At 66.7% G+C, this 109308-nt stretch carries 119 protein-coding genes and 1 pseudogene (1 of these 120 only partly in view); 49 read left to right on the top strand and 71 right to left on the bottom strand.

Translation table 11 applies throughout. The features are described from left to right. The first annotated feature begins 63 nt into the window (after positions 1 to 63). A complete protein-coding gene (locus tag ACR2MZ_RS05295) occupies positions 64 to 453 on the top strand; it encodes a DNA alkylation repair protein (RefSeq protein WP_434004025.1) in 390 nt (129 codons plus the stop codon). Here the strand turns inward: ACR2MZ_RS05295 and ACR2MZ_RS05300 are convergent. The 12 genes from ACR2MZ_RS05300 to ACR2MZ_RS05355 all read right to left on the bottom strand — a co-directional run bounded on the left by ACR2MZ_RS05300 (position 450) and on the right by ACR2MZ_RS05355 (position 12313). After that, entirely contained in the window at positions 450 to 1532 is a 1083-nt protein-coding gene (locus ACR2MZ_RS05300; RefSeq protein WP_434004026.1) for a glycosyltransferase family 4 protein, read from the bottom strand. The two genes, ACR2MZ_RS05295 and ACR2MZ_RS05300, sit on opposite strands and share 4 nt — an antisense overlap. Positions 1533 to 1626: 94 nt before the next feature. Beyond that, complete coding sequence (locus ACR2MZ_RS05305) at positions 1627 to 1971, bottom strand: MerR family transcriptional regulator (protein ID WP_434004027.1); 345 nt, start codon at positions 1969 to 1971, stop codon at positions 1627 to 1629. Next, entirely contained in the window at positions 1968 to 2375 is a 408-nt protein-coding gene (locus tag ACR2MZ_RS05310) for a response regulator (RefSeq protein ID WP_434004028.1), read from the bottom strand. The genes ACR2MZ_RS05305 and ACR2MZ_RS05310 overlap by 4 nt, the downstream gene beginning before the upstream one ends. 7 nt (positions 2376 to 2382) lie before the next feature. Beyond that, the gene (gene nadD / locus ACR2MZ_RS05315) at positions 2383 to 3384 is read right to left on the bottom strand and encodes a nicotinate (nicotinamide) nucleotide adenylyltransferase (protein WP_434004029.1); all 1002 of its coding nucleotides are present in this window, start codon (positions 3382 to 3384) and stop codon (positions 2383 to 2385) included. Further along, positions 3381 to 4688 carry a GTPase ObgE gene (obgE, locus tag ACR2MZ_RS05320; RefSeq protein WP_434004030.1) on the bottom strand — a complete coding sequence of 436 codons (1308 nt, stop codon included), beginning with the start codon at positions 4686 to 4688 and terminating at the stop codon, positions 3381 to 3383. The genes nadD and obgE overlap by 4 nt, the downstream gene beginning before the upstream one ends. Positions 4689 to 4721: 33 nt before the next feature. Next, positions 4722 to 4979, bottom strand: coding sequence for a 50S ribosomal protein L27 (rpmA, locus tag ACR2MZ_RS05325; protein ID WP_434004031.1), 258 nt, complete (start codon positions 4977 to 4979; stop codon positions 4722 to 4724). Next, entirely contained in the window at positions 4980 to 5447 is a 468-nt protein-coding gene (gene rplU, locus ACR2MZ_RS05330) for a 50S ribosomal protein L21 (RefSeq protein WP_434004032.1), read from the bottom strand. It lies immediately after the preceding gene. Positions 5448 to 5498: 51 nt separating this feature from the next. Further along, positions 5499 to 6293 (bottom strand): hypothetical protein, encoded by a 795-nt coding sequence (locus ACR2MZ_RS05335; protein WP_434004033.1) that lies wholly within the window; start codon positions 6291 to 6293, stop codon positions 5499 to 5501. Continuing rightward, the gene (locus tag ACR2MZ_RS05340) at positions 6290 to 7474 is read right to left on the bottom strand and encodes a hypothetical protein (RefSeq protein WP_434004034.1); all 1185 of its coding nucleotides are present in this window, start codon (positions 7472 to 7474) and stop codon (positions 6290 to 6292) included. The genes ACR2MZ_RS05335 and ACR2MZ_RS05340 overlap by 4 nt, the downstream gene beginning before the upstream one ends. After that, positions 7471 to 8001, bottom strand: a complete 531-nt coding sequence (locus tag ACR2MZ_RS05345; protein ID WP_434004035.1) for a hypothetical protein — start codon at positions 7999 to 8001, stop codon at positions 7471 to 7473. The genes ACR2MZ_RS05340 and ACR2MZ_RS05345 overlap by 4 nt, the downstream gene beginning before the upstream one ends. After that, on the bottom strand, positions 7998 to 9641 hold the full coding sequence (locus ACR2MZ_RS05350) for a hypothetical protein (protein ID WP_434004036.1): 1644 nt from the start codon (positions 9639 to 9641) through the stop codon (positions 7998 to 8000). The genes ACR2MZ_RS05345 and ACR2MZ_RS05350 overlap by 4 nt, the downstream gene beginning before the upstream one ends. Positions 9642 to 9733: 92 nt before the next feature. Further along, the gene (locus tag ACR2MZ_RS05355) at positions 9734 to 12313 is read right to left on the bottom strand and encodes a valine--tRNA ligase (protein ID WP_434004037.1); all 2580 of its coding nucleotides are present in this window, start codon (positions 12311 to 12313) and stop codon (positions 9734 to 9736) included. Positions 12314 to 12481: 168 nt separating this feature from the next. On the opposite strand from ACR2MZ_RS05355, the gene ACR2MZ_RS05360 reads away from it, so the two are divergent. From ACR2MZ_RS05360 to ACR2MZ_RS05375, 4 genes are all read left to right on the top strand, one after another. Next, a complete protein-coding gene (locus ACR2MZ_RS05360) occupies positions 12482 to 12676 on the top strand; it encodes a hypothetical protein (RefSeq protein WP_434004038.1) in 195 nt (64 codons plus the stop codon). A 253-nt stretch (positions 12677 to 12929) separates the two neighbouring features. After that, positions 12930 to 13580 carry a DUF998 domain-containing protein gene (locus ACR2MZ_RS05365; protein WP_434004039.1) on the top strand — a complete coding sequence of 217 codons (651 nt, stop codon included), beginning with the start codon at positions 12930 to 12932 and terminating at the stop codon, positions 13578 to 13580. After that, positions 13577 to 14023, top strand: a complete 447-nt coding sequence (locus ACR2MZ_RS05370) for a YdeI/OmpD-associated family protein (protein WP_434004040.1) — start codon at positions 13577 to 13579, stop codon at positions 14021 to 14023. The genes ACR2MZ_RS05365 and ACR2MZ_RS05370 overlap by 4 nt, the downstream gene beginning before the upstream one ends. 4 nt (positions 14024 to 14027) lie before the next feature. After that, positions 14028 to 14708, top strand: coding sequence for a TetR/AcrR family transcriptional regulator (locus tag ACR2MZ_RS05375; RefSeq protein ID WP_434004041.1), 681 nt, complete (start codon positions 14028 to 14030; stop codon positions 14706 to 14708). A 122-nt stretch (positions 14709 to 14830) separates the two neighbouring features. On the opposite strand, the gene ACR2MZ_RS05380 is transcribed toward ACR2MZ_RS05375, so the two are convergent. Further along, entirely contained in the window at positions 14831 to 15283 is a 453-nt protein-coding gene (locus ACR2MZ_RS05380) for a VOC family protein (RefSeq protein WP_434004042.1), read from the bottom strand. Between the two features lie 233 nt (positions 15284 to 15516). Between ACR2MZ_RS05380 and ACR2MZ_RS05385 the strand changes: the two genes are divergently transcribed. After that, positions 15517 to 16266 carry an endonuclease domain-containing protein gene (locus ACR2MZ_RS05385; protein ID WP_434004043.1) on the top strand — a complete coding sequence of 250 codons (750 nt, stop codon included), beginning with the start codon at positions 15517 to 15519 and terminating at the stop codon, positions 16264 to 16266. A 165-nt stretch (positions 16267 to 16431) separates the two neighbouring features. On the opposite strand, the gene clpX is transcribed toward ACR2MZ_RS05385, so the two are convergent. The 7 genes and pseudogenes from clpX to ACR2MZ_RS05420 all read right to left on the bottom strand — a co-directional run bounded on the left by clpX (position 16432) and on the right by ACR2MZ_RS05420 (position 23783). Then, the gene (gene clpX / locus ACR2MZ_RS05390) at positions 16432 to 17703 is read right to left on the bottom strand and encodes an ATP-dependent Clp protease ATP-binding subunit ClpX (RefSeq protein ID WP_434004044.1); all 1272 of its coding nucleotides are present in this window, start codon (positions 17701 to 17703) and stop codon (positions 16432 to 16434) included. Positions 17704 to 17727: 24 nt separating this feature from the next. Continuing rightward, positions 17728 to 17910: pseudogene (locus tag ACR2MZ_RS05395) on the bottom strand (ClpX C4-type zinc finger protein); the annotation flags it as partial. 2 nt (positions 17911 to 17912) lie between these two features. Then, complete coding sequence (gene clpP, locus ACR2MZ_RS05400) at positions 17913 to 18599, bottom strand: ATP-dependent Clp endopeptidase proteolytic subunit ClpP (protein WP_434004045.1); 687 nt, start codon at positions 18597 to 18599, stop codon at positions 17913 to 17915. Between the two features lie 31 nt (positions 18600 to 18630). Beyond that, positions 18631 to 20013: a trigger factor gene (gene tig / locus ACR2MZ_RS05405; protein WP_434004046.1), complete on the bottom strand. Its 1383-nt coding sequence runs from the start codon at positions 20011 to 20013 to the stop codon at positions 18631 to 18633. Positions 20014 to 20094: 81 nt separating this feature from the next. Continuing rightward, positions 20095 to 22317, bottom strand: a complete 2223-nt coding sequence (locus ACR2MZ_RS05410) for a transglycosylase domain-containing protein (RefSeq protein ID WP_434004047.1) — start codon at positions 22315 to 22317, stop codon at positions 20095 to 20097. Between the two features lie 180 nt (positions 22318 to 22497). Then, positions 22498 to 23241 carry a BON domain-containing protein gene (locus ACR2MZ_RS05415; RefSeq protein ID WP_434004048.1) on the bottom strand — a complete coding sequence of 248 codons (744 nt, stop codon included), beginning with the start codon at positions 23239 to 23241 and terminating at the stop codon, positions 22498 to 22500. 5 nt (positions 23242 to 23246) lie between these two features. Beyond that, positions 23247 to 23783: a hypothetical protein gene (locus ACR2MZ_RS05420; protein ID WP_434004049.1), complete on the bottom strand. Its 537-nt coding sequence runs from the start codon at positions 23781 to 23783 to the stop codon at positions 23247 to 23249. A gap of 54 nt (positions 23784 to 23837) precedes the next feature. On the opposite strand from ACR2MZ_RS05420, the gene ACR2MZ_RS05425 reads away from it, so the two are divergent. Genes ACR2MZ_RS05425 through ACR2MZ_RS05465 form a run of 9 tightly spaced genes read left to right on the top strand, consistent with a single transcriptional unit; the run spans position 23838 to position 30579 of the window. Beyond that, positions 23838 to 24479: a helix-turn-helix transcriptional regulator gene (locus tag ACR2MZ_RS05425; protein ID WP_434004050.1), complete on the top strand. Its 642-nt coding sequence runs from the start codon at positions 23838 to 23840 to the stop codon at positions 24477 to 24479. Then, complete coding sequence (sufC, locus tag ACR2MZ_RS05430; protein ID WP_338178719.1) at positions 24472 to 25263, top strand: Fe-S cluster assembly ATPase SufC; 792 nt, start codon at positions 24472 to 24474, stop codon at positions 25261 to 25263. The genes ACR2MZ_RS05425 and sufC overlap by 8 nt, the downstream gene beginning before the upstream one ends. A 3-nt stretch (positions 25264 to 25266) precedes the next feature. After that, positions 25267 to 26676, top strand: a complete 1410-nt coding sequence (gene sufB, locus ACR2MZ_RS05435; RefSeq protein ID WP_434004051.1) for a Fe-S cluster assembly protein SufB — start codon at positions 25267 to 25269, stop codon at positions 26674 to 26676. Beyond that, on the top strand, positions 26673 to 27947 hold the full coding sequence (gene sufD, locus ACR2MZ_RS05440; RefSeq protein WP_434004052.1) for a Fe-S cluster assembly protein SufD: 1275 nt from the start codon (positions 26673 to 26675) through the stop codon (positions 27945 to 27947). Before sufB ends, sufD begins: the two co-directional genes overlap by 4 nt. A gap of 10 nt (positions 27948 to 27957) precedes the next feature. Continuing rightward, positions 27958 to 28278, top strand: coding sequence for a non-heme iron oxygenase ferredoxin subunit (locus ACR2MZ_RS05445; protein ID WP_434004053.1), 321 nt, complete (start codon positions 27958 to 27960; stop codon positions 28276 to 28278). Then, positions 28259 to 29512, top strand: coding sequence for an aminotransferase class V-fold PLP-dependent enzyme (locus ACR2MZ_RS05450; RefSeq protein WP_434004054.1), 1254 nt, complete (start codon positions 28259 to 28261; stop codon positions 29510 to 29512). The genes ACR2MZ_RS05445 and ACR2MZ_RS05450 overlap by 20 nt, the downstream gene beginning before the upstream one ends. Next, a complete protein-coding gene (gene sufU / locus ACR2MZ_RS05455) occupies positions 29512 to 29919 on the top strand; it encodes a Fe-S cluster assembly sulfur transfer protein SufU (protein WP_434004055.1) in 408 nt (135 codons plus the stop codon). Before ACR2MZ_RS05450 ends, sufU begins: the two co-directional genes overlap by 1 nt. Next, positions 29909 to 30253, top strand: coding sequence for a rhodanese-like domain-containing protein (locus ACR2MZ_RS05460; protein WP_434004056.1), 345 nt, complete (start codon positions 29909 to 29911; stop codon positions 30251 to 30253). The genes sufU and ACR2MZ_RS05460 overlap by 11 nt, the downstream gene beginning before the upstream one ends. Further along, on the top strand, positions 30253 to 30579 hold the full coding sequence (locus ACR2MZ_RS05465; RefSeq protein ID WP_434004057.1) for a metal-sulfur cluster assembly factor: 327 nt from the start codon (positions 30253 to 30255) through the stop codon (positions 30577 to 30579). The genes ACR2MZ_RS05460 and ACR2MZ_RS05465 overlap by 1 nt, the downstream gene beginning before the upstream one ends. Positions 30580 to 30614: 35 nt before the next feature. Here the strand turns inward: ACR2MZ_RS05465 and ACR2MZ_RS05470 are convergent, their stop codons facing one another. Further along, positions 30615 to 30884 (bottom strand): hypothetical protein, encoded by a 270-nt coding sequence (locus ACR2MZ_RS05470; protein WP_434004058.1) that lies wholly within the window; start codon positions 30882 to 30884, stop codon positions 30615 to 30617. Beyond that, on the bottom strand, positions 30881 to 31093 hold the full coding sequence (locus ACR2MZ_RS05475) for a hypothetical protein (protein WP_434004059.1): 213 nt from the start codon (positions 31091 to 31093) through the stop codon (positions 30881 to 30883). The genes ACR2MZ_RS05470 and ACR2MZ_RS05475 overlap by 4 nt, the downstream gene beginning before the upstream one ends. 127 nt (positions 31094 to 31220) lie before the next feature. Here ACR2MZ_RS05475 and ACR2MZ_RS05480 point away from each other — a divergent pair, with 127 nt between their 5' ends. The 6 genes from ACR2MZ_RS05480 (at position 31221) to ACR2MZ_RS05505 (ending at position 38602) form a co-directional block, all read left to right on the top strand. Beyond that, positions 31221 to 32339, top strand: a complete 1119-nt coding sequence (locus ACR2MZ_RS05480) for a citrate/2-methylcitrate synthase (RefSeq protein ID WP_434004060.1) — start codon at positions 31221 to 31223, stop codon at positions 32337 to 32339. Next, the gene (lpdA, locus tag ACR2MZ_RS05485; protein ID WP_434004061.1) at positions 32339 to 33712 is read left to right on the top strand and encodes a dihydrolipoyl dehydrogenase; all 1374 of its coding nucleotides are present in this window, start codon (positions 32339 to 32341) and stop codon (positions 33710 to 33712) included. The genes ACR2MZ_RS05480 and lpdA overlap by 1 nt, the downstream gene beginning before the upstream one ends. A 13-nt stretch (positions 33713 to 33725) precedes the next feature. Beyond that, on the top strand, positions 33726 to 35792 hold the full coding sequence (locus ACR2MZ_RS05490) for an alpha-ketoacid dehydrogenase subunit alpha/beta (RefSeq protein ID WP_434004062.1): 2067 nt from the start codon (positions 33726 to 33728) through the stop codon (positions 35790 to 35792). A 13-nt stretch (positions 35793 to 35805) separates the two neighbouring features. Further along, positions 35806 to 37194 carry a dihydrolipoamide acetyltransferase family protein gene (locus ACR2MZ_RS05495; protein WP_434004063.1) on the top strand — a complete coding sequence of 463 codons (1389 nt, stop codon included), beginning with the start codon at positions 35806 to 35808 and terminating at the stop codon, positions 37192 to 37194. Between the two features lie 16 nt (positions 37195 to 37210). Further along, on the top strand, positions 37211 to 37870 hold the full coding sequence (locus ACR2MZ_RS05500; RefSeq protein WP_434004064.1) for a DUF5612 domain-containing protein: 660 nt from the start codon (positions 37211 to 37213) through the stop codon (positions 37868 to 37870). 330 nt (positions 37871 to 38200) lie between these two features. Continuing rightward, a complete protein-coding gene (locus ACR2MZ_RS05505; protein WP_434004065.1) occupies positions 38201 to 38602 on the top strand; it encodes a GlcG/HbpS family heme-binding protein in 402 nt (133 codons plus the stop codon). A gap of 16 nt (positions 38603 to 38618) precedes the next feature. Here the strand turns inward: ACR2MZ_RS05505 and ACR2MZ_RS05510 are convergent, their stop codons facing one another. Together ACR2MZ_RS05510 and ACR2MZ_RS05515 are read right to left on the bottom strand one after the other, a co-directional pair. Then, entirely contained in the window at positions 38619 to 39575 is a 957-nt protein-coding gene (locus ACR2MZ_RS05510; protein ID WP_434004066.1) for a DMT family transporter, read from the bottom strand. 199 nt (positions 39576 to 39774) lie between these two features. Then, positions 39775 to 40227: a carboxymuconolactone decarboxylase family protein gene (locus ACR2MZ_RS05515; protein WP_434004067.1), complete on the bottom strand. Its 453-nt coding sequence runs from the start codon at positions 40225 to 40227 to the stop codon at positions 39775 to 39777. Between the two features lie 46 nt (positions 40228 to 40273). Here ACR2MZ_RS05515 and pdxR point away from each other — a divergent pair, with 46 nt between their 5' ends. Continuing rightward, a complete protein-coding gene (pdxR, locus tag ACR2MZ_RS05520; RefSeq protein WP_434004068.1) occupies positions 40274 to 41683 on the top strand; it encodes a MocR-like pyridoxine biosynthesis transcription factor PdxR in 1410 nt (469 codons plus the stop codon). On the opposite strand, the gene thpR is transcribed toward pdxR, so the two are convergent. Next, on the bottom strand, positions 41635 to 42279 hold the full coding sequence (gene thpR, locus ACR2MZ_RS05525) for an RNA 2',3'-cyclic phosphodiesterase (RefSeq protein ID WP_434004153.1): 645 nt from the start codon (positions 42277 to 42279) through the stop codon (positions 41635 to 41637). The two genes, pdxR and thpR, sit on opposite strands and share 49 nt — an antisense overlap. Further along, positions 42276 to 42410: a hypothetical protein gene (locus ACR2MZ_RS05530; RefSeq protein ID WP_434004069.1), complete on the bottom strand. Its 135-nt coding sequence runs from the start codon at positions 42408 to 42410 to the stop codon at positions 42276 to 42278. Before ACR2MZ_RS05530 ends, thpR begins: the two co-directional genes overlap by 4 nt. 119 nt (positions 42411 to 42529) lie before the next feature. Here ACR2MZ_RS05530 and ACR2MZ_RS05535 point away from each other — a divergent pair, with 119 nt between their 5' ends. Continuing rightward, entirely contained in the window at positions 42530 to 42754 is a 225-nt protein-coding gene (locus ACR2MZ_RS05535) for a hypothetical protein (RefSeq protein WP_434004070.1), read from the top strand. Between the two features lie 25 nt (positions 42755 to 42779). On the opposite strand, the gene ACR2MZ_RS05540 is transcribed toward ACR2MZ_RS05535, so the two are convergent. Genes ACR2MZ_RS05540 through ACR2MZ_RS05555 form a run of 4 tightly spaced genes read right to left on the bottom strand, consistent with a single transcriptional unit; the run spans position 42780 to position 46876 of the window. After that, a complete protein-coding gene (locus tag ACR2MZ_RS05540; protein ID WP_434004071.1) occupies positions 42780 to 43922 on the bottom strand; it encodes an NAD(P)/FAD-dependent oxidoreductase in 1143 nt (380 codons plus the stop codon). Further along, positions 43909 to 44787, bottom strand: a complete 879-nt coding sequence (locus ACR2MZ_RS05545; protein WP_434004072.1) for an arginase family protein — start codon at positions 44785 to 44787, stop codon at positions 43909 to 43911. Before ACR2MZ_RS05545 ends, ACR2MZ_RS05540 begins: the two co-directional genes overlap by 14 nt. A 5-nt stretch (positions 44788 to 44792) precedes the next feature. Then, positions 44793 to 46160, bottom strand: coding sequence for an MFS transporter (locus ACR2MZ_RS05550; RefSeq protein WP_434004073.1), 1368 nt, complete (start codon positions 46158 to 46160; stop codon positions 44793 to 44795). Beyond that, positions 46160 to 46876 carry a CvpA family protein gene (locus ACR2MZ_RS05555; RefSeq protein ID WP_434004074.1) on the bottom strand — a complete coding sequence of 239 codons (717 nt, stop codon included), beginning with the start codon at positions 46874 to 46876 and terminating at the stop codon, positions 46160 to 46162. Before ACR2MZ_RS05555 ends, ACR2MZ_RS05550 begins: the two co-directional genes overlap by 1 nt. A 94-nt stretch (positions 46877 to 46970) precedes the next feature. Between ACR2MZ_RS05555 and ACR2MZ_RS05560 the strand changes: the two genes are divergently transcribed. The 4 genes from ACR2MZ_RS05560 to ACR2MZ_RS05575 all read left to right on the top strand — a co-directional run bounded on the left by ACR2MZ_RS05560 (position 46971) and on the right by ACR2MZ_RS05575 (position 49197). Further along, the gene (locus tag ACR2MZ_RS05560; protein WP_434004075.1) at positions 46971 to 47786 is read left to right on the top strand and encodes a ParA family protein; all 816 of its coding nucleotides are present in this window, start codon (positions 46971 to 46973) and stop codon (positions 47784 to 47786) included. Continuing rightward, positions 47783 to 48070: a hypothetical protein gene (locus ACR2MZ_RS05565; RefSeq protein ID WP_338178792.1), complete on the top strand. Its 288-nt coding sequence runs from the start codon at positions 47783 to 47785 to the stop codon at positions 48068 to 48070. The genes ACR2MZ_RS05560 and ACR2MZ_RS05565 overlap by 4 nt, the downstream gene beginning before the upstream one ends. 36 nt (positions 48071 to 48106) lie before the next feature. After that, positions 48107 to 48469 (top strand): YybH family protein, encoded by a 363-nt coding sequence (locus tag ACR2MZ_RS05570; RefSeq protein ID WP_434004076.1) that lies wholly within the window; start codon positions 48107 to 48109, stop codon positions 48467 to 48469. Positions 48470 to 48615: 146 nt separating this feature from the next. After that, positions 48616 to 49197: an MBL fold metallo-hydrolase gene (locus tag ACR2MZ_RS05575; RefSeq protein ID WP_434004077.1), complete on the top strand. Its 582-nt coding sequence runs from the start codon at positions 48616 to 48618 to the stop codon at positions 49195 to 49197. Positions 49198 to 49319: 122 nt separating this feature from the next. Here ACR2MZ_RS05575 and ACR2MZ_RS05580 read toward each other — a convergent pair whose 3' ends face one another. The 8 genes from ACR2MZ_RS05580 to ACR2MZ_RS05615 all read right to left on the bottom strand — a co-directional run bounded on the left by ACR2MZ_RS05580 (position 49320) and on the right by ACR2MZ_RS05615 (position 57283). After that, complete coding sequence (locus ACR2MZ_RS05580) at positions 49320 to 49580, bottom strand: DUF6411 family protein (protein ID WP_434004078.1); 261 nt, start codon at positions 49578 to 49580, stop codon at positions 49320 to 49322. A gap of 53 nt (positions 49581 to 49633) precedes the next feature. Continuing rightward, a complete protein-coding gene (locus ACR2MZ_RS05585; protein WP_434004079.1) occupies positions 49634 to 51007 on the bottom strand; it encodes a dihydroorotase in 1374 nt (457 codons plus the stop codon). Then, positions 51000 to 51527: an orotate phosphoribosyltransferase gene (pyrE, locus tag ACR2MZ_RS05590; protein ID WP_434004080.1), complete on the bottom strand. Its 528-nt coding sequence runs from the start codon at positions 51525 to 51527 to the stop codon at positions 51000 to 51002. The genes ACR2MZ_RS05585 and pyrE overlap by 8 nt, the downstream gene beginning before the upstream one ends. A 70-nt stretch (positions 51528 to 51597) precedes the next feature. After that, entirely contained in the window at positions 51598 to 52665 is a 1068-nt protein-coding gene (locus tag ACR2MZ_RS05595) for an ABC transporter ATP-binding protein (protein WP_434004081.1), read from the bottom strand. A 4-nt stretch (positions 52666 to 52669) separates the two neighbouring features. Next, entirely contained in the window at positions 52670 to 53506 is an 837-nt protein-coding gene (locus ACR2MZ_RS05600) for a carbohydrate ABC transporter permease (protein WP_434004082.1), read from the bottom strand. Next, positions 53503 to 54423 carry a carbohydrate ABC transporter permease gene (locus ACR2MZ_RS05605; protein ID WP_434004083.1) on the bottom strand — a complete coding sequence of 307 codons (921 nt, stop codon included), beginning with the start codon at positions 54421 to 54423 and terminating at the stop codon, positions 53503 to 53505. The genes ACR2MZ_RS05600 and ACR2MZ_RS05605 overlap by 4 nt, the downstream gene beginning before the upstream one ends. Then, complete coding sequence (locus ACR2MZ_RS05610; protein WP_434004084.1) at positions 54408 to 55748, bottom strand: ABC transporter substrate-binding protein; 1341 nt, start codon at positions 55746 to 55748, stop codon at positions 54408 to 54410. Before ACR2MZ_RS05610 ends, ACR2MZ_RS05605 begins: the two co-directional genes overlap by 16 nt. A 164-nt stretch (positions 55749 to 55912) precedes the next feature. Continuing rightward, on the bottom strand, positions 55913 to 57283 hold the full coding sequence (locus ACR2MZ_RS05615; protein ID WP_434004085.1) for a dipeptidase: 1371 nt from the start codon (positions 57281 to 57283) through the stop codon (positions 55913 to 55915). Positions 57284 to 57327: 44 nt separating this feature from the next. Between ACR2MZ_RS05615 and ACR2MZ_RS05620 the strand changes: the two genes are divergently transcribed. Both ACR2MZ_RS05620 and ACR2MZ_RS05625 read left to right on the top strand, forming a co-directional pair. Next, complete coding sequence (locus ACR2MZ_RS05620; protein ID WP_434004086.1) at positions 57328 to 58584, top strand: alpha/beta fold hydrolase; 1257 nt, start codon at positions 57328 to 57330, stop codon at positions 58582 to 58584. A 36-nt stretch (positions 58585 to 58620) separates the two neighbouring features. Continuing rightward, a complete protein-coding gene (locus ACR2MZ_RS05625; RefSeq protein ID WP_434004087.1) occupies positions 58621 to 59181 on the top strand; it encodes a dihydrofolate reductase family protein in 561 nt (186 codons plus the stop codon). Positions 59182 to 59289: 108 nt separating this feature from the next. Here ACR2MZ_RS05625 and ACR2MZ_RS05630 read toward each other — a convergent pair whose 3' ends face one another. Genes ACR2MZ_RS05630 through ACR2MZ_RS05655 form a run of 6 tightly spaced genes read right to left on the bottom strand, consistent with a single transcriptional unit; the run spans position 59290 to position 66463 of the window. Continuing rightward, positions 59290 to 60678 (bottom strand): M20/M25/M40 family metallo-hydrolase, encoded by a 1389-nt coding sequence (locus ACR2MZ_RS05630; RefSeq protein WP_434004088.1) that lies wholly within the window; start codon positions 60676 to 60678, stop codon positions 59290 to 59292. Continuing rightward, positions 60675 to 61703: an ABC transporter ATP-binding protein gene (locus tag ACR2MZ_RS05635; RefSeq protein WP_434004089.1), complete on the bottom strand. Its 1029-nt coding sequence runs from the start codon at positions 61701 to 61703 to the stop codon at positions 60675 to 60677. Before ACR2MZ_RS05635 ends, ACR2MZ_RS05630 begins: the two co-directional genes overlap by 4 nt. Beyond that, on the bottom strand, positions 61696 to 62703 hold the full coding sequence (locus tag ACR2MZ_RS05640) for an ABC transporter ATP-binding protein (protein WP_434004090.1): 1008 nt from the start codon (positions 62701 to 62703) through the stop codon (positions 61696 to 61698). Before ACR2MZ_RS05640 ends, ACR2MZ_RS05635 begins: the two co-directional genes overlap by 8 nt. Before the next feature lie 11 nt (positions 62704 to 62714). Then, positions 62715 to 63674 carry an ABC transporter permease gene (locus tag ACR2MZ_RS05645; RefSeq protein WP_434004091.1) on the bottom strand — a complete coding sequence of 320 codons (960 nt, stop codon included), beginning with the start codon at positions 63672 to 63674 and terminating at the stop codon, positions 62715 to 62717. Beyond that, positions 63674 to 64696 carry an ABC transporter permease gene (locus ACR2MZ_RS05650; protein WP_434004092.1) on the bottom strand — a complete coding sequence of 341 codons (1023 nt, stop codon included), beginning with the start codon at positions 64694 to 64696 and terminating at the stop codon, positions 63674 to 63676. The genes ACR2MZ_RS05645 and ACR2MZ_RS05650 overlap by 1 nt, the downstream gene beginning before the upstream one ends. Before the next feature lie 27 nt (positions 64697 to 64723). Further along, entirely contained in the window at positions 64724 to 66463 is a 1740-nt protein-coding gene (locus ACR2MZ_RS05655) for an ABC transporter substrate-binding protein (RefSeq protein ID WP_434004093.1), read from the bottom strand. A 246-nt stretch (positions 66464 to 66709) separates the two neighbouring features. Here ACR2MZ_RS05655 and ACR2MZ_RS05660 point away from each other — a divergent pair, with 246 nt between their 5' ends. Next, positions 66710 to 67000 (top strand): DUF503 domain-containing protein, encoded by a 291-nt coding sequence (locus ACR2MZ_RS05660; RefSeq protein WP_434004094.1) that lies wholly within the window; start codon positions 66710 to 66712, stop codon positions 66998 to 67000. Here ACR2MZ_RS05660 and ACR2MZ_RS05665 read toward each other — a convergent pair. The 3 genes from ACR2MZ_RS05665 to ACR2MZ_RS05675 all read right to left on the bottom strand — a co-directional run bounded on the left by ACR2MZ_RS05665 (position 66962) and on the right by ACR2MZ_RS05675 (position 70074). Beyond that, a complete protein-coding gene (locus ACR2MZ_RS05665) occupies positions 66962 to 68164 on the bottom strand; it encodes a CaiB/BaiF CoA transferase family protein (RefSeq protein WP_434004095.1) in 1203 nt (400 codons plus the stop codon). The genes ACR2MZ_RS05660 and ACR2MZ_RS05665 overlap by 39 nt on opposite strands. Positions 68165 to 68301: 137 nt before the next feature. Continuing rightward, positions 68302 to 68520 carry a putative toxin-antitoxin system toxin component, PIN family gene (locus ACR2MZ_RS05670; protein ID WP_434004154.1) on the bottom strand — a complete coding sequence of 73 codons (219 nt, stop codon included), beginning with the start codon at positions 68518 to 68520 and terminating at the stop codon, positions 68302 to 68304. Positions 68521 to 68586: 66 nt separating this feature from the next. Then, a complete protein-coding gene (locus ACR2MZ_RS05675; protein WP_434004096.1) occupies positions 68587 to 70074 on the bottom strand; it encodes a TIGR03560 family F420-dependent LLM class oxidoreductase in 1488 nt (495 codons plus the stop codon). A 66-nt stretch (positions 70075 to 70140) separates the two neighbouring features. Between ACR2MZ_RS05675 and ACR2MZ_RS05680 the strand changes: the two genes are divergently transcribed. From ACR2MZ_RS05680 to ACR2MZ_RS05700, 5 genes are all read left to right on the top strand, one after another. After that, on the top strand, positions 70141 to 70416 hold the full coding sequence (locus ACR2MZ_RS05680) for a ribbon-helix-helix domain-containing protein (protein ID WP_434004097.1): 276 nt from the start codon (positions 70141 to 70143) through the stop codon (positions 70414 to 70416). Beyond that, positions 70413 to 70790 carry a type II toxin-antitoxin system VapC family toxin gene (locus tag ACR2MZ_RS05685; protein ID WP_434004098.1) on the top strand — a complete coding sequence of 126 codons (378 nt, stop codon included), beginning with the start codon at positions 70413 to 70415 and terminating at the stop codon, positions 70788 to 70790. Before ACR2MZ_RS05680 ends, ACR2MZ_RS05685 begins: the two co-directional genes overlap by 4 nt. Before the next feature lie 160 nt (positions 70791 to 70950). Next, positions 70951 to 73386, top strand: coding sequence for a DEAD/DEAH box helicase (locus tag ACR2MZ_RS05690; protein WP_434004099.1), 2436 nt, complete (start codon positions 70951 to 70953; stop codon positions 73384 to 73386). Positions 73387 to 73399: 13 nt separating this feature from the next. After that, complete coding sequence (locus ACR2MZ_RS05695) at positions 73400 to 74650, top strand: MFS transporter (RefSeq protein ID WP_434004100.1); 1251 nt, start codon at positions 73400 to 73402, stop codon at positions 74648 to 74650. A 40-nt stretch (positions 74651 to 74690) separates the two neighbouring features. Continuing rightward, the gene (locus ACR2MZ_RS05700; protein WP_434004101.1) at positions 74691 to 75200 is read left to right on the top strand and encodes a phosphoribosyltransferase; all 510 of its coding nucleotides are present in this window, start codon (positions 74691 to 74693) and stop codon (positions 75198 to 75200) included. 32 nt (positions 75201 to 75232) lie between these two features. Here the strand turns inward: ACR2MZ_RS05700 and ACR2MZ_RS05705 are convergent, their stop codons facing one another. Genes ACR2MZ_RS05705 through ACR2MZ_RS05725 form a run of 5 tightly spaced genes read right to left on the bottom strand, consistent with a single transcriptional unit; the run spans position 75233 to position 79141 of the window. Further along, positions 75233 to 75835: a DinB family protein gene (locus ACR2MZ_RS05705; protein ID WP_434004102.1), complete on the bottom strand. Its 603-nt coding sequence runs from the start codon at positions 75833 to 75835 to the stop codon at positions 75233 to 75235. An 11-nt stretch (positions 75836 to 75846) separates the two neighbouring features. After that, entirely contained in the window at positions 75847 to 76281 is a 435-nt protein-coding gene (locus ACR2MZ_RS05710) for a universal stress protein (RefSeq protein ID WP_434004103.1), read from the bottom strand. Between the two features lie 56 nt (positions 76282 to 76337). Next, a complete protein-coding gene (locus tag ACR2MZ_RS05715; RefSeq protein ID WP_434004104.1) occupies positions 76338 to 77105 on the bottom strand; it encodes a methylated-DNA--[protein]-cysteine S-methyltransferase in 768 nt (255 codons plus the stop codon). Position 77106: 1 nt separating this feature from the next. Continuing rightward, on the bottom strand, positions 77107 to 77673 hold the full coding sequence (locus ACR2MZ_RS05720) for an RNA polymerase sigma factor (RefSeq protein WP_434004105.1): 567 nt from the start codon (positions 77671 to 77673) through the stop codon (positions 77107 to 77109). Beyond that, positions 77663 to 79141 carry a glycerol-3-phosphate dehydrogenase/oxidase gene (locus ACR2MZ_RS05725; protein ID WP_434004106.1) on the bottom strand — a complete coding sequence of 493 codons (1479 nt, stop codon included), beginning with the start codon at positions 79139 to 79141 and terminating at the stop codon, positions 77663 to 77665. The genes ACR2MZ_RS05720 and ACR2MZ_RS05725 overlap by 11 nt, the downstream gene beginning before the upstream one ends. A 167-nt stretch (positions 79142 to 79308) precedes the next feature. On the opposite strand from ACR2MZ_RS05725, the gene ACR2MZ_RS05730 reads away from it, so the two are divergent. From ACR2MZ_RS05730 to ACR2MZ_RS05740, 3 genes are read left to right on the top strand one after another with little or no spacing between them, the layout of a single operon-like run. Beyond that, positions 79309 to 80883, top strand: a complete 1575-nt coding sequence (locus tag ACR2MZ_RS05730) for an ABC transporter substrate-binding protein (protein ID WP_434004107.1) — start codon at positions 79309 to 79311, stop codon at positions 80881 to 80883. Between the two features lie 19 nt (positions 80884 to 80902). Continuing rightward, the gene (locus ACR2MZ_RS05735; protein WP_434004108.1) at positions 80903 to 81823 is read left to right on the top strand and encodes an ABC transporter permease; all 921 of its coding nucleotides are present in this window, start codon (positions 80903 to 80905) and stop codon (positions 81821 to 81823) included. After that, on the top strand, positions 81795 to 82691 hold the full coding sequence (locus ACR2MZ_RS05740) for an ABC transporter permease (RefSeq protein WP_434004109.1): 897 nt from the start codon (positions 81795 to 81797) through the stop codon (positions 82689 to 82691). Before ACR2MZ_RS05735 ends, ACR2MZ_RS05740 begins: the two co-directional genes overlap by 29 nt. A gap of 21 nt (positions 82692 to 82712) precedes the next feature. Here the strand turns inward: ACR2MZ_RS05740 and ACR2MZ_RS05745 are convergent, their stop codons facing one another. Next, a complete protein-coding gene (locus tag ACR2MZ_RS05745) occupies positions 82713 to 83525 on the bottom strand; it encodes a fumarylacetoacetate hydrolase family protein (protein ID WP_434004110.1) in 813 nt (270 codons plus the stop codon). A 202-nt stretch (positions 83526 to 83727) separates the two neighbouring features. Between ACR2MZ_RS05745 and ACR2MZ_RS05750 the strand changes: the two genes are divergently transcribed. Both ACR2MZ_RS05750 and ACR2MZ_RS05755 read left to right on the top strand, forming a co-directional pair. Continuing rightward, on the top strand, positions 83728 to 85050 hold the full coding sequence (locus tag ACR2MZ_RS05750; RefSeq protein WP_434004111.1) for an L-fuconate dehydratase: 1323 nt from the start codon (positions 83728 to 83730) through the stop codon (positions 85048 to 85050). 38 nt (positions 85051 to 85088) lie between these two features. Further along, positions 85089 to 85856, top strand: a complete 768-nt coding sequence (locus tag ACR2MZ_RS05755) for an SDR family NAD(P)-dependent oxidoreductase (RefSeq protein WP_434004112.1) — start codon at positions 85089 to 85091, stop codon at positions 85854 to 85856. A 435-nt stretch (positions 85857 to 86291) separates the two neighbouring features. On the opposite strand, the gene ACR2MZ_RS05760 is transcribed toward ACR2MZ_RS05755, so the two are convergent. The 5 genes from ACR2MZ_RS05760 to ACR2MZ_RS05780 form a co-directional block, all read right to left on the bottom strand. Beyond that, a complete protein-coding gene (locus ACR2MZ_RS05760; protein ID WP_434004113.1) occupies positions 86292 to 87521 on the bottom strand; it encodes a CHAP domain-containing protein in 1230 nt (409 codons plus the stop codon). Further along, positions 87518 to 88456, bottom strand: a complete 939-nt coding sequence (locus ACR2MZ_RS05765) for a cell division protein FtsX (protein WP_434004114.1) — start codon at positions 88454 to 88456, stop codon at positions 87518 to 87520. Before ACR2MZ_RS05765 ends, ACR2MZ_RS05760 begins: the two co-directional genes overlap by 4 nt. Then, positions 88453 to 89178 (bottom strand): cell division ATP-binding protein FtsE, encoded by a 726-nt coding sequence (locus tag ACR2MZ_RS05770; protein WP_434004115.1) that lies wholly within the window; start codon positions 89176 to 89178, stop codon positions 88453 to 88455. Before ACR2MZ_RS05770 ends, ACR2MZ_RS05765 begins: the two co-directional genes overlap by 4 nt. A gap of 514 nt (positions 89179 to 89692) precedes the next feature. Further along, positions 89693 to 90202 (bottom strand): hypothetical protein, encoded by a 510-nt coding sequence (locus ACR2MZ_RS05775; protein WP_434004116.1) that lies wholly within the window; start codon positions 90200 to 90202, stop codon positions 89693 to 89695. A 163-nt stretch (positions 90203 to 90365) separates the two neighbouring features. Next, positions 90366 to 91220 (bottom strand): 5'-3' exonuclease, encoded by an 855-nt coding sequence (locus ACR2MZ_RS05780; RefSeq protein ID WP_434004117.1) that lies wholly within the window; start codon positions 91218 to 91220, stop codon positions 90366 to 90368. 34 nt (positions 91221 to 91254) lie between these two features. Here ACR2MZ_RS05780 and ACR2MZ_RS05785 point away from each other — a divergent pair, with 34 nt between their 5' ends. Both ACR2MZ_RS05785 and ACR2MZ_RS05790 read left to right on the top strand, forming a co-directional pair. Beyond that, positions 91255 to 91677, top strand: a complete 423-nt coding sequence (locus ACR2MZ_RS05785) for a hypothetical protein (protein ID WP_434004118.1) — start codon at positions 91255 to 91257, stop codon at positions 91675 to 91677. Positions 91678 to 91888: 211 nt separating this feature from the next. Beyond that, the gene (locus tag ACR2MZ_RS05790) at positions 91889 to 92392 is read left to right on the top strand and encodes a GNAT family N-acetyltransferase (protein WP_434004119.1); all 504 of its coding nucleotides are present in this window, start codon (positions 91889 to 91891) and stop codon (positions 92390 to 92392) included. 25 nt (positions 92393 to 92417) lie between these two features. Here ACR2MZ_RS05790 and ACR2MZ_RS05795 read toward each other — a convergent pair whose 3' ends face one another. Beyond that, positions 92418 to 93674: an ABC transporter substrate-binding protein gene (locus ACR2MZ_RS05795; RefSeq protein WP_434004120.1), complete on the bottom strand. Its 1257-nt coding sequence runs from the start codon at positions 93672 to 93674 to the stop codon at positions 92418 to 92420. Positions 93675 to 94633: 959 nt separating this feature from the next. Between ACR2MZ_RS05795 and ACR2MZ_RS05800 the strand changes: the two genes are divergently transcribed. Together ACR2MZ_RS05800 and ACR2MZ_RS05805 are read left to right on the top strand one after the other, a co-directional pair. Beyond that, positions 94634 to 94825 carry a beta propeller repeat protein gene (locus tag ACR2MZ_RS05800; RefSeq protein WP_434004121.1) on the top strand — a complete coding sequence of 64 codons (192 nt, stop codon included), beginning with the start codon at positions 94634 to 94636 and terminating at the stop codon, positions 94823 to 94825. A gap of 63 nt (positions 94826 to 94888) precedes the next feature. After that, a complete protein-coding gene (locus ACR2MZ_RS05805; protein WP_434004122.1) occupies positions 94889 to 95449 on the top strand; it encodes a DinB family protein in 561 nt (186 codons plus the stop codon). Positions 95450 to 95624: 175 nt separating this feature from the next. On the opposite strand, the gene ACR2MZ_RS05810 is transcribed toward ACR2MZ_RS05805, so the two are convergent. Next, entirely contained in the window at positions 95625 to 96455 is an 831-nt protein-coding gene (locus tag ACR2MZ_RS05810; protein WP_434004155.1) for a sulfurtransferase, read from the bottom strand. Positions 96456 to 96636: 181 nt separating this feature from the next. Here ACR2MZ_RS05810 and dapF point away from each other — a divergent pair, with 181 nt between their 5' ends. Next, positions 96637 to 97476: a diaminopimelate epimerase gene (dapF, locus tag ACR2MZ_RS05815; protein WP_434004123.1), complete on the top strand. Its 840-nt coding sequence runs from the start codon at positions 96637 to 96639 to the stop codon at positions 97474 to 97476. Here the strand turns inward: dapF and ACR2MZ_RS05820 are convergent. From ACR2MZ_RS05820 to ACR2MZ_RS05860, 9 genes are all read right to left on the bottom strand, one after another. Beyond that, a complete protein-coding gene (locus ACR2MZ_RS05820) occupies positions 97473 to 98201 on the bottom strand; it encodes a TIGR00266 family protein (RefSeq protein ID WP_434004124.1) in 729 nt (242 codons plus the stop codon). The genes dapF and ACR2MZ_RS05820 overlap by 4 nt on opposite strands. Positions 98202 to 98309: 108 nt before the next feature. Next, entirely contained in the window at positions 98310 to 99383 is a 1074-nt protein-coding gene (locus ACR2MZ_RS05825) for a M24 family metallopeptidase (protein ID WP_434004125.1), read from the bottom strand. Positions 99384 to 99393: 10 nt separating this feature from the next. Continuing rightward, the gene (gene greA / locus ACR2MZ_RS05830; protein ID WP_434004126.1) at positions 99394 to 99867 is read right to left on the bottom strand and encodes a transcription elongation factor GreA; all 474 of its coding nucleotides are present in this window, start codon (positions 99865 to 99867) and stop codon (positions 99394 to 99396) included. Beyond that, the gene (locus ACR2MZ_RS05835) at positions 99864 to 100706 is read right to left on the bottom strand and encodes a hypothetical protein (RefSeq protein WP_434004127.1); all 843 of its coding nucleotides are present in this window, start codon (positions 100704 to 100706) and stop codon (positions 99864 to 99866) included. The genes greA and ACR2MZ_RS05835 overlap by 4 nt, the downstream gene beginning before the upstream one ends. Before the next feature lie 177 nt (positions 100707 to 100883). Continuing rightward, the gene (locus ACR2MZ_RS05840) at positions 100884 to 101168 is read right to left on the bottom strand and encodes a hypothetical protein (RefSeq protein ID WP_434004128.1); all 285 of its coding nucleotides are present in this window, start codon (positions 101166 to 101168) and stop codon (positions 100884 to 100886) included. Between the two features lie 241 nt (positions 101169 to 101409). Next, positions 101410 to 102408 carry a TIGR03620 family F420-dependent LLM class oxidoreductase gene (locus ACR2MZ_RS05845; protein WP_434004129.1) on the bottom strand — a complete coding sequence of 333 codons (999 nt, stop codon included), beginning with the start codon at positions 102406 to 102408 and terminating at the stop codon, positions 101410 to 101412. A 57-nt stretch (positions 102409 to 102465) separates the two neighbouring features. Further along, a complete protein-coding gene (locus ACR2MZ_RS05850) occupies positions 102466 to 103533 on the bottom strand; it encodes a saccharopine dehydrogenase NADP-binding domain-containing protein (protein ID WP_434004130.1) in 1068 nt (355 codons plus the stop codon). Continuing rightward, positions 103530 to 103757 (bottom strand): Rossmann-fold NAD(P)-binding domain-containing protein, encoded by a 228-nt coding sequence (locus ACR2MZ_RS05855; RefSeq protein ID WP_434004131.1) that lies wholly within the window; start codon positions 103755 to 103757, stop codon positions 103530 to 103532. The genes ACR2MZ_RS05850 and ACR2MZ_RS05855 overlap by 4 nt, the downstream gene beginning before the upstream one ends. Before the next feature lie 54 nt (positions 103758 to 103811). Then, a complete protein-coding gene (locus ACR2MZ_RS05860; RefSeq protein ID WP_434004132.1) occupies positions 103812 to 104498 on the bottom strand; it encodes an NAD-dependent epimerase/dehydratase family protein in 687 nt (228 codons plus the stop codon). Here ACR2MZ_RS05860 and ACR2MZ_RS05865 point away from each other — a divergent pair. After that, the gene (locus ACR2MZ_RS05865; protein WP_434004133.1) at positions 104497 to 105141 is read left to right on the top strand and encodes a TetR family transcriptional regulator; all 645 of its coding nucleotides are present in this window, start codon (positions 104497 to 104499) and stop codon (positions 105139 to 105141) included. The genes ACR2MZ_RS05860 and ACR2MZ_RS05865 overlap by 2 nt on opposite strands. 362 nt (positions 105142 to 105503) lie before the next feature. After that, entirely contained in the window at positions 105504 to 105695 is a 192-nt protein-coding gene (locus tag ACR2MZ_RS05870; protein WP_434004134.1) for a hypothetical protein, read from the top strand. Positions 105696 to 105764: 69 nt separating this feature from the next. Here the strand turns inward: ACR2MZ_RS05870 and ACR2MZ_RS05875 are convergent, their stop codons facing one another. Continuing rightward, the gene (locus ACR2MZ_RS05875; RefSeq protein ID WP_434004135.1) at positions 105765 to 106871 is read right to left on the bottom strand and encodes a hypothetical protein; all 1107 of its coding nucleotides are present in this window, start codon (positions 106869 to 106871) and stop codon (positions 105765 to 105767) included. 140 nt (positions 106872 to 107011) lie between these two features. Here ACR2MZ_RS05875 and ACR2MZ_RS05880 point away from each other — a divergent pair, with 140 nt between their 5' ends. Further along, positions 107012 to 107605: a hypothetical protein gene (locus tag ACR2MZ_RS05880; protein WP_434004136.1), complete on the top strand. Its 594-nt coding sequence runs from the start codon at positions 107012 to 107014 to the stop codon at positions 107603 to 107605. Positions 107606 to 107721: 116 nt separating this feature from the next. On the opposite strand, the gene ACR2MZ_RS05885 is transcribed toward ACR2MZ_RS05880, so the two are convergent. Then, positions 107722 to 108474, bottom strand: a complete 753-nt coding sequence (locus ACR2MZ_RS05885) for a glycerophosphodiester phosphodiesterase (RefSeq protein ID WP_434004137.1) — start codon at positions 108472 to 108474, stop codon at positions 107722 to 107724. Positions 108475 to 108503: 29 nt separating this feature from the next. Between ACR2MZ_RS05885 and ACR2MZ_RS05890 the strand changes: the two genes are divergently transcribed. Beyond that, on the top strand, positions 108504 to 109308 hold the 5' portion of the coding sequence (locus ACR2MZ_RS05890; RefSeq protein ID WP_434004138.1) for a magnesium chelatase ATPase subunit I. The gene runs 596 nt beyond the window's last position; the window shows 805 of its 1401 coding nt (coding positions 1-805); it begins with the start codon at positions 108504 to 108506; the stop codon falls past the right edge of the window.

The raw sequence follows: 109308 nt of genomic DNA on the forward strand, positions 1-109308 counted from the left end.
ATACTGGGGTTGGCCATCGGCTTGTCCTCCTCAGGGGTGTGGTAGTTCCTGAAAGGATGACCGATGGTCGTCTTCTTATCGGGGGGTGCTCAGCGCCCCTCGTACACCACGTGCCTGGACACTAACCTGGCGGGTGGCGGCTTATGGCACAAGCGGGCGGCGCTCTTGGCCACCTTGTATTTCCTGCGCCGAGGCGAGACAGCCCAGACACACAGGCTTGTCGAAGCAATGGTCAAAGAAGAGCACGACCTTCTGCAGAAGGCGGTTGGCTGGATGGTGCGCGAAATGGGCAAGGTGGACGCAGGTTTGCTGGAGCACTTCCTACGTGAACACGCGCCGAGGATGCCGCGGACCATGCTCCGCTACGCGATCGAGCGCTTGCCTGAAGACCAACGGCGCCAACACCTGTCGGCGCGGCGTGTGGCTGCGGCTGTCCGCGCGTCGACAGCCTAGCTCAGGCTGTCGAGCAGACGCCAGGTCCGCTCCGCCATCCCCGACCACGTGAAGCGCTCGGCCCTGGCCCTACCTGCGATGCTCAGCCGCCGGCGCAGATCTGCGTCCAGGAGCAGCCGCTCAAGGCACTCAGCGATCGCCTCTGGCTGAAGTGGATCCACAGTCAGTGCCGCCTCTCCGGCAACTTCGGGCAAGGAGCCGGAGTTGCTGACCAGAGCCGGCAGACCGGCTTCCAAAGCTTCCAGAAGCGGCAGGCCGAAACCCTCGTACAGGCTGGGATAAGCGAGCACTGAGGCATTGCGGTAGAGCGCTTGAAGAGCGGCGTCGTCCACGTGACCCAGGAGGTGCACCCCGGGCTCGAGGGCCAGTCGCTGGGGTAAGTCTCCGTAGCCCCAGCCAGGTCCTCCGGCTATCACCAGCGGCACCTTCACGCCGCGAGTCTTGAGCAGGCGGTAGGCGGCCAGCAGACCGTGATAGTTCTTGCGTGGCTCAACGGTGCCCACCGCCAGCAGGAAGCCCGGTTCAAGACCGCTGGGCAGCCGTCCGGGGTTGGCGCCGGCGGGCCGGCCGCCGAGGCCGATAGCATGCACGCGCTTCTCCAGCCCGAGCAGCGGGTAGTGCTCCAACAGGTCCCGGCGCGTCGCCTCCGAAGGCGTGAGCACCAGCGCTGCTCGGCGCAGAGCCGGCAGCAGCAAGCTGCCGAGGTAGGCGCGCTGCTGCCACGGAACCTCCTCCGGGCGGATCCGGAAGGCCAGATCATGCACCAGGAAGGCGGCGGCCGGAGCCTGGCGATGGCGCAGCGCCGGCGGCCAGTAGGGGTAGAGCATGCAGTCAAGGCCGGCGGCGGCTTCTGCGCCCCGCAGCCAGAGCTTGTTGGCCAGCTCGTGCCGGTGGGGCGAGAGCCGATGCTGGCAATCGGTCGCATCCAACCCGGCTACAGGTTCGCGACTGGAGAAGAGGGTCAGCTGACGCGCCCCCCGCTGGGCGATCAGCTCCCGCGTCAACTCCACCGACGCCGTCACCATGCCTACACGCCGACGCCAGCAGGCGGTGAGATCGACGCCGAGGCGCTCTACCACGCCTGCTGGGAAGGCGGGGCCGCCCCCCGCATACCCCTTCCCAAATGCAGTACGGCCTGACATCTCGAAGCCTCGGTCGGAGAGCGGCCCGAGCTCAGAGGATCTCGGCGTAGCGCCTGAAGACCTCCTCCAGGTCTGGCGGCGGCTTCAAGGCATGACCCGCGAGCGCTTGGAAGAGAGTCAGGATGTGCTTGACACCTGCCAAATTGACGCCTTTCTCGCGGGTCAGGTGCTGAATCACCTGCAGCTTGCGAATGTCGCGCTGCGAGTAGCGACGACGATTCGTGGTGGTTCGGAACGGAAGCACGAGGCCGACATCCTCGTAAAGCATCAACGTGCGCGGGTGCGTTTCCAAGATCTCGGAAGCCACGCTGATCGTATAAAGCGGCTTGTCGAGGTCGAAGCCTCCACCTCTGAACTGGCCGCTGACCACGCTCATGTCTCCCGAAGCCAGCCTTCGATCGAGCTTGACAGACGGTTAGGCGTGGTCTGGCTCTTGATCAGATAGTCCAGGGCGCCCAGCTTGAGACCACGCTCCCTCAGATCACTCTCGCTGTAGTTGGACAGGATCACCACCGGCACCTGACGCGTGCGTTCGGACTCTCGCAGACGTTCCAAGACTTCCAGGCCGTCCATCGCCGGGAGACGGATGTCAAGGAAGATGAGATCTGGCGGGCGCTCTTCGGCCAGCCGCAGGCCTTGGAGTCCGTCCTTGGCCATGACTACCCGGTAGCCGTCAAGCTCTAGCTTGAGCCTGTACATCTCGGCCACCATCGGGTCATCCTCTACATAAAGGACTGTGACCTCATCGCCGGAATGGTGAGTATCTTCAGCCTCTGCCATCTGCCAGTCATACTATCGCGTTATCCTCGTCTTCCAACGCAGTTTTCCGTTGCCTTCGATGCCGAGAACCTGCCTGCCAGAGCGTCTCCAAATCGTAATAGGAGCGCTCGCCGGGCAGAAACACATGGGCGAGTACCGAGTCGAAGTCGAGCAGAATCCAGCCCGCCGCCGCGTCCAGCCCGCTGGCGGAGAGAGGCCGGATTCGCTTCTCCCGGGCCTGGTCGATCATCTCCTCGGCGATCGCGCGAAGCTGCCGATCCGTCTCACCGTCGCAGATGACCATGTAGTCGGCCATGGTTGTCTTTCCAGCCAGGTCGATGATCATCGGGTCCCATGCCTGCTTCGACTCTGCCGCGCTGACCAGCAGCTCAGCGAGCTGACGGGAAGGAAGCTCGGGTGATTCGGGCATGTCGCCTCCGTATAGATGGTTTTCGCGAATGTAGGCGGCGACGGGCGGTTCCAGCCGGTCGGCTGCCGGCTCTTCCTGGCGTCGCGCCAGGCGGCCCCGGATGTCGCTGGCCCGGATGTCAGGAGTCGACTGACGGCAGATGAGAGTCCGGCTGGGGTTGATGCCTGACTCGCGCAGATCTTCGAGCTTCGGGCCTGGTAGGCCCGGACGGTCCACAATCACCAGTCGAGCCCGCCGCAGGACCTCTGCCCAGTCCTTCCAGGAGCGAAGGTCACGGGCGGCGTCCCAGCCCAGAATCAGGTGAAGCTCGTCGCCAGGCCGCTCCGCCTGCAGCCCGCGCAGGGTGTCAACGGTATAGGACGCGCCTGGCCGGCGCAGTTCAATGTCCGATACCTCTATGCGCTTCTCGCCGGCCAGGGCCAGGCGGCACATCTCGAGACGATCATCGGCGCTGGCCTTTGGTTGACCTCGGTGGGGCGGTTCGCCGGCGGGCACCACGAGAACCAAGTCCAACCTGGCGCACTTCAGAGCAGCCCTGGCCAGCGCCACGTGGCCGCGGTGCACTGGGTCGAAGGTGCCGCCCAGCACGCCAACTCTCACGGCTGGTATTCGAACTCCAGGTCGCCGGCGCGAACCGTGTCGCCCGCTACAGCACCTGCCTCTTCCAGCGCTGTCGAGACGCCGATCCGGTCCAGCTGGAGCTGGAAGCGCTGGAGCGCGCTGACCGAATCGAAGTCGGTGGCTGCGATGAGCCTGTCGAGCGCCGCGCCGGCGATCCGGTAGCCCCAGGGCTCCTTAACCACCGCGGGCGGTGGGGGCGCGGATCGGCGCCGGCGGAGCCGGATCACGGGCTCCGCCGGCAGTGCCGGCGCTGCTTGGGGCACAGTCGTCAACCTGCTGGCCAGCTGCGCCACCAACTGGTTTGCACCTTCTCCGGTGTGGGCGGAGATCCAGTGCAGCGCTGTGAGTTCGACGCCAGGCGGCAGATCGACTGCCCGCAGCCGCTGCCGCAGCTGCTGCGTCTCTTCCAGATCCACCTTGTTGACAGCCACCAGGGCGGGCCGGCTCGCCAGCTCAGCCGAATGGTGAGCGATCTCCCGCCGCACCATGGTGAAATCCGCCCAGGGATCTGGCGCTGCCCCGTCGACCAGATAGACAAGCATGCGGGTCCGCTCCACATGCCGCAGGAAGCGCAGCCCCAGCCCCGCCCCGAGGGCGGCCCCCTCGATCAGCCCCGGGATGTCGGCGATAACCAGGCGAGTGCCGCCCGGCGCTTGGACGACGCCCAGCTCCGGATCAACTGTGGTGAAGGGATAGGCCCCGACCTTTGGGGTGGCGGCGGAGATGGCGCGGAGCAGCGAGGACTTGCCTGCGTTGGGCGCTCCCACCAAGCCTGCGTCGGCGATCAGCTTGAGGTCCAGCCGAAGGTCTCGCTCCTCGCCCTTCTGGCCGGGTTCAGCTGTCATCGGAGAGCGGTTCACAGAGCTCTTGAAGTGGACGTTTCCACGCCCCCCGCGCCCGCCCGCAGCGACGACCGCCTCAGCGCCATCGCTGGCAAGGTCGGCCAGCATCGCATCCGTTGCCCGGTCGGTCACCTCAGTTCCCAACGGCACTGGCAGCCGCAGGTCGACCGCGCTCTTCCCCGCCTTGAGGCCGCCGTGCCCAGCCTCGCCATCGGGGGCGTGCAGCTGCTTTTGGCGGAGGTAGGCGGCCAACGACGATTCCTCCCGGGTGGCATAGAGGATGACCGAGCCGCCCCGCCCCCCATCTCCACCGTCCGGGCCACCGCGGGGTTGATAGGGCTCACGGCGAAAAGACACAGTTCCGCGGCCACCTCTGCCGGCGCGGACGTGAACTATTGCCGAGTCGATGAACGAACCGTGTTGGTTGTGCTCGGGCGGCATCAGCGGCCAAGCCGCCGGGATCGGGTCGGTCGGCTAACCGGCCGGCGCGATCGAGACGCGGCGGCCGTCCTTGCCCACGCGCTCGTAGGTGACTTCACCTGTCTCGGTGGCGAAGAGCGTGTGATCACGGCCCTGGCCGACATTGGCGCCGGCTCGAATCCTGCTGCCGCGCTGACGGACCAGGATGGCCCCAGCCGTGACTGTCTGGCCGCCGTAGGCCTTGACCCCCAGCATCTGCGGGTTGGAGTCGCGGCCGTTGCGTGATGAGCCTCCACCTTTCTTGTGGGCCATCTAGTCCGCCTCCTCGGCCTCGTCGGCCGACCGGGCCGCGCGGGCACGTGGCTTGGTCGATCTTGGCTTGCTCTCGGCCTTGGCTTCCGGAACGTCCACCTTAGGTTCGCCCTTCGTGCTCATCTCACCCTTGGCCGGCTTGCCGATGCTGAGAATTTCAACTGCTGTCAGGTCGGCCCGAGCGCCCCGATGGACCCGCACCCGCTTCTTGGACTTGTAGCGAAGCACGTCGATCTTCTTCCCGCGCGGATGGCTGATCACCCTGCCAGTGACGACCTGGCCTGCCAGCTCCTTGGGGCGAGCCAGCAGGGTATCGCCGTCTGCGACCAGCAGGACGCGCTCGAAGGTCAGCTCCGAGTCAGTGTCGGCGGCGATGCGATCCACCAGGATCCGATCTCCGGCTGCTACGCGATACTGCTTGCCACCGCTCATGACGACGGCCGTGGCTGCTCCTTTAGCTGCGGGCACGAGGCGGCATTCTACCCCAACCTCGGATTGCTGAACCGCGGCTTCACAGGTTCAGGCAAGGCGGCTGGCGAAAGCCGCCAGCCCCAGAGTGCCGGCGGCGAGAAGGAGCAGCAGGAGCCGGTAAGCGCGGCCCCCACGCGGAAGCAGCCGGCAGAGTATCGCTGCGGCCAGTGCGATGGCGGCGGTTTCGAGAGCGAAGCGCAGAATCCCGGCGAGGTCGTCGCCGACCGGCGGCAGGAGGACCGAAGCGCCGAGCGCGCAGGCGGGCAGCCAGAGTGCCGCCCGCGTCGCCAGCTCCGACCAGTCGACCGGCGGGGCCGAGAACCTGAGCAGGACAGCAGGGAGGCAGAGCAGGTAAAGCAGGCCGGCCACCGCTTTCAGGCCCAGGTGGAGGGGCACGGCGATGGCCGCGACGGCGGTCGGGTGGAACGTGCCGGCGGCGACGGCCGGGCCGAGCAGCGCCAGGCTCCAGCCGAGCTGGGCCAGAAGCAAACCGCCAGGTTCGCGCTCCGACCTGCCTGAATCCGGACGACTGTCCGACCAGCTGGCCCAGCCGGCGCCGGCCACGCACACGGCCGCCAGCAGCGCGCTTCTTTCGGCCGCTGGCACTGGGTTGAACGGCGCAGCCAGCTGGGTGGCGGCGACGGCCGCCAGCAGCAGCGCCAGCCGCCCAGCCAGGGACAGATTGCTTGGCCGGCTGAGTCGCAGCCTCGGGCCAGCGCCGGCAGGCTGGCGAGCCAGCCGACCCAGTCCCAATTCGGCGCCGAGGCCGAGCAGCAGGATGCTGACCAGCCCTGGGTAGGCGATCAGCGCCAGGCTGTGCAGACCGAGATCCGTCAGGCTCACGGCGCGGCTGCCAGAAAGACATTGGGCGCGAGGCCCAGCACCAGGCTGAGACCAAGCGTCAGGAGGACTCCCACCGTGGTGCGCCGGCTCGGTCGGCCCAAGGTGCGCGCGAGCCGGAAGGCGTGCGCCGTCCAGAGCAGGAAGGCGATCAGCAGGAACGCCGCCAGGAGCCAGGAGAACTGCGCAGCCGCGCGCAGGGCGTAGAGACGAAGGGCAAAGCCCGCGAACGGCGCCCCACCCGCCAGCGCCAATGCGGTCACCACGTTCAGGGCGCGGAGGTCCGGCTCCGCCCTGCCCAGCAGCACCGGCCGGGCCCAGAGATAGAGCGGAAAGCGCACGAGGATGAGCGAGAGCAGGGCCAGGATCGCCGTCTGGCTGCCGGCGCCGGGGTAGAGGCCGAGTCCGATCAGCGCCACTCCCCACTCGGCGACGAACGAGAGCCGCCAGGCCTCGGTACCGCCCGCCGCCCGCCAGGCGCCGATGACTCCCCAGACCAGATTGAGGACTCCGGCCAGCAGGAGGGTAGCCCCGAACACCCCCCTCTCGTCGCCGCTCAGCAGTGGGAGCAGCCGGGCAGGCAGACCGAGTGCGAGCGCGGGCCCGAACAGGCCTGTCCAGGGCACAGCCGAGGAGCTGGCCGGCTCGTCGCTGCGCAACTCGGGCAGATAGGGAACGAGCGCAGCCACCGCCACGAGTCCCAACGCCAGCAGCAAGGCTCCGGCGCGGCCGAGGGGAACGCTGCCAGAGCGCAGCAGCAGCCAGCCGAGGGCGAGAAGAGCCGCGGCGATGACTGAGGGCCGAACCCTGACGGCGAAGGTGCGGCGGCCCGGCTGACTGGCCTGAAGGACTCCCAGCAGCAGCAGGATGATGGCCACCGAGTTGGGGTCCGGCATCACCAGCAGAGCCGCGAGGGCGCCCAGGGCTATACCGCCGGCGGCGATGAGGTTCCCGCGCTGCAAAGTCAGCGGAGCGAAGACGCAGGCCAGACCGAGTGTGACCGCGCAGGCGAGAAGGCCGAGGCGGGCGGAGCTCGGCAGCGGCGGCACCACGCCTCGAGTCACCGCCGGTCCCAACACCGTGAGCATCCACAGCGCCAGACCGCCGAGACCGAGGCCGACTGTGCCTGCCGACAGCCGTCTAGGGGCGGTTTGCCATAGAGACGAGGGGTCGAACGCGCTCACTGCAGCGCCTCCGGGTCGCTGACCGGCAGGCTGGAGACGACCAGGCACACGAGCCCTCCCGTCACCAAGCCCAGTTGACCGCTGAGCAGAGAGAGTCCAAGGGCCAGCGCGGTGCCTCCAGTGAGTGCGCCCGAGCGGGCGCCGCCAGAGAGCATCCGAGCGGCGCCCAGACCTGCGACTGTCAGCGCCGCCAGACGAGTGGCTCCGCCCTCCGCCGAGATGAGATAGAGGGCGACATAGGCTGAGAGCGGGAGCACGAGCAGAGCCAGGATGAGGCGGGGTGTCGAGCCCGCCTGCAGCACTCGCCAGCCGGGCTCGCCGGCGCGCAGGCGCAGCCCGGCCGACAGCGCGCCGGCGGCGACCAGAACGGCGGCGGCAGCGGGGCCGGCCTGCAGGAATGCCGGTAGACCCAGCCCTCCGCCCACCAGGCCGAGTCCCAGCGCCAGCGCCCGCCGGCCGTCCGAGACGGTGATGGTGGCTGCTCCCAACCAGGCCAGCAGGGCGCCGGCCAAAGCCAGGGAGGTCAAAGGCGGGCCACGATGATCGCGATCCCGAGCGTCAGCGCCACACCCAGCCAAGGCCGGCGCCCGAGAGCACGAGCATGCGCCGGAAAGTCGAACAGGCTCCTGTAGTCCTCCGGCATGGCCGGCAGCCTGAAGGTGGGCCGCCTGGCCGGCCAGGCCGGCAGCCGGAACGCCGGTTCAGGCGCTAAGCTCTGGGCCTCCTCCGCCGGATGCCTGACTAATAGGGCCAGCACTAGAAGCCCGGCAAGCGGCAGGCCCAGCAGCAGCGGCTCCCAGCCCAGCCCCGCCACCTGACTCGCCGCCGGCGGTCCCGGAGTCGGTCCTGGGATCAGCTCGGCGGCGGCACTCAGCGCGAGCCCCGTCTCAAAGAGACCGAGCGCCAATCCGAGCGCCAGCGTCGCGGCAAGAGCCAGGCCCGCCGTCCATGCGGGCACTGAACCGCCGGGTTCCCCAGCCGACGCCGGCAGCCGCAGCGCCCGCACCGCAGCGGCTACCAGTACCACCCAGGCGGCGACCTCGCCGAGAGCAAAGAAGCCGCTCAGACCGCCGCTGTCCACCGCCGCCTGCAGCACCAGCACGCGGGCTCCGAAGAGAATTGCCGGAGGAGCACCGGCCGCGAGCAGGAAGCCGACCACCGCCAGCCGGCGCGGAACGGCAGGCAGCAGTGGGCCGATGCCGGTCAAGAGAGCTGAGCCCGCCAACACCACCAGCGCTGCAGCCACCCCGGCCTGGCTGCCCAGGGCCAGCGCCAGCAGCGCTGTGCCGAGGTTGAACGCTGTCACCTCGGCCAGAAAGCCACCTGTCTCGGCCGACCCCTGCGCCCGAATGGCGGCAGCCAGTGCCACTGCGACACCCAGGCCCTGGAGTGTCGGGTTGAGCCAGTTCCCCGGCCAGTGGCCTGCGCCCAGGTTGTAGCTACGCGCGACGAGGAGGAAACCGAGCGGCGGCAGCAGGGCGATCGCCACTGCGCGCGAGTGGGCGGCACCAGTCCCCCAGGCGGTGACTGGCCACGGCCGCCAGGGCGCCAGGCCCGCAGTCGCCGCTCCGCCGCCGGCAAGCAACAGAAAGGCTGGCAGTGTCAGGGCGAGGACGGGTGTGGCGCTGTAAATCGAGGTGCCACCGGCCAGCTCGACGCTCACCGCGCCCGCCAGAAGCAGAAGTAGGGCAGCCGCCAGCCAGAGCCAGAGGGACGCAAAGCCGCTGTCGGTGCTGTCATCGCGCAGGCTGGGCGAGGCCAGCGCCAGCAGGCTGCAGCAGGTGGCCAGCGCTGCTACCGCCAGCAGCAGGCGGTCGGCCTCGCTGCAGACCGCCGCCGCCGTGACCGCGAGGGCGATCAAGCCCGCCTGTCCCGCCGTCCCTCCTAGAGAGGCCAGAAGCATTGCCACCGGCGCCAGGGCGCAGAGCAGCACAGCCAGCGAGAGGGCGTCCAGCCGGAGGCCGAAGGTGGTGCCTGCGATGGCCACCGGCGCCGATAGCTCAATCGGATTACGGCCGCCGGCCAGCCACACCCCCAGGGCCGCTCCCCCCGCGGCCAGGCAACCCGCGGCCGCCAGCGGGGAGCCGCCAGGCAGCCGGAACGCTTGCAGCAGCAGCGTTAGGACTCCTGCCAGCAGCAGCAGCCCCGGTGGAACTAGAGCAAGCAAGCCCGCAACCGGCGCCTGAGGTATGCCCGGGAACCCGGCCGAGAGGTAAGCGGGCAGCTCATCCGCGCCTGCCGTCCTGAACCGGGCAGCGGCTAGGCATGAGTCAGGCGCTCGAGGACCGACTTCAGCTCGGCCGCCTTGGTCCGCTCCTTCTCCACCACCGCGGCGGGCGCCTTGGCCAGGAACTCAGGGTCGCACAGCTTGGTCTGGCTCCGCTCGTACTCCTGGCGAAGGCGTCGAGCCTCGCCATCGCTGGCCGGCCGGGCAGATTTGGTGGCGTTCGGGAAAGCGATCCGAGCGCGCCCTTCGGCGAGCTCCAGGGGTGCCCCGGCAAGCTCAGTCACCAGCTCCAAGCCGGCGAGCTGAGCCGTCAGCTCGGCCAGCTCGGCCAGCTCGGGCTCCGTCCCCGGCGCGACGGCCAGGTGACCGCCGCGGGGCGGGGCGCCCGCCGCCCGCCTCTCGCGCCGGATCTCCTCCACCAGCGCTATCAGGCGGCCGGCGGCCTCCTCGGCACTCGCATCGGCAAATCGCTGATCAGGCTCGGGCCAGGCAGATCGGACCAGGAACGTCCTCTCTCCAGGCAGCCGGTGCCAGAGCTCCTCGGTCAAGAAGGGCAGGAACGGATGCAGCAGGCGCAGGAGCGAATCGAGCACGTGCAGACAGACCGCGCGCGCGGCCGGGTCGGCGTCACGCAGCCTGGGCTTCGCAGCCTCCAGGTACCAGTCGCAGAAATCATGCCAGCAGAAGTCATAGAGCCCGTTGATCGCCACGTGGAACGAGTAGCTCTCGATGCCCTCGGTCGCCGTCTTCACGGCCGCCTGCAGGCGCGAGAGCAGCCAGCGGTCCATCAGCGCCAGGCTGGCGTCCGGCACCGGGGTCGGCACGGGCTCGTCACCGAGGCCCATCAACACCAGCCGGCTTGCGTTCCAGAGCTTGTTGGCGAAGCGTCGGAAGCCCTCGATCCGGCTCTCGTCGAAGCGGACGTCCTGGCTGGACATGGCCACAGCCGCGGCCCAGGCGCGAAGGGCGTCGGCACCGTAGCGGCCGATGATCACCCGAGGATCGACGACGTTGCCCTTGGACTTGCTCATCCGCTGGCCGTCCGCCGTCTGGACGACGCAGTGGATCGCAACATCTTTGAAAGGCACCGCGCCCATGAATTCCAGGCCGCTGAAGATCATCCGCGTGACCCAGAGGTTGATGATCTCGCGGGCTGTCGCGTTGAGCGAGGTCGGGTAGAACGTCCGCAGGTCCTCGGTGTCATCAGGCCAGCCCAGCGTGGCGAAGGGCCAGAGCGCTGAGCTGAACCAGGTGTCCAGCACGTCGGGGTCAGCTGTCAGCTCGGCGGAACCGCACTGGACACAGGCGACCGGCTCCTCGACAGAGGCGAACCGGTGGCCGTCAGCGCAGGTGTACACGGGGATGCGGTGGCCGAGCCACAGCTGCCGGCTGATGCACCAGTCGCGGATGCCACCGAGCCAGTCCCGGTAGGTGCGCTCGTAGCGCTCCGGGTGCCAGCGGACCTCGCCCCGCGCGCTCGCCTCGATGCACTTCTGGGCCAGCCCGCGCATTCGCAGGAACCACTGCTCGGAGACCAGCGGCTGGATCACCGCGCCGCAGCGGTCGCAGTGACCAACCTGGTGGGTGTAGGGCCGGGTCGTGACCAGTCGGCCCTCCGCCCGAAGGTCCGCCACCACCCGCTCCCGGGCGACCAGGTCGGGAAGGCCGTCATAGCGGGGAAGCTCGGGCACGTTCAGGCGGGCGTCAGGGTGCAGGGCGTTGATGACTGGGAGGCCGTGCCGCTCGCCGATCTCCCAGTCCATCGGGTCGTGACCGGGGGTGACCTTCAGGGCGCCGGTCCCGAAGTTGCGGTCGACCGCCGGGTCGGCGACGATCGGCAGGCGGCGGCCGACCAGCGGCAGCACCGCGAAACGGCCGACCAGGTCCCGGTAGCGGCCGTCGTCGGGGTGGACCGCTATCCCGGTGTCGGCCAGCATGGTCTCAGGGCGGACTGTGGCGATCTCGAGCCGACGATCGGTCCCCTCGACGTCGTAGGCGATCTGGTAGAGGGTGTCGGTGTGCTCCTGCCAGTCGACCTCCAGATCCGAGATCGCAGACAGGTTCTGCGGGCACCAGTTGACTATGCGTGGGCCGCGGTAGATCAGCCCCTTCTCGTAGTAGCGCACGAAGGCGGTCCTGACCGCGCGCACGTAGGCCGGGTCCATCGTGAAGCGGACCCGGGAGAAGTCCAGCGAGGCGCCCAGCTCGCGGTACTGCTCGATGATGGTCGTCCCGACGGTCTCGTACCAGTGGTCGACGCGGGCGTTGAAGGCGTCTCGACCCAGCTCTTCCTTGCTGGTCCCCTCCTCCGCCAGCTGCTTCTCGATCACGTTTTGGGTGGCGATCGCAGCGTGATCCGTGCCCGGCAGCCAGAGCACCTCATAGCCTGTCATCCGCCGGTAGCGGGCCCAGATGTCCTGCGGAGTGCCGCTCAGGGCGGTCCCCATGTGGAGCTCGCCTGTCACGTTCGGAGGCGGCAGCGCTATCGAGTACTTCGGCTTGGGGCTGTGCGCGTCGGCCCGGAAGAGCCCGGCCTCCGCCCAGCGCCCCGACCAACCGGCCTCGACGGCCTGAGGGTCATAGGCGGAGGGAAGGGCATGGTGGTCTTTCATCTGGGCGTGCTTGAGCCTCGCTTGCGGAAAAGGCCGGAGTCGTTCCGCTGGATCAGCGGGCGCGCGCCGGCCGGGCTACGTCTACGACTGCCTCCTGGCGGCGCATGATCGGCCCATTGTAAGTGGTGGCGGCCGACCCGAGGGCGACGTGCGCCCAACGTATGGGCGGTGGACAGCCTCGAGTTTGTCCCCGAGGAGCGGCGGCTCGACACCCACATCGGCATCCGACAGGGAACGCGGTTCGCCTGCCCGGAGTGTGGCCCCGGTCACTGCGCGTCCACGGCTCGGCGGGCCCCTACGGCAGCCTGGCCGAAGTACAACCGGCTCCGTCTCGAAGAGCGGATGCCGCTCACGGCCGCCTGAACGCCCCACGCCGCCGGACATCCGCCAGCCAGTCGACCATGGGGCATCTCGACCTGGCAGTCCGCTTGCCGCCTGCTCGAACCGGTTCGACACTGCTCTCGGCAACCTTGCGGTAGTACTTGACGGTCCAGTACCAATCCACTACAATAGTACTGATCCGTCCAGTACCACCTGCTCAGGCAAAAGGAGAAGGAAGATGGCTCAGCTGACAACGACCCCAGTAGCCGGGATGGCGAGGGCAGATTCCAGGAGGATGTCCAGATCGACGAGTCCCCTGCTCGCGGCCGGCCTGGTCGCCGGCCCTCTCTACGTCGTGGTGGGCACCATCGAAGCCCTAACCCGCCCCGGCTTCGAACCCACGCGGGACGACTGGAGCCTGCTTAGCAACGGCGAGCTCGGATGGATCCAGGTCGCGCTCTTCATCAGCACCGGGCTGCTGACCCTCGCCGGTGCGGTCGGGATGCGGCGGGCGCTCGCCGATGGCCCGGCCTCGACCTGGGGACCACGGCTGGTAGCACTGTACGGGCTCGGCCTGATTGGCGCCGGGATCTTCATCGCCGACCCGGCTCGTGGATTTCCGCCGGGGACGCCCGCCGACGCCCATGTGATCAGCTGGCACGGTCTCATGCACTTCGTCAGCGGCGGGGTCGGTTTCCTCGGCCTGATCGCGGCGTGCATGACCTTCGCGCGGCGCTTTGCCGGTCTCGGCCAGACGGGGTGGGCGGCCCATTCGATCGCCACCGGTGCGCTGTTCTTCGCGGCGTTCGTAGGAGTCGCCAGCGGTTCCCAGCCGCGTGGGCCGGTCTTGGTCCTGGTCACGCTGGCCTTCACTGCGGCGGTGGGGCTCGGTTGGGCATGGCTCTCAGCGCTCGCGGTGAAAGTGATGGTGGAGTCGCGATCATGAGGTTCCAGTCGACCATCCGCCTAACCGGCAAGACCGCATGCGGGATCCCGGTGCCGGAGGAGGTCGTCACCGGCCTCGGGTCGAGCCGGCGGCCGGCGGTGCGAGTAACGATCAACGGGTATACCTATCGCAGCACGGTGGCTCACATGGGCGGCGAGTACCTGGTCGGCGTGAGCGCCGAGAACCGCGAGGCGGCCGGCGTGAAGGCCGGCGACGACGTGGAGGTGCAGCTGGAGCACGACCCCGAGCCCCGCGTGCTCGCCGTGCCCCCGGACCTCGCCGTTGCCCTAGACCGCGACGCTGGCGCCCGGGCGTTCTTCGAAGGCCTGTCCTACAGCAACAAGCAGCGATTCGTGCTCCCGATCGAGGGGGCCAAGACGGCCGAGACCCGGCAGCGACGGATCGCCAAGGCGGCCGGCGCGCTGCGCGAGGGCCGGATCTAGGCGCATGGCAAGTCCGCCGCCCACCCTCCCGCAGGCCGCCGCCGCGCGGGCCGCGGCTCCGACCCGGCGCCGGACCGGTCGGCTGGCCAGCGCGGCTGTGATCATGGAGGCGGCCACTACCCTGTTCCTACGCAAGGGGTACGCGGGCACCAGCATGGACGAGATAGCGGCCCTGGCCGGGGTGTCCAAGCAGACCATCTACACCCACTTCGCCGACAAGGAGCACCTCTTCAGCGACCTCATCCTGCGCAACGCCGCTCGTGTCGACGAGTTCGTCGAGCAGGTAGGCGGGATCTTGGACGACTCCCACGGCTTGGAGAAGCCCCTGCTCGAGCTGGCCCGCCGCTACATCCACCTGGTGATCCGGCCGGAGGTGCTCCAACTGCGCCGCCTGGTCATCGGCGAAGCCGGCAACTTCCCGGACCTGGCCGGGACGTATTACCAGCGCGTGCCGGAGCGCGTGCTCTCAACCCTGGCTTCCAACCTTGAGCGGTTGGCAGGGCGGGGGCTCTTGCGCATGGACGACCCGATGCTGGCCGCCAACCATTTCGTGGCCCTGATCCTTTGGGTTCCGCTGGACAGGGCAATGTTCCACATCGAGCAGGAGTCGTTGGAGCCGGGAAGGTTGGAGCAGCTCGCCCATGCGGGAGTGCGCGTGTTCTTGGCCGCCTATGGCACCTCCTGAGCCTCTGTACAGAATCCCAATCCGGCGCAAGGAGCCATGGCGAAGGTGGCGTCCTCGTGCCCGATACGCGACAGGTTCGCCGGGGACGCCGGAGGGCGCGACCGGTTGGCTGAACCGCTGAGCTAAGCTCGCTCCTTCTGAACCGGCCTGCCCTCCCAATCTCGGGCCCAATCACCCAGCTCCAGCACATGTCCGTCAGGGTCGGTCACAAAGATCGAGCTGCCATGCCGGAAGCTAACCGGGCCCTCCACCTCGTAGCCGGCCTGAGAGAGGCGTTCGCTCCAGGCCGCCAGGGACCCCTCCCCAACGTAAACGGCGAAGTGCACGTGACTACCTCCGCGGCCGCCGTGCAGTCCCACGCCCGGACCGCCCGACTTCGGCTCCCAAAGGCCGAGTACCTCGTTATCGCCCAGCCGCACCCACGCGCCGGGCCGCTCGGGGGGCCAGCGCTCCACCAGAGTGAGGCCCAGCACGTCGCGATAGAAGGCGAGTGAGCGATCCAGATCCTGGACCTCCAAGACGAGTTCGAGAAATCCTCGCAGGCGGAGCATCAATTGGGAAAAAGCGACAGTCATCGGATTCACGCCTTGGCTGTCGCCGCCGCGATTATCGTTCGTCTCTAAGCAGCCTGGTGGGGTTTTGGAAGGGGAGGCCTGCCTCCTCTTGCCCGCTTAGGCTGTTCGATCCCCGAGTAGTTGAGACGCTCCATAGGTGGAGTCGTCCTCCCCCCGCGCCGCGGGGGGAGGTGAGGAGGGGGGCGTTAACGGCCTGACTTGCGGCGACCGGGCAATGGTGAGAGCTTGCGTCCATGGATCGTCAAACCCGTCTCCATCGAGCTGCTCGGGATCAGCGCGCCCAGGTGCTGCGGCGGGAGATGTCCAGGACCGAATGGCGGCTCTGGTACCGCCTGCGCAGCCGGCAGCTGCTGGGATGCAAATTCCGCCGCCAGGTTCCGGTTGGCCCATACTTCGCCGACTTCGCCTGCTTGGAGGCAAGGCTTGTGCTCGAGGTCGATGGCGACCACCACGGCGATCAGCTCGTCTACGACGCGAGGCGAGATCACTGGCTGGGCGAGATGGGCTTTCGGGTGCTGAGGTTCTGGGTGGCGGAAATTGTTGAGAACATCGAAGGTGTCATTGAGACCATCGCCGACGCTCTGAGTCCATTCGGCTCGGAGGCCCCCCACCTGCCTCCCCCCGCAGCTGCGGGGGAGGACGAATCCACCCAGGAGCGCCTCTACTACTCGGGGATTGGACAGCTTAGGCGGCTTGAACCTCCAGAACGAGTTCGAGAAGTCCTCGCAGGTGGAGCATCATTGGGGAAGAAGCGGCGTTTCTGCCGGTCCAGCCAAAGGCGAATATCCGTTCAGTCAGGCTTCGTTAGGCCGAAAGGCCGGGTTCATCCCGGCCGGTACACGGTGTCGGCGCCGAAGACAGTCATCGGATTCACGACCTGGCTGTCGCCGCAGCGATTATCGTTCGTCTTGAAGCAGCCTGGTGGGGTTCTGGAAGGGGAGGCCTGCCTCCCCTTGCCCGTTGCCCACGGGTCAGGTCGATAGGCCGGGTTCAGCCCGGCCGGTACACGACCTTGGCACCGGCACAGTCCAACGGAGTCCACCAAGCGTCCGCCCCGAGCCAAACCAGCCGTCACACACGAACCTGGTGGGGTTCTGGAAGGGGAGGCCTGCCTCCCCTTGCCCGTTGCCTGCCTCCCCTTGCCCTTCTTAGGCGGATTCGCCGAGGCGCTGCGGCGGTTCCACGGCGCCGTACTCGAACTCGGGTTCGGCGCGATCGCGGATCGAGTCGGCAGTGATGATGCAGCGCTTGATGTCCGGGCGCGAGGGAATCTCGAACATCGTGTTGAGCAACACCTCTTCGATTATCGATTTCAGCGCTCGCGCTCCCGTGCCACGGCCGACCGCCTTCTCAGCTATCGCTTCCAGCGAGCCCCGCTTGAAGACAAGCTCCACATTGTCAAGATTGAAGAACTTCTGATACTGCTTGGCCAGCGCGTTCTTGGGCTCGGTCAAGATCCGGACAATATCTGACTCATCCAGCGGATGCAGGGTGACCGTGATCGGTAAGCGGCCGATGAACTCGGGAATGAAGCCGTACTTCATCAGATCCTCGGGCTGCAGCAGGGCGAAGATCTCAGCCTTCTCGCGCTTGGCCAGCTTGGTGTTCGGCGAACCGAAGCCGATCGAGCGGCGACCGACGCGCTGTTCGATGATCCGCTCCATGCCATCGAAGGCGCCGCCGCAGATGAAGAGGATGTTGGTCGTGTTGATCTGGATGAAGTCCTGGTGGGGATGCTTGCGGCCGCCCTGGGGCGGCACGTTGGCAACCGTTCCCTCCAGGATCTTGAGCAGCGCCTGCTGGACCCCCTCGCCCGACACATCTCGCGTGATCGACGGGTTGTCCGACTTCCGCGCGATCTTGTCGATCTCGTCGATGTAGATGATGCCCCGCTCGGCCCGGCTGATGTCGAAGTCGGCGGCCTGGATCAGCCGCAGCAGGATGTTCTCGACGTCCTCGCCCACGTAGCCGGCCTCCGTCAGGCTGGTCGCATCGGCGATGGCGAACGGCACGTCCAGGATCTTGGCCAGTGTTTGGGCGAGATATGTCTTGCCGCAACCGGTGGGGCCCACCAGCAGCACGTTTGATTTGGACAACTCGACATCGCCGACGGATTTGGAGGCGGAAACGCGCTTGTAGTGGTTGTAGACCTGGACTGAGAGGACCTTCTTGGCTTCCTCCTGGCCTATGACGTACTGATCCAGGGACGCGGAGATCGACTTCGGGTTGGGCAGGAAACCCGGCTTCGCCTTCTTGGTGGTGCCGCTCCGCCCATCCTCCTCCAGCACCTCCTGGCAAAGGTCGATGCACAGATCGCAGATGTAAACACCGGGGCCGGCGACCAGCTTCCGCACCTGATCCTGGCCCTTGCCGCAAAACGAGCAGCGGGTGTAGCGGCGCCGGTCTTCCCGTTCGCTCATGAGCGGTACATGCTACGTCCCCATTGGCGCAGGGGGCGTGTGACCACGCAGAATCTCATTCGCGACACTGACGCATTCGCTGCAGATGTAGACACCGCCGCCGGCAATGAGCTTCACACCCCGCTCCCCACGTTGAGTGCCGCAGAATGAGCATTTGGGCAGATGCCGGACACTCTGGGGCTTCTTCGGCTTGCGGCGGAAGATCATGGTTACGCCTTCGCGATAGTCCCGGCGCCGTTGGCTCCGTTGGTTCCGGACGGGCTTCCATTGGCGGCCGCCAGTCGAGCCAGCAAGGCCGGGGACTGGATGATGTCGTCGATCAGCCCGTAGATCTTGGCCTGCTCGCTGGTCAGGAAGTAGTCGCGCTCGGTGTCCTGCTGAACCCGCTCAATGGGCTGCCCGGAGTGCTTGACGAGGATGTTGTTCAACACCTCTCTAGTGCGCAAAATCTCCTTGGCTTGGATCTGCATGTCGGTCGCCTGGCCCTGCATGCCGCCGGAAGGTTGATGGAGCAGGATGTTGGCGTGCGGTAGCGCGAACCGCTTGCCAGCTGCCCCACCGGCCAGCAGGATGGCGCCCATCGAAGCCGCCATGCCGATGCACATGGTGGACACCTCGGGCCGGATGTACTGCATGGTGTCATAGATCGCGAGCCCGGCGGAGACGTGGCCGCCGGGGCTGTTGATGTAGAGGTAGATGTCCTTTTCGGGATCCTCGCTCTGCAGGAACAGAAGCTGGGCGATGGCCAGGTTGGCGATCTCGTCATTGATGGGTGTTCCGATGAAGACGATCCGATCTTTCAACAGGCGGGAGTAGATGTCGAAGGCCCGCTCACCACGGTTGGTGCTCTCGACGACCATGGGGACCAGGTAGCCCTGCACCTCACTGCCAGCCATGCCGACATTGTAGGTAGGGGCCGGGGTCTCGCTATTCGGCAATCTGCACCTCCTCTTTGGCTTCGATCTGGCTGCCGCTGTCAGCGACCGGCTCGGCTCCGACCCGGGCGACCAGCGCCTCCAGGATGCTGAGCCTCAGCAGGCGATGGCGAAAGTAGTCGCGCGCGACCTCGTTCTTCTCCAGCTTGGCGATGTCCTCGCCCTTGGTCTCGGGGTCCTTCGCTGATTCGCTGCGGAGATACTCGGTCACCTCGTCCTCGGTGGGCTGGATGGCGAGTTCCTTGCCAGCGGCCTCCAGCACCATGTCCACCTTCAGGCGGTCGCTGGCGACCGGGGCCTCCTCGGCGCGGTACTCAGCCAGCGATTGCTTGCGATACTCCAGATACCTGTCCAGGCGCAGGCCCCGGTGCTTGAGCTTGTGCTCCAGCTCGTCGATCTGCCGGTCCAGCTCACGCTCGATCAGCGCCTTGGGCACTGTGACCTCGGACGAGTCGACCACCGCCTTCAACACCGAGCGCTCGAAGTTCAGCTCGTCCAGCCGCGCCGCTCTCTCCAACATCTGCTCGCGCAAAGCGCTGCGGAACTCTTGGGCCGTCTCCTGCTCGTTGTTGCTCAGCTGTTGGGCAAGCTCGTCGCTCAGCTCCGGGACGCGCTTCTCCTTGACCCCCGTCACTTTGACGTGCAGGGTGGCGGCCTTGTTCTTCAGCTTGTCATTGACGTGGTCCTCAGGCATCTGCACACGGACCTCGACGAGGTCACCCTCCCGCCTGCCGGGCAGCGCCGCCAGAAGCTCCGGCACGAGCACGCCTTCTGAGACTTCCAGCTCGAGTGCGGGCCGCGCCTCTTCCGGCAGCTCTTCGCCGTCCACACTCACTGTGAGGTCGCCGATGACCACGTCACCAGTTCGGATCTCTCGCTCGACCGGCTCGATCTCGGCCTGCTCGGCGCGGAGCTCGGCGATCCGCTCCTCAACCAGTTCGTCGTCGACAGTGCTGACCAGGCGCTCAACCCGGAGAGAGTCCAGGTCCGCCAGTTTGACTTCGGGCCAGACTGTGACAGTGGCAACGAGCGAGGCGGGCTTGCCCCGCTCCAGTTCAGTCACCTCCACTTCTGGTCGGTCGACCGACTCGATGCCCTGCTCTCGGATGGCTTCACTCACCACAGGCGGGATCAGGGCGTCGATGACCTCCTCCCGCAGTGCCGGCTCGCCGATGCGTGCTTCCAGCAGGGCGCGAGGCGCCTTGCCGGGCCGGAAACCCCCGATCTTGACGCGCTGGCTCAATCGCTGCAGCACGCGCTCGTAGGTCTGGTCCACCCGAAGGGCTGGAACCTCGATCGACAGCTTCAGCTGGCTTTCGGGCAGGGCCTCCTGGCTGACGGTGAGGCACGCCTCGGCAAGGGGGGTGATCGACATGCGGTCGCCCATTCTACGCAGCGGGTACAGTACCGCCGGGCTCAGCCCGGCTGGCCTGGACGGCGCTGCCGGGACGCTACCTCAGCGTCCGGGCGGACTCGGCCGAGGCGGCGAGCACTGCGGCGGGCAGTGGCCCGCGACGGGGCCGCCGGGATCGGGCGGGACGCCCGGCGCCGGCGCCGGTGACGGCATCGGGGCCCCGGGGGCACCCGGGGAGGGGCTGGCCGCGGGCGCGGCCTTCACCTCGCCGTTCAGGCTCTCGACCTGGGGCGCATCCTTCAACGCCCAGCTGTTGCCGGCGACCTTCATCACGTCGCTGGGCGGCTGGTACCAGTCGTTCGGCTGGCCCTTCAGCGCCCCCTCCATGAAGCGATGCCAGGCGGGCGCCGCGACATAGACGCCGTCTGAGTTGCCGCTCATGAAGTGTTGCTTGTTGGGGTCAGGGGACTGGTCGCCGACCCAGAAGACGCTGGCCAGCTGAGGCGTCCAGCCCACCGTCAACGCGTCGTGGAAGTTCTCAGTGGTTCCCGTCTTGGCTGCTGCATGGCGGTCGGGCAGATGCAGCGGTGTGCCCCGGCCGAAGACGAGGCTGCGATTCTGATCGTCATCGAGGATGGAAGAGATCATGAAGGCCACGCCGGGATCGAGCGCCAGGCGCTTGCCGCGCTCGGGGTCTGCCTGATACAGCGTCTGGCCTCGGTTAGTCGTCACCTGCAGGATCGCCTCCGGCTGGTGGTAGTAGCCGAGATCGGCCAGCACCGAAAGCGCTGTCACATGTTGGAGCAAGGTGATGGCGTGGCCACCGAGGGTCAACGTCGGCCCGTATTGACTGGTGGCAGCGTCCGGCTGGCCGCCCGCGAGCGGCCGCAAACCGAGGTTGCGGTAGAAGTCGACCAGCTGCGGAATGCCCACCGCCTCCTCCGCCTTCACCGCTGACACGTTGAGCGAGTTGGCCAGCGCCACCCGCAGTGGCTGTGGTCCGTAGTAGGTGTTGACGTTGTAGTTGTGGGGCGTGAACTTACCGCCGCCCGGAATCGGGACCGAGTAGTCCTTGGGCCCGTCCAGGATCAGCGTGTCCATGGTGGCCTTGCGGCTGTTGATCAGCGCCGCATAGGTGTACGGCTTGACGGAGGAGCCCGGATTCACAGGCACGTCGCCCACGAAGTCGAAGTTCCCGGCTGGTCCGTTGAAGTCCGGCGACCCGACATAGGCGATGAGCTCCCCATTGCGCGGATCCATGGCCACCATGGCCGAGGTCAGGAGCCCGTCTTTATCCCGGTACTTGTTGGCGTTCAGGTTGTCCCGCACGACCTGTTCGCCGAGCTGCTGCTGCTTCCAGTCCAGCGTCGTGCGGACGATCAGCTGCTGATCCGAGTTGGCGAGGCCCAGCCGCTCCAGCTCAGCCTGCACGTAGTTGACGAACTGCGTCGCCAGAGCACCGTTCGTCGGAGCGTTGATGTTCAGCGGTTCGGCGGCTGCCTTGTCACGCTGGTCGACGCTGATATCCCCCGCCCGCAGCATGGCGTCCAGGACCTCGGCCTGCCGCAGCTTGGCGGCCGGGAGGCGAAGCACAGGGTCGTAGGCCGAGGGCGATTGGGGCACGCCGGCCAGAAGTGCCGACTCGGCCAAATCGAGGTCCTTGGCGTGCTTGTGAAAGTAGGTGAGCGCGGCGGACTCCACGCCGTACTGCTGCTCCGAGTAGTTGTTCTGGTTCAGATACATCTGCAGGATCTGCTGCTTGGAGTAGGACTGATTGAGCTGGTAGGCCAATGCGAGCTCCTTGAGCTTGCGCTGATACGTCTGATCGGAGTTCAGGAAGCGCTGCTTCACCAGCTGCTGAGTGATCGTGGACCCACCACCCACCACTGTGCCGTGGCGCAGGTCGGCCAGAGCGGCCCTGACGATGCCCTGGGCGTCATAGCCCTCGTTCGTCCAGAAAGTCCGGTCCTCCGTGTCGACGGTGGCCTGGATCAGCTTGGGCGAGATCTTGTCGAGCGTGACGTCCTGGTGATGATCCCCGTGATGGCCGATGTCGGCCAGCTGGACACCGTTGCGGTCGTAGATCAGGGTGTCGCCCCGAAACGCGCTGGAGTCGAGCCCCTGCACCGAGGGCAGGCTGTCGAAGAACGAGGTGGCGTAGACGTCGCCCACCCCGGCCAGCACTATCAGTCCGCAGACGAGGATCAAGAGCGTGCGCAGGGCTGCCCGCCGGGAACGCCGGCGACCCAGCGGGGACCAGGGGGCATGCAGCCTCGCTCTTGGCCGGCGCCCCGAATCCGTTACGTAATGGGAAGGGTCCTTCATTGAGCAGGGGGGATTCTAGGGACGTTAAGCCCTCGGTGACAATCGTGCGGGTACGTGCTGGCGAGAACCGCTGCTGGCGAGCAAAGGTAACGCGCGCCCGCCGACCGGATCTCCCACAGCAAGAAAAGAGGACCGAGGGGCGTGCCCTCCGTCCTCTTCACTCAGCTGGGAGTCGATGCTCTAGGCGTTGCCGAGGGGACTGCCGGCGGTCGTCAGGTTGACAACTGCCACCACACCGTCGATGGAGTGCGCGCGCTCAGCTGCCGCATCAGCCGCCGAGGCATCGCCGACGGCGCCACGCAGGTACACGGTGCGACCTTCCACGGCCACTCGAAGGCCCTCCGGATGCTCCCCGATGGCAGCTCGCACCTTCTCCTCCAGTTCTGCTTCGCTCGGCGCAACACTGCCGGGGCCACCGTTCCCGCGCACCTTCTGCACCTTGTCCACCACGGTGCCGATACCCTGGGTCTGAACCTTTTCCACCACGCCGCCGATCCCGCCCAACTCCGCATAGCGCTGGCGGGCGGTCTGCTGCAGCTGTTTGGCCTGTCCAGCCAGGGCTTCGCGACGGCCGCGGTCATAGGCCAGATAGGCGATCGCCGCGCCCAGTCCGATCAGAAGCAGCCCACCCGCGATGGGTAGACCGCGGCGGCGGGGCTGGGGACGAAGTCGATCTTCGACCGAGGCGAGCAGGGAATCCGCGTAGCGGCCGCCCTGGTCCGCGTAGCGCGCCCCCTGCTTCTTAGCCAGCTTCGAATACCGCTCGCTGTGCTTGCGCGCCTGCTTGGCGTACTTGCTGCCGCGATCGCGGAGGTCGTCAACGTCGACGCCCTGAATCCGCCGTTCAAACGAGTTCCGCAAGGAGGTGAGGCCCTTGATGAGCTGATCGAGCGCCAGCTCGCCTGTCGATAGTGCTGTTTTCATAGGGCCTAGGCTACGCCGTCGGACGTTTCTTCGGCCACCTTGGCCCCGGTCGCGAAGACATCGGCGGCGGGGCTCAGGCGCTCCTGCCGGGTGCCTGGAAAGTGAACGCGTACGCCGGGTCGGCCAGGTCCGCCCAGCTCCCAGCCGGCGGCGAACAAATCTGCTGCCTGCTGGAAGTCTCGAGCCTGCACAATCTGCTTGCCGTCGGTGAAGGCGATCGTCTGCTGGCGCGCGCCGGGGAAGCCGAGCCGGACCTCCCCTCCCGTCTTCAAGTTGAACCTGTAATCGTCGAAGGACCCTTCCGCAGCGGCGGCGATCAGGGCCTCCATGCTGACCAAATTCCCTGCCCGCATGTCCAGCTTCACACTCTTGCGACGCTCCATCGAGCGCAGGCGGTCGCGGCGGCGAAGCTCCACCAGGCAGCCGTCGCGCTCAGCACGCAGCTGGCCGAGCTCCGCCTCCAGGGGTCGCATCTGTGCCATCAGCCGCTCGACGCGCTCCTTCAGGGCGGAGTCGGCAAGCTGACCCAGCTCGTCACTCATTGAGACCGAGTTTATCAACCGCCGAGTTGACAAATCGGTAGAATCCAAGCCTGAATGGATCGCAAGCCAGACGTACTCGCCTTCCTGAAGGAGCGCGGCCAGGCCAGCCTGCCCCAGGTGGCAAACCATCTCCAGGTTTCGAAGCAGGCGGCTCTACGCCATCTCGACGCCCTGGAGCAGCAGCGCCTGGTCCAGGTGCTGTCAGGTGCTCCCAGCGGTCCCGGCCGGCCCGGTCACATCTACCGGCTGACGGAGGCGGCCCAGCAGGCCTTCCCCAGCGGCCACCGTGAGTTGGCCCACGAGCTGGTCTCCTTCTTGGACGGGGAAGCACTCGAGCGCTTCTTCGCGGACCGCTCGGAACGTCTCGAGCGCCAGCATCAGCAGCGGCTGGCCGGCCTAGACTTGAAGGAGCGCGTGCGGGAGGTGGCCCGGCTGGCGACTGAGCGGGGTCACATGTCGCAGGTCAGCGAGGCGGACGGCAAGCTCTCGCTCAAGCACTGCAACTGCCCCATCGGCGACGTCGCGGTCCGCACAGGCCATGCCTGCCGGCAGGAGCTCGACATGTACAAGCGCGTGTTCCAGGCCGAAGTCGAACGGAAGACATGGGCAGCTGGTGGCGACACCGACTGCTCCTACGAGATAGTGATTTCCCCGGAGCAACGCTCTCCGGGGCCAGGGGTGAACACAGTTGGCTGATTTCGAGATCAAGGATTTGCGTGTCGGGGTTGAGGGCCGCGAGATCCTGAAGGGCGTCTCCCTCCAGGTGAACCGGGGTGAGGTCCACGCAGTGATGGGACCGAACGGCTCGGGCAAGAGCACACTCTCCAATGCCCTGATGGGCCATCCGAGCTACCAGGTCCTCGGCGGCGAGGTCCTGCTCAACGGGCAGAGCCTGCTCGAACTGCAGCCCGACCAGCGCGCTCGCCTGGGCCTCTATCTCGCCTTTCAGTACCCCATTGTGGTGCCTGGCGTCACCATGGCCAACTTCCTCCGCACCGCGCTCAACGCCCAGCGCGGCTACGACGGCAAGGATAAGGCCAAGGCGATCGGCCCCAAGGAGTTCCGCGAGCTGCTGGCCGAGCCGATGAACACGCTGCGGATCGACAAAAGCTTCCTCTCCCGGTACGTCAACGAGGGGTTCTCGGGCGGCGAGAAGAAGCGGGCCGAGATCCTGCAGATGGCGGTGCTGCGGCCGACGATGGCACTGCTGGACGAGACCGACTCCGGCCTGGACATCGACTCCATCAAGTACGTGAGTGAGTCGATCAACTCCATGCGGGGGGGCGAGCTCGGCATCCTGATCATCACTCACTACACGCGGATTTTGAAGTTCATCCAGCCTGACTACGTGCACGTCTTGGTCAACGGTCAGGTGGTGCGTTCGGGCGGCTCCGAGGTCGCGGACCAGCTGGAGAACACGGGTTACTCGGAATGGGTCGACGAACCCGCCGCGGCAGCGGCGGTGGCAGAGGAGGTCTAGGCGATGGCGGTTGCTCCCAGGATCAACGTCGGCGACGACTACAAGGAGAAGTACGGCTTCTTCGATCCCGAGAACTACGTCTTCAAGGCAAAGCGAGGGCTTTCCCCCGAAATCATTCAGGAGATCTCCTGGATGAAGCAGGAGCCTGAGTGGATGGCCAAGCTGCGCCTGCGCGCGCTCGACATCTTCAGGAAGAAGCCGATGCCGACGTGGGGCGCCGATCTCTCCAAGATCGACTTCGAGAACATCTTCTACTACTTGAAGTCGAGCGAGAAGCAGAGCACTTCCTGGGACGACGTGCCCGACGACATCAAGCGCACCTTCGACCGGCTGGGCGTGCCCCAGGCCGAGCGCAAGTTCCTGGCCGGCGTGGCCGCCCAGTACGAGTCCGAGGTCGTCTACCACTCACTGCACAAGGATTTGGAGAAGAAGGGCGTCCTCTTCCTGGACACCGACTCCGGCCTGCGCGACCATCCTGAGCTCTTCCAGGAGTACTTCGGCACAGTCATCCCGGCCGCCGACAACAAGTTCGCGGCCCTGAACACGGCAGCCTGGTCGGGCGGCTCCTTCATCTACGTGCCCAAGGGCGTGAAGGTCGATATCCCGCTGCAGGCCTACTTCCGCATCAACGCTGAGAACATGGGTCAGTTCGAGCGGACTCTCATCATCTGCGACGAGGATTCTTTCGTCCACTACATCGAGGGCTGTACGGCGCCGATCTACACGACCGATTCCCTCCACTCGGCGGTGGTCGAGATCATCGTCAAGAAGGGCGCTCGCTGCCGCTACACCACCATCCAGAACTGGTCGACCAACGTCTACAACCTGGTCACCAAGCGCGCATTGGCTTACGAGGGCGCGACCATGGAATGGGTCGATGGCAACCTGGGCTCCGCCGTCACCATGAAGTACCCCTCTGTCTACCTGATGGAGCCCGGCGCCAAGGGCGACGTGCTCTCGATAGCGTTTGCCGGCAAGGGCCAGCACCAGGACGCGGGGGCCAAGATGGTGCACGCAGCGCCCAACACGACTTCAACCATCACCTCCAAGTCGATCTCCAAAGCGGGCGGCAGGACTTCCTACAGGGGCCTGGTCAAGGTCCAGCCCGGCTCCAGCCACGTCAAGTCGTTCGTCAAGTGTGACGCTCTGCTGCTGGACGACCAGTCGATCAGCGACACCTATCCCTACATCGAGTGCGATGAGAGCGAGGTCACGATCGGCCACGAGGCGACAGTTTCCAAGGTCTCGGACGAGCAGCTCTTCTATTTGATGAGCCGCGGCATCAGCCAGGTGGAAGCGGAGACCATGATTGTCAACGGCTTCATCGAGCCGTTCACCAAGGAGCTGCCGCTTGAGTATGCAGTGGAGCTGAACCGGCTGATCCAGCTGGAGATGGAGGGCTCTGTCGGTTGACGGCACTGGTCCTGAGCGCCGCCGACGAGCTGGCGGGCCTTCATGACGAGCCTGCCTGGCTGCGCGCCAAGCGGAGGCAGGCGTTCGCCGTCTACGAGCGGCTGCCGCTGCCCCAGCGCACCGAGGAGGAATGGCGCCGGACGAGCCTCAAGGGCCTGGACCTGGACGCGTTCCAAGCCTTTGAGGCGGCCGGCGCTTCTGCGCCCGCCACGCCCATCGCTGACACGGCTGGAGTGCTGCGCCAGAGCGGCTCCGAGCCGGGCAAGGTGGAGATCGACCCCGAGCTGAGCCGCGCCGGCGTGCTCTTCGTGCCGCTCTCGCAGGCGGCTCGTGAATACCCGGAGCTGGTCCAGAAGCACCTCTTCCAGGAGGTGCGGCCCGACCGCGACAAGCTGGCGGCGCTTCACGCCGCGCTCTTCAGCGGTGGCACCTTCCTCTACGTCCCGGACGGCGTCAGCATCGCGAAGCCGTTCGTCTCCCAGTTTTGGTCCTCGACCGGCGGCGCACTGGTGCTGCCGCACACGCTGATCATCGCCGGCCGCGGCAGCTCCTTCAACCACGTCGACGAGTTCCTCTCGCCGGACCTGGAGCGGCCATCCTTGACCAGCGGCTCGGCCGAGATCTTCGCGGGAGAGGCGTCGAATGTGGGCTACGTGGCTCTGCAGCGCTGGGGCAACCACGCTTGGCAGTTCGCCGACGAGCGAGCCCGTCTGGAGAAGGACTCGACTGTCCGCATGGTGCACGCCGGGCTGGGCGCGCGCTTCAGCAAGAACCGCGTGGAAGCGTCGCTCAACGGCCCTGGCGCTCGGGCGGAGCTGAAGGCGCTTTACTTCGGTACCGGCCAGCAGTTCTTCGACTTCCACACGCTCCAGCAGCATGTGGTAGGGCACTCGACCTCGGACCTGCTCTTCAAAGGCGCTCTGCGCGAGCAAGCCCAGAGCGTCTACGCGGGGCTGATCCGGATCGAGGTGGGCGCAAGCGGGTCGGACGCATACCAGGCCAATCGCAACCTGCTTCTGTCGAACCAGGCCAAGGCGAACTCCATCCCCATGCTCGAGATCATGAACAACGACGTGCGCTGCACCCACGGTGCCACCGTGGGCCCTGTGGATCCCGAGCACCTCTTCTATCTGGAGAGCCGGGGCATCCCGCCGATGGTCGCCCAGAGGATGGTGGTGCACGGCTTCTTCGGCCAGGTGCTGGAGCGCATCCCCGTCCAGCAGGCGCGAGAGCTGGTCGAACAGGAGCTCGAGGATCGGATCGGCTTCTAGTGGACAGTCGGTGCCAGGTGGACCAGTGAAACACCTGGTGGGCAAGGTCGAGGACCAGGCGGTCGACACCATTCGCAAGGTGGTGGTCGACGGCGAGGAGGTGTGCCTGGCGCATGCCGAGGACGGCACCTACTACGCCATCTCGGACATCTGCAGCCACGAGGAGTTCTCCCTCAGCGACGGTGAGCTGTGGGGCCTCCAGGTGGAGTGCCCTGTGCACGGCTCCCGCTTCAATCTGGCCACCGGAGCCTGCTCCGGCCCGCCGGCCACCGAGCCTGTGCGGGCCTATCCGGTGACTGTGGAAGGAGACGATGTCTACGTCGAGCTCTAGTCCCGTGAGTGCCGGCTTGGCCTCGCCGCCGCTGGACGTGGAGCGAATCAGGGCTGACTTCCCCTTCCTGGCGACCGGGGTGGCCTACCTCGATTCCGCCAACACCTCGCAGCGACCGCTGCCGGTGCTGGCGGCGATGGACGCCTACCACACGCAATTCAACGCCAACATCCACCGCGGCGCCTACAAAGCCTCGGAGCAGGCGACTGAGCGGTACGAGGCGACCCGCGAGACCGTCAGGCGCTTCCTCAACGCTCGCTCGCGGCGCGAGATCATCTACACCCGCGGCACGACCGAGGGCATCAACCTGGTCGCTTATTCCTGGGCTCGGCGCAACCTCCTCCCCGGCGACCTGATTGTGCTGACGATCATGGAGCACCACTCCAACCTCGTGCCCTGGCAGCTGGTGGCCGAGGCCACGGGGGCGAGGATCGAGTACGTCGACATCGACGAGGGGGGCGAGCTCCGCCAGGATCAGTACAGGGCGCTGCTGCAACAGGAGCCGAAGCTCGTCGCCTTCTCCCAGGTGTCGAACACGCTCGGCACCATCAATCCCTACCGGGAGATGACCGCTGCGGCCAAGGCCGTCGGAGCGGTGGTTTTGATCGATGGGGCGCAGGGGGCGCCGCACCTGGGCGTCGACGTGCAGGCGACGGGCTGCGACTTCTATGCCTTCAGCGGCCACAAGATCTGCGGTCCGACAGGGGCAGGCATCCTCTACGGACGGCGGGAGCTGTTGGAGGCGATGCCACCGTTCATGGGCGGCGGGGACATGATCAAGACTGTCAGCACGACTGGCACCACGTATGCGCCGCTGCCCGAGAAGTTCGAAGCCGGAACTCAGGCGATCGCGCAGGTCATCGGGCTCGGCACAGCCATCGACTACGTGAGCGAGATCGGCCTCGGCGCCATCCACGAGCATGAGCAGCAGCTGACCGAATACGCGCTGGAAGCGATGTCTGAGATCGACGGTCTGCGTCTCTTCGGCCCCCCGGCGCAGCGGCGGTCGGGCGTCATCTCGTTTGATTTGGCAGGTGTGCATCCGCATGACGTGGCCACCATCCTGGACCGCCACGGCGTCGCCGTCCGAGCCGGCCATAACTGCACGCAGCCGCTGATGCGGCGGCTGGACGTGCCGGCCGTTGCTCGGGCGTCGTTCTATCTGTACACGACGCGGGATGAGGTGGACCGCCTGCTGGTGGCCCTTCGAGATGCCCAGAGGATCTTCGCCTGATGGTCGACGACCAGTTCTATCGCGAGTACATCCTGGACCACTACAAGAACCCGCGGAATTTCGGTCGGCTGGAGCAGCCTGACGTGAGCCACGAGGAGCTGAACCCGCTCTGCGGCGATGTGATAGGCATGGACTTCAGGCTGGCGGAGGGGAAGATCGAGGACGTGCGCTTCCACGGCCGCGGCTGCGCCATCTCCCAGGCCTCCGCCTCTCTCTTGACTGAGCGGCTGAAGGGCATGCCACTGGAAGAGGCCCGGAAGATCTCCAAGGAAGAAGTGCTGGAAGAACTCGGTATCGAGATCTCGCCGGCGCGGATCAAGTGTGCGCTGCTTTCGCTGAAGGTGCTGAAGGTCGGCGCCTACGGCTTGGCGGAGGGAGAATTCGAAGAGGATGAGGATGACAGCTGAGGAAATGACCGAGAGTGGATTTCGCGATCTGAAGATCGAAGAGATCCAGAAGTTGATCGACTCGGGCGAGTATGAGGTGATCGATGTGAGGGAGGGCTGGGAACGCGAGAGCGGACACATCCCCGGTTCGCGCCACGTGGTGCTGAACCAGATTCTCATGAACCCCACCGCTCACAAGTTCACTGACAAGACGATCTTCGCCTGCGAGGTGGGCGAACGCTCAGCTGTCGCCTCCGAGATGGCTGTCGCGCTGGGCGCCAAGGATGTGGTCAACTTCCGCGGCGGCCACAAGGCCTGGCGGGAAGCGGGCAAACCGATGGAGAAAGGACTCTGATGACCGAGGAAATGCAGGCCACAGCGACAATAAAGGAGGAGGACGTCTACAACGTCCTCCGTGAGTGCTACGACCCCGAGATCCCCGTCAACGTGGTCGACCTGGGGTTGATCTACGAGGTGGCGATCAAGCCGCAGCGCGTGGACGTCAAGATGACTCTCACGGCGATGGGCTGTCCGATGGCCGGCGAGGTGATGACCGACGTGCGAGACCACCTGCTGCGGCTGCCTGGTATCGAGGACGCCGGGGTGGAGATCGTCTACGACCCGCCCTGGACTCCCGAGCGGATGACCGAAGACGCCCGCTGGGAACTGGGCATGGTCTAAGGCCAAGGCCTTAGAGTCCAGCCTCGCGTCTTTACCTACCAGCCTTTAATCAAAGTCGCCGCGCTGTCTTGACCAGCGTTCGGACCGCTGGGTAGGTCACGAGCCCCCGGGGCCAGAGTGACCGAGCCCACGGCAGAGAACAGCGCCCAGCCGACCGAATAGCCGTGCTCGCAGTCGTCGGCAGGCCCGCAGCCGGGCTGATCGATGGCGCCTGCGAAGGCGACGAGCAGACCCAGAGTGAGGATCGCGCTTCCGTAGAACCACAGGGCAGTCAGCCGCAACCAAAGCCCGACCGGCCACCTCAACGGGCCACCCAGCAACCCATGGCCAGCGGCACGAGCAGCAGTGGCAGCAACAGCCGTGGCCACGGCAGGAGCCGGAAGACGGGAATAGCGGCCCCGGCGGCAACGACAACCTGCCAGCCAAGCGCCCACACGCATGTGAGCACCACTGACACCACGCTCTCCGGCAGCAGAGCCGGCTGCAGCGCCGCGGGGACCTGAGGTGGCTTCACTTCGCGGGAAACGTCACCGCCACAATTCAGCTACGTTCCCCTGCCGCGGCAGCATGTCAGCCGCAACCGCCGTGAGGTGACGCCGCGGCCGAATTCAAAGTGGGAAGTGCCTAAACTCACTTTTCGGATGGAGACTGTTCCTTTTCGGCCTGGACTGGAGGGCGTGGTCGCCGCCCAAACCGAGATCAGCGAGGTGGATGGTCAGAACGGCCGTCTGATCTATCGCGGCGGGCACCTCATCAATGAGGTCGCCGATCGCTCATATGAAGCGATCGCCTACCTGCTCTGGCAGGGTGAGCTGCCCAGCCAGGAGCAGGAGGCCGAGCTCAAGGCTCAGTTCGCCCAGCACCGCAGCCTCAATGAACAGGCCCGAGCGGCGCTGGCCGGCCTCCGCGCGGACGTGGACCCGATGGACGCTCTCCGCACCCTGCTCTCCGCCCAGACGGCAGCTCCCGGCTGTCCCAAGCCCACGCTGGACGAGGCGGTCAAGATCACCGCTGTCCTGCCGACCGAGGTGGCGGCGTTTTACCGCAGGGTCCAGGGCAAGGAGCCCATCGATCCCCGCAGCGACCTGGGCCACGCCGCCAACTTCGTCTACATGCTCGAGGGCAAGGAACCGAGTCCCGACAGAGTCCGCTACCTGGAGAGCTACCTGGTCCTCCTGGCCGACCACGGCCTCAACGCCTCCACCTTTGCCACCCGAGTGACAGCGTCCACCGGCAGCGACCTGGCCTCCGCCATCGTCGCCGGAGTCGCCGCCCTGAAGGGGCCGGCTCACGGCGGAGCAGCCACAGCTGCCATGGTGATGCTGGAGAAGGTCGGCGGTGCTGACAACGCTGAGAAGTTCGTCGTCGATCTGCTCAACAACAAGGGCCGGCTGATGGGGTTCGGCCACCGCATCTACCGCACCTACGACCCGCGCGCAAAGATCCTGAAGCAGCTGGCGGAGCAGGGCAATCCCGAGTTCTACGCAGTTGCCGCCAAGGTGGAGGAAGTGGCCCTGCGCGAACTGTTGGCTCGCCACCCAGAACGGCCCAACGCCACCAACGTGGACTACTACTCAGCCGGCGTGTTGGCCGCGGCCGGCTTACCGAAGGAGTTCTTCACCTGCGTCTTCGCGGCCTCCCGGGTCGCGGGTTGGACCGCCCACGTGCTGGAGTACATGGCGAAGGACGGCCGCATTCTTCGTCCGGCCTCCGAGTGGTTGGGCCCGGAACCAGGCGCCCACAACTCAAGCGACAACTGATGGCGGCGAGTGAGTACGACGTCGCCATCCTGGGCGGCGGCACCGGCGGCTACACTGCGGCGATCCGAGGCGCGCAGCTCGGGCAGCGCGTCGTTCTGGTGGAGCAGGCCAAGGTGGGCGGCACCTGCCTACACCTCGGCTGCATCCCAACCAAGGCCCTGCTGGAGTCGTCGAACCTCTTTCACAAAGTTCACGCGCGGGGCAGTGAGTACGGTGTCAACGGCGAGGTCAAATTCGATGCCGCCACGGTCGCCAGCCGCCGCGACGCTATCGTGAACCAGCTCTGGAAGGGAGTTCAGGGCCTGATGAAGAAGAACCGCGTCGATGTCATCGAAGGCCACGGAACGATGAGCGGCAGGGACAGCATCCAGGTCGGCGAGCAGACGATCAAGGCCAGGGCGGTCATCGTGGCGACAGGCTCCCGCCCCCGAGGCCTACCAGGAGTCGAGTTCGACGGGCGGCGCGTGATCAACTCCGACCACGCGGTCCTGGCCACTGAGATCCCCCGTTCGATGGCCATCATCGGCGCCGGCGCTATCGGAGTCGAGTTCGCCACCTACTACCGGCAGCTCGGCGCCGAGGTGACGCTGGTGGAAGCCCTGCCCCGGCTCGTCCCGCTGGAGGACGAAGAGGTCTCGAAGGTCATGCTCCAAGCTTTCAAGAAATCGGGCATCGATTGCCGCGTAAACGCCAGGGTCCAAGAGGTGAGCCCGGCGGAGGACGGCGTGACGCTCCGGCTTGAAGACGGTGAGGTGAGGGCGGAGCAGCTGCTGATCGCCATCGGCCGGGTGGCCAACAGTGACGACTGCGGGCTCCAGGAAGCCGGCGTCGAGTGTGACGAGCGCGGTTTCGTCAAGACCGATGAGTGGATGCGAACCAACGTTGCAGGCATCTGGGCGATCGGCGACGTCGTCGGGGGCTTCCTGCTGGCCCATGCGGCCGCGCATGAGGGTGTCACGGCGGTCGAGGACATCGCCGGAAAGCGAATCCACGCCATGGAGCAGGACCTCATCACCCGCTGCACCTACTCCACACCCGAGATCGCGTCGGTCGGCCTGACCGAGGCCCAGGCTCGCGAGCAGGGCCACGAGGTCAAGAGCGGGAAGTTCCCCTTCCTAGCCAACGGTCGGGCCCTGATTCACGGTGAGACCGAAGGTTTCGCCAAGCTGATCGCCGACGGCAAGACAGGCCAGCTGCTGGGCGCCCATGTCGTCGGCGTGCAGGCGACGGAGCTGATCGCCGAGCCTGCCCTCGCCCGCCTCTTCCAGGGCGACGCTTGGGAGATCGGCCGCAACATCCATCCCCACCCGACCCTCACCGAGGTGCTCGGTGAGGCAGCGCTCGCGGTCGATGGAGCCGCGCTCAACATCTAAGGATGAGCTAGACATGGCCCAGACGCAATCCAAGGCAAAAGAGACCACCAGGGTCGAGGAGTGGTACTACCAGGAACCGGTCGACTGGCGAGACACCGATCTGGACGAGGAGACGCTGCGCAGCTGGTTTCATCTCATGCTGCTGGGCCGCCAGATCGATTACCGCTGTCAGGTCCTGAACCGCCAGGGTCGAGCGCCGTTCATCATCTCCTGTGCCGGTCACGAGGCAGCCCAGATCGGGGCCTCCTGGCCTCTTCGGCCCCAGCACGACTGGATCTCTCCCTACTACCGCGACGTAGTCCTCTGCTTCCGCATGGGGCTGACGCCGCTGGACCTCATGCTCTCGGTGCTGGCCAAGCCGGCGGACCCCGCCTCGGGCGGCAAGCAGACTCCCGGCCATTTCAGCGACACCCGGCACAACATCATCTCCGGCGGTTCGCCCCTGGCGACGCAGATGGTCCACGGCGTCGGCGCCGCCTACGCGCTCAAGATGGACGGCGCGGACAAGATGGTCCTGACCTCCTACGGTGAGGGCGCCGGCGCCGAGGGTGACGCCCATGAGGCCTTCAACTTCGCCGCGATCTACAAGCTGCCCATCGTCTTCCTCTGCCAGAACAACGGCTTTGCCATCTCGACGCCCTTCAACAAGGAGTACGCGGTCGAACACGCTGCGCAGCGAGCTCTCGGCTACGGTTTCCCCGGCGTCACCCTCGATGGGCGCGACCCGGTAACCGTCTACCACGTCGCCAAAGAGGCGGTGGCTCGAGCGCGTGGGGACCAGGGCCCGACTCTCATCGAGACGATTGTCGACCGCCTGGGCGCGCACTCTTCAGAAGACGATCAGCGGCGCTACCGCACCCAGGAGGAGCTGGAACAGCTGTCCTCCAATGACTGCCTAAGCCGCTTCCGGACCAAGCTGATCGAGCAGGACATCCTCAGTGAGAAGCAGGTCCAGGAGTACGAGGACGACGTCAAGGGGGAAGTCACCCAGGCGACCCGACAGGGGCTTGACTCCCCCGACGCCAAGCCTGAGGACGCGCTGACCAACGTGTACGCGTTGAGCGTGCCCGAGGCCAAGGATCCCGCGCCGGACGCCGAGACGGAAGAGGTCAACATGGTGCAGGCGCTGCGGGATGCCCTCGCGTGGGAGATGGAGCACGACGAGCGCGTGGTGGTGCTGGGCGAGGACGTCGGGCCGAAAGGCGGGGTGTTCCTGGTCACCGACGGCCTCTACCACCGCTTCGGCGGCGAACGTGTCCTGGACACACCGATCGCTGAATCCTCCATCGCGGGCGTCTCCCTGGGCCTCGCCCTCGCCGGCAAGCGGCCGGTGGCGGAGATGCAGTTCACAGACTTCGCCCACATGGCCTTCAATCAGATCACCAACGAGATTGCGAAGTTCCGCTACCGAACCAACGGCGATTGGGGAGTGCCCATGGTCATCCGCGCGCCGATGGGCGGTCACGTACATGGCGCTCTCTACCACTCGCAGTCAGTCGAGGCGCGCTTTGCGACACCGGGCCTGAAGATAGTCATTCCCTCGACTCCTTATGAGGCGAAGGGCTTGCTCTTCTCAGCCATGCGCGATGAGGATCCTGTGCTCTTCTTCGAGCACAAGCGCCTCTACCGCATGGTTAAGGAGGCGGTGCCCAAGGGTGATTACCTGATCCCGCTACAGCAGGCCAGGGTCGTGCGAGCCGGGGATGACATCTCGGTCTTCTGCTACGGCCTGATGGTGCACTACGCGCTGCAGGCGGCGAAGAACCTGGAGGAACAGGGCTATAGCATCGAGGTGGTCGACCTGCGGACAGTCTATCCACTGGACAAGGACGCCATCCTGGCCTCAGCCCGCAAGACCGGTAAGTGCCTGGTCCTCTACGAGGACAACTTCAGCGTTTCGATAGGCTCCGAGGTGGCTGCCATCATCGCCGACGAGGCGTGGCGCTGGCTCGACGCTCCTGTCAAGCGGCTGGGCGGCCTGGATGTGCCGGCGATGCCGTACGCGGAGCCGATGGAGAACTTCTTCATGCCCAATCCCGAAAAGGTCACGCAGGCGCTGAAGGAGCTGGCGGAGTTCTAGTGGACGCTAGCTGATGCCAACCACCAAGGTGACGATGCCGCAGCTCGGCGAGTCCGTCCATGAGGGGACGATCTCCAAGTGGCTGGTGAAGCCGGGTGACAAGCTGGTGGAGTTCGAGCCCATGCTCGAGGTGGACACCGACAAGGTGAACGCCGAGGTGCCGGCGCCGGTGACGGGTGTGCTGAAGGAGATCCTGGCCCAGGAAGGCGCGACAGTCCAAGCCGGCAGCGAGATCGCCATCGTCGAGCTCGAGGGTGATGGTAAGGGCGCAGCCGCTCCTGAGAAGGTGGAGGCAACCGCCGCGGCGGCAGATGAGCCGGCAGGCGGCGGCGACGCCATGCCGTCGGCTGAACAGGCGCGAGCCGCCGACGCTCAGCCCAGACCGTCGCCGCAGGCGGCGCCTCAAGCTCAGGCCCCGGCGGAAGCCGCCGAAACCCCGGCGGAAGCCGCCGAAGCTCCAGCCGCCGCCGAGCGGGACAGCCAGGTGCATCGTTTCTCGCCCGGCGTGCTCATGCTGGCCGAGGAGAGCGGCGTTGATCTCGCCCGGATCAAGGGGACAGGGCTCGGCGGCCGGGTGACCAAGCGGGACGTGCGCCAGTTCGTGGAAGGACAGAGCGGCGCGGAGCCTGCACCGGCGGAATCGGTGCCGGCCGGCGCCACCTCGACGCCAGGCGCCGCAGCCGAGCAGCCAGCTGCCGCACGCGAGGGCGACCAGACAGTTCCACTCACGCGCATGCGGCGGCTGATCGCCGAAAACATGACCAAGTCGAAGGCGACCATCCCCCACGCCTGGCAGACGCAGGAGGTGGACATGAGCGGCGTGGTGGGCAACCGCTCTCGCCACAAGGCGGCCTTCGCCGAGCGGGAAGGCTTCTCACTCACCTACCTGCCTTATGTGATCGCCGCCGCGGTAGCCTCCCTGCGCGAGCACCCCGAGGTCAACGCCACCTTCAATGGCGACGCGATCCTGGTCCACGGCAACATCAACCTGGGCGTCTCCGTTGGCTTTGAGGACACGCTGCTTGTGCCGGTGATCAAGAGCGCCGACTCCCTCTCGCTGGCAGGCATCGCCCGGGCTGTGAACGACCTCGCGGGTCGCGCGAAGACCAAGCAGCTGAAGGGGGACGACCTGCAGGGCGGCACCTTCACTGTCAACAACTCGGGCACTTTCGGCACGCTGTTCAGCTACTCGGTGATCAGCCCCGGCCAGGCCGGCATCCTGACCATGGAGGCGATCGTCGAGCGCCCCGTGGCGGTCAGAGGGATGATCGGGATCAAGCCCATGATGTACCTGTGCTTCAGCTTCGACCACCGGACGCTGGACGGTCTCCAAGCAGCGCGCTACCTGACCAGCTGCCGCCAGTGGCTGGAAGCGGTCACCGCCGAAACCCCTATCTACTGAAGCTCCACGACTACAGATGACACCTGAGCCGGGGGTCCGGAGGCTGGCCCTGCTGGTCCAGACGAGAGATGAGCCAGGCGTTCTGCACGAGATCGCCGGCGCCATCCTGGGCCATCAGGCCAACATCACCTACATCGCCACCTCAGCTGTCGGCGAGACGCAGATTGAGCTTGAGGGGTTTGCCGACAGCGGGAGGTTGCTGGCCGACCTGCAGGCTCTGGAGGTGGTGGAATCGGTGCTGCCCGTGCCCTCCTTCGACCACATCTTCGGCAAGCGCGTCATAGTGGTCGGAGGTGGCGCGCAGGTAGGGATGGTGGCGCAGGGCGCCATCGCCGAGGCGGATCGCCACAACATCCGAGGTGAGCGCATCTCCGTCGACACCATCCCACTCGTCGGCGAAAGCCAACTGGCGCAGTCGGTGCGGGCTGTGGCCCGGCTGCATCGCGCCCGGGCGCTGGTGCTGGCCGGAGCGCTAATGGGGGGTGAGATCACGACCGCCGTTCGCGAAATTCAAGAGGCGGGGATCATTGTCCTGTGCACAAGCATGGCCGGCTCGGTGGTGGAAACTGCCGATCTGGTGGTGAGCGACCCGTTGGAGGCTGGTGTGATGGCGGTGATGCTGGTTGCCGACACTGCGCAGTTCTCGATCGACCGAGTTCGCGGTCGCCGGTTCTAACCCCGCCTTTGCCAGCCGCAAACCGGTAGGCAATCCAAAACAAGTGATGAGTCAAGACAACGCACACGTGTGCGTACTCTGTGGAAAACTGGCCCAGCACTCACCGCCAGCGGCTGGCGTCGTCGCCTGAGCGTTTCTGTTTTCCGGGCCAGACCCACGTTAAGCGATGGCGCTGTGCTGGCGCAACTTCGAAAACCCGTTCGCCGCCAGGCCGAACTTTGTAGCTTTCTGGGCGAGCCCTGAGAATCGCCCAGCGCCGAAGTGGTGGTTCGCGACGGGCGGACACTAGCGCCAACGTTTGCCTCTCTCGGCGCCATCTACACTTGGCGGATGCCTTGCTCTCAGAAAGACGCCGAAACAGTAGTCGCCGCCGCCCACGCCAAGGCCAGAGAGCTTGGGATCCAGGTGACAGTCGCAGTGGTCGACGAAGGGGGGCTGCTCCAAGTGCTGAGCCGTATGGACGGCGCCCCGCCGATCTCGGCTCAGATCGCCGAGGCGAAGGCGGCCGGCGCCGCTCTGTGGCATCGCGAGGGCGACTCGCTGGCCCAGGTCCAGCAGCAGCGGCCGGCGTTCTTCACGCAGGTGGACCGCTTGGCGCGGCTGCCGATAATGCCCGGCGAGGGCTCGCTGCTCATGCGCCGGGGCGACGCGATCCTGGGCGCAGTGGGCGTCAGCGGGGGTACGCCGGCCCAGGACCGGGAGTGCGCTCAGGCAGGCATCGACAAGCTCTAGGCCAGTGGCGCCCGGTTCAGGGAGGGCCAGTTGACTCGGAGGCCTTGCCCCTGGCGGCGAAGCGGAACCAGCCAAGTGGCGTCGTGCGAGTCGTCGCCAGCGCAGCGCCCAGGACCACGAGCACAAAACCCGCGCCCATCCCCAACGTGAAAGTCTCGCCCAGCACTACCACGCCGAGCAGCGCCGCAACCGCCGGGTTGATGTAGGTGATGACCGTGGCGCGCACCGGTCCGATCTCCGCGATGAGCGCGAAGAAGAGCAGGAATGCGACTGCCGTGCAGACCAAGGCCAGGGCAGCGACAGAGCTCAGCACGCCCGCGGCTGGGATCGACCTAGGCCACTGCGCAGCGGCGAACGGCGCATAAGCCAATGCGCACAGTCCGAGCGAGACAGCGATGACGCTCACCGGCGGCAGGTCGCTCAGGTGGCGGGCCAGGATCACCGGCCCCAAGGCATAGCCGACCACGACGAGGGCGAGCTGCGCCAAGGGGAGGAAGCCGGTCGCGCGCAGATCAGACCCCACTATCGCTGCCACGCCGAAGAGGCCGATGGCCAGGCCGGCAAGGAGGGTCGGGCTGATCCGGTCGCGCTGGCCCAGGACGACGGCGACGACCGTGGCCACAAGCGGCACAGTCGAGATCAGCAATCCGGTGAGTGAGCTGGAGATCTGCTGCTCGGCGCTCGACAGGAACAACCAGGGGATGGCGATCTCGATGGCAGCGAAGGCGAGAAGCCAGGGCCACCTGCTCGAGAGGGATCGCAGGTTGACACCGCGCTTCAACGCGATCGGCAGCAGCACCAGCGCCGCCAGCCCTGTCCGCAGGAAGACAAGCGTCGCCGGCGAGAGCTCGCTGACAGCTATCCGAATGAAGAGGTACGGGATACCCCACACCAGGCACATCGAGGCGAACAGCAGGAGGCCGCGGCGCGTCACCTGGGCCCCTGCGCTGAGCCGGTTGCCGGCCGAAGGCACTCCGGGCGGCCTCGCGGCGCGCGCCGGACAGTCATTTCGTAGGCTCGGCAGTCAGGGCCCGGGCGTCGAAGGTCACGCGCACGGCAGTTATCTTGCCGTTTTCCACCTGGCTCCAGTTGGCTGTTGCGCAGGGTGGGGCGACTGTGGGTCTTCAGTGATCGGTGGTCTCCTTCCTGATTCGTCTTCCGCTGGGCGGACCTCACGAACCCGGCTGGAGCCGCGTGGCAACGCCTATGCGGTTCCAGGCGTTGATCGCCAGGATGAGGCTCATCAGTTGAGCCAGGTCCCCGTCTGAGAAGTGGTTAGCCGCGCCCTGATACACGCCATCCGGCACGTGGCTCTCACTGAGCCGCGTCATCGAGTCAGTGAGCTCAAGAGCCGCGCGCTCCCGCTCGGTGTAATAGGGTGCCTCCCGCCACGCCGGCAGCGCGTAGAGGCGCTGCTCAGCCTCGCCCCCGTTTCGAGCGTCTGAGCTGTGGGCGTCGATGCAGTAGACGCAGCCGTTGAGCTGAGAGGCGCGGACTCGCACCAGCTCCTTCAGAGGCGGCTCCAGTCCCTCTCCCGCGACCGCGTCGAGAGCCAGCACCGCCTTGTAGACGCGAGGCGCCAATGACTTGATGGAAATCCGTTGTTTGGTCTCTGTGCTTGCCATGTCTCCACCCTAGGCTGTTGGCGGCCCAGAGATATAGTCAAATTCCATGCCGCAAACATGGGCCACTTTGGCTCCCGACCTCTACCTTGAGCTGCGCGGCACGCGCCGGCGCGCAGGCCTGGAACAGGCCCTCCGTGAGGCTGTCAGGAGTGGCCGTCTGGGCGCGGGGACTGCCCTTCCCTCCTCCCGCGCGCTGGCTCAAGAGCTCGGTCTGGCTCGAAACACAGTGGCCGATGCCTACGGTCAGCTGATCGCCGAGGGCTGGCTCAGTGCCCGCCAGGGTTCCGGCACTCGAGTGGCGGATCGCGCCACGCCGGCGGAACCGGCGGCCGGCGTGAGCCGGCCCTCGTCGGCGCGCAGGCGCTCCGCCTACGACCTTCTACCCGGCACCCCAGATTTGGCGAGCTTCCCCCGCAGCCTCTGGCTGGGGGCCGCCCGCAAGGCGCTGGCAGCGGCGCGCAATGAGGAGTTCGGCTATCAAGATCCGAGAGGCCTGCTGCGGCTGCGCGAGAGGCTTGCTCAGTACCTAGCCCGGGTGAGGGGGGTGCGGACGACCGCCGAGAGGATCATCGTCTGCTCAGGTTTCGCGCAGGCGCTTCACCTGCTGGCGACCACCTTGAACGGCCAGGGCGCGAGAGTCTTCGCCGTCGAGTCGTACGGAATCGGCCTGCACAGGGACATCATCCGCGCCGCCGGGGTACGCACGCCGCCGCTGGCGATCGACAGCTCAGGCGCAGTCATCGATCAGCTCCGCGGCCTGGGCGCGGGCGCCGTGCTGCTCACCCCCGGCCACCAATTTCCACTCGGTGTCTCGCTGACGGCGCAACGTCGTGTCGCAGCACTGGAGTGGGCGCGGGGCAGCGGCGGGCTGGTCGTGGAGGACGACTACGACGGTGAGTTCCGCTATGACCGACCGCCGCTCGGTGCGCTCCAGAGCCTGGCTCCCGACGTTGTCGCCTACGTGGGCACAGCCAGCAAGAGCCTGGCACCGGGGCTGAGCCTGGCCTGGCTGGTGGCGCCGTCTAAGCTGGTCGACGCCTTGGTGGAAAGCAAGCGTTCCAGCGGTGCCCGCACCGGCGTGCTGGAGCAGCTGACTATGGAAGAGTTCATCCGGTCAGGTGCGTACGACCGGCACATTCGCCGCTCGAGGCTCCTCTACCGTCAGCGGCGCGACCTACTGGTGGCCCGGCTGACTGAGCGGTCGCCGGGGGTCAGCGTGACAGGTATGGCTGCCGGCCTGCACGCGGTTCTGGCACTGGGCAGCGGCCTGCGTGGGCGAGACGAGCCTGGTATCCGGACGCGCGCCCACCGCGCAGGCCTGGCCGTCCAGGGTCTGGCTGAATTCCGCCACGATCCGGACCCTGAAGCCCCGGCCGCGCTCGTGGTTGGTTACGGGACCCCACCTGATCACGCTTTCGCGGGCGCCGTCGAAGCCCTCTGCGACGTCCTCGGCTGAGCGACCCCGAGCGGCAGGCTGAAGACGGGAACGTAGTTTGCTCCGGAGGCACCCGGCCGGCTTTGGAAGAGGACTACCTCTCGCACCGGCCAGGGTTCGACGGCAGGGACCGGCGGCAGCTCAGGCAGCTGTGCGCCCCTCCGGTCACGCGCTCGCGCCAATGTGAGGTGGGCGCGGAACTGACGATCCGAAGGCGGCAAGCCGGCCAACCGGCAGGCATCTTCCACCTGAGCGGCCAGTTCGATCAGCGGCTGAGCGCCGCGGCCCACCCCCAGCCACACAACCCGCGCCAAGCCCGAGCCGCCGAATTTCCCCAATCCGCTCACGCCGAGCTCGAACGGTTCTGCTCGTATTCGGCTGAGCTCCGTCACCAGGCGCGCCACCATGGTCTGCTCCAGGTAACCCAGGAAGCGCAGCGTCACGTGCAGCTTTTGGGGCTCGACCCAACGAAAACCTGGCATCGCCTCTCGGGCGGCAGCCAGGAAGCTGGCCAGCGCCCTGGCGGGCGGCACTGGCACGGCGACGAAAGCGCGGAGACGTCCAACCGGCTGTTCGCCGTCGCCCTCGCCGCCTGCGGGAAGCGGCCTCCCGCTCAGACCAGAGGCGTGGTCGAAGACGGATCGCTCGAGGGGAAGCTCTCCTCGGTTCCCTCTTGGCCCTCTTGCTCAGGGGTTTCGGTCGGCTCCTCGGGAAGTGTGTCCGGGTTGTCAGTAACTGGATCAGTCATGAAGTCACCTTTGTTGAGCGCCAACCGGTTCGAAGCGACATCTTACGCTCTGGCCTCTGGCCCGTGCCGACCCTGCTCAGGCGGCGTCTCTGACGCCGCGGGCGATACTGGGAGGAAGCATGAGGCTTGTGCTTGGCGGCCTGGTCGGCGTCATGGCGATAGTGGTTGGCGTCGCGTGGTGGTATGGGACCATCAACCGCCAGCGGCAGCAAGCGGAGAGCGCTGCCACCTACGCAGCCATGGGTGGTCCTGTCTTCACCGTCTTCTCACTCGGCTGCGGAACGGTGCTGATCCTGGCTGGAATCGGCATCCTCGCCCTCATGGTGGTGTTCCGCCCGACCTAACCTGCCCGCGGTTACGGTCCGCTGGTCAGATGACGTTGCGCTCGCTCTCCAGCCTGCCCGCCGCAAAGCGAGCAGGCGAGAAGGCACTGAGGTCCACAGCCGGCGCTTCGCCGGTGATCATCTGGGCCAGCGCCAGGCCGACCGCCGGCGCCTGCATGAAGCCGTGGCCGCTGAAACCACAGGCGCACCATAAGCCCTGCAGGTCGGGGTGCGGGCCGAGCAGCGGTTGGTGATCCGGCGTCATCTCATACAGCCCCGCCCACGCCGTCTTCAAGCCCGCGGCGGCCAGCGGCGGCGCCCTGTGTGCCGCCACCGCCACCACCTGCTCCAGCCAGGCCCAGTCGACCTCCTGTCGGAAGCTGCTCGGCTCCTCTCGATCGCTCATGCCGAAGAGCACTCCGTCGCCTTCGGGGTGGAAGTAGAAGCCAGTGCTGAGATCGATGGTCATCGGATTGCGCCTTCCCACCGCCGCAAAGGGACCCGTTACAAAGACGTGCCGCCGGTAGGGCAGCACAGGCACCTCGGCTCCCGCCAGCCGGCCCACCTCGCCTGACCAGGCGCCCGCGCAGCAGAGCAGCTTCTCTGTGGCCACGGGGCCCGTGGTCGTCTCTACCCGCCGCACCCGGCCGCCGTTGTGGCTGACACCTGTGAGGGCCACTTCCTCCTCCAACCTGGCGCCGAGCCGGCGGGCCGCTGAGACATAGCCCTGGGTCACGCCTGCCGGGCTGGCCAGGCCGTCGCTGGGACAGAAAGTACCCCCCAGCACGTCCTCCACGTTGAGAGCAGGAGAGAGCCGCTGGATCTCTTCCGGATCCACCCAGCGTGCTTCAGTCACCCCCTCGGCGTGCCAGAGGCGCAGCTGGGCCCGGAGGTCGGCTACCTGCGCCGGCTCTGTCAGCACGAACAGGTAGCCCACCTGGCGGAGCTCGGGGTCCATGCCGGTCTCCCCTTCGAACTCCTGGAGCAGGCGCAGCGAGACCTTCTGCAAACGCACGTTGGCGGCGTGCGAGAACATCTGCCGCACTCCGCCGGCACACTTGCCCGTCGACTCAGCCCCGAGCTGACCGCGCTCCAGCAGGAGCACGTCGGCTCCCCGACGAGCCAGCTGGTAAGCCAGAGCGCAGCCGACGACGCCGCCGCCGGCGATGACTATCTCAGCGGTGCGCAACCGCGCTCCAGGTTTCGAAGAGAACCTTGAGCGCCGCGAGACCTGTCACTTCGGCGTGATCGAGATTCGGCGAGATCTCGCAGATGTCCAGGCCGACGAGCCGGCAGCGCCGATTTGCCTCGGCCAGGAGGTTCAGCACCTGGCGCGTGGTCCAGCCGCCGGCGGAGGCGATCTCGGTTCCCGGCGCATACGCTGGGTCGAGCACGTCGATGTCCAGCGACACGTGCACAGGCCGGTCCCCGAGGGCGTCCAGTACTCGCTTGCTGGCGGCGGCGAAATCGTTGGCGAAATCGACTGTCGGGACCATCACCAGCGCTTGCTCACGCACGTACTCCAGCTCATCAGCGTCGATGTCGCGGCAGCCGGCCAGGGCGACGCGCCGGGGCTCCAAACCGGCCACCTCGAGAGCGCGCCGAAGCGCGCAGCCACAGGTCCAGCGACCGCCTCGGGAGGCATCGCAGAGGTCGGGATGAGCGTCGACCCAGAGCACTGCCAGGTCCGGGTGGCGGCGGGCTTGAGCAGCCAGGATGGGGATTGCGCAGCAGTGGTCGCCGCCCAGGACTGTCAGGAAGGCGTCCTTCGGGACTGCCGCCAGACGTTCAGCGGCAGCCTGCCAGCCGGTCTCGACAGCATCGCCCAGGCTCAAGTCACCCAGGTCACAGATGTTGAGCCGATCAAGACCCCGGCCGCGCTCGTCCACCGCCGGCATGACAGGCGACAGGCGGCGGATGGCGGCCGGCGCTTCGGCGGCGCCTCGCCGGTAGACAGCCGAGCCGTCGTAGGCAAGGCCGGCCAGCACTATGCGGGCCGATTCCAGAGGAGCTTCCGGGATGCCTCCCCAGGCCTTCAGGCCCACCAGGTTCATGGAGGTCATGGGTGGTGCCCCCGCTGCACCGGCAGTACGAAGAGTGTGCCCACCAGGATCCAGGCTAACAGCAGCGTGAACACCACCGGATAGCCGCCTGGCAAATTCAGAAGCTCGCCGCGGGCGTTGAAGTGGTCGAGCAGCAAGCCCGCTACGAAGCGCGCGATCACGCCGGAACCGGCGGTGGCGATGTTGGAAAAGCCGAAGAACAAGCCCGCGTGCTCGATGGGAATCACGTCTGTGATGTACGCCCAGTCGACTGACATGAAGGCGCCAAAGCCCAAGCCCAGCAGCACCCCGGCGAGCAGGGTCTGGGCGGCCAGAGGCGGCAGCGCGAGGAGGTCCGCCAGCCGGTTGAGCAGTTGCTCGGGTAGCCAGCGGTAGCCGCTGAAGAGGAGCACTGAGACGCCTGCGGCTGCCAGCAGTCCGCCCAGAACTATCAGCGGCTTGCGGCCTATGCGGTCGGAGAGCCGCGCTGCCGGCCAGGTGACCAGCACGGCGATCAGGATCACAGCTCCGACCAGACCTGTGGTGGCTCCTGTCGCTGCTCTCGTCGAGCCGTGGAAGTAGGTGTCGCTGAAGTAATAGAGGACGAAGCTCTGGATCCCTACCACCCCCATCAGGATGAGCAGGCGTGAAGCCATGAGCCAGAGGAAGTCGCGATGAGCGAGTGGGGTCAGGAAGGTTGACCTGACCACGCCCAGGAACGGGCCGACGCCACCCGGCCGCAGGGGCCGGACAGGCTCCTTCACTCCCCAGACCGTCGCCAGGCAGCCCAGGGCCAGGAGTGCCATGATGCTGGCGACCGCTGCGGGCCGCCCGGCGGCTGCCAGGATCAGGCCGCCGCCCACCGTGCCGCTCAGGATGCCCAGCAGATTGGCGAGGCCGTAGAAGCCGCTGGCCGTGCCGCGCTGCTCTTCCGGAACTATGTCAGGAGCGAGCCCCTGGTAGGGCCCCTGGGCTGTGTTGGAGCTGAACTGCAAGAACGTGTAGGCGACGACAAGGGGCCAGAAGCTGCCGGCCAGGGCGATTCCCACCAGGAAGAGCAGGTCGGCAGCTGTGCCACCCACCAGATAGGGTCGCCGCCTGCCCCACCGCGTGTGCGTGCGGTCAGATAGGGTGCCGGCGACAGGCTGCCAGACGATCGCGATCACCGTCCCGATGCCCTCCAGCACACTGAGGCCAGTGCCCTTGGCGGCGCTGCCGACCAGGCGCTCGACGACATCCGGCAGGATCAGCGTGCCCAGGCTCTGCCAGAGATAGCCGATCGCCACCCAGTAGGCGACGAGCGCCAGGAATTGAGGTCGCGAGAGCTTGGCCGCGGGAGCCAGCGTGAGCACAGCCGGCGCTGCAGCGGCGGGCGGCGCGCTCACTATTTCGTGGGCGTCGGGCTGGGTCTGGCGACAGGCGCCGGCGTCGGCAGGTCGCGCGTCGTCGCATGGCCGAGGACCGGCACCTTGGAGCCGATCCTCAGCACCAGGGGCGCCAGCCTGGAGCCAGTCAGCTGCGGTTCGAGAAAGTCGTGACTCACCGTCTGCAGCTGGCCCAGGAGCGGCGTCTCAGAAAGCTGCGCGCTCCTATTCCTCTGCGCCTGCGTCTCCAGCCTGTGCACATCGCCGGTCGGCATCAGCGCGGCGGTGATCGGGTTGGCGGCGAGCTGTCTCTTCAGCGACTCCACCTGGGCATAGGTGACCACCGCCGCGCCCGCTGTTGCCCGGAAAGCGTTGTTGAAGGCCAGCAGCGCTGAGAGCAGGAAGTAGCAGAAGAGGATGGCTACAAAGCCGTGCAGCACCAGGCCCAGCAAACCGTCGACTCCCTGGACAACAGGCATGCGGTGGATGATGCCGCCCAACCGACCGCCCAGGTAGCCCATGAAGATGGTGACCGCCAGCCCCACCACAAAGAGGAAGAAGCCATTCAGATGGAAGGCGCGCTCCAGGAGGCCGGCAAAGCCCTGCCCGTTGCCGAGCAGGAAGAGTGCTGTGCCGAGGAAGAACACCTCGGCCAGGAGCGGCTGAACCAGGCCCTTCTTGTAGCCGATCACCACCGCCACCAGGATGATGACGGCGAAGAGGATGTCTAAGACCACCGGCGCGGAGTTTATCGACAGCCGGAAGTGGACGCGGGACCTCCGCCGTCGGCCGGCCGCGCTCCCCATTGCCGGCAGTGGTCGGTGATGCGAGATGCGAGTAAACTCGGACCACCCCTTGGCGCACACCATCGCTATAGCCAACCAAAAAGGCGGGGTTGGCAAGACCACCACAGCGGTGAACCTCGGCGCCGCTCTCGCCGAGAAAGGTCAGCGCGTCCTTCTGGTGGACCTCGATCCGCAGGCGCACCTGACCATAAACATGGGTGTCAAGCTGCCCGACGAGCTGGAGAAGACAGTCTATGAGCTGCTCGTCGATCCCTCGGTGGGATTCAGCGAAGTGGTCCTCGAGAATGCCCTGGCGGGGCTTCACTACCTGCCTTCCAACATCGAACTGTCGGGCGCCGAAACGCAGCTCCTGCAGGAGATCGGGCGAGAGGGCATTCTGAAGGAGAAGCTCGCTCCCGTCCAGCGGCGCTACGACTACATAGTCATCGACTGCCCGCCCGCCCTGAGCCTCATCACCATCAACGCCTTTGTGGCCGCTGATGACGTGATCATCCCCCTCCAGTGCGAGTACTTCGGCATGAAGGGCATGCAGCAGCTGCAGCGGACGGTCGACCGGGTGCGGGCCAAGCTCAACCCGCGGCTGCGCGTCGCCGGTATCCTGCCCACCATCTACAAAGCTCGCACACTGCACTCGCAGGAGGTGCTGCAGTTGGTGCGCGACCACTACGGGGATTTGGTCTACGACTTTGCAATTCGCGATTCCATCCGCTTCGCGGAGTCGCCCCTCGCTGCAGCGTCGATCCTGACCTACGCCGGGAACTCCGATGGTGCTCGCGCCTACCGCCTGCTGGCCGACCAGGTCATGTCCGGCAAGCAGGCAGGGCAGAGGAAAACGTCATGAGCAAGTTCAAGCGTGTCTCACTATCCGGCTCCGAAGAGCTCTTCCGGCCGACTCGGCCGCGGGTGGTGGAGGCGACCGAGGACACTATCACTGAGGTAGTGGAGCGGCCGGCCAAGGATCGCCACTCCCGGCACCTGCACCTGGCGGCCGATGAGGTGCAGCTCCTGCTGGATGCTATCCAAGCTGCGAAGTACCCGGAGCGGGCGAAGCCGAAGCTTCCGCTGGAGAAGTTCGAGCGCTACGACCAGCTGCGCGACAAGCTCCAAGCCGCCCCTCCCGAGTAACCAGGCTGCCCCGGCGGGGCGACAAAGCGTGAACTGATGAGGCAGCGTGCCGATTTCGAGGCCTGGCTGCAGGCCTATCTCGCCGCCTGGGACAGCAATGACAGGCATGAGATCGCGGCTCTCTTCACTGAGGACGCGGGGTACTACACGGCGCCCTTTCGGCAGCCCTGGCGCGGGCGCAACAAGATCGTCGAGGGCTGGCTCCAACGCAGGGATGAGCCGGGCGACCATAGTTTCCGGTATGAGGTGATCGCGCTCGACGGTGACCTCGGCGTCGTCCGCGGGTGGACACGGTACAAGGACGCCGAGGCCACCCGCTTCAGCAACCTGTGGCTTATCCGCTTGGGCTCGGACGGTATGGCATCGTCCTTCACGGAGTGGTGGATGCAGGAAGGCTGAGCCTTGGCGCTGGCTAGAGGCGGCGGCGGCCGACCGATGCGCGGCTGCGCCGCCAGATGTAGCCCGCCGTCCACCAGACCGACCAGGCCAACACCAAGAGGGCCATCAGGATGCCGATAACCCTCATTTAGGTATAGGTAAGAAACATGGCACGTCTGGGGATCCTCAAGGTGCAGGGCGAGAAGGAGGTCAACTGCTTCATTCTCACCTGTACCGCAACCAATGAGTCGGTGGTGATCGATCCTGTCGAGCCGGCCGGGAAAGTGCTTCAGCAGCTGGCCGGGCAGAAAGTTCGCTGGGTGCTCGCCACTCACGGCCATGCCGGTCACGTGGCCGGCAAGTCGGCTCTGCAGGAAGCCACGGGTGCCCAGGCCGGAATGCATATAGCCGACGCCAAGGCTTTTCTCCGCTCAGCGGATCGCTACCTGAGCGATGGCGACGAGTTGGAGTTCGGTCGTTTCCAGCTTCGTGTGCTCCACACCGCCGGCCACACACCGGGCAGTCTCTGCTTCTCGGTCGGCAACCACCTTTTCACGGGTGACACGCTGCTGGCCGGCGGGATCGGCGCCCAGCGCCCTGAGACGGACCTTCGCCAGCAGCTGTTCTCCATCCATTCCAGGGTGGCTGGTCTACCGCTCAACACGGCTATCTATCCCGGCCACGGCCCCGTCACGAATCTTGAGGCGGAGCTGCGCTCCAACCCCGTGTTTCAGACGGTCCGCGGCTAATCAACCGGAGGAGATACCGCCTCCCGAGGAGCCAGCGTCAACCGCCCGAATAACCTGTGTAGCTGCCCGAGTAAGTACCACCAGCGGCTTCCTCCATCGCTTCACGCCAGACCCAGACGATCTCAGTCGACGTCTTCGCCTGACGCCTTCTCCCGGCCCTCGCGGCCGACCTCCGTGCTCTTGTCGGCAGCCTTGCGTGCGTTCTCGATCGGCTTCTGGACGAACTTGGTGAGCGCGTCAGGCGTCTTTTCGTCGGCTTTTCGCTGGGCCTTGTCGCTGCCACTATCGATATCGCGCTGAAGCCGCCGCGAACGCCGCGGGGCCAGGAAGCCCACCGCCAAGAGAACCAGGCAGACGACGATGAGGACTGCTATCAACGTCAAGGTGCCTGGGATGCTACAGCTTCAGGCGGCCAACCGCTCCCGCCTGGCGACGACTAACGGGTGGGGCTGACCAGGCGCCCCCAGCCGGGCGCACCGACCGGTCGACCGTCCTGCGCCACCAGCTCCCCCCGGCACCACACCGAGCGGATGGCAAACTCGAACCGCAAGCCGTCCAGCGCCGAATGCTTCTGCCGCGAATGCATGATCTTCGGTTCGACGACAGTAGCTGCCGCCGGGTCGACCAGCACCAGATCCGCCTCCGCCCCAGGAGCGATCACGCCCTTCCGGGGGTGCAATTTGAGAGCGCGGGCTGGACCCTCGGCCACCCAGCGCGCCGCCAACCAGGGGTCACCTTGGCGGCGGGCCAGCTCCAGGCAGCTCAGATAGAGCATCTGAACCCCCGGGCTGCCCGGCGCGGTGTCGGCCCAGGAGCGGGCCAGCTTCTCCTCGTCGGTGTGAGGCGCATGGTCTGTCGCCACGGTTGGGATGAGGCCATCCTTGACAGCCGCGATGAGAGCCGTTCGGTCTGCGGGCTGCTTCACCGGCGGGTAGACCTTCATCGCCGGCCCTAGGCGCTCTGCGTCCTCGGCGCTGAGCCAGAGGTAGTGGGGACAGGTTTCCAGATCCAGCCGGGCGCCAGCCGCCTGCGCCAAGCGAGCCGCCTTCAAGCCCAGCTCGCTCGAGATATGCACCACGCGAACGCGGACACCTGTCGCCAGTGAGATCTGACCCAGGGCCGCAATCGCTATCGCCTCCGCCAGGGCCGGCCGGCCCGCGAGGAGCTCCGCGTACGAGTCGGCCGGCCTCTCCAGCTCCCGCAGCACGCCCGGGTCCTCCGCGTGAACGGCGAGCACGCCGTCGACCCGGGCGAGCACGGGTGCGAGGCGAACGAGGCTGCCATAGTCGGGCGGTGCCTCGATGCCCGGCTGGCCAAAGTCGAGGGTGTAGATGACCCGGCCGTCCTCCTTGCTGAGCGCATAGCCGAGCAGCGCCTTGATGCCCATGGCGCCGGCGTCGAGCAGCCCGAGCAGGTCGTCCGGCTGGGAGGAGGAGCGGAGGATGCCCCACAGACCGAAGTCCACCAGAGAGCGATCACTGAGGCGCTCCACTTTCTCCAGGAACACTGCAGGGCTGTCCACCGCGGGCACCGTGTTCGGCATGTCCACCAGCGTGGTGACGCCCCCCGCGGCCGCCGCGCGGGTGAGCGAGATGAAGTCCTCCTTCTCTGGCAGGCCGGGGTCCCGGCTGTGAACGTGGGCGTCGATGGCGCCGGGCAGAAGCCAGAGCCCCGCAGCCCGAACCGTCTCCAGCCCGGTCTCCGGGACCTTGCCGACCGCCTCCAGCAACCCGTCTCTCACACTGACGTCAACCGGGCGAGGGCCTTCGCCAGTGAGGACCAGAGCTCCCCGGATGACGAAGTCAGACACCCAGGTCTGACTTGCGGAAAAGCGGTTTGAACGTCACTCCCAGCCCTTCGATTGCCTCCCGAGCGCCCTCCTCCCGGTCCAGCACGCCCAGGAGACAGGTCACGTCCGCGCCGGCGTCGCGCAGCTTGGTGATGGCGTCAATGGCGGCCCCCCCGGTGGTCAGCACGTCCTCGATCACGGTGACCTTCTCACCTGGCTCGAGCCGGCCCTCCAACGAGCGCGCGGTGCCATACTCCTTGGCTTGTTTGCGGACGAGGACGAGCGGCAGATCCAGCTCCAGCGACACCACTCCGCCGACCAGAATGGCGCCCAGCTCGGGCGCTGCCAGCCGCTGCGTGGTAGGGGGTACCAGCCTGGCCAGCGCCCGCCCCGTCCGGCGCAGCAGCGAGGGCTGGGTTTCGAACAGGTACTTGTCGAAGTAGTACTGCGAGTGACGGCCGGAGCGAAGGACGAAGTCGCCCTCCAAGTACGCTGCCGCCGCCAGATCCCGGGCCAGAGTGTTGAGGTCAGGCGCAATCACGCTGATAGCCTAGCCCGGCCGTTCGGAGGGCCTGGCCGGGCAAGCCGCGGGCTCTACACCAGGGTCCTCCTCAGGTCGATCGCGCGGATTCGGTAACGGCACCAAGCAGCCTCACACTCCCCTCTCTCAGCTCCAGCCACACCGAATCGCCCCGCTTGACCGGAAAGTCAGTCCGAACTGACGCCTTTATGGTCTCGGCGCCAGCGGCGAGCGTCAATAGCAGGTGCGATCCCAACGGCTCGATGACCGCCACGGTCGCGGGAAGGGCCCCGTGGTGGGGCTCACTATGCACTTCGATGTTTTCGGCCCGGATGCCCACGGTGACCTCGGCGGCCGCCGGAAAGTTGCTGGCCTCGGGCAGCCGCACCTCCACTCCTTCCACGGCCACTGTTGAATCCCGGGCCACACCACGAACTATGTTCATCGGAGGATTCCCGATGAAGGTAGCCACGAAGACGTCGCCCGGGCGGTCGTAGACCTCCATCGGCGAAGCGCACTGCAGGATGGCGCCATCTCGCATCACGGCTGTGCGGTCGCCCATGCTCAGGGCTTCGACCTGGTCATGCGTAACGTAGACGGTAGTCGTCTTGATGTCCTGCAGTAGGTGCTTCAGTTCGGCGCGCATCTGAAGCCGAAGCAGGGCGTCGAGATTACTCAGCGGTTCGTCCATCAGTATCACCGAAGGCCTCATCACGAGGGCTCTGGCCACCGCTACGCGCTGCCGTTGGCCGCCGCTCAACTGCGTGGGATAGCGGTTCAGGAAGGCATCGATGCCCATCAGCTCCGCCGCCTCGCGGACCCGTGACGTCACCTCTTCTCTGGCCACATGATGCATGCGCAGGCCGAAGGCGACGTTGTCGAACACGCGGAGATGGGGAAAGAGCGCGTAGCTCTGAAACACCATCGCGATGTCGCGACGCCCGGGCGGCGAAACAGTGACATCCCGATCGCCGATCGAAATTCTGCCGGCGTCTGGCAGATCGAACCCCGCGATGAGGCGCAGGAGCGTGGTTTTGCCGCATCCACTGGGGCCGAGCAAAACCATGAACTCGCCATCGTGGATGGTCAGGGAGACGTTGTCGACTGCCTTGACGCCCGAAAAAGACTTGCTGATGGACTCGATTGTGATCTCCGCCATGGCGTCAGCGCCGTGCCTGGCCGAAGGCGCTGAACAGGTAGGGACGCATGAAGAAGATAAACACCAAGGCGGGGAGAGTAAGAGCCAGGCCACCGGCAAACCGGAAGGGCAGGGGGGACTGGCCCAGCGCACCCACGATTTGAGCCGGCAGGGTCGGATTGCGCACTGTCAACACGGCGGCCGCAAAGACCTCGTTCCAGGAGAGCACGAACGCGAAAAGCGCTGCTGCTCCCAATCCCGGTCGCGAAAGCGGAAGCACGATCCGCCAGACAGCGCCGAAGCGACTGGTGCCCATGCTCATGGCCGCCTCCTCGAGCTCGCTCGGTATGCGCAGGAAGACGCTGGCCGCCAGCAGGATCGTCAAGGGAAGGGCCATGACTGTGTGCACCAGCGCCACTGACAGGACGCTGTCGTACAGGTTCCAGTTGATGAAGGTGACTGCCAGCGGAATGGCCAGGATGAGGATGGGAAAGGCGCGGACGCTCACGATCAGCAGCTGGACCAAGTCGCGGCCGGCAAACCGGTAGCGGGCGATCGCGTAGCCGGCGGGGCAGCCCAGCGCGAGCGCCAAGACAACTGTCATGACGCCGATCAGCAGGCTGCGGCCGAGGGCGGGCAGGATGCCGGTCGCGCTGAGGAAGAAGGCCACCGACTCGATCGAGAAGGGGCTCGGATAGAGGGCCCGCGGGTAATCGAAAACCGCTGTGCGCGGCTGCAACGCGGCGACCCCTATCAGGTACAGAGGGAACAGCATGAAGGCGGTGATCAGTCCCGCTGCGGCGTAGGCCAGCTGACGTTGAGGCGATGCTCGCCGGCGGTGGCGCCGGATGGCCGCGCTCATCGTTGGAAAACCTCCCGCGGCGTTCGCAGTAAGAGGAGGTAGCCGACAGTGCTCAAGGACGAGAGCACGAGGATCAGGATCGCGTACGTGGCTGCCAGCTGGTAATTGCGGTATTCAGTCACCCAGCTTTCGCTCTTGACTGCCAGCACGGGCAGCGCGCTGCCGGCGAGGGCCAGCACCACCCCGAACACCTGGAAGGCCGTGGTGGTGCGAAGGATCAAGGCGACCTGGAGGGTGGGCTTGAGGAGGGGCAGCGTGACCTTCCAGAAGCGCTGCCAGGCGCCTGCGCCGAGGCTTTCGGCCGCCTCATCGAGCTCGGGCGGAATGGCCTGGATGCCTGACATGATGATCACCATGACCAGCGACATGCTCCGCCAGACCTCAGCCAGCACTATCGCCGTGACCAGCCCGCCGAGGTTGTTGTAGTCCAGAAAGCCAACCGGGTGAGCGATCAGGTGGAGATCCTGAAGGACTGAATTCAGGTAGCCGTGGGAGGTGAAGATGGAAAACCAGACCAGGCCGGCGGCAAGGTCGGAAACAGCCAGCGGGATGCTCCAGATGTAGAGCATCACGTCCCTACCGAAAAGGCGGCTCTGGGCCAGGACGGCCATCACGAGCGCGATGGTGGTCTCGATCGGGATGATGAGAACCAGCAGCAGCAGCGTGTTGCGCACCGCGAGGCGAAAGTCGGTGTCCCGAGCCATGGCCCCGAAGTTGTCGAGCGTGAACGACCCCTGGGCCGACTGGAAGGCGATCAGGAGCGTCTGGAGAGCCGGCCAGGCGAAGAAAAGGGTCATGAAGATGGTGGCCGGGGCCAGGAGTGCATAGGGCTCGAGCTGCCGCCGGTTGAACCTGACTGCCGGCCGCGGGCGGCCGGCCGCCGCGCGCAGAGCAGGCGCCTCTACCTGACCTGACACGTCCCGGTGCTCGGTGGATCCGGCGGCCAGCAGGGCGCCTTGGCGGTGTCGAGCAGTGATTGCAGCTGTTTGGCCTCGTCGCTGAGCACTGTCTGTATGTCCTCGTTGTGGAGGACGATGCGCGTGAAGGTGTCGAAGTAGGCCTTGTTGAACTCGCCGTCCTTCGCGCCCAGCCCGACCGGGAGCAGCGCCGGCAGTGCCTTCTTGGCGTTGGTCTGCTTGCCGGCTGCACCTGCCTCGGCACCGACTCCCGGCGGCGCGTCGCTGCCGCTCACGCTGACGTCGGTCAGGACTGGAAAGAAGCCGACGACGGCTGTGGTCTTCTTCTGGTTGTCAGGTCGCGTCAAGTAGTCGATCAGCGCCTCCGCTCCCTTCTGGTTGGGTGCTCCCACCGGAATCGCCAGACCGGCGACCACTGACATGTATCCCAGCCCCTTCGGTCCGCTGGGCGCCGGCACCGCCTGGAACTGGTCGGGAAGGTTTTTCAGGGCGTCGATGAGCCTCGCCTGATGATCCCACGCCACCCAGACCTCACCTGACTGCAGCGGCTCCTGCATGAAGCCGTAGTTGGTGGACTGGGGATTGGTGACCGCCCACAGCCGCTTCATCAGCTGCCAGGCTTGGACCGCCCCCGGCGACTTGAAACCGCTCACCTCACCGCCGGTGTAGGAGGGGTAGAGATAGCCCTGGACGAACCGGTTCAAGAGACCACCTCGACTGCCGGTGGCGGCCGGGATCCCGATCTTCTTTTCTCCCGTCGCCTTCTGAATGTTCTCGCCCCACTGCGCCAACTGGTCATAGGTGAGGCTGTTGACGTCCGCGCCCTTGGGAAGGTATTGGAGCGCCTTCTTGTTGACCACCATCATGTAGGTGGCCTGCAGCCAGGGGATGTAGTACTGCTTCTGGGTCCCGAGCTTGCCGTACGCGACAAGCTGCGGGTTGAACTTCCGATCCTTCGCCAACCTCTGCAGCAGGGGAGTGAGGTCCTGGAGTGCTCCTGCCGACTGAAGTGGGACCATGTCACCGTGAACGTCACCTACGAGGTCGACATCCACCTTCGAGGCTTGGTGCTCGGCGAGCAGTTTGGGCACCATCTGGCCGCCGGTCAATGAAGTGTTGAAGTCAGGTGTGCCATTGAATCCTGCCAGCACCTGCTTGCGCATTCCCTCGGCCTCGTTCACAGCCTGCCCCTGCGAGGAGAGGAACTCGACCTTGCCGACGTTGGCCTGCGCAGTCGGTGTCGCGCCGCCGGTCGGCGCCGGCGTACCGCCGCAGGCAAAGGTGAGCAGAGCCGCCAGGCTCACTAGCAGGGGCCGAGCGCTCAACGGTTCACCTCCTCTACACACACGCTTGACATCGGCGGCTCCTCACTGTAGAGACTGTCCGCGACGCTGTCCACTCCCTTTTTGCCGCGGGCGGGCACGTGCCCTCTGCAAGCCATGACACCGCCCGCCGAAACGCCTGCCTTTCCTGACTGCAGGTTCCGCAGCTACCGGGCGGCCAGCTCCTGCATCAGGTGCATAACCATCTCGGTGCCCCGGTGGTACTGGTCCAAGCTGTAGCGCTCGTTGGGCGAGTGAAGGGCGTCGTCAGGGAGGCCGAAGCCTGTCACTATCAGCTGCGTCCTGAGCGCCTCCTGGAAGTCGAGCGTGACTGGCACCGAGCCTCCCTCCCGGGTGAGAAGCGGTGCCGCGCCAAAGGCCGCCTGGAAGGCGCGCGACGCGGCGGCGATGCCGGGGTGGGAGACGTCCACCCTGACGGGTGAGGCGGAGCTGAGCTCGATGAGGCGAGCAGTGGTGCCCACGGTGGCAAGGGAAGGCACGAACTCGCCGAGAGCGGCGGCGATCCGAGCCGGGTCCTGATTCGGCACCAACCTCATCGACACCTTCGCTTTCGCCGTGGCCGGGATAACCGTCTTGGAGCCGATCCCGGTGAAGCCGCCGATGACGCCATGCACATCGAGCGTCGGCCGGCAGCGGATGCGCTCGCGAGCGGAGTAGCCGGGTTCGCCAGGCAGCGCCGTACTGCCCATCCGGCGCATCAACTCCGCGTCCTCGACGGGGTCCTTGGCCCAATCGGCCAGCTCCTGCGCGCTGGGCGGCTCCACATCGTCATAGAAGCCCGGGATGAGGATGCGCCCCTCGCGATCCTTGAGAGCGGCCAGGACGTGGGCGAGGCTGTTGAAGGGGTTGGGCGCCGCGCCGCCGAAGATGCCTGAGTGGAGATCGACCGCAGGTCCTCTCACCTCGATCTCGGTGTAGAGCAGGCCGCGGAGCCCTGTCAGCAGGTTCGGCTGGCCGGGGGCAGTGAAGCCTCCATCCGCGAGCAGCAGGTAATCGCTGCGGAGGCGGGCGGCGTTGGCGCGCAGGAAATCGGGAAGGGACCGGCCAGAGGCCTCCTCCTCCCCTTCGATGAGAAAGCGCAGGTTCAGCGGCGGCCCCCCGGCCTGGAACCAGTACTCGGCCGCCTTGACGCCTGCCAGATGCTGGCCCTTGTTGTCGTCGGCGCCGCGAGCGTAGACGAAGCCGTCTTTCAGGGTCGGCTCGAAGGGCGGCGTCAGCCATTCCTCCAGCGGATCGGCGGGCTGCACGTCGTAGTGGCCGTAAATGGCCAGGGTGGGAGCTCCCGGCCTGCCCAGCCACTCGGCCACCACCACCGGATGCCCTGGCTCGCGCACGTCGACCAGCTCCGCCTCCATGCCCATGCCACGCAGCTTGGCGACCAGCCAGTCAGCGGCCCGCCGGCAGTCGAGGCGGTGCTCCGGCAGCGTTGAGATGCTGGGAATGGACAGCAGTTGGAACAGTTCAGTCTCCGCCTGACGGTGACTGGCGCGGGCAAGTTGGAGGGCGTTTTCAAGCACCAACCCAGGTTAGCTGGCGCCCGGCTTGCCCCAATTCTGCTTTGATGGCAGAGGTGCGGGAACAGCATGAGGCGGTCGAGCTCCGGGTTCCCGGCCTGGTGTTGACAGAGCACGAGTTTTCGGTGCCGCTCGATCACGCGCGGCCGGACGCCGACCACATAAGTGTGTTCGCTCGCGAAGTGGCCGATCCCGGCGGACTGGAGCGGCCCTATCTCGTCTTCTTCCAGGGCGGTCCGGGGACTGAAGCGCCCCGACCGACGCGCTTTCCCAGCTCACCCGGCTGGCTGGACCGAGCGCTCCAGGAATACCGGGTGCTGATGCTTGACCAGCGCGGCACCGGCCGCTCGTCGCCCATCGGCAGCCTGCCGGGACTGAGCGCCGAGCGGCAGGCCGACCATCTCGCCCGCTTCCGTGCCGATTCCATAGTGCTCGACGCTGAACTGATCCGGCACCGCCTGGGGGTGGACAGGTGGAGCGTTCTCGGCCAGAGCTTCGGCGGCTTCTGCGTGACCTCCTATCTCTCGCTGGCTCCGGATGGGCTGCGGGAGGCATTCATCACCGGCGGCCTGCCGCCACTGGCTCGGCCCGTCGACGATGTCTACAGCGCCACCTACCGGCGCGTGCTGGAGCGCAACCGGCGCTATCACGAGCGCTACCCTCAGGATCGCGAGCGCCTCCGGCGCCTGCGGCAGCGGTTGGAAGAGACCGAGGTGCGGCTGCCCGGTGGCGACCGCCTGACCTGGCGTCGCTTCCGGCAGCTGGGCAGCGCTCTGGGCATGAGCGACGGGGCGGCCAAGCTTCACCATCTGCTGGAGCTGCCTGCCGACTCGCCGGCTTTTTTGCACGACGTCGAAACAGGGGCGCCCTTTGCCCGGAATCCGCTCTATGCGATCTTGCATGAGGCTTCGTACGCCGACGGCTGCGTCACCGGCTGGTCGGCCGAGCGGCTCCTCCCGCCGGAGTTCAATTCCTCCGAATTGCTGACCGGTGAGCACGTCTACCACTGGATGTTCGAGGACTACTCGGCGCTCAGACCACTGGCCGCAGCGGCCGAACTGCTGGCTCAGCGCAAGTGGCCTCGTCTCTATGACGAAGTGGCGCTCTCCCGGTGCGCAGTGCCCGCCGCAGCGGCGATCTACAGCGACGACATGTATGTGGAGCGCGGGTTCTCCGAGGAGACGGCCCGGGCGATCTGTGGTCTCCGCGTCTGGCTCACGAGCGAGTACGACCACAACGGCCTCCGGGCCGACGGCGGCCGAATCTTGGACCGCCTGATTCACCTGGCGCATAACCCGGCCTGACGATGGGCAATCTGTAGGCGTCATGGGAGGCTCACCATGGCCAAGCTGATCTACTCGGCGATCACGTCGCTCGACGGCTACATTGCGGACGAGGAGGGCAACTTCGACTGGGCGGAGCCGGACGAGGAGGTGTACACCTTCGTCAACGATCTGGAGCGGCCGGTCGGCACCCACCTGTACGGGCGCCGGATGTACGAGACGATGGTCTACTGGGAAACTGCCCACACCGTCGCGGACCAGCCCCCTTTCGTACGGGACTTCGCGCAGATCTGGCAGGCGGCGGACAAGATCGTGTACTCCAAGACGCTGGAGACGGCATCTAGCGCCAGGACGCGGATCGAGCGAGACTTCGACCCTGAAGCGGTCCGGCAGCTGAAAGCGCGAGCGGGCCGTGACATCTCCGTGGGCGGTTCAGACCTCGCCGCGCAAGCGATCAGGGTCGGATTGGTCGACGAATGGCACCTGTTCGTCGCCCCCGTCGGGGTGGGAGGTGGGAACCACTCCCTCCCCAACGATGTCCGCCTGACGCTGGAACTGCTGGACGAACACCGTTTCGGCAACGGCGTGGTTCACCTCCACTACCGCACCCAGACGTGACCCGCGGCCCTTTGCGATGTCCGTTCGACTGACCGCCGCTCCTCACTTGTAGGGCATCGAAAGTCGCCGACCTCAACACCAAAGAGATGCGCCTCGACCGTGCGGACTCTAGCCAGCGGTGTCGGCCAGGCCCCAGTACAAGCGGATGAGCGTCTCGATGCCCCGGCGGTAGTGGTCCAGGCTGAAGTGCTCGTTGGGGCCGTGGGCCCCGGAGCCGGGCTGGCTCAGGCCGCTGATCACTATTGGCGCTCCCAGCGCCTCCTGAAAGTCGAGCGCCACAGGAATGGAACCTCCCGTCCGCACAGGCACCGCCGGCTGACCGAAGGCTTCCTCGAACGCTGCGCGAAGGGCCAGCGCCGCCGGGTTGCGGGCGTCGGCCAGAACGGGCCTCGCAGCGCCCAGCTGCTTCACGTCGATCCGCACGCCAGGCGTAGTGAGTCGCTGCACGTGCTCTTGCAACGCGGCCAGAATCTCGCCCGGATCCTGGTCGGGTACCAGCCGCATCGACACCTTCGCGGTCGCCGCCGCCGGGATCACCGTCTTGGCCCCCGCACCGGTGAAGCCGCCGATCATGCCGTTCACGTCGAGGGTCGGCCGCGACCAGGTCCGCTCGACAGGGCTGTAGTCGGCCTCCCCCTCCAGCGCCGAGGCGCCGATCATGGTCCGCAGCAGCTCGCCGTAGGCTTCGCTGCGGTCCCACGCGGCCAGCTCGTCCGCAGTGGGCTGCTGGACCCGATCGTAGAAGCCGGGAATCGTGATGCGGCCGTCCCGGCCCTTCAGCTCGCCCAGCACGCGGGCCAGCGTGTTGAGCGGATTCGGCGCCACGCCGCCAAAGCCGCCCGAGTGCAGGTCGCTGGCTGCCCCGCTGGCCTGGAATTCCGTGTAGAGAATGCCGCGCAGCCCGGTGACCAGGGCAGGTCGGCCATCCGGGCTGAACCCGCCGTCCCAGACCAGCACCCAATCGGTCGCCAGATCAGCGGCCTGCTGGCGTAGGTAGCGCGGCAGCGACTCACCAGTCGTTTCCTCCTCGCCCTCCAAGAGAAAGCGAAGGTTGATCGGCGGCCCCCCCGCCTGGATGGCGAAGCGGGCCGCCAGCAATGCCGCCAGGTGATTGTTCTTGTTGTCGGAGCTGCCGCGGGCGAAGATGAAGCCATCCCGAAGCGATGGCTCAAAGGGTGGTGAGTGCCACTCCGCCAGCGGATCGGGCGGCTGGACGTCGTAGTGACCGTAGACGGTCAGCGTGGGCGCGGCGGCACCGGCGCCACGCCATTCCGCCCGCAGCACCGGGTAGCCGCCCTCCACCACCTCGTGGCTGGAGACCTCGCAGCCGAAGGCGCGAAAGCGATCTGCCAACCACTCGCAGTTGCGCCGCACGTCCGCCTCGTGTTCGGGCAGAGCGCTGATGCTCGGGATGCGCAGCTCCTCGCTGAGCTCCGCCACCGAGTGGTCCCAGCCCGCCTCGGCGAACAGCAGCGCCTCCGCCAGGGATCCGCTCATTCGACCGGGAAGAAGCAGGCGGCCTGGTGGTCGCCCAGCTGCACGGTGTCGAGTGGAGGGTCCTCCTGCGCGCATTTGTCCTGGGCGTTGAAGCAGCGCGTGCGGAAGCGGCAGCCCGAAGGCGGGTTGACCGGTGAAGGCACGTCGCCGGTCAGGATGATGCGCTGCCGGTGGCGCTCGATCTTGGGGTCGGGGATCGGGATGGCGGAGAGCAGCGAGGCAGTGTAAGGGTGCTTGGGCCGCCGGTGCAGCTCGTTCGAGCCCGCTATCTCCACGATCCGGCCGAGGTACATGACAGCAATCCGGTTCGAGATGTGCTTGACCACCGAGAGATCGTGAGCGATGAACAGGTAGGTCAGGTTCAACCGCTGCTGCAGCTTCTCGAGCAGGTTGATGATCTGGGCCTGGATTGACACGTCCAGCGCGCTGACCGGCTCGTCGCAGACGATGAAGGACGGCTCGCCCGCCAGCGCCCTGGCGATGCCGACGCGCTGGCGCTGGCCACCCGAGAACTCGTGCGGGTAGCGCTGGGCCATGCGAGGGTTGAGGCCGACCAGATCGAGCAGCTCGGCCAGTCGATCCCTGCGAGCGGTCCTGCCTTCGTAGAGATGGTGAATGTCGAGCGGCTCGGAGATGATCTCCCCCACCGTTTGGCGAGGATCCAGCGAGGCGTACGGGTCCTGGAAGATCATGGCGATCTCACGCCGCAGCCCGCGCATGGCCCCGCCGCCCCTGCTGTGCAGGCTCGTGCCCTTGTAAAGCACCTCGCCGGCGGTTGGCTCGACTAGCTTCAGCACGGCGCGCCCGAGTGTCGACTTGCCGCACCCGGACTCTCCCACCAACCCGACCGTCTCGCCCTGGCCCACCTGGAGGCTCACGCCGTCCACCGCCCTGACATGGGCGACTGTGCGCTGCGCCAGGCCAGCCCTGATCGGGAACCAGACTTTCAGATCGCGGACATCCAGCAATGGCTCTGCGGCCGTCCAGACCGACTTCAGCTGCGGTCGCGCCGTCGCTTCAGCCAACTATCGCACCCGCCCGGTTCAGGTCGACGCCCGCCTGAGTGACCCAGCACGCAGCCCTCTGAGCCGGCAGCACAGCCGCGAGGGGCGGGTATTCGTCCACGCACCGGTCTATCCGGAAGGGACAGCGAGGGTGGAAGTGACAGCCGCTGGGGAGATCGGTCAGATCCGGCGGCAGGCCGGGCAGAGCTCGGAGGGGCTCCTTCGCGTCCCGGTCCAGCCGGGGGAGCGAGCGCAGCAGCGACCACGTGTAGGGATGGCTGGGATTGGCGAAAACATCCTCGGTCGGCCCCTCCTCGACGACCCGACCGGCATACATCACCATGACCCGCTCGCACATGCCTGCTACCACGCCGAGATTGTGGGTGATGAGGATGGTGGCTGTGTTGTACTCGGCGTTGACCTTCTTGAGCAGTTCCAGGATCTGGGCCTGGATGGTGACGTCGAGAGCGGTCGTCGGCTCGTCGGCGATGAGCACCGAGGGCCCTGTGGTCAGGCCCATGGCGATCATCGCGCGCTGACGCATGCCGCCTGACAGCTCGTGGGGATAGCTCTGCACCCGCTGTTCGGGCTCTGGCATGCCCACCTTGCGGAACATTGAGACCGCTTCGCGGAGAGAACGCGGCCTGTCCAAGCCCCTGTGCAGCCGGAGGGGCTCGCCCACCTGCCAGCCGGAGCGGTAGACCGGGTTGAGCGAGGTCATCGGGTCCTGGAAGATCATGGCCAGGTCCTTGCCGCGCACCTCCTGCAGCTGCTCCTGGCTGAACTGCACCAGGTCGTTCCCTTTGTAGAGCACCCGGCCGCCGGCGATCCGGCCCGGTCGCTGGACCAGGCCCATGATCGACAGCACCGTGATCGACTTGCCGGAGCCGGACTCACCGACTATGCCGAGCGTCTCGCCCGGGTCGAGGTAGAAGGAAACGCCGTCCACCGCACCCACCACTCCGTCGCGGGTGGGAAACTCGGTCCGCAGGTTCTCAACCTGGAGCAGATGCTCCGACATCTACCGGCCCATCACCGCATCTCCCGCAGGCGGGGGTCGAACGCATCGCGCACGGTGTTGCCGAAGACGTTCATGGCGAGGACTGTCACGAAGATGGCGAGCCCCGGCAGGATGACCAGCCAGAGCGAGTGATAGAAGTAGACCTGGGAGTTGCTCAGCATGTTGCCCCAGCTTGCGGTCGGCGGCGTGATGCCCAGGCCAATGAAGTCGAGCGCCGCCTCCGTCACGATGATGGCGCCGACCTGCAGGCTGGCCGCCACCACCATCACGGCGAGCACGTTGGGCAGCAGGTGGCGGCTCATCAGGCGCCAGTTGCTGGCGCCCAGCGAGCGGGTGGCGAGCATGAAATCGCGTTCTTTCACGCTGAGCACGTCCGCCCGCACCAACCTGGCCAGGCTGCCCCAGCTGACCAGCGCGATGATCACCGCCAGAGAGTAGGGGTTGCCGGGGTTGAGGGAGACAGGCCCGATGCGGGGCGCGAGGGCCGTCAGCAGGATCAGCAGGTAGATGCTGGGGATCGAGAGCACCATGTCGACCACTCGCATCAGCACGGTGTCGAGCCAGCCGCCGAAGTAGCCGGCCAGCATGCCTACGCTGCCGCCGATGATCAACGCCAGGATCACTGTCAGGTAGGCGACGAGCAGGCTCACCCGGGCACCGTAGATGAGCCGGGTCAGCGTGTCTCGACCCAGTTCATCACTTCCGAGCGGGAAGGTGAACTGGCCTGGCAGGGCAAACGTGTTGGCCAGGTTCTGGCGCACCGGGTCGTGGTGGGTGACCACCGCCGAGAGCAGCGGCGCAGCCAGCGCCAACACTCCGAAGAGCAGGATCAAGAGGCCGCAGGCGAAGCCGATCCGGTCGCTGTAGAGCCGCTCCCAAGACTCGGCCCAATACCCTCGCGCCCGGCGCCCGGCACGGCCGATAGACTGCGCTACCGGGGCCTCGATTGCTCCAGCGGTGGGATCGAGCACTACGTGTACCTGATCCGGGGATCGAGCACTGCATAGAGGACGTCGGCGAGCAGGTTGCCGGCGATCACCAGCACGGCGGTGAACAGCGTCAGGCCCATCACTGTCGTGTAGTCGTGACCCACGGCGCGCTCCAGGGCGAGCCGACCGAGGCCGGGCCAGCTGAAGACGATCTCAACGACGGCGCCGCCTGCCACCAGCGTGGGCAGCTCCAGGCCGATCAGCGTGACCAGGGGTATGACTGCGTTGCGTAGGGTGTGCACATAGACCACGCGCCGCTCGCTCATGCCCTTGGCGCGGGCTGTGCGCACGTAGTCCTGGGAGAGTGACTCCAGCATGCTGGAGCGGGTGTAGCGCGACCAAACCGCCAGATACCCGAAGGCCAGGACAGTCGTGGGCAGCACCAGATGGGCCAGCCGGTCGAGAACGTCGCCGCCATTGACTGACGAGGCGGCACCGCCGGACGGCAGGTGCGGAAGGCCAAGCTGAAAGGCTCCCACCGAGAAGATGAGCACCAGCAGCAGGGCCAGCCAGAAGTTCGGGATGGAAACGCCGACGACCGAGAGGCTGGTCAGGAAGTGATCGGCTGGTGAGCCGCGGCGGAGAGCGCCGACGACACCCATCGGGATGGCGACTATGACTCCCACGAGGATGGCGAGCGAGGTCAGCTCCAGCGTGTACGGCAGCCGTTCCAGGATGTGGGACATGACAGGGCTGCCGTCGAGCAGGGAGCGACCGAAGTCGCCCTGCAATAGACCGGTCCGCACGGCGCCCGGCCAGAGCCCCACCTGATGCAGCAGCCAGGGCACGCCCAACCAGTTCAGGTACTGAACCAGGAACGGCTGGTCCAGGCCCAGGTTGGCCTTTATCCGCGCGATGTCCTCAGGCCGCAGATTGGGGTTGAGCTGCAGGCCGGGGACGAGATCACCCGCCGTGAGATAGATCAGCCCGTAGGTGATCACCGTCACGCCGAGGAGCACCGGCAGGGCCACGATGATCCTGCGCAGCGCGTATTTCCAGAGCATCAGCTGCTCGAGCTTGGCTGCTTGCGGCTACTTGCCGTCGGAAACGGAGAGGTCCTTGATCCAGATCCGCCGGCCGTCGTACTGGTTGGCGAAGGGACCTGCGTTGAACCCGACGACCCGCTTGTTGACCCCGTAGAGGTTGTCTGGAAAGAAGAGGATGGGCGCCGGCTGGTCCTCGGCCAGGATCTGCTGCATCTTGAAGTACAGGTCCTTGCGCTTCTTTTGGTCGCTGGTCGTCGTGGCCTGATCCATGATGGTGTCGAGCTGGGTGTTCTTGTAGCTCATACCGTTGTATCCACCCGCCCGCGAGTTGCGCGAGGCCCAGACCTGCGACTGATCCGGGTCAGTGCTCCACTGGAAGCCGACCATCAGCACCTGAAAGTCGCGCGTGTTGCGCAGAGCGGGCACGAGCACCTTGTTGAAGTCGACGAACTTAGGCGTGGCGTCGACGCCGATGTCTCGCCACTGCTGCTGCATGTTCACCAGCGAGTTCTCACGAACCTTGTTGCCGGCATTGGTGATCATCTCGAACTTGAGCTTCAACCCTGCACCGTTGGCTCGGATCCCGTCTGGACCCTTCTTCCAGCCGGCGGCGTCGAGCATCGACTCGGCCTTCTTACGGTCAAAGTTGAAGACCGGCTTGTTGTCAGGGTTGTAGGCCCAGGACTTGGGCGGCATGCTGGTGTTGGCCACAGTTGCGAAACCGAAGTAGATGGCCTTCGCCATCGACTGTCTATCGAGCGCGTAGAGCAGCGCCTGGCGGACTTCCTTCTGCTGAAAGAGGGGCGTCTTGGCCGGATCCAGGTTGTACAGGTAAAAAAGGAAGAGCAGGCCGGGGAACCGGTGGAGGGTGATCAAGTCCACGGTGCGGGCGGCGTCGCCCTGGGCCGGGTCCACCGGACCGACGTCGGTCTCCCCCGTCTTCAGCTGGTTCAAAATATCGGTCGAGCTCTTGATCACCTTGATCACGTAGCGATCAACGTTGGGAGCGCCGCGGTAGTAGTTGGGGTTCTTGTCGAAGGTCACCTGCTGGTCCTTCTGCCAGACGGCGTTCTGAAAGGGACCGTTGGTCACTGTTGGGCGCCCGTTGAGATCCGTGGTGTTGATCTGTTCTGCGCTCAGTGAGCCCCAGACATGCATTGGCAAGATGCCGTACTGCAGGTGCACGGTGGTGAAGGGCGAGTAGGCCTTCTTCAGCTGAAAGACGACAGTCGTGGCGTCCTTCACGCTGACTGACTGGATGTAATCCACCAGATCGCCGCGCCGGGGGGAGTTGACCTTGTCGTACTTGGGGTCGAACATCAGCTCGTAGGTGAACTTGACGTCGTCGGCAATGACAGGCTTGCCATCGGTCCACTTGGCGTCCCGCAATGAGATCGTGTAGGTCAGTTGGTCGGATGAGATCTTGGGCAGGTCCTTGGCGAGCAATGCCGCGGGATTGCCCTTGTCGTCCGACATGTAGAGGGAGTCGTAGATCATGGACGTGGCCGTGGAGCTGGCCGTGTCGCCGTAGAGCACCGGGTTCAGGTACTGCAGGTCGGCGATCGTCGCCTCGACCACGTGGCCGCCCTTCTTGGCCTGGGATGGCTGCTGGCCCCCGCCACCGCCCCCGCCGCACGCTGCGAGAAGCTCCATGCCACCGGCAGCGAAAAGGGTGAAGGCGGTCGCGGCGCCCATGCCGCGGAGGAAGTCCCGCCGCGACCACTCGTCAAGGAACTCCTCGAATCTTTGGTAGCCCTCGTCCCCGGTCAGATCTTGCTTGCTCATGCCTGGCGAATGCCCTCCTCCCGAGTGGTTCAGCTGCCTCTTGGCCTGCGGCGGATTATGAATCGTGATAGCGATGCTAGTCAAACTCCACTCGCGCCCGGGCCCGTCGCTTACCGGCGTGGCGATTCGGAGTTCGGCCGACCTAAGACCGGTGCGTGAACAGCGAGGCAATCTCGCTCAGCGGCTTCCCGGAGCCTTGCGCAACTTCCACGGCTCGGGTCCGGACCGCCATTAGATTGGCCTTCCGTGGTCATAGGGGTGCTGCGCTTCACGGTGCATCTGCCGGAGAGCGCTTCGCTCAAAGACAAGCGGCAGGTGGTGGGCGGGCTTCTCGCACGGATCCGTACCCGCTTTCAGGTGGCTGCGGCAGAGGTGGGTGAGCTCGATCGCTGGCAGGTGGCGGCACTGGCGGTGGCCTGCGTCTCCAATGACGGTCGCCACGCCGATCAGGTGCTGGCCAGCGTGCTCGCCTACGTCGAGGAGAACGCTCGCGAGCTGCTAGTGAGCTCTGTCTCGACCCAGCTGCTCCGCATCTAGCGCCTGCGCCCGCTCAGCGTCGTAGCCAAGCACCTCGCTCAGGACCTGAGCCGTGTGCTGGCCCAGTGTGGGTGGCGGCAGCCGCACAGGGCTGGAGCCACCGTCCAGCTTCCAGGGAGCGCCCACCTGGCTCAACCAACCAGCCGTCGGATGCTCCACCTCCAGCCGCATCTCGCGCGCCTGGGCCAGCGGGCTGGCAAAGGCTTCCGCGAGATCATGGATGGGACCCGCCGGCACCCCCGCCGCTGACAGGCGAGCCAGCCAGTCGGCGCGAGTGCGACGTCTCAGGCGATCCTCCAGCTCCAGCGTCAGATCATCGCGCGCCGCCTGCCGCTTGGCGTTGCTGAGAAAGCGCGGATCCCGGGCCAGCTCGGGCGCTTCCAGCACCTCACAGAAGCGTTGGAACTGGCCGTCGGAGCCGACTGCGATGTTGAGAAAGCCGTCGCTGGTCCGGTACATGCCGTAGGGCGCGATTGTGGCGTGGAAGTTGCCGTCGCGGCCTGGCGGCTCACCGCTGGCGAAGTAGCGACCTGCCTGATAGGTGAGCAGGGCGAGCAGGGAGTCGTTGAGTGCCACGTCGATGGTCCGGCCGCCGCCTCCGCGCTCCCGCTCCAGCAGGGCGGCCAGGATTGCGTGCGCTGCAAACATGCCGGCGGTGATGTCGCCGATCGGCACGCCCGCTTTGTGCGGAGTGCCGCCGGGGGGACCGGTGAGGCTCATGATGCCGCTCGTGCCCTGAGCGATCTGGTCGTAGCCGGCCAGCTCCGGATGCTCGGCGCCAAAACCGCTGATCGAAGCGTAGATGAGCTCTGGCTTGCTCCCCCGGAGCTGCTCAGAACCGAGCCCGAGCCGCTCGGCGGTCCCGGGCTTGAAGTTCTCGACCACCACGTCAGAGGCCAGCGCCAGCTCCTGCGCGGTGTGCAGACCCGCTGTTGACTTGAGATCGAGGACCACACTGCGCTTGTTGCGGTTGACTGACAGAAAGTAGGTCGACTCGCCGCCCAGAAAGGGCGGTCCCCATTGGCGGGCGTGGTCGCCGCCGGGTGGCTCCAGCTTCACGACATCCGCGCCCAGGTCGCCCAGCAGCATCGTGCAGTAGGGCCCGGCAAGCGCGTGGGTCAAGTCGAAGACACGGATGTCGGCCAGAGGCTGAGGCGCGCTCATTCCAGCAAGCTAGCACCTGCCGAAGCGCGGTGTCGGCGCCTCCTGGCCCCACCCGCATTTATCGCGTCTGGCTCCGCGAAGAACGGCGGCACAGCACCGTATGCCGCCAATCGATTCCAGCGCCTGGCCCTTTGCCGTCAGGACTTAAGCAGAACCTGCGAGTACGCCGAAGGCGACATGATGGCGGCGCCTTGGTACGCCGCCAGTGTCAGCAGATCCTTGTCTCCAGTCACTATCACCTTCGCTGCTCCCCAGGCGGCCGCCGCCAGAACCTGGTTGTCGTCCGGATCGCTGCACACGTCAGGAAACCGATCCGGCTGAATCACGTCAACCAGCGTCATCAGCTCGTGACGGATCTCGCTGGCAGCTCCGGGATACGGCCTACCGGGCGAGCTTCGATCGGCGTCTGTTCTTGACCCTTCTCACCGGAAGGCCCGGATGACCTTGGCGGTCCGCTCCAGGGCGTCGGGATCGGCCACGTCGGGCAGACGGATCATGACCTCCGCCACACCAGCGTCGGCGAGCTCCCGAAACCTGCCCACATGGTCCCCGATGGTGCCGGCGTTGACAGCCCTCGCGAACCGGGCCGGGTCCTGCCGCCGGGGCCGGAGCCGCTCCACCAGCTCGACCACCTGGTGATCGTCGGCACCCACCAGCGCCGTCGACAGATGAGTGAGCCGGACCTCCGCCGGATCGCGGCGGATCTCTTCACAGTGCGCGCGCAGGACCGCCGCCTTGCGCCAAACGGTGGCCGTATCTCCCAACACGTTGGCGGCGTCGGCGTACCGCGCCGCGAGCCGCAGCGTCCGGAGCTCCCCGCCGCCGCCCAAGATGATCGGCACGTGCTCCTGCAGCGGGCGCGGGTAGCAGGCGGTCTCCGGCACCGTCAGCAGCTTTCCCTCGAAGGACCGGCGGCCCGGTCCCCACATCAGGGGAAACAGCTGCAGGGCGTCCTCGAGCAGGGCGTAGCGCTCCCGGGTCGGAGGAAAGCGCACTCCGTAGGCGAGGTGCTCCTCTTTGAACCAGGCCAATCCCAGTCCGCAGACAGCGCGCCCGCCGCTCAGCACGTCGAGGGTGGCCACGATCTTGGCGAGCTGGACGACGTGGCGGTAGGTGATCCCGGTCACCAGCGCGCCCAGCTGCACCCGCTCGGTGCAGGCTGCGAGGTAGGCCAGCGTCGTGTAGCTATCCAGGAAGTCCTCCCAGGGCCTGCCAACCTGCGGGATCTGGCGGAAGTGGTCCATGACGTAGATGGCGTCGAAGCCGGCAGCCTCCGCTGCTTCCGCGATCAGGCGCAGCCGGCTGGCTGTGGCCTGTGAGCCGCCGGGGAAGGTGAAGCTGCCCAGGTGCAGACCAAAGCGCAGTCCCTTCGGTTCCTCGTGGTGACGCCGGACCGCCGTCGGTGCCTCGACGAAGGCCCTGGGGACCACACGCACTGGCCTCGGCGTGAGAACGGCGTCGTAACCCTCGCCGGTCAGCTCCTCGAGAGTCCGAGGCCACCTGGCCAACTGCGCGGACAGCACGTCGGCCGGGATCCGCTTGGCCCGGTCCCGGTTGCGCGCCCGGCACTCGCCGGCCGGGGTGTCGAAGGCAACGGCTACGCAGGCGAGCTGGTGACGCCGGGCAAGGGCCAGCCACTCCCTTCGTCGCCCGGCGTCCAGACCCAGGGTGTCGATCACCGTGGTGAGACCCCTGGCGAGGCGCTTCCGGACGACGTCTTCAAGCAGCGCGAACGCATCCGAGCTGGCCGTCAAATCGCCCTCACCGGCACCGATCAGGGCCCGCAGCCGGTCGCTGGAGACGATGGCTTCGGGCGGGAAATTAGCAGCTGCCCAGGCCGACTTGCCGGAAGCACCCGGTCCGACCAGCACCACGACGCATGGTGATGGCAGGTTCAGAGCGTCAGCCATGACCCAAAGTCTGCGCCGCCGCGCCCGCCGCAGCACGAACCACCGAGCAGGAGCCGACACATAGTGGTGTATTGTGACACCGTGGGCAGGACGCAGATTTACCTGGGCGACGAGGAGCTGGGGCTTCTCGATCGTGCTGCACGTTCAACCGGGGCAACCCGCTCCGAGCTGATCCGGCGCGCAGTTCGCGGCACCTTCGGCCAGAAGACAAAGCCCGAGAGGCTCCGCGCCCTCGACGCCAGCGCCGGCTCCTGGAGCGGGCGAACCTGGACGGGGGCTGAATATGTGGACGCGCTGCGCGGCGACCTGAATGAGCGGCTCCGTCGGTTCGGGCTGGAGTGAGAATCCTCGACACCAGCGTTGCGATCGATCACCTGCGCGGCTTCCAGCCGGCGGTCAGTCTGCTCAAACGGCTCATCGCGGAAGCACAGCCCGTCCTCGGCAACGAGGTCGTTCGCTTCGAGCTCCTGGCGGGTGCTCGAGACGATGAGCTGGAGGCCCTCGAGCAGTTTTGCTCGGCAATCGTCTGGATACCAGTGAGTGAAGGTATCGCCCGGACGGCAGGCGAGCTGGCGCGCCAGCACCGCGGCGCCTTCAGCGGGATCGACGCCGCGGATTACCTGATCGCCGCGACCGCACTCGTTCTGGATGCGAGGCTGCTGACAACCAACGTGCGCCACTTCCCCATGCTGGCTGGTCTCAGGCCCGCCTACTGAGGCGGGACCGACCCGTCCGGGTGACGAGGACGGCTCTCATCCCCAGCGCCGCCTTCATCAGGTTCGGCGCGGCCAGGCGACTGATTCGGTGGACGCCCGAAAGCGGCGTCGAGGCGATGACGCACCCCGAGTAGGGCGCACATCCTGACGCCGCCCAGCATTGCCGTCCGCCCGGCACTTTAGCATTGCCAGCATCGCGACGGACGCCCTCACCTATCTCGAAGGCTTTCAGGAGAGCCTCCCCTGGCCGCTCGATCCCTTTCAGCGCGAGGCGATCGAGAAGCTGGACACCCACCAGGGCGTCCTCGTCTGCGCCCCCACCTCCAGCGGCAAAACGGTGGTCGCCGACTACTGCAACTTCCGCGCCCTGCGCGAGGGCGTGCAGGTGATCTACACCACTCCGCTCAAGGCACTCAGCAACCAGAAATACCGCGACTTCGTCCGCCAGTACGGAGCCGACCTCGTGGGTCTTGTCACCGGTGAGAACAGCATCAACGACCGCGCGCCCATAGTCGTCATGACGACGGAGATCCTGCGCAACCTCATCTACGAGGACCTGAGCCGACTGGACGGCGTGCGCTATGTGGTCCTGGACGAGGTTCACTACATCGACGACTTTCCGCGCGGCTCAGTCTGGGAAGAGGTGATCATCCAGGCGCCCAGCCAGATCAAGTTCGTAGGCCTCTCGGCGACGGTTGGCAACTACCGGGAGCTCGCCACCTGGATGGCGGAGAACCGGGGTCCCATCGCCACCGTCTACCACGCCGAGCGGCCGACCGAGCTGCGGCTCTGGCTCTCGATGCGGAACGTTTTCAGGCCGCTCTTCGACAGCCACGGCAAGGTTCATCAGGACACCTGGCAGCGCGCGCTGCGCGAGGACGAGGCGATGAGCCAGGCGCACGGCTTCAGGCGACTTCCGGCCAACGACATGCTGAAGGTGGTCGAGCAGCTGTCCGAGCAGCAGATGCTGCCGGCCATCTACTTCATCTTCTCCCGCCGGGGCTGCCGGGAAGCCCTCCAGCGCTGCGCCTATCACGGCCTGGACCTGACCAGCGACGACGAGAAGGCACGGATCGAGCGGCTCGCCCAGCAGCGGCTGGAGTCACTGGTGGACGCGGACGAGGCGGCATTGTTCAGGCGCATGGTGGACAGCAACATGCTGCTGCGTGGCCTGGCCGCCCACCATGCTGGCCTGCTGCCCTATCACAAGGAGCTGGTCGAAGAGCTCTTCCAAGCGGGCCTGATCAAGGTGGTCTTCGCAACTGAGACTCTGGCTCTGGGCATCAACATGCCTGCCAAGGCGGTGGTGGTCTCCTCCTTCAGCAAGTTCGACGGCGTGGGTTTCGCCAACCTGACCACGGGCGAGCTGACGCAGCTGATGGGCCGCGCCGGCCGCCGCGGGATCGACATCCGTGGCCACGGCGTGATCCTGAAGGAGCAGGACGTGGACATCGGCACCATCTACGAGGTGGCCATGGGGCCCGGGCCTGTCATCCGTTCCAAGTTCCTGCCCACCTACAACATGGCGCTCAATCTGCTCCGCATCTACACGCCAGAGCAGGCCGACGAGCTGATGCTGCGCTCCTTCGGTCAGTTCCAGCTGCGCACTGCCGCCGGTGAATTGCAGGAGCGGCTAGAGAACGTCCGGCTGCGGCTGGAGGACCTGAGCGCCACCTGGGACTGCGAGCGCTGCCGGCCCAAGGACGTGAGCGACTACCTGCGCAACGAGGACCGGCTGCGCTCCATCCGCCTGGAGACGCGGCGGCTCCGGCGGGAGGCGGTCCCCGTGCCGACTCGGCGGCGGGGCCAGGGCGGCTTCCGCGGCCGTCCTCACGGCCTTGCGGGCCGCCAACTGCACCGTCTGGAGGAGGAGCGCCAGGCGCTGCAGGAGCGGCAGCGCAAATCCCGGATCACGGGCTGTCCGCGCTTCGGCGAGCACCTGGCCGGCTTCGGCGAGCAGCGAGAGCTGGAGCGGGAGCTGAAGCAGGGCGAGCGGACGAAGGTCGAGCAGAACGACCAGTACCAGCGCAAGCTGCGGCGGCTGTACAGGGTGCTGGGCGAGGCGGGCTTCATCGAGGGCGACAAGCCGACTGAGAAGGGGTTGCTCACCGCCCGCGTCTACGGGGAGAACTCACTCGTGCTCGTCGAGGCTCTCTGGCAGGGGTATTTCGAGGGGCTGGGGCCCGAGGAGCTTTGCGCCCTCACCGTCATGCTGGCGGCTGAGGATCGCGGTCGGGATCGCGGACCGCGACAGCCCCGGCGTTACCCCACTCCGGCCGTCGGGCAAGTGTCGCGGCTGCTCCGTTCGCTCTACAACCGGTTCGCCGAACTGGAGCAGGACGTGGACGAGCCCAATCTGCGGCCGCCGTCATACGACTACATCGATTTCGCCTACCACTGGGCGCTGGGCGACCCCATGGACTCGATCCCCCTGCCCCAGAACGTCGACATCGGCGATGCGATCAAGGCTATGAAGTCCCTCTACTCGACGCTGCGCCAACTGGATCACGCCCTGCGGGAGAGTCGTCACCCGCTCCAAGCGACAGTGCGAGCAGCGGTCGTTCGGATGGAACGCGACGTGATCAGCCGCACCTGAGCGGTCCAGAGGCGTGACCGATCGTGAGGGGCTGGCCGGCCGCAGCTTCAGGCTCTTCTGGGGCGCGGCGACTATCTCACTGTTCGGTGACGCCGTCACCTCGCTGGCCCTGCCGCTGACTGCAGCGATCACGCTGGGCGCCGGTGCCCTTCAGATGGGGCTCCTGACCGCCTTTGGACTTCTTCCCCATCTGCTCCTCTACCTGCCCGCCGGAGTCCTGGTCGATCGGCATCGGCGCCAGCCGGTGATGATCTTCGCCGACCTGGGTCGCGCCTTGCTGATCGGATCCGTCCCGGCACTCGCCCTGTCTGGACACCTCAGCATTCAGGCTCTCTACCTGATCGCGTTCGCCGCCGGTGCGCTTCAGGTTCTCTTCCGGCTGGCCTACTCGGGGCGCCTGCAGTCGCTGGTCGCAAGTCCCTTGCGGCCGGCCGCCAACGGCCGGCTGTCGCTCAGCCGCTCACTCAGCTTCCTCGCCGGGCCGGGCGTGGCCGGTCTGCTCGTTCAGGTCATCGGTCCGCCCCTTGCCCTGCTAACTGACGCTGCTTCCTTTCTAGCCTCAGCCGGCCTGGTGACAGGCATCCGGGCCCACGAGCCGCCGCCGGCGGGATCACCACAATCGCTCTGGCAGGGCATCAGCGAGGGAGTGCGCTTCACCTTTTCGCATCCGATCCTCCGCCCGTTCTACGTGGTGGTGAGCACTATGAACTTCTTCAATTTCATCTACTGGGCGCTCGCCGTGCTCTACATGGTCAGGGCGCTCCACCTGCCGCCGGTCTTGATCGGGATTCCGCCGGTCCTCGCGGGATTGGGCGCGATCATCGGCAGTCTGGCGGCCGCGCCGCTCGCCAGGCAGGCCGGAATCGGACGGACCATGGTTGCGGGGGAGGTGATGTTCACCGGTGGATTCCTGGCGGTCCCGCTCGCCTTCGGACCGCCCCTGACCGCGACGGCGATCATCGGTGCCGGCTCCATCATTGTCGGAATCGGGCTGATGCTGCTCGACGCCAACGCCAGCACGATGCTGCAGGCGCTGATTCCGGGGCATCTGATGGGAAGAGTCACCGCTGCCAGCGACCAGCTCAACTGGGGGGTCCGGCCCCTGGGAGCCCTGGCCGGGGGCCTGCTCGGTCAATGGCTGGGTCTTCATCCGGCCCTGTGGATCGGCACGCTGGGGGCGCTCGGCGCTGCCCGCTGCCTGGTCGCCACCAGGGTCAGGCGCTTCCGTCTTGACGACTCCTGTGGGCCGCCCGACTCTAGGTAGAGAAGCACTCGCTCGCGGACAGTCAACTAGCCTTAGGACGATGCTGAGCGAAGACGCTGCGCCGGCCCGCGAGGTCCTCACCTGGGACCTCTTCGGCGAGGCGGGCAGGGACCTGGCCCAGATGGTGGCCGACAGCCGCTACCGGCCCACGATCATTCTGGGCGTCGCCCGGGGCGGCCTGCTACCGGCCGCCTGCCTCTCCTACGCGCTGGGAGTGAAGAACCTATTCACCATGAACGTCGAGTTCTACACGGGCATCGATCAGCGGTTGGACCTGCCGGTCATGCTGCCGCCGCTGCTGAACGTCGTCGACATCAAGGGAGCCTCGGTGCTGGTGGTGGATGATGTGGCCGACACTGGCCACACCCTGAAGCTGGTCACTGACTTCTGCGCCGACCATGTGGTCGAGGCGCGATCGGCTGTCATCTACGAGAAGAGCCGTTCGATTGTCAAGTGCGACTACGTCTGGAAGCGCACTGACAGCTGGGTGCTCTTCCCCTGGTCGAGCCAGCCGCCGGTGGTGAGCGGCGTCCGGGTCGCGGAAGCTTAGCGAAAGCGTCCTTAGCCTCGGCCGCGCGGGTCTCAGCCGTTCGGTTGGCGGCCCGTCAACCCCAGCAGCCGATCCTGCAGGCTCGCGCTCTCAGGGACCTGGACCTTGGGAGCGAAGACTCCGATCCCCCGCAACTCCTCCGCCTGAGGCTCGATCTGGGCCCAGAGCCCCTCGACGAGCTCGTCGGGCAGCGTTGGATCCACGCCGATCACCTTGGCGATGTCGTTGGCGCGCAGGCCGCGAAACCCGCTGATCTGCCAGAGATACTCCTGAGCCGAATAGTCACCGAACGAGCAGTGAACGGTGCGCTGGAAGTCGTCCAGACCCTGGACCGCCGCGCAGGCCTGGGCGACGAGGGCGGCAAAGCTGGCCTTGGGGTCGTCGCCCAGAAGGTCGCCCTGGAACTTGTCCTGCCCCGCCTCAGCCATCGTCAGGCCGGCCAGCATATCGGGCACCCAGGCCTCGTCGTAGGCGTGGTAGTTGATGATCTCGCGCAGCGTGACGGGCTTGTCCGTTTGCCTCCGCTGGAACTCGGCCGGCATGTTCATCTGCCACTGCCCGTCCCCAATCTGATCGACCACCCGCTGCAAAGCCTGATCGGCCAGCACGAAGACCCGACGCTCGTCATGGCTCATTTTGCTGGGCCTCAGCGAGCCAGCAGCACGGGACACTTGGCCAGGTGGATGACCTTGTGCGCCACGCTGCCGAGCATGAACTCCGAGATGTACGACATGCCCCGCGAGCCGAGCACTATGAGATCTGCTTGATGCCGTTCGGCGGCGGCCAAGATCTCACTCGCGATCGCACGACCGCCGGTCAGCGCTTGGCCGGTGACCCTGACGCCCGCCCGCTCCAGCTCGGCCACTGCCTCATCCACCATCTGCTGCGCCTCGGCCTCGCTCTCCATGCCGGTATCGCTGGCGGGCACAGCGCCGTGCCCCGTCACGACGGCTCGAGGTATGTCCGGCGCGTGAACGACAAGCACGTCAGAACCGAACTTCGCGCCCAGCTCGGCAGCAGCCGCCACGGCTTTCTGCGAGTCGCTGGACCTGTCGACCGATACCAATATGCGGCTGTACATGGGGCGAGCCTCCTTCGCAGTCGGACGGTTGCTGTCGGGATCTCTTGCTTGAGATCCTAAGCCGCCACGGGCCGGCAGTCTCGGCACGGCCTGTAACCAGCCGCCCTGGCCTCCTGCTCGGCACTGAACTCCACTCGGTTGTCAAGCGCTATGCGGCGAGCGTGGGAGCAAGTTGGCTGACAGAACACGTGAGTCGTGCGGCTGCCCAGGAAGCGCTTGTGGCGCCGAGCCAGATCCTCCAGCCAACCGAGGTCCAGGCCCTCCAGTTTCAGGATGTCCTTCTTCAATTCGGGGTGCCCGCCGGCATAGTTTCCTAGCTCTCCGTCGCCCCTGACCACTCGGTGGCAGGGAATGAGCAGAGGGATGGGGTTGTGGCGCAGAGCGGTTCCGACCGCCCGCACAGCGCCAGGTCGACCGATCTCCCGCGCCACCCAGCCGTAGCTGCGCACCTCACCGCGGGGGATCTCGAGTGTCTTGCGCAGCACTGCTTGCTCGAATTCTGTCAGCTGACCGAAGTCGTAGCTCAATCCCTGTCCCCGCGTCGCCAGCAGGGCACGGCGGATCAGCGCGGGGACGCCCTCAGCTGGTTCCAGGGATCGGCCCACCTCGCTGGCGAACCAGTTCAGGAAGGATTCCAGGCCCTTATCCGCCCGCGACACCGCGGAGACGCGGTTCCCCCGCCAGGCCACGAAATAATCGCCGATGGGCGTGGCCACCTTCGCGTACGAGTCGCGCAGACCGCAGGCGCGGAGCGTCCGCTCCAGGAACCCGTCAGGGGCTCGGGCTGCGCTCAGCTCATGCAGAGCCTCTTCCACCATGTTCATCTCAGCTCACCTCGCTCAACCAACCGGCCCGCGCGCGGAGCGCCTGCAGACCTCTGTGGACGTTGCTTCTGACTGTCGCCTCGCTCAGATTCAGCGCGCCGGCGACCTCCGCGTAGGTCAGCTGCTGCACCGAATGCAGCAGCACTGCTTCGCGCTGGGCACGCGGCAAAGCAGCTACCAGACCCGCCAGACGGCGGACGCCGGCGCGAGCCAGCACTGTGCGCTCGGGCCCGGCCCGGCGCTCCGGCACCTCGACGCCCTCAGCCTCGGCCCCAGCCAGCAACGCCAACGCGGGACGGCGGGAGCGGACCCGGTTGCGCACCACGTTGACCGCTATGCGCGACAGCCAGGCCGCCAGCCTCAGCTCTTCCAACCGCTCAGGGGGAAAACGCTTCAGCGCCCGATAGGCGCGGACGAACGTGTCCTGGGCCACCTCCTCGGCGTCGTGCGGATTCCCGCACATTCCCAGCGCCAGCGCAAAAAGCCTGTGCTGGTGCGTTCTGACCACCTCCTCGAAGCCGGCATCGAGGTCACGGGCCAGCCATTGGGTCAGCTCTTCAGGGGCCATCCACTGACTGCAACACAGGCTCCGAGGACAGCGTTGCATCGATTCGCCGGCGGACGTCATCGGTAGCCAAGCCCCGGATCTGGAGGGTGGTCCGGCGGCGGATGACGTCGTCGACTGTCTGAGCCCACTCCTGGCTTCGGGCCTGATGCACCTGGCCCCAGATATCAGGCCCATCGGGATGGATCGGTTCCAGCCCCAGCGACGCGACGTGGGCGGCACGGTCGCCGTAGAGGTGGGTGAGATGGTCCCAGATCCTCGGCTCCACCTCGACCGGCCGCTCGGGCAGCGGACCCTGGCCTGGCAGTGGCTCGTCGGTGATGCCCGACTGCGAGAAGTCGGGCAGATGGCGCAGCACCTTCAGCGCTATCTGGCGGTGGGTCGTGAGCTTGCCACCGGCGACCGACACCATGCCGGCGGGCCCGGTTCGAACCACCTCCTCTCGTTTGGCGCCCGATGTGGTGCCATCGCTTTTGGGCAGCACGCGTAGCCCGGCGAACGTGTAGCGGATCCGCTCCCGTGCCAGCAATTCCGCCGGCAGCCCGGTCGCCGCCTCAGCGAGGATCGTGTCCACGTCGTCTGGGGTGACCGCCAGAGCAGCTGGATCTCCCCCGTACTCCGTGTCGGTGGTGCCGAGCAGCAGCATCCCCTCCCACGGCACCGCAAAGGTCACTCGGCCGCCCGGCAGCGGCGTGGTGAGGGCGGCGTGCCAGGGTTCCTGGGGCGCGTCGAGAACCAGGTGGACACCCTTGCTAAGCCGCGCCATGGGCTCTGCGTCGGGGTCCTCCAGCAGGCGGATCCGATCGACCCAAGGGCCTGTGGCGTTGATCACCTGCTTGGCGCCGATGCGCAGCCCGTCACAGCGAACACCTGTCACGCGGCCGCTCAAGATCTCCAGCTCGGTCACCGGCAGGTGGTTCATGACTGCAGCACCGGCCTGGGCCGCGGCCTGGACGGTGGCCAGGACTATCCGGCTGTCGTGGGTCTGGGCGTCCTCGTAAACGCCGGCGGCGCGAAACCCGTTCCCCTGGAGAGCTGGGATCAAGCGCTGAGCGCCCTTCCGGCCGACCATTCGAGAATGGCTGTGGCGGAACCCTGAAAGGGCCGCGTAGGTGAGCATGGCGCCCGCGATCATCGGCACGTTGTGCGGGCCACCTTTGAAGACCGGGATGACGAAGTCGAGACGCTTCACCAGGTGAGGCGCTATGCGATCGAGCAGTTTGGCCCGCTCTTGATGGGCCTCGTGGACCAGGCCGAAGTCATACATCTGCAGGTAGCGGAGGCCGCCGTGGATCAGCTTGGAGGAGGCGCTGGAGGTGGCGGAGCCGAAGTCGCGGGCGTCGATCAGCGCCACCTTGGCGCCGGCGTGGGCAGCTTCGAAGGCGATTCGGGCGCCAATCACCCCGGCTCCCATCACCACCAGGTCGAACTCCTCGGTCGACAAGCGCTCGCGCGTGCGGTCCCTATCCATGAACGTCATTCTGCACCCCAGCTTTGGCGGACCTTGCCGCGGGCTACCATGGCCGCACCTGCCGCGCAGCTGACACCGCCCTCCCGGCTCCGTTCGCCGCTTGGAGGTTGAACGGTCCAGACTTATAATCCACACTTCCGGAGCCGACCATTCCTCTAGGAGAAGCAATGAGATCAAGACCGCTTGGCCTCCTCATGCTGGCGGGATTGCTGATCGCCGCCTGCGGCGGCGGCACCAGCACTTCCAATCAGCAGAGCGGCCCCAAGCATGGTGGCACGCTGACGGTGGCGGTCGGCATCGACCCCGACACGCTGGATCCGGCCGCGCAGACCACCACCACTGTTCAGCAGATGGTCTTGATGATCACCGAGCCGCTCCTCGCCTACGACGAGAAGAACACTTTGAAGCCGGTCCTGGCCGAAAAATGGGACGCCGCCGCGGACGGCCTCAGCTACAGCTTCACGCTTCGGCAGGGGGTCAAGTTCAGCGATGGTGAGCCGTTCAACGCAGCGGCCGTCAAGTTCTCGCTGGACAGGATGCTGAGCCCCGCAACCTTCAAGACCCAGCCAGGCGTCCTGCGCGTCATCAAGAGCACAGACGTGGTCGACGACAGCCACGTCAAGATCACCCTGAAAACTCCTTTCCCGCCGTTTTTGGGGGCGATGACCCAGGCCGCCGCCGCTGTCATCGCACCTAACTCTGTCAGTCAGGCGCCCAACACACCCGCGCTGATCCAGAAGCCGGTCGGCACCGGGCCTTACGTGTTCAAGGAGCGGGTCAACGGCGACCACGTGACCTTCGACAAGAACCCGAGCTACTGGGGCAGCAAGCCGAACTACGACGCGCAGGTCTACAAGGTGGTGCCGGACGCGGCGACGCGTGAGGCGTTGGTGAAAGCAGGCCAGGCGGACGTCTCCTACCTGCCACCCGCCAACGACCTGCCCGCGCTGCAGCAGAGCCAGGACCTGAAGGTCATCCTCGGCCCCTCCGATCGCACCATCTTCATGAGCATCAATACCCCTGGCAAGTTCCAGCCGCTGCTGCAGAAGCCGGCGGTGCGGGAGGCGCTGAACTACGCGGTGAACAAGGATGCGATAGTCAAGAACGCCCTGTTCGGCGCCGCCACGCCGCTGGATGCCCCGATGTCCAAGGCGCTGTTCGGCTATTGCAGCACCGGCAAGTATGACTACAACCCTGACAAGGCCAAGCAGATGCTGAAGGACGCCGGCGCCGAGGGAATGAAGCTCAAGATCATCTCCCCCCAGGGCCGCTACATAGGCGATTACCAGGTGGCGCAGGCAGTGGCGGGCGACCTGCGCAAGGTCGGCCTCCAGGTTGAGTTGGCCAACCCCAGTGATTGGCCCACCTACCTCTCGCGCATGGTCAATGTGCCGCCCGACCAGGCGACCGCCGACATGCACCTGCTGGGCTGGGCGCCCAGCTTCCTCGATGCTGCGCAACAGTTCCAGATCATGACCCCTGACAACTTTCCGCCCAAGGGCCTCAACACTTCGTACTACAGCAACCAGAGCGTGACCGATCTGGTGACCAAGGCCAACGGCGAGACGGACGCCAATCAGCGCAAGCAGGACTACTGCAGCGCGGGCAAGCTGGTCTGGAAGGATGCTCCCTGGATCTTCCTCTACAACCAGAAGAACCCGATAGTCACCACGAGCAAGGTGAAAGGCATCTATGGGCTTGCCAACGAGCAGTTCGTGACGTCCTGGGCCTCGCCCGCGTAGTCGACCAAGGACCCGGCGCGTGCTGAGCTACATTGCGCGCCGGGTCCTCATCGCCATCCCCACCCTGTTTGGGGTGGCGACAGTCATCTTCGCCCTCGTCCATCTGCAGGGCGGCGACCCGGCCCGAGTGATCGCCGGCGCCAATGCGACGCCTGAAGACGTGGATCGCATCCGCCATCAGCTGGGCCTTGACCAGCCTCTCCTGGTCCAGTACCTGATTTTCATGGGCAATCTCCTCCGCGGAAACCTGGGCACCTCGGTCCGCTCGGGGCAGCCCGTTTTCAACGAGATAGCTAGCCGTGCTCCCTACACGGTGGAGCTGGCGGTGATCAGCACCATCCTGGCTGTTGCGATCGGCGTCTTCCTCGGGGTGGTCGCCGCCACCAACCACGACAACCCGATCGACCTCGCCATCTCCAGCTTCTCGGTCTTCGGTGTTTCCATGCCTGTCTACTGGCTCGGGCTGCTGCTGATCATCCTCTTCGCCGTCAACCTGCACGTGCTGCCGGCGGCGGGCGCCAACCAGCCGACAGGCTTTATCCTGCCGTCCTTGACCCTGGCCTTCTTTTCGATCGGCTTCATCGCCCGCCAGACGCGGTCAGCGATGCTTGAGGTGTTGGATTTGGACTTCGTGCGGACGGCTCGGGCCAAGGGCGCCGACCGACCCACAGTCCTGGTCAAGCACGCCCTGCGCAACGCGCTGCTGCCGATCATCACTGTGATCGGACTCCAGTTCGGCACCCTGCTGGGGGGTGCCATCCTGACCGAGACCATCTACGCCTGGCCGGGGTTGGGCCGGCTGCTGGTCGACTCGATCTTCGCCCGCGACTTCCCCGTGGTTCAGGGCACTGTCTTCGTGTTTGCTGCCGCGCTGATCTTCGTGAACCTGTTCACGGACCTCCTCTACGCCTATGTCGATCCTCGCATCCGGTACGACTGACGCCGCGCCGCTCGCTCTGAGCGAGGCGCCGCCGCAGTCGGCGCCGAGGCTCTGGCGGCGGCTGCTGCGGCACAACAGCGCGGTGGCCGGCATGATCCTGCTGGGTTTCCTCGTGCTCGCCAGCCTGATCGGCCCGCTGCTGTTCCGCTCCGACCCCACTGCGCAGGATCTGAGCCTGGCCTTCCTCCCTCGTTCGGCAGCGCATCCTCTGGGCACCGACGATTTGGGCCGCGATGAACTGGTCAGGCTCTTCTTCGGCGCCCGCTACACGCTCTCCCTCGCCCTGGCTGCTGTGGCGCTTGGTCTCGTCGTCGGCGTGCCGCTGGGCGCCGTCTCCGGCTACTTCGGGGGCTGGGTCGACCTGCTCGTCCAGCGCGTGGTGGACGTGATGCTCGCCTTTCCCAGCATCCTGCTGGCGATCTCACTCGTCGCAGCGCTGGGCGTCGGTCTCCGCAACGTGATCGTCTCGGTGGCCATCGTGGCCATGCCTGGCTTCATCCGGCTGGTGCGCGCTTCGGCCCTGTCCATCCGCGAAGCTCCCTATGTGGAAGCCGCCCGCGCCCTGGGCGTGCCGTCCTGGCGGATCCTCCTCCGCCACGTGGTGCCGAACTCGCTCGGCCCTCTCATCGTCCAGGCAAGCCTGCAGCTAGGCGGCGCCATCCTGGTGGCTGCCGGGTTGGGCTTCCTGGGGCTGGGTGTTCAGCAGCCGACGCCCGAGTGGGGCGCCATGCTCGGCTTCTCCCACACCTACATCTTCAGCGACCCCGGTTTGCTCACCTATCCGGGTCTCTGCATCTGCGGCGCCGTCCTCGCCTTCAACCTGCTGGGCGACGGCCTTCGCGACGCCCTCGACCCCCGCATGAAATAGACGGCGGGCCGGTCCCCGCTCTCACGCCGGCGCGACCAGCCGGTTGCTCAGCCGGCCCAGGCCGTCGACCTCGACCACCACCTGATCGCCGGGCTTGAGCCAGACCTTCTCGGCGCGACCGAGAATCACGCCCTCGGGGGTGCCCGTGGAGATGATGTCGCCCGGCTCCAGCGTGAGATGGCGGCTCAGGTAGCTCACGAGCTCCTCCACGCCGAAGATCAGGTCCGCGATCGTCGAGTCCTGCCGCTTCTCGCCGTTAAGGAAGCAGCGGATGCCGACCCGGGTCACGTCGGGGATCTCCTCCTTGCTGACCAGGTAGGGGCCGATCGGCAAAAAGTGGTCCAGCGACTTGCCGAGCAGCCACTGGCTGGTCCGCGCCTGCAGCTCCCGCGCTGAGAGATCGTTGGCGTTGCAGTAACCGAAGACATGGTCCAGCGCCTGAGCCTCGGCGACGTTCTGAGCGCGCTTGCCGATCACAACCGCCAGCTCCGCCTCGTAGTCGTACTGCTCGGCCACCGCGGGCAGCGGGATGTCCTCGCCAGCGGCGGCCAGCGCGTTGTTGAACTTGCTGAACAGCACTGGGGTCTCCGGCACTGCCATTCCCGCCTCGGCGGCGTGACGCCGGTAGTTGAGACCGACGCAGATGATCTTGCCCGGATTCGGCACGCAGGGAGCAAGCATGAGCTGCGCCTCCTCCAGCTCGGCTCCTGCCGGCGGTAGACCGCCGGCCATCACGGCAGCCAGGTCCGGTGTCCCCAGGTCGCGAACTGTGCCGCCGCCATCCTTGCTGGCCAGGGCGATTCCCCTCGGGGTGTGGTGCGAGATCAGAATCATGACTGTCGGTTCCTCCGAGCCAAAGTTGACGAGGCGTAAGGGGCCTTTAGCACAGGATGGCAGTTTTCGACGCGCCGCCGCCCCGATCAGTCGGCTAGCGTGGTCAACCCCGGCCAGTCGGGGCGGCCCAGCGTCACATCGCATGGCGGCCAAAGCCGCTGGCCTTCAGCGGCGGTTCGCTCACGTCGCTATGATCCCGCCCATGCCGACGCGCATCATCGGTGCTGTCACGCACGACGTGCGCTTCCCCACCTCGCTCGAGAAGCACGGCTCTGACGCTATGAACGTGGACCCCGACTACTCGGCGGCGTACGTCGTCCTGGAGACCGACCATGCCCAGGGCCTGGCCGGCCACGGCCTCACCTTCACCTGCGGCCGCGGCAACGAACTGTGCGTGGCAGCCATCCAGGCGCTGCAGCACCATGTGGTCGGTCGCGACCTGGAGGACATCACAGCCGACTTTGGTGGCTTCTGGCGGAGCCTGGTCGGCGACTCTCAGCTGCGCTGGCTCGGTCCCGAGAAGGGCGTGATCCATCTCGCCACCGGCGCCCTGATCAACGCCGTCTGGGATCTCTACGCCAAGGTGGAGGGAAAGCCTCTCTGGAAGCTGCTCAGCGACTTCAGCCCGGAGCAGGTGGTCGACTGCATCGACTTCCGCTACATCGAGGATGTGCTGAAGCCGGGCGAGGCGATCGAGCTGCTGCGGAGCAGGCTGAGCGGCCGCGCCGAGCGAGAGGCGAAGATCCTCAGCGACGGTTTTCCCGCCTACACCACCTCTGCCGGCTGGCTCGGCTATAGCGAGGAGAGCCTGCCCGGCCGGGTCGAGACGGCCAAGCAGCAGGGCTTCAGCCACATCAAGATGAAGGTGGGCGCCGATGCAGAAACCGATCTCCGCCGGGCCCGCATTCTCCGCTCCTCAATGGGCCCCGAGATGAAGCTCATGGTCGACGCCAACCAGGTTTGGGGCGTCGAGCAGGCGATCACGGCCATGGCGGCCCTGGCCGAAGTCGACCCGATGTGGATCGAGGAGCCGACCAGTCCTGACGACGTGCTCGGCCACCGAGCCATTCGCCAAGCAGTGCATCCCATCGGTGTCGCGACCGGGGAGCACGTCCAGAACCGCATCATCTTCAAGCAACTGCTGCAGGCGCAGGCCATCGACTACTGCCAGATCGACGCCTGCCGCCTGGGCGGCGTCAACGAGGTGCTGGCGGTACTCCTCCTGGCGGCGAGGTTCGGCGTCCCGGTCTGCCCGCACGCCGGCGGGGTGGGTCTCTGCGAATACGTGCAGCACCTGGCGATCTTCGACTACATTGCCGTCGGCGCCTCGCTGGAGAACCGCATCTGCGAGTTCGTCGACCACCTGCATGAGCACTTCCTCGACCCCTGTCGCATCTCGCACGGCCATTACGAGGCGCCGAGCGCACCGGGCTACAGCATCGAGATGAAACCAGAGTCGCTGGCTCAGTACGCGTATCCCGACGGTCCCACGTGGCAGGGGCTTCGCTCCAGGGAATCGGCCTAGTTGCCGCATTGCTCAACGGAACAGGAGGGGTAGGTGCCGTGAGGTTGGAGAACAAGATCTGCGTCATCACGGGAGCCGGGTCAGGCATCGGTCGGGCGTCCGCCTTGCTCTTCGGCCGGGAGGGCGCGACAGTCGTGGCGAGCGACGTGGACGAGGCCAGCGCGGGCTCCACGGCAGCCGATATCAACGACGCCGGCGGCACAGCTGAGCCGCGCCGCGCGGATGTGACGGACCCGGAGGACACCCGCTCGCTCGCCAACTGGACTGCTGAGCGCTTTGGTCGAATCGACGTGCTCTTCAACAATGCAGGCATAGCCGGCGTGGGTGACGTGCTGGAGACTGAGCCTGACCTCTTCGATCGGGTCATGGCAGTCAATGTGCGCGGCGTGTACCTGATGACCCGGGCGGTCGTGCCGCTCATGATCGAGCGGAAGGCGGGCAGCATCATCAACATGTCTTCCTGCATCGCCGACATCGGCCTCGCCCGCCGCGTCTCCTACGCCGCTTCCAAGGGTGCGGTGCTGGCTATGACCAAGTCGATGCAGGTGGATCTAGCCCCCCACGGCATCCGGGTCAACGCGTTGATGCCGGGCACCATCCTGACGCCCTTCGTCGACCGCTACCTGAAGGAGTCGTATGCCGACCCGGAGGAGGGCTACGCCTCCATCCGCAAGCGCCAGCTGGGCGGCGACCTGGGGCGCCCGGAGGACGTGGCCTACGCCGCCCTCTACCTGGCCTCCGATGAATCGCGCTTCGTAATGGCCTCAGGCCTCGTCGTCGACGGAGGCGTGACGGGCGGCAAATAGCCTGTCCGGTCCCCGAGTAGCTGAGACGCTCTCGGTTGAGGTCGTCCTCCCCTCGCGCCGGGGGGAGGCAGGTGGGGGGCCTTGGATTGCAGGCTGGACCAGAACCGCCATTTCGTTCCTGGGGCATCTCGCCGCAGCTGCCGGGGGCTCGAGAGGGGGTTGACGGACCTTGGACGCAAGGGTCTCACCACAGGGCGGCGGGGGCAAGGCGGGCCGCTGACGCCCCCCTCCGGGCCTCCCCCCGCGCGCTGCGGGGGGAGGACGCAAAATGCCTGCTCGGCTTCTCAAGATCTCGGGGACCGGACAAAATAGCCCTGGCTCCCGCAACTACACAACATCAGGCTGAGATTGGGCATATCAGGTGCTGCACACCGGACGCGTGATCGGCCCTCTAGCAACCGCAGACTTCGACCACAAGGCTGCGGCGGCCGCGCGTCAGTGCTTGAGCGCTGCCTCTTCGGCGATCGGGTCGATGGGCTGGGGCGGGGCCAGGAAGACTATCTGGGGGTTGGTGCCTGACCAGGGGATCTGGCGCGTGTCCACCCGAAAAGGCCCCACATAGTTCATCTCCCACACCGTGTAGGAGACGACCTGCCCATCGGCACTCCGCTCCACCGCCGCCATGTACGCGACATGACCGTGGTAGGGATCGAGCAGCGGGCGTTCCCAAGACACTATCGCGCCGGGCTCCGGCTCGAGCTGGATCGGGCGGCCGGTCGCCTTCGAGAGATTCGGCGCCACGTCGGCCCCGTCGCCCATCACTGAAGGGCTGTTGGGATCGGAGATGAGGTACCAGAGCTGTTCGGCGTACCAAGTGCACTGACCGGGAGCGCCCGTCGTGTTGGCTAGGGCGGAGGTGGGCACCCAGCCGCCAGCGTCGCTCTCGACGAGACCGCCGACGACACCGCTGCCGTTGTTGAATCCATGGAGGGCGGCCACCTTGTCGGACGCCCCGTGGAGGGAGGCTTTCAGCGCGTCGATCTTCTGCTTCACCCTGGTCAGCCGGTCCAGCAGAGTGCTTCGCTGAATAAGCAGCTTGTTCAGCTCCGTCCGGGCTGTGCTGCGGGAGTTCTTGTCCCGCGACTGAATTGACTGCAGCCTCTCCAGCAGGCGCTGGGAGCGATCCGCCACCAGCCTCGACTCGGCAGCAGTCGCCCAGACGTCAGAGAGACTGCGAGCGTTGAGCAAGCGCTGCAGGTCAAGCCCCCGCGTCTCGTACCGCTGGCGGGCGTTCGCGCTGATCGAACGGCGCAGCGAGTCGATCTCCGCCTGGTCCTGCGCTGCCTGTTTGTCGGCGGCCGATTGATGGGCACGGGCGAGCTCGATCTGGCCGTTCAAAGGTGCCAGCTGGCTCTCGCCGGCCTTCTGCTCAGCCTGCGCCTGATCGAGCGCCGCCAGCACCTCGGCCAGCAGCTTTTGCTCGGGGCTGGGCGGCGGCGGCGGGCCTCCCGGCGAGGCGCTGGGGCTGGGGCTGGGCGACGGGCTGCGGCTCGGAGTGGGGGCGGCGCTGGGAGAAGCCGTCGGCGGCGCGCTCGGGGTCGCCGAGGGCGTTGGGCTGGGGCTGGGGCTGGGTGAGGGCGACGCTGTAGCTGGCGGAGAGGCGGCGGCCGCGGCAGCCGGCGAGAACGCGAAGAGGAGCGCGAAACACAGGATGAGCCGCTTCACTTCGGCACCCGCACCAGCAGAGCGGAGCTACCGAGCAGAACGCAGCTTCCCACCACCGTGACTAAGCCAATGTCCCTGGCGGCGATGAGTGGATGGCTGAGCGTCAGGAACGGCAGCGCGTAGCTGAGTCCCTTGGGCAGGGTAGTGCCGAGCCACCAGAGCGCAAGCAGAGTCAGCGCTGAGGCGGCCAGCGCGACACTCAGCGCTTGGAAGAGCAGCGGCGCGCGCAGCACCGTCGGCCGCACGCCCACCAGGGCCAGAATGCGCAGCTCCTGCCGCCGAGCCCGCGCTTCGGAGCGGAACAACCGCAGGGCGGCCATGGTGGCGACCAGCGCCACCCCGAGGTCCAGGGCCAGGGCACCGAAGCGCAGCACGTCGAGGATGCGGCTCAGCTTGCGAGCATCCTCCGGGGTGTAGGAGACGGGCACCTGACGGTCAGCCGCGGCGCTCTTCTGGGCGGCCTCGGCCACCCGGCCGCCCACCGCGGGATCCTGCACATCGACGACGAGCGTGGCCGGATAGGGATTGCTCTGGGCGCCGTTGCTGAGCGGGGCGAGCTGGCTGTCCTGGCTGGCCAGCTTGGCCGCCTCCGCCTTGCTCCGATATTGCACGCCCTTCACTCCCTGCATGGCCTTCAGTTGAGCCGTCAGCGCGCTCACGTCCTCTGGCTTGGCCTCGTCGGCCAGGAAGACCTGAATCTGAGAGGCTGACTGCATCTCCCTCTCGACCGCCCCGCCGACCAGCGTCACCGTGAGCTGAACGGACGCTGCTAGAGCCATCAGGCTGCCGACCACGATCACGGAGCCCGCCCAGGAGATCAGGTGCGGACGCTGCCAGTGCCACGAGTAAGCCAAGAGGCTCAAGGCGTGGCGGCGGACCGCATTCAGCTGGCGGCCCACCTTTCGCGCGAAGGCTGGTGACGAGGCGGAACTCACAAGCGCAGCACCTCTCCGTCGAAGTGCTGGAGGGCGGTGGCATCGTGCGTGGCGAGGAGAACTGTCATGCCATCCTCGCTCAGCTCCGCCAGCAGGTCGAGCACCTGCCAGGTGGCGATTGTGTCAAGGTTGCCGGTCGGCTCGTCCGCAAGCAGAATGCGCGGCTGGTGAGCGATCGCGCGCGCGATGGCGACTCGCTGCTGCTGGCCGCCGGAGAGGTGATCGGGCCGCCGGTCGGCGAGGTCCGCCAGTCCTACCCGCCTCAGGGCATGATGGGCCACATCCTCCGGTGACTCGATCGACCACTGTGCCAGTTCGAGCGGAAGCCGCACGTTCTCGAGAGCAGTCAGATGCGGCAGCAGCTCGTAGCTCTGGAACACGAAGCCCAGTCGCCGACGGAGCCCCGAGACCTGCCACGGCCAGAGCCGGCGCAGGTCGATGCCATCGACAAAGCCCTCTCCGGAACGCAGGCGCACAACCCCGTAGAGCAGGCGCATGAAGGTCGTCTTGCCGGCCCCCGAGGCGCCGGTCACCATCACGAACTGGCCGGGCGCGTAGCTGCAGGTGATGCGGTCCAGGACCTTCCGGGTGCCATAGCCGGCCACGGCGTCCTGGAGAACCACCGAGCCTGGCGGGTGTTCCATCCTGGCTGTGTGCTCGGAGACCGGCCCTTCTGTCTCTCGCAGCTCATTGTGCCCTCGGATCGGTTGGGTGGTCAGCACCGAAGCCCCAGCCTGTGAGTTCCAATACAAATCATTCGAGTTCTAAGAATCCAATTGCCTTTCGAAGACCGCCCCCGACCGCCTTCCGCCTCTACTTCGAGCGGTTCAGCTCTCTGGCTCTCCACCTTACCGAGATAACGCCCGCCTGGCTACGGTTCTGGCCGATCCGTCTGCGGCTCCTCGCCGCCGGCGTGAGACCGCTGCACCGGCGAATAGCCGGAGCAAGAGGTCACAGGTAGGCGGGGATAGCGCGGAAAGCGAAAGTCGGTTTGCGAGAGCCGACAGAACCAAAACTCGCTGCGCGCACCACTGACGCGAGCGGCGAAACCGCAACTGGCGCAAAGCCCGATCTTCGACGGCACGCCAGAGAATTTAGCCAGCGGCCGCCAGGTCTACGCGGAGAGCCAGTTGGAATTGTCACTGGACGTCTCTGAAACTGCCGGCCTGTGACGGCAAACGGACGGACCGCGAGAAGCCCGGCTTCCCGCGGTCCGTTTGGATAGGAAGGAGGCTTTTAGGTCTGCGGTGAGGGACTCGGGCTGGTGGCGGGCTTCTTGGCAACCTTGTTCCAGTTCGGGATCGTCTTGGCCTGGAGGACCCTGTTCTCCTGTGCGCTCGTCAGAGTTCCGTTCTGAACCAGCGGAGCCAGAAGCGGCTTCAGCGCGACCTGGTACTGGCTGCGGTACTGGTCCTCCGTCAGGCCCTTGTCACTCGCAAGCTGCTGGACTGTCTTGCCCTGCTTCAAATCGGCTGCCAGTTCCGTCCGGTTGATGCCGAGGACCTGAGCTTCAGCGGTGCCGATCGCAATGCGCAGCTGCATGGCGGACGCCTTGTTCTTGGCAGTGGCAGGTGAGTGCATCCCCGGTGAGGGACTGCTGGACGGAGCCGGAGCCGCGGCTTGAACGGTGGTCTGACCGCCGATCTGCCGGTCGTGAATGACGGCAGCGGCGCCACCGCCGACGATCAGGAGGCCGACAGCACCGGCGGCCAGCTTGGTGGCCAGGGAAACGCTCGGAATGTTCATGACCTCACTCTGCCCGGGTGTTGCAATGCAGGGCGCTGCGGAAGGTCAGCCTTCTGTAAGGGCCTGGTTGAGGGTCGATCCTGGTGGCGGGCTGCGAATCCGTTGAGTGGCCCCTCACGCGGGATGCTCCTGACAAGCGTCAGAGGCGTGTCCGCTGGCCCGTTCAGCGCTTGCTCTGCAGGGCCCCGACGAGGCGGTCGACCGAGCTGGAGACACCGTATTGGCGACCCAGCTCGGAGGCCAATTCGGGGTTGGTGGGATAGGCGTCCCGGCGGCCGGTCGGCAGCTCCACGGGGGCATCCCGGATGGGCAGCACCGTCAGCAGCGCTCGCTCGAGATAATCGCGCTGCGCCTCGCTGTACCGACCGGATGTGATCAGCCCGCGCACGCCGCCGTGCCGCTTGACCAGCTCAGCAGCGGTCTTCGGCCCCACTCCCGGCAGGCCGGGCAAGCCGTCGGAGGGGTCGCCCCGGAGGACCGCGAAGTCGCCGTACAGCGCACCCGGGACCCCGTACCGCCGTTGGAGCTCAGCGTCGTCGACCTCGGCCAGGCCCTTGCGCTCGGGATAGAGCACCTTGATCTGGTCGGAGACGAGCGCAAAGAGATCGCGGTCCCCGCTCACGACCTCGATGCGCATGCCCATTGCCCTGGCAGTCCAGGTCGCTATCACGTCCTCCGCCTCATAGTCCGGCACGCCGACGAAGTCAACGCCAACGGCCGCGAGGAGCTCGTGGATGAGCGGGAACTGGGGCTCAAGCAGATCGGGGACAGGCTCGGCCACGCGATGCGACTTGTAGCTGGGAATCAGGTCCACCCGCCACTGCGGCCGCCAGTCCTCATCGCTGGCCACCGCCAGGAGGTTCGGGCGGCGGGCGTAGATGAGGCGGGCCAGCGTGTCGAGGAAGCCGCGAACGGCGTTGACCAGGCGACCGTCCGGCGCCAACACCGTCTGCGGCACTCCATAGAAGGCGCGAAAGATCAAGCTTGAGCCGTCCACGAAGAGCCAGTCAGCCCTCAAGCTGTCAACCGCATAAGCAGCTACAGTCTCGCTGATGAAGTTCGCTCCAGTGCTGGGGAGGGCACGAGCCCGAGCCTGCTTGGGAGTTCTTTCGGGGCTGGGTTTCGCTCTGGGCGCGGGGGCGCTGGTGCGGCCGGAATTGTTCGCTCGTCTCACGGGCCAGACCCTGCCCGCGGGGAACGCAAGCCTGCCCTGGCGGCTTTTCGCAGTGCGGGAGCTGAGCTTGGCCTGGGCCCTCTTCGACGCCGCCAGACGAAACCGGCCGGACGCCGCCCGGACCGCTGCCGGATGGCTGGCCTGGAGCCAGGCGGGTGACGCCGCCCTATCGGTCTGGCTGGGGGTTCGGGACCGAATGCCCAGGCGGCTCTCAATTCTCGCTGGCGTGAGCGCGGTTTCCACCTTCGCCCTGGCTCTGGCCTGCCGCAGCGCGTACGCCACCCCGAGCACTCGCGGGTAAGGGATCTCGGTCAGCGGGCAGCCGCACCTGACCGATGGACTGCGCTTGGCAGCCCATTGACCGCCTGTCGGACAAGCACGCGGGCCAGCCCCTGGGTGGCTTCATCCCGGAGGGCTGAGGGCTCGGTTGGGCCGTGCAGGACCGGTGCCCAAGCGGTCCGTGATGTTACCCTGGCCGCACTCCGGCCGCCCGACGTGGAACACTTAGCTGTATGAGCACGGCTGGTCAGACCTTCACGATTCGCGCTGCTACCAAAGCCGATATGCCGGCTATCGTCGGCATCTACAACTGGGCGGTCAACCAAACCTTCGCCACCATCGACTCGGAGCCCCTCTCCGAGGAGGAGGCGGCGGCCTGGTGGGACGAGCACGGCAGCACGGTCACACTTGTCGCGGTCGACGATGACGTGGTTGCCGGCTGGGCTCGGCTGCTGCCCTGGCGGCAGCGGGGTTATCACATGGTCGAGGACCTGGTCTACGTCGACCCGGTCTATCACAAGCGCGGCGTGGGGCGCCAGCTGCTGAACCGCCTCCTGGAGGAGGCAAGGTCAGCGGGGCACCGCACGATCGTCGCCTCGGTGGCTGCCGACAACGGTTCAGGGCTGCGCTTGCACGAGAGCCTGGGCTTCCAGCAGGTCGGGACGCTGAAAGACGCCGCGTACAAGTTCGGCCGCTGGATGGACATCACGCTGGTCCAGCAGTCACTCTCCGAATAATCGCCTTCGGTTCTGCGAGGGCCAGCTAGGGGACTATGGGTTTGGCCCGAGCGAAGGCGGCGGGGTAGACGGCCTTCATCGTGTCGACCGCCTGCCACTGACCTACGACAGCCGGTGCGCGAAGGTTCTGACCGGCATCCAGCTCACCTGGCCCCGCGAACTTCACACCGCCGCCGTTGATGCTGGTGCCGGCCGGCTCGTCCAACCGGTAGGCTGCCTCTCGCACCGCGTCAGGTGTCACCTGTCCCTTCACGTAGGGCAGCACTTCGTGAAGCAGCGTCCAGCCGCCGACGAAGCCGGCCACCGCCGGGATTGGCATGTCCGAACCAAGCTGCTGCTTCGCATAGGCTGCCTTGGCGCGGCCGAGCAGTTCACGCGCCGCTGGGCTGAGCGCGTCGGGATTGACCTGGTCGTCCGGTTTGTCGGCGGCGAAGACCCCCACCGCCTGCGCACCCAAGGTGCGCCCAAAAGCCGCCATGCAGAACGCCGAGCTGGTGCCGACAGCCGCGCGAAGCTTGACGCCGCGGGCCAGGATTGCCTGCCAGATGTCGATCCCATCGGCGATGTAGCTGACGTCCCACAGATAGTCGGCCTGGCTCGCCCAGACCTGCTGCGCGATGTCGGTGGCGCTGTAGGCGTTAGGGTCGTACTGAATTCGGCTCACGACCGGAATGCCGGTGGCCGCGGCCAACTGCTCCTCCCCATCTGCCACCGCCCGGCCGTAGACGTCGCTGACGTTGACTATCACTGCTCGCGCCTGGGTTGGCTGGAGGCCGGCCGCCGGGAGGAGGACCCGGCTCGTGAAGTTCACGGCGATGCGACCAAGTGAACTGCCGGTCGCCACTGTGCGAAAGACGTAGCGGCGGTGTTGGGTGACCAGGTCTGCCACTGCGCCGGTCTCCCAGTAGATCACGTGCCGCTCATCGGCCCGAGCCGCGGCGGCCTCTGCGAGAGTGCTGCCGTAGGTGCCGACGATGATCGAGGCATGGCTCCTATCGATCAGCCGGTCCACAGCTGCGCGGGCCCCCTCCGGCGTCTGCACAGGCTCGACCTGGAGCTTCAGCTGACGTCCGCCAGCCAGCTCGAGAGCCGTTCGCAAGCCCGCCAGCTCCTGCCGGCCACCCTCTGCCTGCGACCCGGACAGGGGGTAGACAGCCCCCACCAGCAGCGTGTTGTCGCTGGGCCCGGCCCCCCCCGCCCCACATGCTGCGCTGAGAGTGGCGCTGGCCGCCAGGAGCGCGAAGAGGCGGAGCCGGAAGGAGTAGTGTGGCGGGAAGCGCACCTGGTGAAGGTTAGACTGTCCCATCTCTCATCAGGGGGCCGCGCTGCGCATCGGGGGAATGCTCGCCTGACGCCTGGTGGCGACCGACATCAGGCTGGCACCGGCGCCTGACCCAGGACTGAGAGGTTTGCGATGACGACCATCTATCTGGCGAGCCACGACAGCCTGATCTGCGTGCGCGGGGGCAACGGGCACTGGGAGGCGCGCCGACAGCTCCACGGCCGTGCACCGCGATCCCTCGCGGTTGATCGACATAGGCCCGAGCGCGTTTGGTGCGGCACAGCTGGCGACGGCCTCTGGCGCAGCGTCGATGCGGGAGCATCCTGGCACCGGGCCGGAGCTGGCCTCGCGGCGGCGCACGTGTCGGCGGTGGCCGTGAGCCCGCACGAACGCGCGGGGGAGGATGGTGTCGTTTACGCTGGGACCGACCCCAGCGCGCTGTTTCGGTCCGAGGACGGCGGGGCGACCTGGGAGGAGCTCACGGCACTCCGGGCGCTTCCCTCCGCCTCCAGTTGGAGCTTCCCGCCGCGGCCGGAGACCAGCCATGTCCGCTGGATCACACTCGACCCATCTGAGGGCACCACACTGTACGTCTGCATCGAGGCTGGCGCCCTGGTCCGCAGCCGGGACGGCGGCCGGACCTGGCTCGACAGGATGCCAGGCGGTCCGCTGGACACGCACACGCTGGAGGTGCACCCTGAGGTGCCGGGCCGGCTCTACTCAGCGGCCGGGGACGGCGTTATGGGCGGTCACGGCTACAACGAGAGCTGGGATGGAGGTGACAGCTGGACGCACCCTGAGGGAGGCCTCGAACACCACTACTTGTACGGCCTGGCCGTCGATCCCGGCGACCCCGGCACTGTGGTGGTCTCCGCGGCCGAATCGCCACGGGCAGCGCACGATCCCGGGCGTGCGAGCGCGACATCTACAGGCGTTCGGGTGACCAGCCGTGGCGCGAGGTGCGGCACGGGCTGCCGGAAACCAGTGGCAGCTTGCGGGCGCTGCTGGCGGCACACCCTGCCGAACCGGGGGTGTTCTACGCCGGCAGCAATCGCGGCCTCTTCCGCTCAGGCGACGCCGGCGTCAGCTGGGAAACGCTGCGCTTGTCAGAGCCGGTATCCGTGGAGCATGCCATCGCTGTGTCCGTTTAGCACCAGCGGAGCGCACACTGCAGCGCCAGGAGGATCTTCCACACCAGCCATTAAGCTGACGTGATGCAGCGGACCGCCAGTCCCAGCGCGGCGGAATTCTACCGCGGCTGGGATGGCTATCAAGAGAAGCTGGTCAGCGCGATCGCCCCGCTGGACGACGCCCAGCTGGACCTTTCGGCGGCTCCCCAGCTCTGGTCAATTCGGATGCTGGTGAGTCACATCATCGCTTCGCGGGCGTGGTGGTTCCACTTCTTCCTGGGTGAAGGCGGCAGCGAGTTCCAAAGGTATGCCCACTCCTGGCTCGATGAGGGCGGGACCGAGAGGTATGCCAGCTGGGACGACTTCGAGGTGACTGCCAGCTTTGAGGCAGCCACCAGGCGCCCGGCGTCCGAGCTGCTTCCGGGCTTGGCGGAAACCGGATCGCTGCTGACTTCCTGCCTGGAGCACTGGACGATCGCCGATCTTGCCGCGGAGGTGAAGCGGCCGTTCCCGAACGAGGCTGGCGAGAGGACCGTCCGCACCCGCCAGTGGGTCGTCTGGCATATTGCCGAGCACGACCTCCACCACGGCGGCGAGATCTCGCTAACGCTGGGGATGCACGGCCTGCCGGGGCTGAACCTCTAACTGATCACACGGGCGCGACGCCTCGCCCCCTTGAGCTGCCAGCCGCGTCCGCTAACCACCCTGGGGTCCAACGACCGCGATGGATGTGATCGCCGTTGTGGTGGTCGACTTCCTTGGGGGCCGGCTCGGCGGGAGGCGGTCGCAGGGCCACCTCCCGTGCCATTGGACAATGTCTCTACTTCTCGATCGGCGCCCTGACAGTGCTGCCCCATTCGGTCCAGGAGCCGTCGTAGTTCCGGACCTTATCGAAGCCCAAGAGCTCCTGCAGGACGAACCAGGTGTGTGCTGACCGCTCGCCGATGCGGCAGTAGGCGATCACCTCGCGCTCGCCCGTGATGCCCTTTTCGGCGTAGATGCGCTTCAGCTCCTCCGGGTTCTTGAAGCTGCCATCTGGCTGCACAGCCGTGGCCCAGGGGACGTTGACAGCTGTCGGGATGTGGCCGCCGCGCTGGGCCCCCTCCTGGGGCAGGTTCTCCGGGGCCAGCAGTTGGCCCGAGAACTCGAGCGGGGAGCGAACGTCGACCAAGCCCACCTTGCCCAGCGAGCTCTGGACGTCCTCCTTGTAGGCGCGGAGTTCCTCTCTCGGCTCGGCCGGAAACGCATAGCTCGTCTTTTCGATGTGGGGCGCCTCAGTTGTGTAGGAACGGCCTTCGGCCTCCCACTTGACGCGACCGCCATCCACCAGCTTGACCCGGTCATGGCCGTAGTACTTGAGCGCCCAGTAGGCGTAGGCCGCGAACCAGTTGTTGTTGTCGCCGTAGAGCAGCACTGTCGTGTCCGGTCGGACGCCGCTCTCGCCCAGTCTGCGGGCCAGAGCCTCCCGGCTGGCCAGATCCCTAACGGTGGGATCCTGCAGGTCCCGCTTCCAGTCCCAGCCGAAGGCGCCCTCGATGTGGCCGCGATCGTAGGCGGTGGGGTCGACGTCGACCTCGATCAGGCTGTAGCCAGGCTCGTTCAGATGATCGGCCAGCCAGCCCGTGCTGACCAGGGCCTGCGAGTTGGCGATAACGGTTGTATCGGACATATGAAATAGCTCCAGAAGAAGAGGGAAAGGGATCGACCACCGGCGAGATGCGCGGCGGCGAGGGTCGGCTGAAAGCCGACTAGCTACAGAAGCAGGTCGGGCAGTGTGTCAAACGCTGGGCCGGCCAGCGAAAGAGGTGCCGCATACTCGACGATTCTAAGGAATGACCAGCGCACCCCCGGCCAGGCTCGATCTCGTCAAGTACCAGGCGCTCGGCAACGACTACCTTGTGCTCGACCTGCCGGCTCCGCTCGAAGCGGTCGTTCAGCTGCTGCCGCAGATCTGCGACCGCCACCGGGGCGTCGGCAGCGATGGCCTCCTGTCTTTCGATCCGGCCACCTTCGCACTCCGCATCTTCAACCCGGACTCGTCCGAGGCGGAGAAGAGCGGCAGCGGCCTGCGCATAGCCGCCTGCCATGCTGTGCTTGAGCACGGGGCCACGGGTCGCCTGGCGATAGCCACCCGGGATCGCGTCAACGAGATCCTGGTGGTCGGGCGCCGGGGACCGGAGGTAGTCTCTCGCCTCGACATCGGCCCACCGCGGTTCGAGCCCGACTCCTGCCTCGAGCTGGAGACGCCGGCCGGTCGGGTCAGCTGTCGTGCGGTCGACGTCGGCAACCCCCATTGCGTGGTCTTCGGGCAGCCTGTGACGGCTGAGCGCTGCCGCGAGCTGGGACCGTTGCTGGAGAACCACCCTCGCTTTCCCAACCGGACAAACGTTCAGCTGGCGGAGCCCCTTGGTCGGGACCGCGCGCGGGTCGAGATCTGGGAGCGCGGCGCCGGCTACACGCTGGCCTCAGGGACCAGCGCCAGCGCTGTCGCGGCCGCGCTCATCCGCTCGGGCCAATGCAACAGCAGCCTTGACGTTCTCATGCCGGGGGGGACGCTGCACGTCGAACAGCTGGCCGACGGGCATCTCGTTCAGACAGGGCCTGCCAAGCGCGTCTGCGGGATCTCGCTGCGACTGGACGACCTCGACGGCCCCCTCACCGAAGAGCCTTAGTTTCCCTGCAGCAGGCCGCCCACGCCTGAGCTTTCGCTGTGCGGCAGGTAATGAGCTATCGCGTGGGCAAGGTGCGACATGCTCATCGACTGGAGCCAGATCCGGCCCGGCCCCGTCAGCGTGGCCAAGAAGAGGCCGCCGCCGCCGAAGAGAGCGTTCCGGATGCCGGGCACGGTGGTCACGTTGAAGGCCACGCTCTCCTCGAAGAGCGCAACGTGGCCGGGATGGATGCGGAGCGTGTTGCCCGCCTGCAGGTCGTACTGGACGACCTCACCGTGAAGCTCCACGAAGGCCAGTCCCTCACCGCCCAGGCGCTGCATGCGAAAACCGGTGCCGCCGAAGATGCCGGCGCCCAGCCGCTGGTTGATGCCCATTGTCAGCTGCACGCCAGGGGTGGCGCACATGAAGCCGTGCCTGTGCACCAGGTAGCTGCGCCCCTGGCCCAGGTGGAGAGGCATGATCTGGCCGGGCAGCTTGGCGCAGAACGTCACCATCCCGGGCCCGCCCTGAGAGGTGTACTCGGTCATGAAGATGGTGGATCCGGCAAGGGCCCGGCCCATGACCGCCATGAAGCCGCCCTGCTGGCCGCCGACCGAAGTGCCTGTGTTGAGCCCTATCGACATTGAGATCCAGGACAGCTCGCCCGATTCGGCGAAGACCATTTCTCCCGGCTGCAACATCATTTCCAAGACGGGCATTGTGGTGCCGACGATTCGATGATCCACTGCTGATGCTCTCCTTTCAGAGTCCTACGCCCAAAGTTCGCCTTCGCCAGACATCTGACCAGCTGAAGCCGCGGCAGGAAGTGGCTGCGGCCGATCGCGCCGAATTCATTACTGGATGCTGCGCAGGCTGCGGTCGGCTTTGGTCAGCAGCCTGGCGCCGCCGGCTTCCACCACCACGTCATCCTCGATGCGCACGCCGCCCCAGCCAGGCAGGTAGACGCCCGGCTCAATGGTGATCACCATGCCCTCCTCCAGCACCGTCTGGCTGCCGGGATCAAGGCTCGGGTGCTCGTGCGCCTCCAGCCCCAGCCCATGCCCTAGGCGGTGGGTGAAGTGGTCGGCGTGGCCACCGGCCCCGATCTTGGCCCGTGCGATCTGATCCAGCTCCCCGGCTGTCAGGCCTGGCTCGACCGCTGCGACAGCGGCGTCGTGGGCTGCCAGCACGAGTGCGTGGAGCTCAGCCTGCTCAGAGCTGGGCGGCCCGACCACACCCACGCGCGTCACGTCGGCCGCGTAGCCCTCGTGGCTTGCCCCAAAGTCCAGAAGGACCAGGTCGCCGAGCTGCAGGCGGCGGCCTGTCTGCCGGCCGTGGGGAAGGGCTGAATTGGGCCCGCTCAAGGCAATGCTGCCAAACGCTGCTGACGTGCCCAACTCGCTCATCAAGGCCTCCAGCGCCCTCCCCATCTCAACCTCGGTCATGCCTTCGTGAAGCCGCTCCCAGATGGCCTCGCTCACAAGGTCAGTGAGCTGGGCGGCGCGCTCCAGGGCTGCCAGCTCCTCGGGTGACTTGCAGGCCCGAAATCGAGTCAGGGTCGGGCCAACGTCCACGGCTTCTGACACACGTGTCAGATCGCGCAGCTTCTCCCAGCTGCCGAGGCTGATATGGGCCTTCTCCACCGCCAATCGATGGCCGATCCCTGCCAGAGCCTGGGCCACCTCCGGCCAGGGATCGCTGCCGTCTGCCCAGGGCAGCAGCGCCGCTCCCCTCACCACTGAGCGGGCCCCCGCCTCCTCCAGCGCCGGCAGCACGACAGTGGCTTCGGTGGCGGTCACCACCAACCCATAGAGCCGCTCGTGCGGATTTAGACGAAGACCTGTCAGGTAGGCGATGGAGACGGGGTCGGTCAGGTAGGAGGCTCGGACCGACTCGGAGCGCAGCCAGGTTTGCAGCCGATCGAGCATTTTGGTGGGCTCAGCTGATGCTGACTATGCGCACTGTGTAGCTGCCTCCGGTCGGTGTCTCCACTTGGACCTCTTCGCCCGCTCGATGGCCGAGGAGAGCTCGTCCGATGGCTGACTCATAGCTCACCCGGCCGGCCGCGGGATCCGCCTCGGCCGGCCCGACGATCTTGTACGACTCCTCAGGGCCATCCTCTTCGACGAAGCTCACCGTGCTGGAGATCTGGACTTCTCCGGTCGGGATCTGCGACTCGATCAGGACGTGGTTCTGGACAATGCGCTGCAGCTCCTGGATCCTCGTTTCCAGGAAGGACTGCTCGTTGCGAGCGGCGTGATACTCAAAGTTCTCGCTCAGGTCGCCCAGCTCGCGCGCCGACTTGATCTTGGCCACTATTTGTGGCCGGCGCACCTCGGTCAGCTCCTGCAGCTCGCGCCTCACACCGGCGAGTCCCTCGGCTGTGATCGGAACCTCGTCGGATGACCTCATCCCAGCCCTCCCGGAAGCAGTCCCTGGAGCTGCTGGTAGACGCGTCGCTGGATCAGATGCGTGACGCCAAACACCGCAGCCGCCAGGGCAGCGCCGACCAGTAGAGCCAGCAGGGCGTGCCCCAGGTCAAGGTGGAGGAGGATGGGCAGAAGGGCGACTATGTCGTCGCCCAGGATGGCGGCGGCCACCAGTGCAAGCGGTGTGACTATGGGGAGCAACCGGAGGCGCTTTAGCACTTGCGGCACGGGCTGCGGCGGTCGTGGCATCATGCGCTGGCCCATGACGCCCACGCTGGCGACGTGCCGCAGGTTGGGCGTGACAGAGAGCATCACCGGCACCTGGTTGCCTGGCACCTTGGCCAGCTTCTCCGGCTGGACGAGGAACTGCTCCTGGCCGCCTCGCGTCTTGATCATCAGAGTGCCCAGCCCGAGTGCCTGACTCACCTCGCTGGCGCCCAGGAGCTGCCCCTGGATCAACTTCGGCTCGGCGCTGCGGTCAGCTCGCGCCAGCCGGATGCCCGGCAGCAGGAAGGCCGCCATAAGCGCGACCGGGATGATCCAGACGATCGCCGCAGCGATTCGAACGGGCCAGCCATAGGGCAGGAGGAGCAGGATGGCCACGCCCAAGAGGAGGCAGACGACCGCGGCGATCAGCGCGTAGAGGCCGATCCTGACCACCAAGCTTGGCGCGTAGCCCTGGAGCATGCCGCCGCTGCGAACGTACTGCGCCTGCGTCTTGCGCTGCTCGGTTCGCGTCTGAGGTGCTGCCGGCTGAACCGGCGGCTTCGGCTTGACCACCCGGCGAACCTGCTGCCTGGTGCCTCCACTCTTCTTGGCCATCCCAACGGCAGTCTATCTAGTGTCCAGCGCCAGAGATTCGTTGGCAGTTTACGGCTCCGGAGACCGATGCCAGCGTGGCTGGACACTTCGGTGAGAGCGGTTTGGTCAGCCGCCTGAGCGCGTTTGGTCACGCGGCTGGCAGCACCAGCCGAGGTGCGCCCTGCGCACAGCTATGGCTCAGCAGTGCCAGCGCGGGTCGGGAGGCGCCTGGAATGTCGCTTCGGCGCGGGGCGTTGGCCGTAAGGCTCCGTCGTCTTCGAGCAGCCCCGCAGCGATGAGCCGCGCGGCAGCCTGGTGCTCCGCGTGGTTGCGGAGCGCGTGTCGGGCTCGCTCCTGGCTCGGCCGGGTGAGCGCCCGGTGAAGCACCGCAGCGCCAACGAGGTCGAGCGGCTCGCGGCTGTGTCGGAAGCAGCGGGCGATCTCACGTTCGTCGAGGAGCCCGGTCGTGGTCCGAGCCGCCATCGGTTTCGTGATCGGACGCGAATACTTCAGAGAACGCGCGCTCTCAAAAGCTACGCCAAGTCTCGCTATTGGCGAGGAGCGGGGAAGTCGTCGTTGTGCCTTTCAGTCCTGCTTCCCTGCGACGCGAGCGTCAGTCGCCTGGCGGTGCTTACTGCTTCGGCGGTGAGCGGCAGCCTTATCCAGAGTGCGGAAGAGCACAAGTCCTGACCGCTGCCCCTGCCGCTGGCGTTCCAGCAACGATCTACACGACCAGCGTCGCGGCGAGCTCTGCCAGTTGGTCGACGCCGTCACCGAAGTTCGTGCCGCTCGTCATGACGATGACGTGGTCTGCGCCGGCTGCCAGGTGTTCACGCACCTTGGCTTCGATTGACGCTGCGTCCCCGTGCCCGATGATTGCGTCCACCAGCCGGTCGCTCACGTCGCTGATGTCTTGCTCGGAGTAGCCCAGTCGCGTCATAGCGGCTGGATAAGTGCCCGGCTGACTTAGCGGGCCGGCGGCCCTCTGCCGCGCGGTGGTCCTCGCTTGGGCTGGGTCGGCGTCCGTGACAACCGCCAGCCCGACCACCAGGAGCTTGTCTGGCCCGAGTACCTGCCTAGCGTGTGCCGTGTATTCGGGGGGCACCATGATGGGGATCGCCCCGTCGGTGGTTTCGCCTGACATCGCGAGCATCTTCGGGCCGGTCGCCCCGACAATCTTGGGGTAGGCGGCATCGGGCGCCGGTGGCATGGTCAGAGAGGCCATCTGGTCGAGGTAATCGCGCATCGTGGCCACGGGCCGGCCGAAGTCGCGGCCGACGCTAGCCGCTTGCTGCGGATAGCCGACCCCTAGCCCGAGCACGAAGCGGCCTGGAAAGGCCTGGGACAGCAGCGCCGCCGCGGCATGTGCAGTCTGCGGGGGCCGAGCCCAGATGTTGGCAATGCTCGTCCCGAACACCATCCGCTGTGTGGCGGCGAGCAGCACGGCCAGCTGTACCAAGGCGTCTTTGCCGCCGACGACCTCGTTGGTCCACGCGGCACGGTAGCCGGCATTCTCGAGCCGGTGAACTGCCTCACGCTGAACATCGACCGGCGCCGTGCTGTTCACTGAGACCGGTAGCAGCACGCCGATCGGCCCCGGCGCACGTCGGGTTGCCTCAACGACAGTCGTGGTTGTCATGGCATCCTGTTTCAGTTCTCGACGATCGTAGCCGCGATCGAGATCGTCGATGGTGGTCGGCCGACTCACAGAGTCGCTGTCCATGCCAAGGCACAGCTCAACCGCGTGGGATCTGCATGTGGACCCGGCACTGGCTCTGGCTCACGAGTGCAAGCCGGAGACGAATTCGCCGCCCACGTCGGTGGCGAGTGACGCTCCGAACAGCGCAGCTGGGGTGTAAGCGCCTGGTTCTGCTTGTTGTGCGAGCAACCGGCGGGCGACCTCGGCGGCAGCCGCTTCTGTGAAGTGTTGAGCGTCGTCGAGTCGTAGCCAGCCTTCGCGGCGGGTGCCGTCGTTCCACTCGGCCCGAACGTGTCCCCAAGAGAACGTCCTGGGACGCTCGCGCTCACGTATGGGGATGCGGGCGACGCGATCGATGGCGAAGCGTCGCAGGGTCGAGGAGCGCATCAGGGTTGACAGCACCGGGAAAGCCACGCGCATGGCTGGGCTGGATGGGATCTCCGATGACGCGGAGATGACTGAGTCGGCGTGGCTGGCTCGCCATGCGGCGAGGAGGTCACCGGTCGGGAGTGCGGCGGTGGTGACGGTGTCGCCGGTGGGGGTGGTCAGTTGTTGGCGTGCGCCGGCGACTGCGAATCGGACAAGGCTCCCGTGCTCGACGCGGCGACCTCCCTCAGGCGCGCCGTCGAGGATGCTGCCGGCCAGCGCGGAGCCGATGACACCTCTCTCGGTCGCCAGCGAGGGGATGGCATCGACCCGCACTCGCGCAGGTGCCGCGCGCCCCTCACAGACGTGGAGCACGACGCTTTCGGTGGCGATGACCCCGAATCCGGCGCCGGTCACGACGGTGCTGGCCTTGTCGACTGCCCGCTGGTGCCCGTCCAGGACGGCGCGGATGCCCGGGAGCTCGTTCCCGATGTCAACGTAGTGCCCGCCCGGCGGGCATGCCTCGATGACCGGCACCGAGGTGCGGGCGAATGGGCCGATCGTGTTCAGGACGACCGCAGGCGCGGCATGTCGCATCTGCGTCAGCAGCGATTCGAACGAGCCGGAGACAACGTCGACATCCCCCAGTTCGGCCGCGATCGATGCGAGGCGGGCCGCGTCCCGCCCGGCCAACACAATGGTCTGGCCTGTCTCGTGCAAGCGCTGGGCGATGCCGCTCCCAGTGCGCCCGGTTGCGCCCAGCACCCAGATGTCGTTGCTCATGTTTGCTTCTCGAAGTAGGTGCCGTGCTCGATGTCGTCGAGCAGCGAGATCTCGGTCGGTTTCCACCCGAGCCGTTCGGTCGTGAGCGCGCTGGAGGTGGGGTTGTCCACACCGACGAAAGAGGCGAGGAAGCTGAAGCGCTTGGTCACCTGCTGGGGGGTGGCTGCGGTGACTGGGAGCGCTAGGTGCCGGCCGATCGCGGCGGCGATGTCTTTGAACGGCACGCCTTCGTCGCCGATGCCGTGATAGCGGGCGCCGGCCTCACCGTCTTCCAGCGCCTACACGAACAGGCGGGCAGCGTCGAAGCGGTGGACAGACGGCCACCGGTTGCGACCGTCGCCGGCGTAGCCGGAGACGCCGTACTTGCGGGCGTAGCCAATGAACCGCGGCAGAAAGCCGTGGTGGTCACCGTCGCCGTGGACGATGGGCGGCAGCCGCACGAGAGATGCGCGCACGCCGCGCCCGGCAAGGTCCGCGACGGCCCGCTCGGTGGCGCCGCGGAGCGCGCCGACTCCGTCGGGGTCGATGTCGTCGTTCTCGGTGGCCAGCCGGCCGGCCGGCAGGGCGAGGGTTCCGAAGGTCGACACAAACGGGCGGCCAGTGCCAAGCGCCTGCCCGATGGTGGTGATGGCGGTGCGGTCCGAGGCGCTCGTGGCCCTGAGGAACCTTGGCACGATACGGCGAGGGCTGCCGCCGAGCACAACCCGTAGGCGCGTGGCGAGGCCGGCGTGCGAGAACTGATGAAAGTAGGCGGTGTGGATCGCCGCGTCGGCCTGCCTGGCCCCGCGGCGAAGGCTGTCCGGGTCCTCAACCGACCCGTGATGAGGCGCCGCCCCAGCGGCCGTCAGCGTCGCGGCCGCCGCGTCGGAGCGGGCCAGGCCGATTACGTCGTGCCAATGGCCGATGAGTTCTTCGACGACGGCCGAGCCGATGAATCCGGTTTCCCCTGTAACGAACACTCGCATGCTCAACGTCCTCTCCCGGCGCATGAGTCGTTGGAAGCCGAACGCACGCGACCGGCTGGAGCGCGCGGCACTGGCCTTGTTCCTCGAGCGCGGTTTCGACAGTGTGACCGTCCCGGAGATCACTGCCCGCGCCGGGCTGACGACGCGTACCTTCTTCCGACACTTCGCTGACAAACGCGAAGTTTTGTTCGCCGACGCCGACCAGATGCCGGCCCTCGCGGCCCGCCTAGTTCACGACGCCCCGCCCGACCTCGGACCGATCGACCTGGTAGCGCGCGCGCTGCCGACGCTCGCGGCAACAGCGTTTGAAGGCCGCCTCGAGCAGCTCAAGCACCGCAAGGCCATCATTGACGGCAACGACGGGTTGCGCGAACGCGAACTGCGCAAGAAGGAACAGCTGGTCGACGCTATCGCCGAAGCATTCAGGCACCGCGGCGTCGACGACCTGACCGCCGCCGTGACGGCCGAGACCGCAGTCGGCGTGGTCAAGGTGGCGCTGCGCCGGTGGGTCGAGTCAAGCGGTCAGGAACCGCTGCGCACGGTCATGACCGACTCGCTAGCGCAGATAAGCGAAGCCTTCGACCAGTTCAACCAACCCAGGTCCGGACCTCGGAGGAGCGCGGAGTCACCGTTGATCGCCTGAGCCGATCATGAGCCCGACCTGACAACGGAGCGCTCTCTCGCCATGGGCCGACGGACGATCAGGCTGCCGCAATCCCGCCCCGATCCAGCTGCGCGGCGCGGGCCTCGCGTTCGTTAGGTGACGACCATCTCTCTCGGCGGGAGCAGCGCCCTGCTTAGGGCGGATGCGGGACGCGATCTGCAGCTGCCAGCGGCTGGTTGAGCGAACACGTGGTTCGACGCCAGAGCCTCGCTGTCATTCGACCGACGTTCTACTCAACGAACCCCTAACCCACGACACTGGCGCCCCGGCCGCGGAGGCGAGTCTGGGCATTCTCGCAAGTCAGCTTGAATTCGCCTCCCGCTGGGTAGGCTTCGAACAAGATGAGCAGCGGATCCACGGATTTGGCGGAGTCGCTGAGCAGGCTTTTTCGCTCGCTCAGCAAAGCGGCGGTGCGCGAGGCCCCCTACCTGAGGCGGGCCGGCGAGAAGATAGTTCGGGAGGACCTGCCAGGGCTTGAGCAGGCCGTCAGGCACCGGTTCAACGAATTCAACCGGCGCTGGCCGCCTTCCTGAAGCCGGCGTCCTGGCGTTGCTCGACGTTGCCCAGGGCGACCTGGGCCGCGTGACCGAGCCCGGACATCATCAGGGGACGTTAAGAGCCCCCACAAAGAGGCCCTGAAACCCCAGGTCCTTGACCTGGCTGGGACTGGCCAGCTTCAGCTCGTCGACGTTGCTCTCGCCCTGAGGGGTCGCCTGAACGCCGACCACCGTCTGTCTGTCGAGCCAGCCCTGACCGACGAACGTCGATGGCAGCTGAACGACGCTGCCATCCCTGCCCGCCACCTGGGTCCCGGCGGTAACACGCTGGCCATCGGGCGAGAGTGTGAAGCCACCGTCGCCTGGCTTCTTGGCCTCGAAGAGCAGCGATCCGTCAGGATTGCGCGCCTGGGCGGAAGCGCTCTCGCTGACGCAGAGTAGCGTCCCGTCCGGGTTGACGGCGACCGCCCGGCAGCCGCTGCCACCCAGCTGCCTCTGCGGCCAACCATCAGGACCCAGCGTGCTGACGTGGCCCCAGAACCAGAGGCCGGGTGATGCCTGCTGGGTGGCGGGCGGCATGTCGGTTGTCACCACCGGCGCGTCCAAGGCCCAGCCGACCACTGCAACCGCGTCGGTGGGTGGCTTCGTCTGCGGCCACTCCTGATGCCGGATGCGAGTCGCCGCCTGGCCAGGGCTGGCGGCGTAGATGTCCAAGGCGAAGTTGCCAGGTCCGAACGCCTGACCCGGGCTCGGCGATGGCTCGGGCCAGGTGAAAACCGCGCCGACCAACCGGGATCCGTCAGGGCTGACCGCGAAGGAGAGCGACTGCTGCGAGCCGGTCAAAGGAAACTGAGCGACTTGCTGCTCGGTTCCGTCCACTGCCAAGGCGCGGACCCGGCCCTCTCCGTCCGCGTAGTAAGCGTGGCCGTCGACGACAGTGGCCTCCGGCGCCAACACTGGCGCGGCGAAGTTGACCCGAGGCGCGGAGCGCGGTGTGAAGCTGTGGGAAACGATCACTGAGCCGTCGGGCCTGCGCAGACTTATGCGGTTGTGGATCGGTTGAGCTCTCGGCCCTGGCTCCAGCGCCACCATCACCTCCCCATGCACTACCTGTGCGGTGGAGGCCGAGGGGACTGACGACGACGAAGGGTTGGACTGGCTGGCCGCCGAGCAGCCACCGGCGAGCAGCGCCAGGAAAATGCAGCCGAGCATCGATCGAGCGCACGCTCGCAGACCCATCCCTCCCCTACTAACCATTACTTCCCAGCTAGAACGCAACCGAGCCCACGGCTGTTTCGTCGCGGAGCCAGTTCGTACCTGGCGGGGCCGAGACGCCGTTAGAGTTGGCGACGATGCTGAACTGGGGAAGCATCCTGCTCCGCTCGCTGCTGGCCTGGGCGCCCATCGCCTTGGCGGTGCTCGCGGTCGGTGGCCTCGCTTATGCGGTCGGCCAGCAGACGATCCGAGCCGGCGCTGACGACCCCCAGATCCAGCTCGCCCATGACACCGCCCAGCGTCTGAACCGGGCCCCCGAGCCAGTGCGGTCCGCGGGCGCCGCTCAACCGGCGGTCGATCTGCGCCAGACGCTGGATCCCTACGTGATCCTTTACGACGGCAATGGCCGCCCTGTGAGTCAGACTGTGCAGCTCGACGGCGCGACCCCCGCTCCGCCGGCCGGCGCCTTTGCCGCGGCCACCGGAAGGGGCGAGAACCGCATGACCTGGCAGCCGGCGCCAGGTGTGCGCAGCGCGGTGGTCATCGTGCCGTATCGGGACGGCTACGTTCTGGCCGGGCGGTCGTTGTCCCTCGCTGAGGAGAGGGAGCGCTCTCTCTCGCAGCTGACGGCGCTGGGCGTCCTCGCCACTCTGCTGGCAACAGCGGCGGCCTGCTTTGCCTCGACCTGGCTGCTCACGCTGTGGCGGGGCAGCTCAGCCCGCGAGCGGTAGCAGCGGATCTCCCACACCTGGCTCGGCACCAGGCGGCAGCGGGCGGGCGTCAGGCAGGAGCGAATACCGACGCCGCCAGAGCGCACTGGACGGCCAGCCGCGCCGCCCGCTGCCAACTAGGGCAGCAGCGCCGCCAGGATCTCGCGGGGCCGGTTGGTGAAGACCGAGTCGGGCCGGCAGGCGCGGCACCAGGCCACCGCCTGCTCGTCGTCGACAGTCCAGACGCCGACTGAGCCGCCGGCGGCATGGACTGCCTGCACCAGCTCGGGATCCATTGCGCCGTAGTGCGGGGCGTAGATGTCGGCCAACGCTCCTCGCATCAGGCCGACCGGGTCGATGGGTCTGGCGCCCTCCAGGATGCCCACCTGCAGGTGAGGCTCAAGCTCCTTCAGGCGCCTGACGGAACTGTGCAGGAAGCTGATCACAGCTGTCTGCTCGACGAGCTGATGCTCTCGAAGGAGGCCGACCACGCGCTCCTCCAGGCCCGGATAGGCAATCGGAATCTGCTTCAGCTCGATGCAGAGGCCTGCCCTGCCGCTCACGAGGTCCAGCAGCTCGCGCAGCAACGGCAAGCGCTCGCCGCTGCCCGCGTCCAGCTGGCGCAGCTCAGCCAGAGTGTGCTGAACGACCAGCCCGCTGCCGTTGGTGGTGCGGTCCAGCGTGTGGTCGTGGATCACCACCAGTTCGCCGTCAGACGACGGGTGGACGTCGCATTCGATCATGTCGACACCCAACTCGAGAGCCGATCGGAACGAGGTGAGGGTGTTCTCAGGCGCCTCGGCCGGGTTGCCGCGGTGGCCGCCGATCAACGGTCTACCGGTGGCTTGCGCCCGCTCGTAGAGGTCGCGCAGAGGGGTGGGCGGGCTCACGGGGTCAGCAGTCTATAGTCAGCAGAACTGTGACTTCCGCGCTCCCGCCGGCCACCCTGGCTGCACTGCGCAAGAGCGGTCATGTGCGGGAGAGCGTGAGGGACGAGCTGCGCCGTAACCTGCTCTCCCGGCTCCGCTCCGGCGATGCACGGCTGCCCGGGATAGTCGGCTACGACCACACTGTGCTGCCTCAGCTGGCCAACGCCCTGATTGCCGGGCACGACATGATCCTGCTCGGCGAGCGGGGGCAGGCCAAGAGCCGGATCATGCGCTCACTGGTGGACCTGCTGGACGAGCTGACGCCTGTGATCGCCGGCTGCGAGATCAACGATCACCCCTACGACCCGATCTGCCGGCGCTGCCGGGATCTGGTCCAGGAGCGCGGCGAAGACACCCCTGTGGCTTGGCTCGGCCGCGGCGATCGCTACGGTGAGAAGCTTGCGACGCCAGACATCTCCATCGCCGACCTGATCGGCGAGGTGGATCCCATCAAGGTGGCGGAGGGCCGCTATCTGTCAGATGAGCTCACCATCCACTACGGGCTGATCCCCCGCTGCCATCGAGGCATCTTCGGCATCAACGAGCTGCCCGACCTGGCTGAGCGGATCCAGGTCGGCCTGCTCAACATCATGGAAGAGAAGGACGTCCAGATTCGCGGCTACCGGGTTCGGATGCCGCTGGACCTGGTGGTGGTCGCCAGCGCCAACCCCGAGGACTACACCTCTCGGGGCAGGATCATCACGCCGCTGAAGGACCGCTTCGGCTCGCAGATCCGCACTCACTATCCGCTGGCCATCGAGGAGGAGGTGGCCATCATGGAAGCCGAGGGGTCGG

The sequence above is a fragment of the Candidatus Dormiibacter sp. genome (genome assembly GCF_050999135.1).
Taxonomy (GTDB): domain Bacteria; phylum Chloroflexota; class Dormibacteria; order Dormibacterales; family Dormibacteraceae; genus Dormiibacter; species Dormiibacter spiritus.

Coding starts and splice junctions, on each gene's coding strand:
- ACR2MZ_RS05665 (WP_434004095.1), bottom strand. CDS start 68,164: ATGAGCGCGCCTCAGCCTCTGGCCGACATCCGTGTCTTCGACTTGACC.
- ACR2MZ_RS05515 (WP_434004067.1), bottom strand. CDS start 40,227: ATGGCAAGCACAGAGACCAAACAACGGATTTCCATCAAGTCATTGGCG.
- ACR2MZ_RS05545 (WP_434004072.1), bottom strand. CDS start 44,787: ATGAACCTGGTGGGCCTGAAGGCCTGGGGAGGCATCCCGGAAGCTCCT.
- ACR2MZ_RS05305 (WP_434004027.1), bottom strand. CDS start 1,971: ATGAGCGTGGTCAGCGGCCAGTTCAGAGGTGGAGGCTTCGACCTCGAC.
- ACR2MZ_RS05575 (WP_434004077.1), top strand. CDS start 48,616: ATGGCACGTCTGGGGATCCTCAAGGTGCAGGGCGAGAAGGAGGTCAAC.
- ACR2MZ_RS05875 (WP_434004135.1), bottom strand. CDS start 106,871: ATGCTCGGCTGCATTTTCCTGGCGCTGCTCGCCGGTGGCTGCTCGGCG.
- ACR2MZ_RS05650 (WP_434004092.1), bottom strand. CDS start 64,696: ATGCTCTGGAAATACGCGCTGCGCAGGATCATCGTGGCCCTGCCGGTG.
- obgE (WP_434004030.1), bottom strand. CDS start 4,688: ATGCCGCCCGAGCACAACCAACACGGTTCGTTCATCGACTCGGCAATA.
- ACR2MZ_RS05500 (WP_434004064.1), top strand. CDS start 37,211: ATGACACCTGAGCCGGGGGTCCGGAGGCTGGCCCTGCTGGTCCAGACG.
- ACR2MZ_RS05355 (WP_434004037.1), bottom strand. CDS start 12,313: ATGAAAGACCACCATGCCCTTCCCTCCGCCTATGACCCTCAGGCCGTC.
- ACR2MZ_RS05725 (WP_434004106.1), bottom strand. CDS start 79,141: ATGGATAGGGACCGCACGCGCGAGCGCTTGTCGACCGAGGAGTTCGAC.
- ACR2MZ_RS05310 (WP_434004028.1), bottom strand. CDS start 2,375: ATGGCAGAGGCTGAAGATACTCACCATTCCGGCGATGAGGTCACAGTC.
- ACR2MZ_RS05380 (WP_434004042.1), bottom strand. CDS start 15,283: ATGACTGTCGCTTTTTCCCAATTGATGCTCCGCCTGCGAGGATTTCTC.
- ACR2MZ_RS05740 (WP_434004109.1), top strand. CDS start 81,795: ATGTCGATCCTCGCATCCGGTACGACTGACGCCGCGCCGCTCGCTCTG.
- ACR2MZ_RS05790 (WP_434004119.1), top strand. CDS start 91,889: ATGAGCACGGCTGGTCAGACCTTCACGATTCGCGCTGCTACCAAAGCC.
- ACR2MZ_RS05370 (WP_434004040.1), top strand. CDS start 13,577: ATGAGGTTCCAGTCGACCATCCGCCTAACCGGCAAGACCGCATGCGGG.
- ACR2MZ_RS05880 (WP_434004136.1), top strand. CDS start 107,012: ATGCTGAACTGGGGAAGCATCCTGCTCCGCTCGCTGCTGGCCTGGGCG.
- ACR2MZ_RS05840 (WP_434004128.1), bottom strand. CDS start 101,168: ATGGCGGCTCGGACCACGACCGGGCTCCTCGACGAACGTGAGATCGCC.
- ACR2MZ_RS05715 (WP_434004104.1), bottom strand. CDS start 77,105: ATGAACATGGTGGAAGAGGCTCTGCATGAGCTGAGCGCAGCCCGAGCC.
- ACR2MZ_RS05870 (WP_434004134.1), top strand. CDS start 105,504: ATGAGCAGCGGATCCACGGATTTGGCGGAGTCGCTGAGCAGGCTTTTT.
- ACR2MZ_RS05480 (WP_434004060.1), top strand. CDS start 31,221: ATGGAGACTGTTCCTTTTCGGCCTGGACTGGAGGGCGTGGTCGCCGCC.
- ACR2MZ_RS05775 (WP_434004116.1), bottom strand. CDS start 90,202: ATGAACATTCCGAGCGTTTCCCTGGCCACCAAGCTGGCCGCCGGTGCT.
- ACR2MZ_RS05805 (WP_434004122.1), top strand. CDS start 94,889: ATGCAGCGGACCGCCAGTCCCAGCGCGGCGGAATTCTACCGCGGCTGG.
- ACR2MZ_RS05835 (WP_434004127.1), bottom strand. CDS start 100,706: ATGGCCAAGAAGAGTGGAGGCACCAGGCAGCAGGTTCGCCGGGTGGTC.
- sufU (WP_434004055.1), top strand. CDS start 29,512: ATGGTCGACGACCAGTTCTATCGCGAGTACATCCTGGACCACTACAAG.
- ACR2MZ_RS05535 (WP_434004070.1), top strand. CDS start 42,530: ATGAGGCTTGTGCTTGGCGGCCTGGTCGGCGTCATGGCGATAGTGGTT.
- ACR2MZ_RS05560 (WP_434004075.1), top strand. CDS start 46,971: ATGCGAGTAAACTCGGACCACCCCTTGGCGCACACCATCGCTATAGCC.
- ACR2MZ_RS05620 (WP_434004086.1), top strand. CDS start 57,328: ATGGCAGAGGTGCGGGAACAGCATGAGGCGGTCGAGCTCCGGGTTCCC.
- ACR2MZ_RS05705 (WP_434004102.1), bottom strand. CDS start 75,835: ATGAGCCATGACGAGCGTCGGGTCTTCGTGCTGGCCGATCAGGCTTTG.
- ACR2MZ_RS05630 (WP_434004088.1), bottom strand. CDS start 60,678: ATGAGCGGATCCCTGGCGGAGGCGCTGCTGTTCGCCGAGGCGGGCTGG.
- ACR2MZ_RS05505 (WP_434004065.1), top strand. CDS start 38,201: ATGCCTTGCTCTCAGAAAGACGCCGAAACAGTAGTCGCCGCCGCCCAC.
- ACR2MZ_RS05625 (WP_434004087.1), top strand. CDS start 58,621: ATGGCCAAGCTGATCTACTCGGCGATCACGTCGCTCGACGGCTACATT.
- ACR2MZ_RS05410 (WP_434004047.1), bottom strand. CDS start 22,317: ATGAAGGACCCTTCCCATTACGTAACGGATTCGGGGCGCCGGCCAAGA.
- ACR2MZ_RS05720 (WP_434004105.1), bottom strand. CDS start 77,673: ATGGCCCCTGAAGAGCTGACCCAATGGCTGGCCCGTGACCTCGATGCC.
- greA (WP_434004126.1), bottom strand. CDS start 99,867: ATGAGGTCATCCGACGAGGTTCCGATCACAGCCGAGGGACTCGCCGGT.
- ACR2MZ_RS05730 (WP_434004107.1), top strand. CDS start 79,309: ATGAGATCAAGACCGCTTGGCCTCCTCATGCTGGCGGGATTGCTGATC.
- tig (WP_434004046.1), bottom strand. CDS start 20,013: ATGTCGATCACCCCCCTTGCCGAGGCGTGCCTCACCGTCAGCCAGGAG.
- ACR2MZ_RS05865 (WP_434004133.1), top strand. CDS start 104,497: ATGCTCAACGTCCTCTCCCGGCGCATGAGTCGTTGGAAGCCGAACGCA.
- ACR2MZ_RS05710 (WP_434004103.1), bottom strand. CDS start 76,281: ATGTACAGCCGCATATTGGTATCGGTCGACAGGTCCAGCGACTCGCAG.
- clpP (WP_434004045.1), bottom strand. CDS start 18,599: ATGGCTGGCAGTGAGGTGCAGGGCTACCTGGTCCCCATGGTCGTCGAG.
- ACR2MZ_RS05465 (WP_434004057.1), top strand. CDS start 30,253: ATGACCGAGGAAATGCAGGCCACAGCGACAATAAAGGAGGAGGACGTC.
- ACR2MZ_RS05420 (WP_434004049.1), bottom strand. CDS start 23,783: ATGAGTGACGAGCTGGGTCAGCTTGCCGACTCCGCCCTGAAGGAGCGC.
- ACR2MZ_RS05295 (WP_434004025.1), top strand. CDS start 64: ATGGTCGTCTTCTTATCGGGGGGTGCTCAGCGCCCCTCGTACACCACG.
- ACR2MZ_RS05490 (WP_434004062.1), top strand. CDS start 33,726: ATGGCCCAGACGCAATCCAAGGCAAAAGAGACCACCAGGGTCGAGGAG.
- pdxR (WP_434004068.1), top strand. CDS start 40,274: ATGCCGCAAACATGGGCCACTTTGGCTCCCGACCTCTACCTTGAGCTG.
- ACR2MZ_RS05565 (WP_338178792.1), top strand. CDS start 47,783: ATGAGCAAGTTCAAGCGTGTCTCACTATCCGGCTCCGAAGAGCTCTTC.
- ACR2MZ_RS05365 (WP_434004039.1), top strand. CDS start 12,930: ATGTCCAGATCGACGAGTCCCCTGCTCGCGGCCGGCCTGGTCGCCGGC.
- ACR2MZ_RS05460 (WP_434004056.1), top strand. CDS start 29,909: ATGACAGCTGAGGAAATGACCGAGAGTGGATTTCGCGATCTGAAGATC.
- ACR2MZ_RS05825 (WP_434004125.1), bottom strand. CDS start 99,383: ATGCTCGATCGGCTGCAAACCTGGCTGCGCTCCGAGTCGGTCCGAGCC.
- ACR2MZ_RS05415 (WP_434004048.1), bottom strand. CDS start 23,241: ATGAAAACAGCACTATCGACAGGCGAGCTGGCGCTCGATCAGCTCATC.
- ACR2MZ_RS05850 (WP_434004130.1), bottom strand. CDS start 103,533: ATGAGCAACGACATCTGGGTGCTGGGCGCAACCGGGCGCACTGGGAGC.
- ACR2MZ_RS05845 (WP_434004129.1), bottom strand. CDS start 102,408: ATGGACAGCGACTCTGTGAGTCGGCCGACCACCATCGACGATCTCGAT.
- ACR2MZ_RS05860 (WP_434004132.1), bottom strand. CDS start 104,498: ATGCGAGTGTTCGTTACAGGGGAAACCGGATTCATCGGCTCGGCCGTC.
- ACR2MZ_RS05750 (WP_434004111.1), top strand. CDS start 83,728: ATGCCGACGCGCATCATCGGTGCTGTCACGCACGACGTGCGCTTCCCC.
- ACR2MZ_RS05640 (WP_434004090.1), bottom strand. CDS start 62,703: ATGTCGGAGCATCTGCTCCAGGTTGAGAACCTGCGGACCGAGTTTCCC.
- ACR2MZ_RS05495 (WP_434004063.1), top strand. CDS start 35,806: ATGCCAACCACCAAGGTGACGATGCCGCAGCTCGGCGAGTCCGTCCAT.
- ACR2MZ_RS05450 (WP_434004054.1), top strand. CDS start 28,259: ATGTCTACGTCGAGCTCTAGTCCCGTGAGTGCCGGCTTGGCCTCGCCG.
- ACR2MZ_RS05675 (WP_434004096.1), bottom strand. CDS start 70,074: ATGGCTGACGCTCTGAACCTGCCATCACCATGCGTCGTGGTGCTGGTC.
- ACR2MZ_RS05785 (WP_434004118.1), top strand. CDS start 91,255: ATGAAGTTCGCTCCAGTGCTGGGGAGGGCACGAGCCCGAGCCTGCTTG.
- ACR2MZ_RS05595 (WP_434004081.1), bottom strand. CDS start 52,665: ATGGCGGAGATCACAATCGAGTCCATCAGCAAGTCTTTTTCGGGCGTC.
- ACR2MZ_RS05700 (WP_434004101.1), top strand. CDS start 74,691: ATGCTGAGCGAAGACGCTGCGCCGGCCCGCGAGGTCCTCACCTGGGAC.
- ACR2MZ_RS05530 (WP_434004069.1), bottom strand. CDS start 42,410: ATGACTGATCCAGTTACTGACAACCCGGACACACTTCCCGAGGAGCCG.
- ACR2MZ_RS05570 (WP_434004076.1), top strand. CDS start 48,107: ATGAGGCAGCGTGCCGATTTCGAGGCCTGGCTGCAGGCCTATCTCGCC.
- ACR2MZ_RS05745 (WP_434004110.1), bottom strand. CDS start 83,525: ATGATTCTGATCTCGCACCACACCCCGAGGGGAATCGCCCTGGCCAGC.
- ACR2MZ_RS05385 (WP_434004043.1), top strand. CDS start 15,517: ATGGATCGTCAAACCCGTCTCCATCGAGCTGCTCGGGATCAGCGCGCC.
- ACR2MZ_RS05600 (WP_434004082.1), bottom strand. CDS start 53,506: ATGAGCGCGGCCATCCGGCGCCACCGCCGGCGAGCATCGCCTCAACGT.
- clpX (WP_434004044.1), bottom strand. CDS start 17,703: ATGAGCGAACGGGAAGACCGGCGCCGCTACACCCGCTGCTCGTTTTGC.
- ACR2MZ_RS05425 (WP_434004050.1), top strand. CDS start 23,838: ATGGATCGCAAGCCAGACGTACTCGCCTTCCTGAAGGAGCGCGGCCAG.
- dapF (WP_434004123.1), top strand. CDS start 96,637: ATGACCAGCGCACCCCCGGCCAGGCTCGATCTCGTCAAGTACCAGGCG.
- lpdA (WP_434004061.1), top strand. CDS start 32,339: ATGGCGGCGAGTGAGTACGACGTCGCCATCCTGGGCGGCGGCACCGGC.
- sufB (WP_434004051.1), top strand. CDS start 25,267: ATGGCGGTTGCTCCCAGGATCAACGTCGGCGACGACTACAAGGAGAAG.
- ACR2MZ_RS05375 (WP_434004041.1), top strand. CDS start 14,028: ATGGCAAGTCCGCCGCCCACCCTCCCGCAGGCCGCCGCCGCGCGGGCC.
- rpmA (WP_434004031.1), bottom strand. CDS start 4,979: ATGGCCCACAAGAAAGGTGGAGGCTCATCACGCAACGGCCGCGACTCC.
- ACR2MZ_RS05655 (WP_434004093.1), bottom strand. CDS start 66,463: ATGAGCAAGCAAGATCTGACCGGGGACGAGGGCTACCAAAGATTCGAG.